98 protein-coding genes, 2 tRNA genes and 1 pseudogene (2 of these 101 cut by a window edge) are annotated in these 115343 nt (G+C 61.3%); 68 read left to right on the top strand and 33 right to left on the bottom strand.

Going from position 1 to position 115343, the window contains the following annotated elements:
• Window positions 1-31 carry the 5' end (the start) of a polyprenyl synthetase family protein gene (locus H3U89_RS02200; protein WP_198178673.1) on the bottom strand. The gene continues 929 nt to the left of window position 1, outside the view, so the window shows 31 of its 960 coding nt (coding positions 1-31); the start codon lies at window positions 29-31; the stop codon falls past the left edge of the window.
• A 229-nt stretch (window positions 32-260) separates the two neighbouring features.
• Here H3U89_RS02200 and H3U89_RS02195 point away from each other — a divergent pair, with 229 nt between their 5' ends.
• On the top strand, window positions 261-1730 hold the full coding sequence (locus H3U89_RS02195; protein ID WP_198178675.1) for a serine/threonine protein phosphatase: 1470 nt from the start codon (window positions 261-263) through the stop codon (window positions 1728-1730).
• A 10-nt stretch (window positions 1731-1740) separates the two neighbouring features.
• Here H3U89_RS02195 and H3U89_RS02190 read toward each other — a convergent pair whose 3' ends face one another.
• A complete protein-coding gene (locus tag H3U89_RS02190; protein ID WP_269748688.1) occupies window positions 1741-2529 on the bottom strand; it encodes an IclR family transcriptional regulator in 789 nt (262 codons plus the stop codon).
• A 151-nt stretch (window positions 2530-2680) separates the two neighbouring features.
• Here H3U89_RS02190 and leuC point away from each other — a divergent pair, with 151 nt between their 5' ends.
• The 10 genes from leuC (at window position 2681) to H3U89_RS02140 (ending at window position 17421) form a co-directional block, all read left to right on the top strand.
• Window positions 2681-4084 (top strand): 3-isopropylmalate dehydratase large subunit, encoded by a 1404-nt coding sequence (gene leuC / locus H3U89_RS02185; RefSeq protein WP_198178677.1) that lies wholly within the window; start codon window positions 2681-2683, stop codon window positions 4082-4084.
• Window positions 4085-4136: 52 nt separating this feature from the next.
• The gene (gene leuD, locus H3U89_RS02180) at window positions 4137-4823 is read left to right on the top strand and encodes a 3-isopropylmalate dehydratase small subunit (RefSeq protein ID WP_198178680.1); all 687 of its coding nucleotides are present in this window, start codon (window positions 4137-4139) and stop codon (window positions 4821-4823) included.
• 114 nt (window positions 4824-4937) lie between these two features.
• Window positions 4938-5897 (top strand): CPBP family intramembrane glutamic endopeptidase, encoded by a 960-nt coding sequence (locus H3U89_RS02175; protein WP_198178682.1) that lies wholly within the window; start codon window positions 4938-4940, stop codon window positions 5895-5897.
• A 167-nt stretch (window positions 5898-6064) separates the two neighbouring features.
• A complete protein-coding gene (locus H3U89_RS02170) occupies window positions 6065-8728 on the top strand; it encodes a CPBP family intramembrane glutamic endopeptidase (RefSeq protein WP_198178684.1) in 2664 nt (887 codons plus the stop codon).
• A 103-nt stretch (window positions 8729-8831) separates the two neighbouring features.
• On the top strand, window positions 8832-9884 hold the full coding sequence (locus tag H3U89_RS02165) for a CPBP family intramembrane glutamic endopeptidase (protein WP_198178686.1): 1053 nt from the start codon (window positions 8832-8834) through the stop codon (window positions 9882-9884).
• A gap of 139 nt (window positions 9885-10023) precedes the next feature.
• A complete protein-coding gene (gene murA, locus H3U89_RS02160; RefSeq protein WP_198178688.1) occupies window positions 10024-11355 on the top strand; it encodes a UDP-N-acetylglucosamine 1-carboxyvinyltransferase in 1332 nt (443 codons plus the stop codon).
• Between the two features lie 14 nt (window positions 11356-11369).
• Window positions 11370-12263 (top strand): lysophospholipid acyltransferase family protein, encoded by an 894-nt coding sequence (locus tag H3U89_RS02155; RefSeq protein WP_198178689.1) that lies wholly within the window; start codon window positions 11370-11372, stop codon window positions 12261-12263.
• A 113-nt stretch (window positions 12264-12376) separates the two neighbouring features.
• Entirely contained in the window at window positions 12377-13378 is a 1002-nt protein-coding gene (locus H3U89_RS02150; RefSeq protein ID WP_198178691.1) for an NAD(P)H-dependent glycerol-3-phosphate dehydrogenase, read from the top strand.
• Window positions 13379-13674: 296 nt separating this feature from the next.
• Window positions 13675-14823: a D-alanine--D-alanine ligase family protein gene (locus H3U89_RS02145; RefSeq protein WP_198178693.1), complete on the top strand. Its 1149-nt coding sequence runs from the start codon at window positions 13675-13677 to the stop codon at window positions 14821-14823.
• A gap of 69 nt (window positions 14824-14892) precedes the next feature.
• Entirely contained in the window at window positions 14893-17421 is a 2529-nt protein-coding gene (locus tag H3U89_RS02140) for a DUF4268 domain-containing protein (protein ID WP_198178695.1), read from the top strand.
• A gap of 26 nt (window positions 17422-17447) precedes the next feature.
• Here H3U89_RS02140 and H3U89_RS02135 read toward each other — a convergent pair whose 3' ends face one another.
• Window positions 17448-18332, bottom strand: coding sequence for a mechanosensitive ion channel family protein (locus tag H3U89_RS02135; RefSeq protein ID WP_232345438.1), 885 nt, complete (start codon window positions 18330-18332; stop codon window positions 17448-17450).
• Entirely contained in the window at window positions 18329-18781 is a 453-nt protein-coding gene (locus tag H3U89_RS02130; protein WP_198178697.1) for a GNAT family N-acetyltransferase, read from the bottom strand. Before H3U89_RS02130 ends, H3U89_RS02135 begins: the two co-directional genes overlap by 4 nt.
• Window positions 18782-18982: 201 nt before the next feature.
• Here H3U89_RS02130 and H3U89_RS02125 point away from each other — a divergent pair, with 201 nt between their 5' ends.
• The gene (locus H3U89_RS02125; RefSeq protein ID WP_198178699.1) at window positions 18983-19654 is read left to right on the top strand and encodes a sugar O-acetyltransferase; all 672 of its coding nucleotides are present in this window, start codon (window positions 18983-18985) and stop codon (window positions 19652-19654) included.
• Here H3U89_RS02125 and H3U89_RS02120 read toward each other — a convergent pair.
• Window positions 19614-20426 carry an ABC transporter ATP-binding protein gene (locus H3U89_RS02120; RefSeq protein ID WP_198178701.1) on the bottom strand — a complete coding sequence of 271 codons (813 nt, stop codon included), beginning with the start codon at window positions 20424-20426 and terminating at the stop codon, window positions 19614-19616. The genes H3U89_RS02125 and H3U89_RS02120 overlap by 41 nt on opposite strands.
• A 389-nt stretch (window positions 20427-20815) precedes the next feature.
• Here H3U89_RS02120 and H3U89_RS02115 point away from each other — a divergent pair, with 389 nt between their 5' ends.
• The 4 genes from H3U89_RS02115 (at window position 20816) to rsmD (ending at window position 25361) form a co-directional block, all read left to right on the top strand.
• Window positions 20816-21844, top strand: coding sequence for a helix-turn-helix transcriptional regulator (locus tag H3U89_RS02115; protein ID WP_198178703.1), 1029 nt, complete (start codon window positions 20816-20818; stop codon window positions 21842-21844).
• Between the two features lie 124 nt (window positions 21845-21968).
• Window positions 21969-22163 (top strand): 50S ribosomal protein L28, encoded by a 195-nt coding sequence (gene rpmB / locus H3U89_RS02110; RefSeq protein WP_029677698.1) that lies wholly within the window; start codon window positions 21969-21971, stop codon window positions 22161-22163.
• A 104-nt stretch (window positions 22164-22267) separates the two neighbouring features.
• Complete coding sequence (locus tag H3U89_RS02105; RefSeq protein ID WP_198178705.1) at window positions 22268-24745, top strand: ATP-dependent DNA helicase RecG; 2478 nt, start codon at window positions 22268-22270, stop codon at window positions 24743-24745.
• A gap of 16 nt (window positions 24746-24761) precedes the next feature.
• Complete coding sequence (gene rsmD / locus H3U89_RS02100; RefSeq protein WP_198176852.1) at window positions 24762-25361, top strand: 16S rRNA (guanine(966)-N(2))-methyltransferase RsmD; 600 nt, start codon at window positions 24762-24764, stop codon at window positions 25359-25361.
• Here rsmD and trmD read toward each other — a convergent pair.
• A complete protein-coding gene (gene trmD, locus H3U89_RS02095; protein ID WP_198178707.1) occupies window positions 25343-26335 on the bottom strand; it encodes a tRNA (guanosine(37)-N1)-methyltransferase TrmD in 993 nt (330 codons plus the stop codon). The genes rsmD and trmD overlap by 19 nt on opposite strands.
• Window positions 26336-26616: 281 nt before the next feature.
• Here trmD and H3U89_RS02090 point away from each other — a divergent pair, with 281 nt between their 5' ends.
• On the top strand, window positions 26617-28020 hold the full coding sequence (locus H3U89_RS02090) for an MFS transporter (protein ID WP_198178708.1): 1404 nt from the start codon (window positions 26617-26619) through the stop codon (window positions 28018-28020).
• 31 nt (window positions 28021-28051) lie between these two features.
• On the opposite strand, the gene H3U89_RS02085 is transcribed toward H3U89_RS02090, so the two are convergent.
• A complete protein-coding gene (locus H3U89_RS02085; protein ID WP_232342880.1) occupies window positions 28052-29068 on the bottom strand; it encodes a YdcF family protein in 1017 nt (338 codons plus the stop codon).
• A gap of 359 nt (window positions 29069-29427) precedes the next feature.
• On the opposite strand from H3U89_RS02085, the gene H3U89_RS02080 reads away from it, so the two are divergent.
• From H3U89_RS02080 to H3U89_RS02070, 3 genes are read left to right on the top strand one after another with little or no spacing between them, the layout of a single operon-like run.
• Window positions 29428-30246, top strand: a complete 819-nt coding sequence (locus H3U89_RS02080; RefSeq protein ID WP_198178711.1) for a (Fe-S)-binding protein — start codon at window positions 29428-29430, stop codon at window positions 30244-30246.
• Window positions 30243-31748 carry a LutB/LldF family L-lactate oxidation iron-sulfur protein gene (locus H3U89_RS02075; protein WP_082069326.1) on the top strand — a complete coding sequence of 502 codons (1506 nt, stop codon included), beginning with the start codon at window positions 30243-30245 and terminating at the stop codon, window positions 31746-31748. The genes H3U89_RS02080 and H3U89_RS02075 overlap by 4 nt, the downstream gene beginning before the upstream one ends.
• A complete protein-coding gene (locus tag H3U89_RS02070) occupies window positions 31745-32449 on the top strand; it encodes a LutC/YkgG family protein (RefSeq protein WP_045935029.1) in 705 nt (234 codons plus the stop codon). The genes H3U89_RS02075 and H3U89_RS02070 overlap by 4 nt, the downstream gene beginning before the upstream one ends.
• Before the next feature lie 105 nt (window positions 32450-32554).
• On the opposite strand, the gene rimM is transcribed toward H3U89_RS02070, so the two are convergent.
• From rimM to ffh, 5 genes are all read right to left on the bottom strand, one after another.
• Window positions 32555-33160 (bottom strand): ribosome maturation factor RimM, encoded by a 606-nt coding sequence (gene rimM, locus H3U89_RS02065; protein ID WP_198178713.1) that lies wholly within the window; start codon window positions 33158-33160, stop codon window positions 32555-32557.
• Window positions 33157-33390, bottom strand: coding sequence for an RNA-binding protein (locus H3U89_RS02060; RefSeq protein WP_015021362.1), 234 nt, complete (start codon window positions 33388-33390; stop codon window positions 33157-33159). The genes rimM and H3U89_RS02060 overlap by 4 nt, the downstream gene beginning before the upstream one ends.
• 35 nt (window positions 33391-33425) lie before the next feature.
• Window positions 33426-33884 carry a 30S ribosomal protein S16 gene (rpsP, locus tag H3U89_RS02055; RefSeq protein WP_029677710.1) on the bottom strand — a complete coding sequence of 153 codons (459 nt, stop codon included), beginning with the start codon at window positions 33882-33884 and terminating at the stop codon, window positions 33426-33428.
• A 171-nt stretch (window positions 33885-34055) separates the two neighbouring features.
• Window positions 34056-35018, bottom strand: a complete 963-nt coding sequence (locus H3U89_RS02050) for an endonuclease/exonuclease/phosphatase family protein (protein ID WP_198178715.1) — start codon at window positions 35016-35018, stop codon at window positions 34056-34058.
• A gap of 29 nt (window positions 35019-35047) precedes the next feature.
• On the bottom strand, window positions 35048-36664 hold the full coding sequence (gene ffh / locus H3U89_RS02045; protein ID WP_198178717.1) for a signal recognition particle protein: 1617 nt from the start codon (window positions 36662-36664) through the stop codon (window positions 35048-35050).
• A 312-nt stretch (window positions 36665-36976) separates the two neighbouring features.
• Here ffh and H3U89_RS02040 point away from each other — a divergent pair, with 312 nt between their 5' ends.
• The 8 genes from H3U89_RS02040 to H3U89_RS02005 all read left to right on the top strand — a co-directional run bounded on the left by H3U89_RS02040 (window position 36977) and on the right by H3U89_RS02005 (window position 45272).
• Window positions 36977-38236 (top strand): ABC transporter substrate-binding protein, encoded by a 1260-nt coding sequence (locus tag H3U89_RS02040; protein ID WP_198176846.1) that lies wholly within the window; start codon window positions 36977-36979, stop codon window positions 38234-38236.
• Window positions 38233-39159, top strand: coding sequence for a carbohydrate ABC transporter permease (locus H3U89_RS02035; protein ID WP_229281630.1), 927 nt, complete (start codon window positions 38233-38235; stop codon window positions 39157-39159). Before H3U89_RS02040 ends, H3U89_RS02035 begins: the two co-directional genes overlap by 4 nt.
• A 1-nt stretch (window position 39160) precedes the next feature.
• The gene (locus H3U89_RS02030) at window positions 39161-40105 is read left to right on the top strand and encodes a carbohydrate ABC transporter permease (protein ID WP_232339242.1); all 945 of its coding nucleotides are present in this window, start codon (window positions 39161-39163) and stop codon (window positions 40103-40105) included.
• Window positions 40106-40124: 19 nt separating this feature from the next.
• Window positions 40125-40580 carry a hypothetical protein gene (locus tag H3U89_RS02025; protein ID WP_045935034.1) on the top strand — a complete coding sequence of 152 codons (456 nt, stop codon included), beginning with the start codon at window positions 40125-40127 and terminating at the stop codon, window positions 40578-40580.
• 288 nt (window positions 40581-40868) lie between these two features.
• Entirely contained in the window at window positions 40869-42179 is a 1311-nt protein-coding gene (locus H3U89_RS02020; RefSeq protein WP_198178719.1) for an ABC transporter substrate-binding protein, read from the top strand.
• 31 nt (window positions 42180-42210) lie between these two features.
• Entirely contained in the window at window positions 42211-43146 is a 936-nt protein-coding gene (locus H3U89_RS02015; RefSeq protein ID WP_024627639.1) for a carbohydrate ABC transporter permease, read from the top strand.
• Between the two features lie 20 nt (window positions 43147-43166).
• Entirely contained in the window at window positions 43167-44048 is an 882-nt protein-coding gene (locus H3U89_RS02010; RefSeq protein WP_154313179.1) for a carbohydrate ABC transporter permease, read from the top strand.
• Between the two features lie 93 nt (window positions 44049-44141).
• Entirely contained in the window at window positions 44142-45272 is a 1131-nt protein-coding gene (locus H3U89_RS02005; protein WP_198178721.1) for a glycoside hydrolase family 172 protein, read from the top strand.
• A gap of 2 nt (window positions 45273-45274) precedes the next feature.
• Here H3U89_RS02005 and H3U89_RS02000 read toward each other — a convergent pair whose 3' ends face one another.
• Both H3U89_RS02000 and cysS read right to left on the bottom strand, forming a co-directional pair.
• Entirely contained in the window at window positions 45275-46285 is a 1011-nt protein-coding gene (locus H3U89_RS02000) for a LacI family DNA-binding transcriptional regulator (protein ID WP_198178723.1), read from the bottom strand.
• 4 nt (window positions 46286-46289) lie between these two features.
• A complete protein-coding gene (cysS, locus tag H3U89_RS01995; RefSeq protein WP_198178725.1) occupies window positions 46290-47867 on the bottom strand; it encodes a cysteine--tRNA ligase in 1578 nt (525 codons plus the stop codon).
• Window positions 47868-47958: 91 nt separating this feature from the next.
• On the opposite strand from cysS, the gene H3U89_RS01990 reads away from it, so the two are divergent.
• Window positions 47959-48684, top strand: coding sequence for a type 1 glutamine amidotransferase (locus H3U89_RS01990; protein WP_198178727.1), 726 nt, complete (start codon window positions 47959-47961; stop codon window positions 48682-48684).
• 2 nt (window positions 48685-48686) lie between these two features.
• On the opposite strand, the gene H3U89_RS01985 is transcribed toward H3U89_RS01990, so the two are convergent.
• From H3U89_RS01985 to coaD, 8 genes are all read right to left on the bottom strand, one after another.
• Window positions 48687-50651: an ABC-F family ATP-binding cassette domain-containing protein gene (locus H3U89_RS01985; protein WP_198178729.1), complete on the bottom strand. Its 1965-nt coding sequence runs from the start codon at window positions 50649-50651 to the stop codon at window positions 48687-48689.
• 43 nt (window positions 50652-50694) lie between these two features.
• Window positions 50695-51249, bottom strand: a complete 555-nt coding sequence (gene ilvN / locus H3U89_RS01980; protein WP_029677724.1) for an acetolactate synthase small subunit — start codon at window positions 51247-51249, stop codon at window positions 50695-50697.
• A gap of 14 nt (window positions 51250-51263) precedes the next feature.
• Window positions 51264-53204, bottom strand: coding sequence for an acetolactate synthase large subunit (locus tag H3U89_RS01975; RefSeq protein WP_198178731.1), 1941 nt, complete (start codon window positions 53202-53204; stop codon window positions 51264-51266).
• 217 nt (window positions 53205-53421) lie between these two features.
• Window positions 53422-54183, bottom strand: a complete 762-nt coding sequence (gene rnc, locus H3U89_RS01970) for a ribonuclease III (protein WP_198179463.1) — start codon at window positions 54181-54183, stop codon at window positions 53422-53424.
• 142 nt (window positions 54184-54325) lie between these two features.
• Window positions 54326-54520 (bottom strand): 50S ribosomal protein L32, encoded by a 195-nt coding sequence (gene rpmF, locus H3U89_RS01965; RefSeq protein WP_015021378.1) that lies wholly within the window; start codon window positions 54518-54520, stop codon window positions 54326-54328.
• A gap of 64 nt (window positions 54521-54584) precedes the next feature.
• Window positions 54585-55205, bottom strand: coding sequence for a YceD family protein (locus H3U89_RS01960; RefSeq protein WP_154313171.1), 621 nt, complete (start codon window positions 55203-55205; stop codon window positions 54585-54587).
• Entirely contained in the window at window positions 55202-55891 is a 690-nt protein-coding gene (locus tag H3U89_RS01955; protein ID WP_154313170.1) for a cell division protein, read from the bottom strand. The genes H3U89_RS01960 and H3U89_RS01955 overlap by 4 nt, the downstream gene beginning before the upstream one ends.
• Entirely contained in the window at window positions 55888-56400 is a 513-nt protein-coding gene (gene coaD / locus H3U89_RS01950) for a pantetheine-phosphate adenylyltransferase (RefSeq protein WP_154313169.1), read from the bottom strand. Before coaD ends, H3U89_RS01955 begins: the two co-directional genes overlap by 4 nt.
• 62 nt (window positions 56401-56462) lie before the next feature.
• On the opposite strand from coaD, the gene H3U89_RS01945 reads away from it, so the two are divergent.
• Complete coding sequence (locus tag H3U89_RS01945) at window positions 56463-56774, top strand: DUF3039 domain-containing protein (RefSeq protein WP_232345433.1); 312 nt, start codon at window positions 56463-56465, stop codon at window positions 56772-56774.
• 25 nt (window positions 56775-56799) lie between these two features.
• On the opposite strand, the gene H3U89_RS01940 is transcribed toward H3U89_RS01945, so the two are convergent.
• Window positions 56800-57819: an aldo/keto reductase gene (locus H3U89_RS01940; protein ID WP_198178733.1), complete on the bottom strand. Its 1020-nt coding sequence runs from the start codon at window positions 57817-57819 to the stop codon at window positions 56800-56802.
• Window positions 57819-59165, bottom strand: a complete 1347-nt coding sequence (locus H3U89_RS01935; protein ID WP_198176835.1) for a nicotinate phosphoribosyltransferase — start codon at window positions 59163-59165, stop codon at window positions 57819-57821. The genes H3U89_RS01940 and H3U89_RS01935 overlap by 1 nt, the downstream gene beginning before the upstream one ends.
• Window positions 59166-59271: 106 nt before the next feature.
• Here H3U89_RS01935 and H3U89_RS01930 point away from each other — a divergent pair, with 106 nt between their 5' ends.
• From H3U89_RS01930 to H3U89_RS01915, 4 genes are all read left to right on the top strand, one after another.
• On the top strand, window positions 59272-59910 hold the full coding sequence (locus H3U89_RS01930) for a Pr6Pr family membrane protein (protein WP_198178735.1): 639 nt from the start codon (window positions 59272-59274) through the stop codon (window positions 59908-59910).
• A gap of 66 nt (window positions 59911-59976) precedes the next feature.
• Window positions 59977-60741: a ribonuclease PH gene (rph, locus tag H3U89_RS01925; protein ID WP_198176833.1), complete on the top strand. Its 765-nt coding sequence runs from the start codon at window positions 59977-59979 to the stop codon at window positions 60739-60741.
• A 35-nt stretch (window positions 60742-60776) separates the two neighbouring features.
• A complete protein-coding gene (gene rdgB / locus H3U89_RS01920; protein WP_198178737.1) occupies window positions 60777-61463 on the top strand; it encodes an RdgB/HAM1 family non-canonical purine NTP pyrophosphatase in 687 nt (228 codons plus the stop codon).
• 173 nt (window positions 61464-61636) lie between these two features.
• Window positions 61637-64597: a hypothetical protein gene (locus H3U89_RS01915; protein WP_198178739.1), complete on the top strand. Its 2961-nt coding sequence runs from the start codon at window positions 61637-61639 to the stop codon at window positions 64595-64597.
• Between the two features lie 28 nt (window positions 64598-64625).
• On the opposite strand, the gene H3U89_RS01910 is transcribed toward H3U89_RS01915, so the two are convergent.
• Window positions 64626-64943: a hypothetical protein gene (locus H3U89_RS01910; protein ID WP_198178741.1), complete on the bottom strand. Its 318-nt coding sequence runs from the start codon at window positions 64941-64943 to the stop codon at window positions 64626-64628.
• A gap of 71 nt (window positions 64944-65014) precedes the next feature.
• Here H3U89_RS01910 and H3U89_RS01905 point away from each other — a divergent pair, with 71 nt between their 5' ends.
• Complete coding sequence (locus H3U89_RS01905; protein WP_332467063.1) at window positions 65015-67882, top strand: hypothetical protein; 2868 nt, start codon at window positions 65015-65017, stop codon at window positions 67880-67882.
• 53 nt (window positions 67883-67935) lie between these two features.
• Here H3U89_RS01905 and H3U89_RS01900 read toward each other — a convergent pair.
• Window positions 67936-68016 (bottom strand) — tRNA-Leu (locus tag H3U89_RS01900).
• A gap of 40 nt (window positions 68017-68056) precedes the next feature.
• Window positions 68057-68129: transfer RNA gene (locus H3U89_RS01895), tRNA-Thr, on the bottom strand.
• 122 nt (window positions 68130-68251) lie between these two features.
• Here H3U89_RS01895 and H3U89_RS01890 point away from each other — a divergent pair.
• From H3U89_RS01890 to H3U89_RS01825, 14 genes are all read left to right on the top strand, one after another.
• Window positions 68252-69376 carry a mannose-1-phosphate guanylyltransferase gene (locus H3U89_RS01890; RefSeq protein WP_198178745.1) on the top strand — a complete coding sequence of 375 codons (1125 nt, stop codon included), beginning with the start codon at window positions 68252-68254 and terminating at the stop codon, window positions 69374-69376.
• Window positions 69377-69505: 129 nt separating this feature from the next.
• On the top strand, window positions 69506-71203 hold the full coding sequence (gene pgi, locus H3U89_RS01885; RefSeq protein ID WP_198178747.1) for a glucose-6-phosphate isomerase: 1698 nt from the start codon (window positions 69506-69508) through the stop codon (window positions 71201-71203).
• 222 nt (window positions 71204-71425) lie between these two features.
• The gene (rplS, locus tag H3U89_RS01880; RefSeq protein WP_024627419.1) at window positions 71426-71797 is read left to right on the top strand and encodes a 50S ribosomal protein L19; all 372 of its coding nucleotides are present in this window, start codon (window positions 71426-71428) and stop codon (window positions 71795-71797) included.
• Between the two features lie 145 nt (window positions 71798-71942).
• Window positions 71943-72707 carry a signal peptidase I gene (lepB, locus tag H3U89_RS01875; protein WP_198178749.1) on the top strand — a complete coding sequence of 255 codons (765 nt, stop codon included), beginning with the start codon at window positions 71943-71945 and terminating at the stop codon, window positions 72705-72707.
• A 7-nt stretch (window positions 72708-72714) separates the two neighbouring features.
• Window positions 72715-73422, top strand: a complete 708-nt coding sequence (locus H3U89_RS01870; RefSeq protein ID WP_045935060.1) for a ribonuclease HII — start codon at window positions 72715-72717, stop codon at window positions 73420-73422.
• A 38-nt stretch (window positions 73423-73460) separates the two neighbouring features.
• Window positions 73461-74582 carry a LacI family DNA-binding transcriptional regulator gene (locus H3U89_RS01865; RefSeq protein WP_045935061.1) on the top strand — a complete coding sequence of 374 codons (1122 nt, stop codon included), beginning with the start codon at window positions 73461-73463 and terminating at the stop codon, window positions 74580-74582.
• Window positions 74583-74684: 102 nt separating this feature from the next.
• Window positions 74685-76298 (top strand): xylulokinase, encoded by a 1614-nt coding sequence (locus H3U89_RS01860; protein ID WP_198178751.1) that lies wholly within the window; start codon window positions 74685-74687, stop codon window positions 76296-76298.
• Window positions 76299-76362: 64 nt separating this feature from the next.
• Window positions 76363-77055, top strand: a complete 693-nt coding sequence (locus H3U89_RS01855) for an L-ribulose-5-phosphate 4-epimerase (protein WP_198178753.1) — start codon at window positions 76363-76365, stop codon at window positions 77053-77055.
• Between the two features lie 31 nt (window positions 77056-77086).
• The gene (gene araA / locus H3U89_RS01850; protein WP_121912563.1) at window positions 77087-78601 is read left to right on the top strand and encodes an L-arabinose isomerase; all 1515 of its coding nucleotides are present in this window, start codon (window positions 77087-77089) and stop codon (window positions 78599-78601) included.
• Window positions 78602-78845: 244 nt separating this feature from the next.
• Window positions 78846-80819 carry an LPXTG cell wall anchor domain-containing protein gene (locus H3U89_RS01845; RefSeq protein ID WP_198178755.1) on the top strand — a complete coding sequence of 658 codons (1974 nt, stop codon included), beginning with the start codon at window positions 78846-78848 and terminating at the stop codon, window positions 80817-80819.
• 193 nt (window positions 80820-81012) lie between these two features.
• The gene (locus H3U89_RS01840) at window positions 81013-81843 is read left to right on the top strand and encodes a hypothetical protein (RefSeq protein WP_198178757.1); all 831 of its coding nucleotides are present in this window, start codon (window positions 81013-81015) and stop codon (window positions 81841-81843) included.
• Between the two features lie 571 nt (window positions 81844-82414).
• Window positions 82415-83503: a class C sortase gene (locus H3U89_RS01835; protein WP_198178759.1), complete on the top strand. Its 1089-nt coding sequence runs from the start codon at window positions 82415-82417 to the stop codon at window positions 83501-83503.
• A 129-nt stretch (window positions 83504-83632) separates the two neighbouring features.
• Window positions 83633-84481: an aldo/keto reductase gene (locus H3U89_RS01830; RefSeq protein ID WP_198178760.1), complete on the top strand. Its 849-nt coding sequence runs from the start codon at window positions 83633-83635 to the stop codon at window positions 84479-84481.
• Window positions 84482-84535: 54 nt separating this feature from the next.
• Complete coding sequence (locus H3U89_RS01825) at window positions 84536-85333, top strand: HNH endonuclease family protein (RefSeq protein WP_232342380.1); 798 nt, start codon at window positions 84536-84538, stop codon at window positions 85331-85333.
• 155 nt (window positions 85334-85488) lie between these two features.
• Here H3U89_RS01825 and H3U89_RS01820 read toward each other — a convergent pair whose 3' ends face one another.
• Entirely contained in the window at window positions 85489-87060 is a 1572-nt protein-coding gene (locus H3U89_RS01820) for an MDR family MFS transporter (RefSeq protein ID WP_198178762.1), read from the bottom strand.
• A 328-nt stretch (window positions 87061-87388) separates the two neighbouring features.
• Here H3U89_RS01820 and H3U89_RS01815 point away from each other — a divergent pair, with 328 nt between their 5' ends.
• The 5 genes from H3U89_RS01815 (at window position 87389) to H3U89_RS01795 (ending at window position 92330) form a co-directional block, all read left to right on the top strand.
• Complete coding sequence (locus H3U89_RS01815) at window positions 87389-88537, top strand: phosphate ABC transporter substrate-binding protein PstS (protein WP_198178764.1); 1149 nt, start codon at window positions 87389-87391, stop codon at window positions 88535-88537.
• Complete coding sequence (gene pstC / locus H3U89_RS01810; RefSeq protein ID WP_198178766.1) at window positions 88534-89487, top strand: phosphate ABC transporter permease subunit PstC; 954 nt, start codon at window positions 88534-88536, stop codon at window positions 89485-89487. The genes H3U89_RS01815 and pstC overlap by 4 nt, the downstream gene beginning before the upstream one ends.
• Window positions 89484-90464, top strand: coding sequence for a phosphate ABC transporter permease PstA (gene pstA / locus H3U89_RS01805; protein WP_198178768.1), 981 nt, complete (start codon window positions 89484-89486; stop codon window positions 90462-90464). Before pstC ends, pstA begins: the two co-directional genes overlap by 4 nt.
• 31 nt (window positions 90465-90495) lie before the next feature.
• Complete coding sequence (gene pstB, locus H3U89_RS01800) at window positions 90496-91275, top strand: phosphate ABC transporter ATP-binding protein PstB (RefSeq protein WP_198178770.1); 780 nt, start codon at window positions 90496-90498, stop codon at window positions 91273-91275.
• 68 nt (window positions 91276-91343) lie between these two features.
• A complete protein-coding gene (locus H3U89_RS01795) occupies window positions 91344-92330 on the top strand; it encodes an AEC family transporter (protein WP_198178771.1) in 987 nt (328 codons plus the stop codon).
• Between the two features lie 4 nt (window positions 92331-92334).
• Here H3U89_RS01795 and H3U89_RS01790 read toward each other — a convergent pair whose 3' ends face one another.
• The gene (locus H3U89_RS01790; protein WP_198178773.1) at window positions 92335-92550 is read right to left on the bottom strand and encodes a hypothetical protein; all 216 of its coding nucleotides are present in this window, start codon (window positions 92548-92550) and stop codon (window positions 92335-92337) included.
• A 206-nt stretch (window positions 92551-92756) separates the two neighbouring features.
• Here H3U89_RS01790 and H3U89_RS01785 point away from each other — a divergent pair, with 206 nt between their 5' ends.
• Entirely contained in the window at window positions 92757-94157 is a 1401-nt protein-coding gene (locus H3U89_RS01785; protein ID WP_198176812.1) for an NCS2 family permease, read from the top strand.
• A 193-nt stretch (window positions 94158-94350) separates the two neighbouring features.
• On the opposite strand, the gene H3U89_RS01780 is transcribed toward H3U89_RS01785, so the two are convergent.
• The 4 genes and pseudogenes from H3U89_RS01780 to trxA all read right to left on the bottom strand — a co-directional run bounded on the left by H3U89_RS01780 (window position 94351) and on the right by trxA (window position 99962).
• Window positions 94351-97590: an RCC1 domain-containing protein gene (locus tag H3U89_RS01780; protein ID WP_332460514.1), complete on the bottom strand. Its 3240-nt coding sequence runs from the start codon at window positions 97588-97590 to the stop codon at window positions 94351-94353.
• Window positions 97591-97659: 69 nt separating this feature from the next.
• Window positions 97660-98052: pseudogene (locus tag H3U89_RS08520) on the bottom strand (InlB B-repeat-containing protein); the annotation flags it as partial.
• A gap of 408 nt (window positions 98053-98460) precedes the next feature.
• On the bottom strand, window positions 98461-99468 hold the full coding sequence (locus H3U89_RS01775) for a G5 domain-containing protein (RefSeq protein ID WP_198176810.1): 1008 nt from the start codon (window positions 99466-99468) through the stop codon (window positions 98461-98463).
• A gap of 149 nt (window positions 99469-99617) precedes the next feature.
• Window positions 99618-99962, bottom strand: a complete 345-nt coding sequence (gene trxA, locus H3U89_RS01770; protein ID WP_045935079.1) for a thioredoxin — start codon at window positions 99960-99962, stop codon at window positions 99618-99620.
• 171 nt (window positions 99963-100133) lie between these two features.
• Here trxA and H3U89_RS01765 point away from each other — a divergent pair, with 171 nt between their 5' ends.
• From H3U89_RS01765 to H3U89_RS01705, 13 genes are all read left to right on the top strand, one after another.
• Window positions 100134-100763, top strand: a complete 630-nt coding sequence (locus tag H3U89_RS01765) for an NUDIX hydrolase family protein (protein WP_024627447.1) — start codon at window positions 100134-100136, stop codon at window positions 100761-100763.
• A gap of 32 nt (window positions 100764-100795) precedes the next feature.
• Window positions 100796-101653: an alpha/beta fold hydrolase gene (locus H3U89_RS01760; protein ID WP_198179471.1), complete on the top strand. Its 858-nt coding sequence runs from the start codon at window positions 100796-100798 to the stop codon at window positions 101651-101653.
• On the top strand, window positions 101650-102687 hold the full coding sequence (nudC, locus tag H3U89_RS01755; protein ID WP_198178777.1) for an NAD(+) diphosphatase: 1038 nt from the start codon (window positions 101650-101652) through the stop codon (window positions 102685-102687). The genes H3U89_RS01760 and nudC overlap by 4 nt, the downstream gene beginning before the upstream one ends.
• Window positions 102688-102774: 87 nt before the next feature.
• Window positions 102775-104373: a L,D-transpeptidase family protein gene (locus H3U89_RS01750; RefSeq protein ID WP_232345432.1), complete on the top strand. Its 1599-nt coding sequence runs from the start codon at window positions 102775-102777 to the stop codon at window positions 104371-104373.
• A 39-nt stretch (window positions 104374-104412) separates the two neighbouring features.
• Window positions 104413-104826 (top strand): glycine cleavage system protein GcvH, encoded by a 414-nt coding sequence (gene gcvH / locus H3U89_RS01745; protein WP_045935082.1) that lies wholly within the window; start codon window positions 104413-104415, stop codon window positions 104824-104826.
• A 10-nt stretch (window positions 104827-104836) separates the two neighbouring features.
• Complete coding sequence (locus H3U89_RS01740; RefSeq protein WP_198178786.1) at window positions 104837-106027, top strand: App1 family protein; 1191 nt, start codon at window positions 104837-104839, stop codon at window positions 106025-106027.
• Between the two features lie 7 nt (window positions 106028-106034).
• Complete coding sequence (locus tag H3U89_RS01735; RefSeq protein ID WP_198178788.1) at window positions 106035-108458, top strand: S9 family peptidase; 2424 nt, start codon at window positions 106035-106037, stop codon at window positions 108456-108458.
• Window positions 108459-108524: 66 nt separating this feature from the next.
• Entirely contained in the window at window positions 108525-109568 is a 1044-nt protein-coding gene (locus H3U89_RS01730) for a 3-isopropylmalate dehydrogenase (protein ID WP_198178790.1), read from the top strand.
• Window positions 109569-109598: 30 nt separating this feature from the next.
• Window positions 109599-110543: a TM2 domain-containing protein gene (locus H3U89_RS01725; protein WP_232345430.1), complete on the top strand. Its 945-nt coding sequence runs from the start codon at window positions 109599-109601 to the stop codon at window positions 110541-110543.
• Window positions 110525-111772, top strand: coding sequence for a lipoate--protein ligase family protein (locus H3U89_RS01720; protein WP_198178792.1), 1248 nt, complete (start codon window positions 110525-110527; stop codon window positions 111770-111772). The genes H3U89_RS01725 and H3U89_RS01720 overlap by 19 nt, the downstream gene beginning before the upstream one ends.
• A 123-nt stretch (window positions 111773-111895) precedes the next feature.
• The gene (locus H3U89_RS01715) at window positions 111896-112615 is read left to right on the top strand and encodes a Crp/Fnr family transcriptional regulator (RefSeq protein ID WP_045935086.1); all 720 of its coding nucleotides are present in this window, start codon (window positions 111896-111898) and stop codon (window positions 112613-112615) included.
• Window positions 112616-112656: 41 nt separating this feature from the next.
• A complete protein-coding gene (locus H3U89_RS01710; RefSeq protein WP_232345428.1) occupies window positions 112657-114942 on the top strand; it encodes a transglycosylase domain-containing protein in 2286 nt (761 codons plus the stop codon).
• A gap of 88 nt (window positions 114943-115030) precedes the next feature.
• On the top strand, window positions 115031-115343 hold the start of the coding sequence (locus H3U89_RS01705) for an NADH:flavin oxidoreductase/NADH oxidase (RefSeq protein WP_198178794.1). 1049 nt of this gene lie beyond the right edge of the window; the window shows 313 of its 1362 coding nt (coding positions 1-313); the start codon lies at window positions 115031-115033; its stop codon lies beyond the right edge, outside the window.

Here is a 115343-nt window from a genome sequence, read left to right as displayed (position 1 = left end):
TGCGCAACAGGAGCTCTTGTCCTTCTGCCATGGAGGTACGCTCCCTCTATCTCGTTAAGAACCGCAACGTATCCAATATACCAAGACCGGGGCCAGCCCTGAAGATTGTCGGCCCGGTCCTGGCTGTCGTCGTAATCACTGTGGTCAAGCTAACATCCAACGTGCCAGCCTGCTGCTGTGACGCCGAGGCCTGAACCCGATTCGTAAGGGGGCTGCATAGATCGGCCTGGGAGCGAAGCCGGGTGAAGTAGGCTAGGTGTATGAGTCAGCATTACCAAGCGGATCAGGTCTCCCCACAAGGCGGCGAGGGAGAGCACGATCGACCGCTGTCCGTTTCGGCCCGGCTGGGGCGACTTCAGTTCCATTACTCGGGCAAGTTCAGACTTCTGCAGCTGGCCGACGTCCAGGAGGGCCCCAAGGTCTCTCCGGACACAATCAGGCTGATAGGCGCGGCTTGCGATGCGGCAAAGCCCGATCTGGTGGTCTTCTCGGGCAACCAGGTGGCCGGTTACGACACGGCATACGAGCACACCTTCCGTAAGAGACGTTGGAGCACCCCTCTGGACGGCATCTATTCGGCTGGTCTGAGCATGGGCGGCGCACTGGGACTTGGGGGAGCCTCTCTGAAACGATCCTCCAAGCCCCGGGAGGATCAAGCAGCCGCGGACCGTCGGGAACCGGACCGCAGGGATGCCGAGCGTGTACGTCAGCAGAACATCAAGCACACCGAGGATCTGGTCCGCAGAACCGTTGGTCTGATCACTGGCCCGTTGGTCGAACGCGGGATTCCCTTCGTCGCCACCTATGGCAACCACGATTTTCAGTGCGGTCTGGATACCGATCAGATGGATGCCATCTATCGGGAGGTGCCTGGCTGTCTGAACCCGGAGGCTACGGTCGCCCATCCTGATCGGGTCCATGCGCTGATCGGGTCGGCCCTGCCCTCCCAGACGGCCTTTGTCTGCGCCCCGGGTACTTTCGCCCTGCCTGTGGCGGATTGCGACGGAAACGGGGTGGTCATGGGACTGGTCCTTCTGGACTCTGGTGACTATGCCCGAGCAGGCGGCTACGGTTCACCTTCGGACCAGGCCCTGGACTTTCTGGCGGCTGCTCCCGACCTTCTGGGCAACCGGTCCATAATCTTCCAGCACATGCCCATCCCCCAGTTCTATGATCTGCTCAAGCCGGTGCCAGCCACCACAGCCTATGCGGTCCAGGGCTATCGAAGCTTCGACTCCCGTTGCTACATCCTGGACGAATCGCGCACCTGCCCGGGCTCATACCTGGGCGAGGGCGTCTCCTGTCCTGACGAAGACAGCGGCGAGTATGATCTGCTGACCCGGAACCGGGGCTACTTCGCCCTCTTCGCAGGGCATGACCATCGCAATGGCTTCGTCGGACGCAGCGGGGATCTGACGTTGGGGGCCACGCCCACGTGCGGATTCGGCTCCTACGGTCCGGTGCCCAGCAAGCGGGCGGCACGGCTCTTCGAGTTCGACATCCGCCATCCGCATCATCCGCGTACCCAGCTCCTGGAGTTCGGGCAATTGGTGGGGCGGCCGGGATCCCATAAGGTCTACACCTTCGCCATGAGCCATGTGCCCACCTCTACCGGGGACGCTGTCAACCTCTTGCGTCGGCCCGGATTTCTGGCGGGCGGCCTGACGGCCCTGGCAGGGCTGATCGCCTCCTGGGGTTCCACCAAGCGGCGATCAGGACCAAGGGGTTAGGAATTCCCGCTCAGGCCCTACGACGGGCGGGAGAAGAGGCTCGTAGCAGGGCTTCGGTCAGGTATTTGCCGGCGGCCATGACCAGGGGGGCGTAGCGCCTTCCCGGCGTGGTGGACATGCGGTTGACCGGTCCGGAGATGGATATGGCGGCCATGACCTGCCCGGATCCGTTGCGGATGGGGGCCGAGATGGAACAGACACCCTCTTCCCGCTCGTTGATGGACTCGGCCCAGCCGCGCTTGCGGACCGTAGCCAGGGTCGCTGCATTGAACTTGGCGTGTCGCAGACCCTGATGGAGGCGCTCAGGTTCCTCCCAGGCCAGCAGAATCTGTGCCGCTGACCCGGCCTCCATGGACAGCAGAGCGCCTACGGGGATGGAGTCACGCAGGCCCGAGGCGCGTTCCACCGCGGCGATGCAGACCCGGACCTCGCCCTGGCGGCGGAAAATCTGGGCCGACTCGCCCGAACGGTTGAGCAGTGTATGCAGGATGGGCCCCGAGGCGGTCAGCAGTCGATCCTCGCCGGCGGCGGCGGCCAGTTCGGCGAAGCGGGAACCCAGGACGAAGCGGCCATGCGCGTCCCGCAGCACGAAGCGGTGGCGCTCCAAGGCGATGGCCAACCGGTGGGCTGTGGGTCGGGCCAACCCGGTGGCGTTGACCAGCTGGCCCAGGGTCATGGGTCCGGTCTCCAGGGTGTCCAGAATTCGCACCGTCTTGTCCAGAACGCCGACGCCCGAATGAATCTCCTCCTGATGCATGTTTGGATCGTTTACGGAGGGATATCTGTCGTCGTCGTTCATAGAAGGTGTGTCCATGGTTGAATTATGCCATCTCAGTATATGAAATGCAAAAGTTCATAACGGTTGGGCAGTTCCATACTCGGTGGTAAGAGGCCGGCGGGGTGCCGATGAGGTTGGCGCCCTGGCCGGTCGTAGGCTTTCAGGAGGCGATATGGGACGCACAATGGCGGAAAAGGTCTGGACCGATCATTTGGTCAGAAAGGGCCAAGGCGGCGAGCCCGATCTGATCTACATCGATCTGCAGCTCATGCACGAGGTGACCAGTCCACAGGCTTTCGAGGGTCTGCGCCTGGCAGGCCGGAAGATTCGTCACGTGGACCAGGTCATCGCCACCGAGGATCACAACACCCCCACCATCGACATCGATCGGCCCATCGCCGACAAGGTTTCGGCCCTGCAGATCTCCACCCTGGAGCGCAACTGCCGTGAGTTCGGCGTCCGTCTGCTTCCATTGGGGAATGCCGACCAGGGCATCGTGCATGCTTTTGCACCCGTCTTGGGGCTGACCCAGCCCGGCATGACCATCGTCTGCGGCGATTCGCATACCTCGACCCACGGGGCCTTCGGGGCCCTGGCTTTCGGCATCGGCACCTCCGAGGTGGAGCATGTCCTGGCCACCCAGACTCTGAGCCTGAAGCCTTTCAAGACCATGGCCATCACCATCCGCGGGCAGCTCAAGCCGGGCGTAGGCGCCAAGGACGTCATCCTGGCTGTCATCGCCAAAATCGGCACGGGCGGCGGCCAAGGGCACGTTCTGGAGTACCGGGGCGAGGCCATTCGGCGGATGTCCATGGACGCACGCATGACCATCTGCAACATGTCCATCGAGGCAGGGGCCAGGGCCGGGATGATTGCGCCGGACGAGACCACCTTCGCCTACCTGGAGGGCCGGCCGCATGCCCCCAAGGGGGCCATGTGGGATCAGGCCCTGGACTACTGGCGGACCCTCCCCACCGATCCGGATGCAGTCTTCGACAAGGAGGTCATCCTGGATGCCGACCAGCTGACCCCCTACGTGACCTGGGGCACCAATCCCGGACAGGGCCTGCCCATAGCTGCTGATGTGCCTGTGCCCGAAAAGATCGCCGATCCGGCCAAGCGCCAGGCAGCCCAGGAGGCCATCGACTATATGGGTCTGAAGCCGGGGATGCCCATCCGCGACATCGCCGTGGACACTGTGTTCATCGGCTCCTGCACCAATGGGCGCATCGAGGATCTGCGCGCGGCAGCGGCCATCATGAAGGGGCATCACAAGGCCAAGAACCTGCATCGCGTCCTGGTGGTTCCGGCTTCTTCGCGCGTTCGCATTCAGGCCGAAAAGGAGGGGCTGGACCGCATCTTCGAGGACTTCGGAGCCGAATGGCGCAACGCCGGCTGCTCCATGTGCCTGGGAATGAACCCCGACCAGCTGGTGCCGGGAGAGCGTTCCATCTCCACATCCAACCGCAACTTCCAGGGTCGTCAGGGCAAGGGCGGCAGGACGCATCTGGCCTCGCCAGAGGTGGCTGCTGCGACGGCCATCAAGGGAACCATCTGCTCCCCTGCCGATCTGTAAGCCCATCAATCATTCGTCATCATCATCGCCATCCAGCAGGCAGGAGGTCATCATGGAGCCACTTTCCGTTGTAACCGGGGTCGGGGTACCCTTGCACCGCTCCAACGTAGACACTGACCAAATCATCCCCGCCGTATTCCTGAAGCGGGTGAAGAAGACAGGCTTCGAGGATGCGCTCTTCTACGCCTGGCGAAGGGATCCGAATTTCGTACTCAACCGGCCCGAATATTCGGGTGCCCGCATCCTGGTGGCCGGACCGGACTTCGGCATCGGCTCCTCGCGCGAGCATGCGGTCTGGGCTCTGCGGGACTATGGCTTCCGCGTGGTCATCGCCCCCCGCTTCGCCGACATCTTCTATGGGAATACCGCCAAGAATGGGGTCCTGGCCGCCATCATGCCCCAGGAATCAGTGGAGTTGCTCTGGAAGATCCTGGAGGAGGACCCCGGCACCGAGATGACCGTGGACCTGGGCGCTCGCACGGTCACCTGCGCGGATGTGACCCTGCCCTTCCAAGTGGACGATTACGTGCGATGGCGGCTCATGAACGGCTACGACGATATTGATCTGACCTTGCAGCATGAGGATGACATTCGTGCCTATGAGCGCATTCGGGCCGAGCGTTTCCCCTTCAAGCCTCGCACCCTGCCGGCCCGGCACATGCCGGAAGAGCCGGTCACTTCAGCCAGGGAGGGTCAAATCGACTGGCCTGGGCCCCTGGCTGACCGCGGCATCATCTGACCGACGGGCCGTGTGCCCTTATATGAAAGTCATTCGCCCCTTCTTCGCCTACCATGGAATGTGACAGTCATTGGTCGACTGTGACCGGTTGGCAAGCAAAGAGGGGCGATTATCATGAGGCACAGCAGCGGCGATGTGCACAACTGGGGCGTTCGACAGGCAGTGAATGCCCTAAGTGCTTTTGCTTTCATCTATGTGGCCATTGAGACATTGGCAGGTCTTTTGGGAGGCAAGGTGGTGCTGCCTGCTCTTTTCCCGCATGCTTCCAAGGAGCAATACAACGGTCCTTTAGGTGACTGGACAGTGGTTATCTCCGTGGTGCTGGCCCTGCTGTTTGCCTTGATCAGTCAATGGCCGGTCATCGTAGGCCATGAACGGCATGGCCAGGACCAGGTGCGTTGGGTCACTGCGCGCCGATTCAGCCTGCTGGCGTTGATCATCGCCCTGGCCTGCTTCTTCCTCAGTCAGCTGGTGGCCGGTGCGGCCAACTCTGGACTGAGCGCCATTCTGTCCGGTACTGGTCTGCATCCGCCGACCGCATCCGACGACGGCGGCATGGAAACGCCGATCATGCTCTTCTATGGCATTCTTCTGGGGCCCTTTGCCGAGGAGCTGGTCTTCCGAGGGGTCATCATGAATGGCTTGCGCCGCTTTGGCCGAGTGTTCGCCATCATTACCTCTTCTCTGCTTTTCGGCTTCATGCATGGTTCCTTGGTCCAGGGTCTGTTCGGTTTCATTTCCGGCCTGGTTCTGGGCTATCTGGCCATGGAGTACGGGTTGGTCTGGTCCCTGTTGGTGCACATGCTCAACAATGCCTTCTCTTCGGGTCTGCTGGCCAAGTACATGCCCCTGGCACCCGAGGTGGTTCGCATCGGCCTGGGTCTGCTGATGATCCTGGTGCTGCTGACCGGAGTCGTCGGACTGCTGTTCAAACTAAGGACTCTCCGTGATTACTGCCGGAGCAATCGCGCTCCCAAGGGGATATACGCTTCCTGGAGGGCGCCTTGGTTCCTGCTCTTCTGCCTGGCATGCCTGCTGATGGCCCTGAGCGAATTCGTGCCGGGGCTGGCCTGAGCAGACGGTCGATGGCGCTGGCCCATTGTCGGGATTCCGTCGAGGGAAGGGCGGGGTCGGGCTAGACTCGGGTATGTAGTGTTGATATGAACATGGGGAAAGGTTCGTGTCGCTGGACGCCCTTGACGGTCGTACGGTAGTGCATGAAGGGGAAGGATCATCGACGGATGAGGGATGATGAGGATCGCGACAGCGGCAGTGAGTCTGCCGATGCCCAAAGCGATCAGGGGCGCTTGAAGGTGTCTCGCTCCTCTATTGCCCTCATGACTGCAAGCCACAGTGCCAGCAAGGACTACGCACGCCACTGGGACTATGAGGAAGGGTCCATCAGCCTGCCACCCTTGAGCCTGCCGGGGGAGGCCGTGGATGATGGCTTGGCCTACCCGGGGCGGATAGCCCATAGGAAGACTGCTCTTCTGGGTGATGACGGAGCTGGTGGCAAAGGGCACAAGGGTGCCATGCCAGTCGGTGAACGACCCTCGGTGCTTCCCGGGTCCTATGATTTTTTGAACTCGGTCACCATGGCCAGTCAACCGGAGGTTCCCACATTTCCCCCGGAAGACCTGCCAGTTGACGGGCAGAGCGGAAAGGATTCCGGGCAAGAGCCATCCCCGCGGCGTGTGGTGGTACGCCGAGAGCCGGAGGCTTCCAAGGCCACCGGGATGGCCACAGAGATTTCGGCACAGCCTGAGAAGCCTGCAGTCAAGGTCGTCTGGTCCTGGACCAAGCCCGAGACGAACAAAGGCCCGGTCTTCTCCTGGAATATGCCCAAGCGTCGTAAGCTGTCCACAAGCACCCGTGCAGGCAAACCTGCAGCTTCCGCACCGTCTGCCAATGCTGTCGACTCCGCTGTCCCGATACCTTCCAAGGTCGAGCAGGAGTCATCAAAAGCTTCCGCTCCCGTTCCTTCCGCAGTCGAAACAGCCGAACCCAAGTCGATGACTACGGCCGGGGCGCCCTCGGCTTCCGGATCTGGGGATCCGATGTCCGCGAAAACGAATCCGGAGGTCTCTGCGCCCGCAGCTTCTGCTGGTGCGCCTGCGACACCCGTGGTATTCGCCGACCGACCGGTCGTTGTCCGTCGTTCGGTTGCGGACTGGGATTCCCTGGTCACTGGTTCCCCGGCTCCAGCGGAGAACGGTGCTGCTGCACGATCCGTGGCCAGCGGAGCCGATCATCAGGGGCGTCGGGTCTGTTCGACTCCACGGGTAGTCGCTCAGCCTGCCGCAGTCGCCGGTGACGGCACCGGTGGTCGGGTCGTTTCGTCAAAGGCTGTCGACGGACAGGGGGCGGCGCGCGCGCAAAGGGATTATGTCGGTCAGCCCGCGCAGATCGGCCAAGGAGGCATTGCCGTTCAGCCTGCCCCCTCTGAATCTTCCGTGTCTGGGAATGCAGCTCCAGGGATGCAGTCGGTCGTTCAGTTTGCGTCTTCGCCGACATCCGTATCCTCTCCAGGTGCTTCGGTGGCTCTCGCCGCCAAGGCTGCCGAGGCTGCTGCAGCTGCTGTGGCTGCCAAGGCCGAGTCCGCCGGAACCGAGGATACCGCGACGGATGCAACCAAGCCGTCTGGCTCTTCGCATGGTCCTCATCTGGGCCTTTCCACCAGAGGTCGTAAAAGGAGTGGGGGAGCACGTCGGTCGTCCAAGCGGCGATCTGCTCGTAACCGCACCCGTCCTTCAGTCGAGTCGGCAGCCCCCAGGGTCGTTTCCAATGTTTCGGCAGAATCCGTCCCGGGAGCAAGCCGACCGGCACCCGTCAGTTCGCAGCCGATTGTCGTTCCAAGTGAACTTGATACTGCCACGCCAGCCGCTGCAGTTGCGGCCCAGCCGCAGGCTCAGGCGGAACCGCAGACGGCCAAGCCCGTTGTCAAAAAGTCCATCGCCTACACGGCCAGTTCGGGGGTTCTCCACGCCGTCAACGGCCAGGCTGCCTTCGCTTTCGTCTACCTGGCCATATCCGTTCTGGTGCTCATGGTCGGTTCGGGGATGATCCTGCCTGTCATCATGGAGCAGGTCAAGGACCCCAGATCCATCGCCTTCCTATCCGATGGGATTACCCTCCTTTCGGTCCTGCTGGCGCTGACTTATGCCTGCATTTCAGAGTGGAGCGTTATTCGAGGTGAGGATCAGCGAGGACAGGACGCCGTTCATTGGCGCACAGACAGAAGAATGACGCTGGCGGCTCTGATGGCCCTTGTAGCGGTGCTCCTGCTCGGCCAGGGGATGGTCCATGAACTGAACAAATTCCTCAACCACTTCTGCCTGCTTCTGCACATCCCCTCCCTGGCCTCGCGCAGCCTGCTGGTCACAGGCGCTTCCTCGCCGATGATGGCCCTGTACGCCCTCCTGGCGGTTCCCCTGGCTGAGGAGCTGGTGTTCCGTGGCATCATCCTCAACGGACTGCGTCGGTTTGGCCGAGTTTTTGCCATCCTGACCGCATCCCTGCTCTGCGCCCTGCTCCAGTGTGATCCGGTCTCTGGGCTTTGGATTTTCCTGCTGGGGCTGGCATTGGGATACTGCTCCCTGGAGTATGGTCTGATCTGGGCCATCGGAGCCCGTGTGGTCGGCGATCTGCTCTTCTCCGGCCTGCCCAACCGCTATCTGATGAACGCTCCGCGAACCGCCCGTCTGTCGGTTTTGGCAGTGGCTCTGGTCTTGGTTCTGGCTGGGTTGCTCATGTTCTTCCTGCACCGCGCCAGCCTCTTGGATTACCGGCGGCGCTATCGAGCGCCTAAGGGAACCTATGTGTCCTGGAGGCAGCCCTGGTTTCTGCTCTATTTGCTGCTCTGCCTGCTGCTGGCAATCTTCAAGTTCGTGCCCGGCCTGCTCTAGAGCATGACGTATGGGTGCCGCCGGTGTTGGCGTAGACTTGGACCAGCTGGAGGTCGGTGCTGAACGGCCAAACCTGCAGAGGATCATGAAAGGGCATGGTGACATGGGGCAGACAGCGACGGAAGCCGATGCGTCAAGGACTGGGCAGACTCAGAAGCCCAGACGAGGCACGGCGGATCGCGCATGGATGAGTGCGGCCAGGGGCATGCTCAACCGCCAGGCCGCCCTGTTGCTGGTCTACCTGCTTATCATCAACAGCGTCGGCCTTCTGTTCGGTGTTCTGGCTCAGATGGAGTGGAATGCCGTGTTCGATCCGGTGCCTGCTCACTCGGGATTTATATATGTGATGAGCCATGCCGACAAGGAGTATGGGGGCATCATCAATCTGATCGCCGCCTGCACAGGCCTCTGCTTCCTGGTTTTCACACGACGCCGGCAGATCTGCGACTCCGGTCCCTCGGGCATTTTCCACACTGATCTGCACCCCATGACCTGGCAGGTTCTGCTGGGATGCTTTGCGCTGACGCTGACCGGGCAGACCCTGGCTGACTGGTATCAGTCGGGCATGGACTGGACTGCGGCGCGGTTGGGAGTGCAGCAGTCCTGGACTACGACCCAGCAGATCCAGCAGGCCTCGGGTACCATTCCCATGTTTATATACGTCAGCCTGCTGGCCCCCGTCATCGAGGAGCTGGTCTTCAGAGGGGCCATCCTGAACGCGTTGAAACCCTATGGGCACGTCTTCGCCATCGTCACCTCCGCCGTTATGTTCGGCTTCTTCCATGGCGACCTTGGCCAGGGGTTCTTTGCTTTCATCATGGGTCTGCTCCTGGGCTATCTGGCCTGCGAATACTCCATCTTCTGGTCCATGGCCCTGCACGTGTTCAACAACCTGGTCGTCAGCGACGGGTTGGAAGTCCTTCTCGGGTTCATGAGCGACAACATGTCCTCCTACATAAACGTGCTCATGATGCTGGCAGGCATGATGGCGGCCGTTCTGGTGCTTTACCTGGGCCGTCATCGGATTGCCGCTTTTCTGCATGAAAACCGCACCTACACGAACGTCTATGGCGCCTGGGCCTGCCCATTCTTCATCATGCTGCTGCTGATCATGGGCTTCACCATGCTGACCCCCTTCGTTTCAACCGGCGCCTGACCAGTATCTGACGGGGTGGACGCGCTATGCCTGAGGCGACAATTCACGGTGTCCCCACACCCCCTGTGGCAGACTTGCAATAAGGGCCGACGATGTGCCAAAGCCCGGCTCTGAGCGGATACGAGAAAGAAGCCGATAAATGCCCAAGGTGAATACACAGGATGATGTGCTGCATGTGGTGGGCGGCAGGCCCCTGCATGGCACCATACAGGTCCGCGGGGCCAAGAACTTCGTCAGCAAGGCCATGGTCGCCGCCCTTTTGGCTCCGGGCGTCTCAGTACTCAAGAATGTGCCCGTAATCCGCGATGTCCAGGTGGTCTCGGACCTGCTGAGGCTTCACGGTGTCAAGGTGGACGTCCGTCCCCAGGAGGGCGTGGTCACCATCGACGCCAGCCATGTGGAGCTGGCCGATGTGGCCGATGTGGACACCCTGTCGGGCTCTTCCCGCATACCCATCCTCTTCTCCGGACCGCTCCTGCACAGGATGGGAGAGGCGTTCATCCCCGTTCTGGGCGGCTGCCGCATCGGCAGCAGGCCCATTGACTTCCATCTGGAGACCCTGCGCAAGCTGGGGGCCAATGTCGACAAGGAGCATGAGGCCGGCATCCATATCACAGCGCCGGACGGCCTGCATGGGGCTAAGATTCACCTGCCCTACCCCTCGGTGGGCGCGACGGAACAGACCCTGTTGGCGGCAGTCCTGGCCGAGGGGCGTACCGAGCTGTCAGGGGCGGCTACCGAACCCGAGATCATGGACTTGGTGGCGGTTCTGCAGAAGATGGGCGCGCAGATTTCCGTGGACGTGGACCGGACAATCCGCATCGAGGGGGTGCCCTCCCTGAAGGGCTTCACCCACACCTCCCTGCCCGACCGGATCGAGGCCGCCTCCTGGGCTTCCGCCGCCCTGGCCACCCATGGCGACATCATGGTCAAGGGCGCCCACCAGCCCGACATGATGACCTACCTGAACGTCTTCCGCAAGATCGGCGGCCAGTTCGATGTGCGCGACGACGGTATCCGCTTCTGGCATCCGGGCGGTGACTTGCGCCCCGTGGCCATCGAGACCGACGTGCACCCCGGGTTCATGACCGACTGGCAGCAGCCCCTGGTGGTCGCTCTGACCCAGGCCAAGGGTCTTTCCATCGTTCACGAGACCGTCTACGAGAATCGCTTCGGCTTCACCGAGCCGCTGATTCAGATGGGTGCCACCATCCAGCTCTACAAGGAGTGCCTGGGGTCCCTGCCTTGCCGCTTCCAACAGCGCAACTTCAACCACTCGGCCGTCATCTTCGGGCCCACCCCGCTGACCGGCCAAGACATCGATGTGCCCGACCTGCGTGGCGGCTTCAGCCACCTGATCGCTGCACTGACAGCCTCCGGCCCCTCCACCGTCCACGGCATCTCCCTGATTGACCGCGGCTACGAGGACTTCCGCGACAAGCTGCTGGCCCTGGACGCGCAAATCGACTGATCCGGCAGACATAGATGGCTTCCAAAGGCAAACCCTCCCCCCGGTCTGCGGTGTCCGCCCTGTCCGACCGGCAGGTGGCCCTGCTGGCCCAACGGCACAAGCTGGTGGATCCGACTCGCTACTATCCTACTGGACACCGCACGCCGGCCCTGGACGAGATAGATGGTCAGCACCCTGTGGGGACCACCCGTCTATTGCGCGGGGTCTCCCAGGTGGTGCGCGATTCATGCCGGGTCTATGCCTGGGGGCTGGAACGAGTGCCGCAGGCCGGGCCCTTTATTACCGCAGCCACCCATGTGACCCAGTTTGACGTTTTCATTCCTATGATGGCCCTCTTCCACCTGGGTCGTCGCCCCCGCTATATGGCCAAGGCCGAGATGGCCCATTGGCCCCTTATCGGCAACTGGTTCCGCATGGTGGGCATGCAGCCGGTCGAGCGCAAGTCCGGTAAGGCCAGGTCGATTGAGGAAGAGTCGATCAGTATCATCACCTCAGGCAGGCCGCTGACCATCTGGCCCGAGGGGACCGTGACCCGTGACCCTCTGAAGTGGCCCATGTCGCTCAAGCCCGGGGTGGGATTCATCGCTTTGGAAGCCTCGCGGCAGCTGGGTCACATGGTTCCTCTGTATCCCAGCATCACCTGGGGGGCGGCTTCGATCAATCACAAGTGGCCCTGGCCTCGCAAGAACGTGGTCATGTGCTATGACCGGTTCCTTGACTATTCCGACCTTCTGGAAGACATGGATCAGTGGGGTGCGGAACCTCCCAAGCAGTCCGTGCACGCCCTCTGTGTCCGCCTGCGCAACCGGATGGAAGAGGTCATGGCTGAGATTCGTGGCGAGGAGCCTCCGGCGGCCGGTTATTTCGATTATGTGACCATGACTCGTAAACCCAGAAGCGAGCAATAGGGCTGGAACCCGCCCCTAATTCCCTATGCCTGGCGGTGGTGTCATAGGATGGTGGGGACAAGAATGAGGCTGCTGGTCGGCGTTCCCGTGCGCACGGCATTATGCAAAGGAGAATGATGACGAAGATCGCGGTATTGGGAGCAGGCGCATGGGGAACCGCTTTTGCCCAGGTACTGGCTGACGCAGGCAACCAGGTGGTCATGTGGGACATCGACCCGAATGTCGTGGATGAAATCAACGGTAAGCATTCGAATGCTCGCCGCCTGCCGACCGTGAAGAGGCTGCCCGACGCTATCATCGCCGAGGGTGACCGGGGCGAGGCCGTCTCGGGGGCAGAAATCGTAGTCGTGGCCATAGCCGCTCAGCACGCCTGTGAGGCCTTGAAGGAATTCAAGGGTCTGCTGGGTCATGACGCCATTGCAGTTTCTCTGATGAAGGGGATTGAACGGGGTACCGACAGGCGGATGGACCAGGTGGTCTGCCAGACGCTGGATTTGGATCGGGCCAGGTTTGCAGCCGTCTCCGGCCCCAATCTGAGCAAGGAGGTGGCCGCCCGCGAGCCTAGCGCCACTGTGGTGGCCAGCGCGGATGCCGATACCGCCATGAGAGTGGCCCGTGCCTGCACGACCGACTATTTCAAGGCTTTCGTCTCGGACGATGTGATCGGCCTGGAAATGTGCGGGTCGCTGAAGAACGTCACTGCACTGGCCGTGGGGATGTCACGGGGGGCTGGGTTCGGGGAGAATACGGCCGCCATGATCCAGGCCAGGGGGCTGGCTGAACTCACCGCCCTGGGGGAGGCTTGCGGTGCCAAGTCCAAGACCTTCGCCGGTCTTGCCGGGGTAGGCGACCTGGTGGCCACCTGTGGGTCGTCCCTAAGCAGGAACTACACTTTTGGCTTTAATCTGGGTCAGGGCAAAAGCATCGAGGAAGCCACTCGCGTCAGCAAGGGTGTCGCCGAGGGTGTACCCACCACCGATGCTGTCGTCGCCCTGGGCAAGCGCTACCAGGTGGCGACCCCGCTGGCTACAGCCATGAGCCATGTGCTGGATCAGGGCCTGAGCTGCCGGGGCATGATCGACGAGCTGTTCGGCGGGCAGATCACCGCAGAGTGAGTCTGGCGGCCATCAGAAACTTCCGAAGGCTATAGGGGTGTGAGAGCTGTGAAGTCGGTGCTAATGATCCTTTGATCGGCGATAGATATTTTTCGAATCAATCGCGCGTCTGACTCATCTGGTTCCTACCTCAGCACCATCATGCCTGTTCGTGCCAAGCTTGTGGATGAGCGACCCCGACCAGGTCCTGCTGCCTGCCAAGGGGATATTCTGCTGTCTTGAATGATGTATCTGCCCGGGCAGGTGCCTGAGCTGAGGTTGGAATTCATGTCCAGGATGAGGAAAGCCGAGGAATGATGGTCAGGAAACGTGTTGTGGTGCTCTATGGCGGTCGTGCCGACGAACATTCCATATCCTGCGTGTCGGCGGCCGGCGTGCTCAATGCCATTGATACTGACCGATACGAGCCCATCCCCATTGGCATCACCAAGGACGGCCGATGGACCATTGGCGGCCAGGATCCCAGGCAGTGGGGTCTGGACGATGCCAGTCTGCCAACCGTGCAGATAACCGAAGGCAGCCGTCCGATCATTCTCGACATGGCCCGTGGCAGGGATGGGTTTCTGATCGGCGACCATGCCGACCTGGTCTCTGAAGCCAAGCCTTCCAAGGCCTTCGATTCCCTGGAGCCCTTGGGACATGTGGATGCGGTTTTCCCGGTGCTCCATGGCCCTTACGGTGAGGACGGCACCCTGCAGGGCCTGCTTGAAATGATGGGCCTGCCCTACGTCGGATGTGGGGTCTTCGCCTCTGCCGCATGCATGGACAAGCACTACACGAAGATCCTATTGAGCCAAGTCGGCATACCTGTGGCTCCGGGCATCACCATTGACTCCCGTGAACAGCGATCCGGAGCAGACCTGTTGGCCGCTGTGCAGAAGGCGGAGTTGCATTACCCGCTCTTCGTCAAGCCCTCCCGTGCGGGATCCAGCTTTGGCGTGGTCAAAGTGGAAGAGCCCGAAGGCGAAGCCCTGGCTGCTGCGGTCGCCGAGGCTGCAAGGCACGACTGGCGGGTCCTGATAGAGGAGGGCATTGAAGGGCGGGAGATTGAGTGCGCCGTGCTCGCCTCAAGCAAGGACAGAAAGCCCCGTACTGCCTGGCCTGGCGAGGTGGTGCTGGACAAGGATGATCAGGACGAGGCCTTCTACGATTTCGACAGCAAATACGTGGACTCCTCCGCCTCCCACGTGGAGGTCCCCGCGAACCTGCCGGAGGAGACTCTTCAGAAGGTTCGCGACCTGGCTGCCAAGGCCTTCAGAACCGTGGACGGTGCCGGTCTGAGCCGTGTCGACTGCTTTGTGACGCCCGAGGGCAGGGTCATCGTCAACGAGATCAACACCATGCCTGGCTTTACGCCTATCTCCATGTATGCCAAGGCCTGGGAAGCCACAGGGATCACCTACACCGATCTGATCACCGATCTGATTGAGGGTGTATCGGCCTGACTGCGGCAGCGAGTGCTTCCTATAATAGAAGCGTCCGCTCTTGTACTCGCTGGTAAGGCAAGGTTCCCTATGGATGCTGGTCCCGTTAAGCTGCTGAGTCTGATTGCCGATAAGGGCAAGCGTTTTATCGTTCCTGTGTATCAGCGCCCTTATTCTTGGGATGAGGAACAATGCGAGCAGCTTTGGGACGATGTGCTTCACATCGGGCATTTACACGAAAGCGCCCATTTCATGGGTTCAGTGGTATGGGTTCAAGAGGGCACCATGGGCGCCGATGGGGTAACACCGGCTCTCATTATCGACGGTCAGCAGAGAATCACGACCGTAAATCTTCTCTTAGCAGCACTTGCTGCCTATGCAGATAGCCACCCAAACCAGGCCGATGAATTGCAGTTTTCACGCAATGAAATCATAGATGAATATCTGATTGATTCCTGTCGAGAAGGCGAAGGGCATTATCGTTTATGCCTCTCGCAGGGTGATCATGACCAATACGAGTCTGTCATTCACCATTTGGAGGATCCTAGGGCCCCGATTACAAGTGAGTCCCATAGAATCATCGATAACTTCCAATGGTTCAGTGGTCAATTGAAGGAGATGAGGGATCCGAACAGCGTGTGGGCTGGGCTCAGGCGCTTGGAGGTAGTGTCGATCTCCTTGACGCAGGGTCAGGATGATCCACAGGCCATCTTTGAGTCCATGAACTCAACCGGTAAGGACCTTTCGACTGCAGATCTGGTTCGTAATTATGTGCTTATGCGGCAGCCGCTGGAGATGCAGGGACAGTTGTATGAAGATCATTGGAGAATAATTGAAATAAAGCTTGGCGTGGATATCTATAATGACGTTTTTGATGATTTTCTTTATGATTGGCTTGCTATCATCAACGCCCCCAGACCAGTGCCTACACGAGACGTATACCGGTTCTTTAAAGACTACGTGACCAACAATGGCTACGATAACCATGGTCAAATAGTCGGGCTTCTTGATCAGATGAGCAAGTTTGCCGGGTATTATTCGCGCATTACTTCGAGCTCGGGGGATGATCCTGAAATAGATCGATTGTTTGATCGCATTCGTGCTCTGAATATGTCTGTCATCAACCCCTTGCTCATGACCCTTTTGGATGATTACCAGGAGGGGGACGACCTCTTCAGTCGGAGTGATTTTGTATCCATGTTGAAGCTGTTGGAGAGTTATCTCTTCCGCCGCATTGCCTGCCAGATGTCCAACAACGGGCTGAACCGGTTCTCGCTTTCGGTCATAGCACGTCTCAGACAGGTAAAGGAAGATGGGTCACCCGGCTATCGGCAGGCTTTTGAGGCAGCCTTGCTGGGCGGGGCTGGAACAAGCCATCGGATGCCTGATGACAATGAATTTCGTCAGACCCTTCTTTCGCGCGACTTCTATCCCTTTTCGCGTTGTAATTACATGTTGACGACACTGGAGAATGCGTACCATCCTAAGAACCCGATTGACTTCTCCTCCAGGAATTACACCATTGAGCATATTCTGCCCCAGAATGCGCTCGCTCATGAGCAGTGGCGGCAAATGTTGGGTGCTGATTGCGAACGGGTTTTTGCGGAGCATGTCAACAAGCTGGGTAATTTAACTCTGACCGCTTATAACTCGGAACTCTCGGATGGGCTGTTTAAGCAGAAGAGGGATCGAATTGTCGGTGGGTATCAGGATGAATACCTGTCTATTTCACGTGAGTTGCGTGGTGCGGAGACATGGAACGCTGAGTCCATCGAGGCCAGGACGTGTCGACTGGCTGACAAGGCTTTGGAAGTCTGGTCTATGCCGAAGATCGATCGTGCGACTATTGACAAGTACAAAGCTGATAAGCAGTCGAAGATTCCGACAAAGACGGTTTCTTTGCACATGTTGGGTGCCAGTGGCCTGCTGAAGCCTGGCGATCGACTGGAGAGTCTTTCCCGCAAGTATGAGGCCAGTGCCCTCATTACTGGAGAGATGATGATTAGGGTCTCGGATGGACGTGAATTTGAGAGTCCCTCGTCAGCGGCTTCACATGTTCTCAAATTGGCTGGGGCGAGCAGCAGCTCAATCAATGGCTGGACGTTTTGGGGACATGGGGGCATCAGCCTTGACGATTTTCGTTCTCGTTACCAGGTTTCGCAAGGTGATATGGAGTCTTTGGACCGCTCGAAGGTGAGGGCCATGTTCTGGGAAGGGTTCGTTGACTTCTGTAAGGCCAGGAATGACTTCATGGCCGCTTTCGGCTCGGCCTTTACCAGAGCGGACCATACGAGGTACCTGCTGAGTTTTGGCTCGCCCGTGTCCGGATGCAATCTGGCAGGCCTCATCGGCATCAGGGACGGGTACGCCACCGTTGAATTCCTCTTTCATGATCCTGCGCAATATGCGGACTTCCTTGAGCAAAAGTCTCAGGTCGAGAGCGACCTGTCGGGCCAGGAGGGTGATTTGGAATGGGATGATAAGGATGCAGACAAGAAGTCACGCCACCTGACTCTGACGAGGCATACTGATTACAAACAAGACCAATGGGATGATATCTATCGTTGGCTGGCTGACGCTTTGCTCAAGATGAAAAGCGTCAGCCAGTACGTCCGCTAGTCATTCAAGACGAAAACCTACAGCAATCAGTTGGCTTGGTCTACGCCTTTCCCCGATGGGAGCTCCGCCTCCTGAACCAGGTAGTCCTGGCCGGCCAGTGCGCGGGTGGCGGCATCCTGCATGTCGGCGGCGATGACGCCCTGCTTGGCGAACATGACCACCTGGCCCTTGATGCCGTAAGGGGTGAAGCCCTGGAACTGGACAATGGGCGGGTTGGATGGCATGGCCATATTCCTGGTCGCCTGGGCCACCACCTGTGCAATGGAATGGGAGGACTTGGCTATTTCGGCATCTCCTCGCAGGGTGAAGGGAACTGTGGTGGCGGCCTCGCCGGCCTCGGTGATCTTCTCAAGCGCCGTGGTGTTGAGGATGGAGTTGGGGATCAGCAGCTGGTTGCCGGTCCTGTCGATGACGATAGTATGGCGCCAGGTCACGTCGCGGACGGTTCCGGTGGTGCCTTGGATGGTGATGATGTCGCCGGGCTGGACCACCTTGCTGACCATGAGTCCGAAGCCGCCGACGATGTTGGCGATTGTATCCTTCAATCCGAAGGAGAGGGCTAGGCCGCTGACGCCTAGGGCGGCGACCACGGTGGATGGGTTGATTCCGAAGACGGGTTGCAGGACTGTGGCAGCGGCGAAGATCCAGATCAGGGCGCGGACGATGTTGACGAAGATGGAGGCGCTGGGCAGGTTGGTCCGTTCCAGGGCACGTCGCATGGCCGCCGCTACGATCTTGGAGATCAATGCAGCACAGACAGCCACGACGATCAGAAGGATGATTTTTCCAAAATTCTGGCGGAACCAGTAGATGACGGCATCGCTGAAGCTGGAGATGGCCTGTTCGGACCTCCCCATGGGATCCTTGTTCGTAGCGATGCTTGTACCGGCAAAATTGACGGTCGGATTCATGAGGCCTGGTCCTTTGGCTCGTTTTGGGTGCCGACTGTCAGGGACTTGTCCATCCACATGTGCGGGCATCCCTCATCCTGGTCGTGAATGCCCATGTCCCTATAGCCTAAAGACTCATAGAAGCCGGCCGCCCGTTTCTGCGCGTGCAGTGTGATTCGGTCCGCCCCGTGGTTCCGAGCGGTTTCCTCCGCCGTGCCTACCAAATCCGCACCCAGGTGCTGACCACGGTAGGGCTTTAGAACAGCCAACCGGCCAAGGGTCCATACTCTGCCCCGGTCGGGAAAGATCCGGCATACCCCGACGGGTTCATCCCCGTCATAGGCCACGATATGGAGACTGGCATCATCCGTTTGGTCAAACTCGTTGTGAAAACCCTGCTCCTCCACGAATACGGCCTTACGGATGGCCTTGGCATCCTCGGGGATGGCTTCACTCACCTCATACCGCATGCTTCCTCCTCGCCACGGTCCTCCGCTGCCTCCAATCTACCAAGCCTGACCCTCGGCGTGAATGGATGTCCGCAATCGGATGGCGAACGGTACGTGCGGCTGTCGGCTGTCTGACCCAGACGATTACATGGATGAGGACTCTGCAAGCAGTGCGAGCTTGCAGCAGTGACACTGAAGTGACGCGGGAACGATGGGATGGCCATGGACGAAGACTCGAAACTGACAGGTGTGGCGGCCGAAGCCGCTAAAGGGAATCGGCGCTCGCAGAGGGAGCGGATGCTTGCTGGCGAGCTCTATGATGCCTCGGATCCTGAATTGAGCCAGCTGCGGGTCAAGGCCCACGAACTTTGCCGTCTTTTCAACGCATCTTCTGAGCAGGAGCGGGACCTGCGCAGCCGGCTTCTGGATGATCTGGTGCCCGAACACGGTCAGGACGTCGACTTTATGGGGCCTATCTACTTCGACTACGGATGTTTCACCAAGCTCGGCTCGCGTATCTTCGCCAATTTCAACTTCACTGTTCTGGATACCTGCCCTGTACTGATCGGCGATGATGTGATGATCGGCCCCAATGTCACCTTGGCCACCCCCCTGCATCCCCTGCGGTGGCAGGAACGGAATCTGAGGCGCCATGAGGATGGCTCCCTCTATGACTACGAGTTGGGTGCTCCGATCACCATAGGATCCAACTGCTGGCTGGCATCAAACGTGACTGTGGCCGGGGGAGTGACCATCGGCGATGGTGCGGTCATCGGGGCAGGATCCGTGGTCACCCATGACATTGCGCCCGGCTCCCTGGCCGTGGGCGTGCCCTGCCGGGAAATCCGGACCATCACCGAGGCTGATCGGATGGAACTGCCAGGGGAGGGCTGAAGGCCTCCTGGTCTGGAACGGCATCCATGCTGGCCAGCTGCTGGGCTATGGTCTGTGGGTCTCCGCCCGGGCAAGCTGCCTGAATGCGCCCATCCTGGAGGAAGATGACCCGGTGGGCCCGGGCGGCTACGTTGGGGTCGTGGGTCACCATGAGGATGGTCTGGCCGCTTCGGACGGCCAGGTCGAAGAGGTCCATGACCTCCCGTGAACTATGGGTATCCAGGGCGCCGGTGGGCTCGTCGGCCATGATGATTTCCGGGCTGGCGGCCAGGGACCTGGCGATGGCCACGCGCTGCTGCTGGCCACCACTCATGTCTGCCGGATAGGTGTTGGCATATCCCTCCAATCCGACGTTGGACAGGGCGGACAGGGCCGCTTGGGCGGAGATTTTCCTGCCGCCGAAGAGGCTGGACAGCATGGTGTTCTGCAGGCAGGTGAAGGCGTTGACCAGGTTGTAGTCCTGGAAGACGAAGCCGATATGGTCGCGCCGGAGTCGGGTCAGCTCCTTCTCTTTCATTCGCGTCAGGTCCTCCCCGGCGATGGCCACCCTGCCCTGCCTGACCCGGAGCAAGCCCGCTGCGCAATAGAGAAGGGTTGATTTGCCGGCGCCTGAAGGACCCATGATGGCCGTCCAGGTCCCCGCCTGACATTCCAGGCTGATCTCGTCCAGCACTCTGGCGCCCTGCTTCTGCCGCCTTCCGTAGTCGTAGGAGATCTTGTCCAGAATGAGTGGGGTCTGCGCGTATGGATCCTTTGCCGCCTGATGCTGCATCCTTGCCTTCCTTTCGGTCGTCGCCTGCCTGGTCTTTACCTCCATGAGACCATGGCAAGAGCTCCTGTCAGGGTGTTTTCAGGGTCGAATCGGGGATGATTCAGGGTGGGGGAGCAGTATCTCCCACCCGAAGGGCATGTATCGTGAACGGATAGAGGGTGTATTTCTTGCCGGAAGGGGGAATCGATGGTGGGCCGTCATCAGGCTGGCTGGGGTGAAGTGGCTAGTTGCTTCCTTGGAATAGCAAGGATGCAACCGTCGGTTGACGGAGAATATCGGTGTCTTTGCCGGGTGCAACCCAAAGCTGGTGGCGGTCGGGGGCCTGCACGTTTCATCATGGTCTCGTTGCTGGTTGAATCGGCATTTTGTCGATCGGGAGAAAGAACGTTATGAGTTTCAGAACCAACGTGCAGTATCTGCGTTCGCAGCGCAACATGACTCAGGAGCAGCTGGCCATGCTGGTGGGGGTGTCCCGTCAGGCGGTGTCCAAGTGGGAGTCGGACAAGGCCTATCCTGAGATGGACAAGCTTCTGGCCATCTGTGACCTCTTCGGCTGCACCCTTGATGACCTGGTCCTGGGTGATGTTCGGCACCCGGGTTCCGGGCAGCGTGCATCCAGGCCGGACCATCAGGAAACCACCCAGGCGACTCCGCCAATCCATGCGACTATGCCGCCTGTCCCGTCTGCTATGGAAGACGTTACCGGCTACGCCTCCTTCAGCAATGTCTACAGTCTTCGGATGGCTTTCGGAATTGCCCTTATCATGCTGGGACTGGCTTTCGGTGGTCTTTTCGCCGGAGTCAGTCAACCGACCGACGCCCAGAATGGTCTGGCCTTTCTTGCTCTGATGATCGGCATCGTCCTGGGCCTGGCCTGTCTCATACCGGCGATTTCCACCAGGAAGGACTTTCGCCGCATGCATCCCTATGTGGCGGATTTCTATACCGATGAGGAGCGCTCGCGAGTTTATCGGCAGACTACCTGGGAGTTGGTCTGCGGTCTGGCTGTCGTGCTCCTGGATGTGGGTATCAACTCTGCCGGATACCTGATCTGGGGCTGGTCCGATCAGGTCAGAGGGTTTGTCTTCTTCCTTCTTCTGGCTCTGGGGGTCTTCCTACTGGTCCACGCTGGAACAAGCCGTAGGATGATGAACCTCCGTGCCTACAACAGGCAGGTTGATTCCGTCGATGACGGTCGCTGGGATACCTATCGTTACGAGCACCGGGTAAGCAATGCCATCAGCGGAACCATCATGGGCCTTTGCACGCTGGTGGCCCTGACCATGCTCTTCTCGGGCAATTACGACAACCTCTTCGGTTGGCGCATCCCATTCTGGGCCATCTGGATCATCGGCGGGGTGTTCTGCGGGGTGCTTCAGTCTCTGATCGGCATCTTCCGCAAGCCTCCTCGTGCCTGAGACTGTTGATTTGCCTTCCCTGGTGGAATGTAGTAGTCTAATAAAGTTGTGTGTTCATCCGTGGCCTTGTGCTGCGGGCCGGAACACCTGGGACGACTTGGAAAACAACGTAAAGGAAGTCATCATGGCAGCTCGTTGCGCGGTGTGCGGCAAGGGCCCGCAGACCGGTTACAGTGTTTCTCATTCGCATATCCGGAACAAGCGCATCTTCCGCCCCAACCTGCAGTCGGTGCACACCACCGTTGATGGCCAGAACGTGCGTCTGCGCGTCTGTGTCAAGTGCCTCAAGGCCGGCAAGGTGCAGCGCGTCGCCGCCTGAGTGCGGTTCGTCGGTCGTATTGGGACCCCCGGGGGCAAAGCTCCGGGGGTTCTTGTCATCCCGGGGGATGATGGTCGGCGCTTGCTTGCGGGAGGTGATCGGGTATGTCGGCAGTGGCTCGAGTTGGTCTGCACAGCACCGTGGCCTCGCTGGTGGCCAATAGGCGTAGGGTGAGCGCTCTCAAGGCTCTGGGTGTGGTTACAGTCGGGGATGCGCTGACCTACTATCCTTTCCGCATCACTGATCCCATGCAGGTCACCACTATTGCTGGCATTCGCCTTGGCCAGCCCTGCGCCTTCGCCGCCCGGGTTGATCAGGTGCGTCTGGTGCCACTGAGCGGGCACAGGGGCTTTCGGCTGGACGTGATGGTGGACGATGCAGCTTTCGTAAGTGGTCGGGGCGGCACTCCGCTAGCGGTCAGGCTGGTCTTCTTCTCTCATAAGAAGCCCTATATGGACTGGATGGTCCGTCGGCTGCAGGTGGGGGCGGATCTGGTCGTGGCCGGTGAGCCCGGTGTCTACATGGACCAGCTCCAGTTCACCCATCCAGAGACCCTGGTTGTGGCCGATGCCGACCAGGGGGTTTCGGCGGGCGCTTCTCGGCCCGATGCTGCCAGCCTTGATGAGGCCCTGGAACGTGTCCGTCGGCCGCGACCGGTCTATCACGCCAGTTCCCGCATCTCCTCGGACCATATTCACGATGTCATTCTGGGTTTTCTGCGTCTGCTGGTGCAGGCCGAAGATGCATCTGACCCCACTCCTGTGGCCGGTGCCGCCGAAGAGGGTCAGCCCAGCGCCGAGGTCCGCATCGATCCAAAAGCGCTGGGCCGGTCCATACCCGATGTGCTGCCCGAGCAGGTCCGTGTCGACCAGGGGCTGATGCATCGTGCCCGTGCCCTGCTGGGTATGCATGCGCCCGACAGTCCTGAGGACTTCGCTGCAGCACGGAAGACCCTGCGTTATGAGGAGGCCTTCGTCTCGCAGACGGCACTTCTGCAGACCCGCCGCCAGACCCAACAGCAGCCCACGTATTCATGCGCGGATTCGGGCGCTGACCGTCCGGAAACCCTGCCTGCCCGTTTCATCGACTCCCTGCCATTCCAGCTGACCGATGGCCAGCGTCAGGTCATCAAGGATATAGGCGTCGACATGGCCCATGATCAGCCCATGCAGCGGCTTCTGCAGGGCGAGGTCGGCTCCGGCAAGACCGTGGTGGCCCTGGCGGCCATGCTCCAGGCGGTCCAGGCTGGCCATCAGGCTGTCTTGGTGGCTCCTACCCAGGTGCTGGCCGAGCAGCACTACGCCTCCATCGGCGCCATGCTCAAGGCCATGGGCACCGATGTGACCGCCACTGCCGTAGCGGGCCGCCATAAGCCTGTGGACAACGTCACCATGATTCGTATGACGGATCAGCTGGTGCTGCCTCTGGTGCTGCTGACCGGAGGCATGAGACTTGCTCAGCGCCGCCCTGCCCTGGCTGTCTCGGCCTCTGGCCGTCCCTGCATTGTCATCGCCACCCATGCGGCCTTCTCCAAGACCTTCCAGGCTCCCAATCTGGCCCTGACGGTCATAGACGAGCAGCATCGTTTCGGAGTCGAGCAGCGCGAGGAGCTGCGTCGCAAATCCGAGCGGGTTCCCCACCTGCTGATCATGACCGCTACGCCCATTCCGCGCACAGCCGCCATGACCTGGTTCGGCGATCTGGATATCTCCACCCTGAACGAGCTGCCCAGCAACCGCAAACCGGTGCGCACCCACGTCATCGCCGAGTCTGACGGAGCGACCATGGGCGCCATGTTTCTCCACCTGCGTCGACGGATCGAGGTTGGGGAGCGGGCCTACGTGATCTGCGCCCGCATCGACGAGGAGGACGACCCCTCGGTTGCCTCTGACCGGCCCGGCCACTCCGGCGGATCCGATTCCCAACCTGAGCTTCTTGCTGAGGAGGACCAAGGTGATGGCCAGCGTCCGCCTCTGCACTCGGTGGTCGAAATGAGCCAGCGCCTGGCCGCCCTGCCGCAGTTCCAGGGCATTGCCATGGCCACGCTGACTGGTCGGGATGACGACGCCACCAAGAATGCCGTCATGGCGGACTTCGCCTCGGGTCGCACCCCCCTGCTGGTTGCAACCACTGTAGTGGAGGTGGGGGTGGATGTGCCCCAAGCCTCCTGCATCGTCATCTTTGATGCCGATCGGTTCGGGCTCTCCCAGCTTCATCAGCTGCGCGGCAGGGTGGGGCGCGGCGGCACGGACTCCTGGGCCTTCCTGATTTCGCGCGCCCCTGCGGATTCCCCGGCTGCAGAACGGCTTGAAGTCATTCGCGACACCACCGATGGGGCCAAAATCGCCGAGGAGGACATTCGCATCAGGGGAGCCGGCGACGTGCTGGGGGATGCCCAGTCCGGTGGCCATTCCTCCCTGAAGCTTCTGCGGGTGGTCACCGATGCGCCCATGATTGCCCGTGCTCGAACCCAGGCGGGACAACTCCTGGAGTCTGACCCCACCCTGGCCGGACAGCCCGAGCTGGCTGGCGCCGTCCTGGACTTCATGAGGGGCAACGAAGGTTTCCTGGTCTCCAGCTGAAAGGACAACAGACCCTATGCACATCATCGCCGGCCGCTTCAAGGGATTCCCCATCCCCGCAGCCCTCAAGGGTACCCGGCCCACCACCGATCGGACCAAGGAGGCCATCTTCTCCCATCTGGAGTCCGAAGGCCTGCTGTCCGGTGCTCGGGTCCTGGATCTGTTCGCCGGCACGGGGGCTTTGGGATTCGAGGCCCTTTCCCGCGGTGCCCAGAGCCTGGTGGCTGTGGAGTCTTCCGGTCGTGTCGCCGGACTGCTGTCACGCTCAGCTGCCGGGCTGCGTCACCATCCGGCCTGGGATTCAGCCATGGATATTCGGGTCAGCAGAAACCGTGCCGAGCGCTTTGTTCGTCCTCTTTCCTCCGGTCATGAGGATGCAGGTCTGTCCGAGGCCTGCTTCGACCTGGTCTTCATGGACCCGCCTTATGACCTGTCGACTGCGGACTGCCAAAGCATCATGACCGGCCTGACCGGTCGAGGAATGGTGGACGATGGAGGCATGATCGTTCTGGAGCGATCGACACGCACCCCGTCGCCCACGGCTCCTGACGGATGGGCTATTGATCAGGCTCGTACCTATGGGGAAACAGCAGTCTACTATCTGACGGCCCGCTGATTATCGCTGCGTTTGAGGGTTGATCGACCAGATGGTTGATCCAGAGGTTTCGGATGGGTTTCCTGCATGTCCCAGCCCAGGTCCTCCAAGAGACGACGGTCTTGCTTATCAAGGGCGGGGCAGTCCAATCGGGCAATCAGATCGGGACGGATTCGACTGGTTCGCCTGATGGCCTCGTCGCGCCGGAAACGGTCCACCTTTCCGTGGTCACCGCTGGTCAGTATCTCGGGCACGGCCATGCCACGCCAGGTGGTGGGACGCGTGTACTGGCGATATTCCAGCAGCGGCTCATCCCCGGTGTAGGACTCCTGCACGATGGATTCAGGATTGCCCATGAAGCCGGGCAGGAGCCGGGTGATGGCCTCCAGCATGACCGAGACGGCCACCTCGCCTCCATTGAGCACGTAGTCGCCGATGGAATACTCTCTGACGTCGACCCCCTGATTCCGGTAGTAGACGGGGATGCGTGCGTCATACCCTTCGTAGCGGCCGCAGCCGAATACCAGCCTCTTCGTCCGTGACAGCTCGGTCGCGTCGGCCTGGGTGAACAGGGGAGCGGATGGGTTGGGGAAGATCAGGACTGGTTTGGCCGCGCCGGCCTCGTGGTTGTCTGCAGATGAATCTGCCTCGGATGCTATGCCGTAGCTTTCGTCGCCGGAACTCTTCCTTGCTTCTTTTCGTTCTTCGGCATCGGCAGTGTTGGCTGTCTGGTCGGTGGTGGGTTGTTGCAGAGCCGATCCGTCTGGAACGTTCAATAAATCGTCCAGGCATCGGCCCCAGACTTCGGGTTTCATCACCATGCCCGCTCCGCCGCCTACCGGAGTGTCATCCACCGAGTGATGCACGTCATGGGTCCAATCGCGCAGATTGTGGGCACGTATGGTCACCAGGCCCTTCTCCTGGGCCTTGCCCAGCAGACTGAGTCCGGTTACGTCAAAATATTCGGGGAAGACGGAAACGATATCGATTTGCATGTGACCAACTCTACCCAAGCCTGTTCGGGTAAGGCGTGTGTCCGGATAGGTACGCCTGAGGGTGTTACACTGGCTTGGTCTTCAAAAGTTTGTGGAGGTGAACCGGATCCCACAGCATGCGGCTGTCAGCCCGGTGTCACCTTGGAAGATGTCATCAACGCAGCCAGAGAGCTATAACCGTTGCGTAAACAGCAATGAGAGCGGCATCGGATGATGCCATGCCGTACGGATCCGTGGAGATGGCTATGTGAACAGTCTGATGCGTGAGGAGCGGACGGTCCATGGTCGACCATGTTGATAAGAAAACAAAACTGCTGATTACCGGCACTGCCGGGCTCGCCTTCTGCGGGGTCCTTTTGGAGACCTCGCTCAACGTCACCTTTCCGGAGATGACCAGGTACTTCAAAACCGGGCTGGGCACTGTCCAATGGCTGACCACCGGCTATCTGCTCGTGGTGGCCTTGACGGTTCTGGCGGCCGCCTGGCTGGAACATTCATTCACTACCCGCGCATTGATTCTGACCAGCGTGGGAATATTCCTGGGCAGCGATCTGATGTGCATTCTCGCCCCATGCTTTCCCGTTCTTATGGCGGGGCGCCTCCTGCAGGGCATCAGCACCGGTATCGCTCTTCCCTTGGTCTTTTCCCTGATTATGAAAAAGGTTCCTCTGCACATCCAGGGCCGCTACGTGGGCAGCGCCGGCATGGCGGTGGCTCTGGCGCCCTCCCTGGGCCCGACCTTCGGCGGAGCCGTTATCCAAGCCTCTTCCTGGCGGGCCATCTTCCTGATCGTGCTGCCCATCGAGCTGGTCTTCGGGCTCATCGCCCTCATCTCGGTTGACAGGGAGAGCGCCCACGTCGGTCCCTTCGCCTGGCTCCAGTTCCTTCTTCTGGGTATTTTCCTGACCGGTCTGACCATGGGTCTGAGCACCTTGGATGTGCATGGTCCTATAACCTGGCTGTCCTTGTTTATCGGGGCCCTGGCCCTTGTTGCAGGGGTCTGGGCTCTTGCCCACCAGAGCACCAGGCTGATCGACATCGCGGTCTTTCGGAACCGTACCTTCACCCTGGCCCTGATCCTTTACTTCCTGGTCCAGTTCGTTCAGATCGGCCTGACATTCATCCTGCCCAACATGGCCCAGTCCGTACTGGGAGAGACCTCCACCGTGGCTGGCCTGCTTCTGTTGCCGGGGAGCCTGCTCTCGGCCCTCTGCCAGCCCATCACAGGAGGCTATTTGGACGGCCATGGCCTGCGGGGACTGCTCGCGGTGGGAAGCACTGCCTTCTTCCTCTCGGCCTTGGGGTTCCTGGTCCTCAGCCGGCACTTGACCGTTCCGCTGATGATTCTTCTCTACGCCTGCTACATGGTCGGTCAGGCTTGCGTCTTCAACAACCTGCTCACGGTCGGACTGCAGCATATCCCAGCCAAACTGGTGCCCGACGGCAACGCGCTCTTCAACACCCTTCAGCAGTATTCAGGTGCCGCCTCGACCGGCGTTCTGGCCGCCATCATCACGGGTATGCCCAAGGCCAGTGGAATTCATGCCGACGCTCAGGCCTTCCAGTTCGGAGCAGTCTGGGCTTTCGTCTTCGTCTTTCTCATCGTCCTGGGCATCCTCCTGGTGACCTGGTTCCTGGAACGCAGCCTGGCCGGTCGGGATGGAGGCGGCGTTCAGGTTGTGTGATGCCTGATTCCTTTTGGAAAGCCGTTTGGTCTTAATTCAGCAATGAGATGCCGGCCCAGACGGCCCAGCCTATTGCAAGGACCAGGTAGGGCCACCAGTGCATGCGGGTGATGGCCACGAACTCCCTGATGAAGGCGGTCGGCCAATAGTAGCCCTTGGTGTGTGAGCCGATTCCGTCGGCATTCAGCCCGACCTTGCTGGCATATTCGCTGGCTCGGAAGACGTGGTAGTCACTGGTGACCAGGGCCACCCGGTAATGCTCTGGCCCGGTGCCCATCTCGTAGCGGTCATCCAGAATCTGCTTGGAATAGCGCAGGTTCTCCAGGGTCGTGGTCGATCTGTCCTCCATGATGATGGCCTCGGCCGGCACCCCACAGGAGTTGCGTAAATACTGAGCCATGGCCCTGGCTTCGCTGATAGCCTCGTCGGGACCCTGACCGCCTGAGACTACAAAGCGCCCGTTTCGTCCCTGTCGTTTCCAGAGGTCCACAGCCTTGTCCAGCCGTCCCCGGAGCAGAGGCGTGGGTTCTTCGCCGCGCAGGCCGGCTCCGTGGATGATGATGTAGTCGTAGCGACGTTTGCGGGGCAGCATCCTGTAGAAGTTGGAATAGAGCAGCAGGGCCAGGAAGGAGAAGAAGAACCAGGTGGCTTCCAGGTCGATCAGCCCGGCCAGCTTCTGCAGCCATGAGGGGGCGCCAAACCCAGCCAGGATGGGCGAAAGAATCATGTAGGCCACCACGGCCAGCGCCAGCAGTCCGGGCAGCAAAGTGGTCAGGGAGACCCCCTCGTGCCGGATGACGATGACCGTATTGGCCAACAGGAAGCAGATCACCAGCAGGGGGGAGAGGATGAGCAGGATGACCAGGGGCAGAATCAGCCAGCGCATCCCGAACTGCAGAAGAAGCGCTCCGCCCAGGGTCAGCAGCAGGAGCAGGAGCCAGATGGCATTGCGGAACTGCCGTGGCTCCTTGTGCAGGTCCCAGAGGAAGAGCAGGCCGAAGATGATGGCGGGTGCATAGAGCAGGAGGAGTTGCAGGTGGTTGGACATGCGCCGATTGCCCCTTTCACGAGAATGGCCGCGTAGGGTCTTACTCCACTGTAGCGAATCGGCCAGTCACCTCCCATCCTTGACATGCCCAGGATTCCCAGACCGCCGTGGTAACATATATGTGGTAAATCTCACACGTTCGGAAGTTGAGTGTGGGCGATTCCCGACGGTGCGAATTCCAGGTCGAGGCCATGATAATGATGGGTCCTTTCAAGGATTGCGCATCGGTGTCCGCATGGACGTGGTCGGTCGCAAGGCAGCGATGCGTTGGAAGGATTAGGGGTTCAAGTGATGTTGGGTTTCTCCGCGATCCGGGGATGGTTCTGACCTGGCGTGCAAGGTTGTAGAGAGGTGCGGTAATGAAAGTAGTGATATTCTCCACCTGTGTGGTGGACCTCATGTTTCCGAACGTGGGGAAGGCCATGGTGGAGGTGCTGGAGCGGTTCGGCTGCGACACCTACCTTCCCAAGCAGCAGATCTGCTGCGCCCAGCCCACCTTCAACAGCGGGTATGTCAAGGAGAGCATGCAGGTCATGCGCAACGAGGTCGATGCCCTGCTGAGCGTGGATGCCGACTACATCGTGGGTCCGGCGGGCTCCTGCGTGAACATGCTCAAGGAGCTGCCCTTCCATCTGAAGAACGACCCGGTCTATGCGGCCAAGGCCCAGACCATGGCTGACAAGACCTATGAGTTCTCGCAGTTCCTCTATAGGGTGCTGGGTGTGCTGGACGCGGGTGCCGAGCTCGATGCCGTGGCCACCTACCACCGCTCCTGCCACATGACCCGGTTGCTGGGGGAGCGGACCAGCCCCTTCGTCCTGCTGGACCATGTCAAGGGACTGACCATGGTCCCCCTGCCCCACATCGAGAACTGCTGCGGGTTCGGCGGCATGTTCTCCATGAAGGAGCCTGAGATCTCCAAGCAGATGGTCGATGAGAAGGTAAACGACGTGCTCAGCACCAAGGCCAGCGTCCTCATCTCCTGCGATCCGGGCTGCCTGATGAACATCGGCGGCCGCTTCAACCGGCGCGGCGAGAAGATCACCATCATGCATCTGGCTGAGGTGCTCAATCACAACGTGGACATGAGCCGCGTCAAGTATGTGGAAGGCCGCTCTGCCGGCGATGGGGCCGTGGGCTCGGTCAGGGTTGCCAAGGAAGAGGGGGCTCTGGTATGAGCAGCATGGTCAATGGCAAGAAGGCCGCGCAATATCTGCGGACCAGCAAGGCTCCCTTCCTGACCAGGGTCAAGGAGTCCGAGCAGGACAAATTCGCCCAGCAGGCGGTGGCCAAGGCCCAGGACGCCCAGTGGGTCAAGCGGGAGGCCGCCCGTCAGGAACTGGGTAACTGGGAACAGTGGCGCGACCTGGGCGAGCAGATTCGCCAGCACGTCATCCGCTACCTGCCTGACTACCTGGAGGAGTTCTCCGACAACGTGGAGAAGCGCGGCGGTCATGTCTTCTTCGCCCAGACCGACGATGAGGCTGCCCAGTACATCAAGCAGATCGCCATCGAAAAGAAGGCCAAGCACGTCGTCAAGAGCAAGTCCATGGTGACCAGTGAGATCAACCTGGACCCCACGCTGATGACTGTGCCCGGCCTGGAGGTGCTGGAGACCGACCTGGCCGAGTTCATCCTGGAGGAGGACGACTGGGACCAGCCCACGCATCTGGTCTTCCCCGCCCTGCACAAGAACCGCGAGCAGGTTCGGCAGGTTTTCGAAAAGAAGCTGGGCTACAAGGGTGACAACGACCCCCAGCACATGGCTCGGTTCTCGCGCAAGGTTCTGCGCAAGCACTTCCTTGAGGCGGACATGGGCATCACCGGCTGCAACTTCGCCGTGGCCGACACGGGCATGATCAACCTGGTGACCAACGAGGGCAACGCCGACCTGGCCATGTGCATCCCCAAGACCCAGGTGGTGGTCATGGGCATGGAGCGTCTGGTGCCGACCATGAAGGAGGCCGAGACCATGGACAACATGCTGGCCCGGTCCGCTGTCGGCCAGAAGCTGACCTCCTACCTGACCTACACCGCGCCACGCACAGACCAGGAGTCGGATGGACCGGACGATGTCTATGTGGTCATTCTGGACAACGGCCGTTCAAACGCGCTGGGAACGGTCTTCGAGCCCATCCTCCAGTGCATCCGCTGCGCCTCCTGCCTGAACGTCTGCCCCATCTACCGGCACATCGGCGGTCACGGCTATGGATCCATCTATCCGGGCCCTGTGGGCTCGGTGCTCTCGCCGGTGTTGGACGGGGGTTACGACGACTTCGGGGACCTGCCCTACGCCTGCAGCCTGTGTGCGGCATGCACGGCCACCTGTCCGGTCAAGATCCCCCTGCATCAGCTCATGATCGAGCACCGGCGGATCATGATGGATGACCAGTCCCAAGCCAATCTGATCGACGACACGGTCATGAGGGTCATGGGTCTGGGAACCGGCCACTCCTCGCTCTTCCGCACTGCCCTGGGTGTGGATCACACCATGCTGACCCCCATATCCAAGAAGCAGCCGGAGACGGCCAAGAACCTCTTCGCCAGTGATCGGCATGTGGAATGGATGCCCTTCGTCTTCGGCGGATGGACCAAGGTACGTGATCTGCCGGATCCGCCCAAGCACGGGGAGAACTTCCGCAGTTGGTTCGCTCATCACAAGAAGGAGCAGCAGGCATGACCGATCGTGAGGTATTCCTGGACTATCTGGCCAAGAAGAGCGGTCGGCCCCGCCACCAGCTCAAGGATCATCCTCTGGTGCCGGTCAACGATTTGCCGGAGACCACCCTGTCGGGTCATACCCAGGACGAGCTGCTGGAGATCGCGCGGAAGAGCAGCGAGGCCGTCCATGTGGACTTCCGTACCTGCACCAAGGCTGGTCTGCCCACCGCCTTGGATGAGTTCATCGACTCGCGCAAGGATGACAGCGACCACGTGATGCTGCCCACCTCCGACCTGTTCGCGGACTTCGGTCTGGAGGAGTGGAGGGACGGCCTGAACCCGCCCGCCACTTTCTGGAAGCCGGGGGCCAGTCGCGAGGAGAACATCAGGACCGCCGACGAGTCCGGAACGGCCATCGCCTTTGCGGACTTCCTGCTGGCCGAGTCCGGCACCATCACCGTGGCTACCACCCCGGGTCAGGGTCGTGCCTTCCACTTCCTGCCGGTGCACTATCTGAGCATCATCCGCAAGTCCAAGATCCTGCCACGAACCCGGCAGGCCATGGACTACTACGACCCGGCTCTGGTCTCAGGCGAGCTCAAGACCTCCAACATCAACTTCATCACCGGCCCCTCCAACACGGGCGACATCGAGATGGTGATCGTGGTGGGCGTGCATGGCCCCCTGGATATGACATATCTTGTGGTCGAAGACATGTAGCTCTATAACATTTCCTGCTTAGGCAGGCGCATTTCCCGTATGTGGGGAGTCAGTGTCCTTTTCGAACCGCTGACTCCCCGCATGCGGTTGTGCTAAAAGATAGGTTCAGTCCAGGCCAGGCAGGAGTCCTCCAGGTGGATCAATGGCCACGTACCCCTTTTCAATATCAACCTGGGGCACCAGGGCTTCGACGAAGGGTATCAGCCCTTCCGCTTCCTCTTCGCCTTCTTCGGCGGCCATGCGAATCTGCAGCTGCTGCTGGGCTACACCGTCCAGTACGTTGCTGACTTGGCCGACTACTCGTCCGGATGGTTCACCCAGAGAGTTGCCCGGGGCCATGCGAACCTCGAGCCCGATCAGATCCTCGGGATACCAGGCGTCCTCCTGTGCCAGCTCCTCGGCTGGATCAGCCTGGACATACAGTTCGATGCCGTTCAGCGCTTCGGATGCGTTCCTGTCTTCCACCCCTTTGAAGAGGACGATCCAACGCTGCTTGAAGCGGCGGGATGAGACCACCCTGAAAACCTGCCCGTCCTTGGTCTGCAACTGGGTGTCGGGGGCGAAGCGCCGCTCGGGCTCATCGGTGTAGGCATACACGTTGACCTCGCCCTTGAGTCCCTGGGCGCGGCCGATACGGCAGACCCTCAGCAACCTTTGCTGCTGAGGGTCCGGACCCTGCGGGTCGTGATTGGTGGACCAGCTGGGGCTCACCGGCGCACGTCCATGATGTCGACGCGCACCTTGTGGTCGGCCAGCGCCTGGATCACGGTGCGGATGGCGTTGGCGGTCCTGCCGCCCCTGCCGATCACGCGGCCGATGTCCTCGGGGTTGACCCGCACCCGCAACAGCTCTCCGCGAGAGTTCTCGTGGGACTTGACCGACACGTCATCGGGAAAGTCCACGATGTTCCTGATCAGGTGCTCAACGGCCTGTGCAAGCATGATAGCCGGTCCTTCCAATTCTTGGTGAATGTGCCTTACTCAGCAGCCTGCTCGGCCTGGGCGGCATCCGCCGACTCATCGGCCTTGGGGGCTTCCTTCTCCGCCTCAGCCTTGGCCTTGGCGTCAGCCTCTGACTTGGCGGCCTTGAGCTTCTGGGCTTCGTTCTGTGCCTGCTCGATGCGGGCCTGGGCGTCGACCTCGGCCTGCGGCACCTTAAGGGTGCCTTCCTTGCCGGGCAGATCCTTGAACTTCTGCCAGTCGCCGGTGATCTTCAGAAGGTTGAAGACAGGGTCGCTGGGCTGAGCGCCCACACCCAGCCAGTACTGGGCGCGCTCGGAGTCGATCTTGATTGAAGAGGGCTGGGTGTTGGGATCGTAGGTGCCGATCTCCTCAATGACCTTGCCATCGCGCTTCTTGCGGGAATCGACCACGACCACGCGGTAGAAGGGGTAGAACTTCTTGCCCATTCTCTTCAGACGAATTCTGGTTGCCAAAACGGCTCTCCTTGGTACTTGGTGTGCCCGGCGGCGTCTCCATGTGGGGCATGGTGGCGCTCCTGGCGTGTTCCTCACGGCCGTCGGAATGAGAGGGCTCCTTCGGACATGAATAACAGCAAAAGTATACCTCTACCGGGGGATATGGCGGGTGGTGAGCCTGTACGGTGTTCAGAGCCGACGAGGCAGAGTCAGCCGGGCCACCAGAGCCCGGTGGTCGCTGCCAGGAATCCGGAGGGCATGCATGGACTGCGGGACCAGGCCACCGTCCGTAAGAATATGGTCGATTTCAATCAACGGGGGCAGCGCGCTTACGGAGGGGAAGGTCGGATGGCTGCCGGCTTTCAGATGCAAAGAAGCGTCACGCAGCCCGGATTTGGCCAGCATGGCCCGGAAGGTCGGATGTTGCAGGGTGGCGTTGCAATCGCCCATGACGATGGTGGGCACGGGCGGATGGGTCAGCCTGGCCAGGGCGGCGATGCCCATGCCCCACTGTCTGGCGCCTCGTTGGGGTGATTTGGGATGGACGCTGGCCACTCGGATCGGTCCAGAGCTGGTCTTGAGCTCGACCAGGGGGACTGCAGCCGCCGGAAGGACCAGGGCCGATGGCGAGGCTTTGACGGGTTGCTTGGCCGAGAAAATAACGTTGTGGCCGCCGTTGTCGTCAGGGCTCGCAACCCCCTGCGTCAGATAGGGCAGGAGCTGATTCAGGCCCGCAGCCTGAAGCGATTCCAGCAGCTTCCCCTTTACCTCCTGCAGGGCCAGCACTTCTACCCCATAGGCGCGCACGCAACGCACGACCTCTTCAGGATCGGCCCGGCCGAAGCGGCAGTTCAGAGTCATGACGCTCAGTCCATGGTCGGATGATGAATGGCTGGCCCGGTCTGCTGGAGGCAGCCGGTAGCGTAGGCGCTGGCAGCTGACCAGAGTGAGTTCTATCAGTGCCAGCAGGCATTGGGGCCAGGCGCGCGCGAAGACCGTCCACAAGAGTATGACTAACAGGGGAGCGGTCAGCAGGTCGATCAGGGCGATCAGCTCCACCAGGGGGCGGTGCCGGTCAGCTCCGGCTGGCAGGAAGCGCAGGGCCATCCACAAGGCGATGAGCCCCAGGAGAATCCAGAGAAGGGTGTTCACGTGCCATTGTCTCCTGCAGGAGTGAGGGGTCAGCGGCCCCCGAAGAGACCGCCCAGTCCGCCGCCGAGGTTGGGGGGCAGGTCCGGCAGGCCCTCGGGCATCTGCGGAGTCTCGGGGCGCTTGGCGAAGGCCGAACCGCCGGAGGATTTGCCCTTGCCGGACAGGCGCTCGCGTAAAGCCTTCTCTTCGGCCTCCCGCTTCATGGGATTGCCTGAACGGGAACCCTTGCGGCCTTTCTTGCCCTTTTTGCCCTTCTTGCCGCCGCCGGCGCCCATGCCGCCCAGGCCTGGGATCGAACGGCTGCCATTGGTCATCCGCTTCATCATCTTGGCCGCTTGCTCGAACCGCTGCAGCAGGCCGTTGACGGCCGAGACCGTGGTGCCGGCGCCATAGGCGATCCGGGCCCGTCGTGAGCCGTCGATGATGCTGGGTTCGCGTCGTTCCTGGGGAGTCATCGACTGGATGATGGCCTGGGTCCGATCCACCTCCTTTTCGTCGAACTGCTCAAGTTCCTTACGGTGCTGGGCCATGCCTGGGATCATGCCCAGGATGCTCTTGAAGGAGCCCAGCTTGCGGACCTGCTGGAGCTGCTCCAAAAAATCGTCCAGGCCGAAGCTGCCCTCGGACATCTTCCCGGCGGCCTTGCGGGCCTCTTCCTCGTCGAACTGGCGTTGGGCCTGCTCGATCAGGGTCAGGATGTCGCCCATGTCCAGAATGCGGGAGGCCATCCGGTCAGGGTGGAAGACCTCGAAGTCCTTGAGGCCCTCGCCGTTGGAGTCGAAGAGGATGGGCTTGCCGGTCACCGAGGCCACCGACAGGGCCGCGCCGCCACGGGCATCGCCGTCCAGTTTGGACAGCACCACGCCGGTGAAGTCCACACCCTGGTCGAAGGCCTTGGCTGTGGCGACCGCGTCCTGGCCGATCATGGCATCGATGACGAAGAGGATCTCGTCGGGGTGAACGGCGTCGCGGATATTGCGGGCCTGCTCCATCAGCTCCTGATCCACACCCAGTCGTCCGGCCGTATCAATGATGACCACGTCGTAGAGTTTGTCCTTGGCCACCCTGATCGAGTCGGCCGCCACCTTGACGGGATCGCCCGTGACCTGTCCGGGGGCCGCCAGCTCGGATCCGCTGGTCTGCACGCCCGGCTCGGGTGCATATACCGGCACTTCGGCGCGCTCGCCGACCACCTGGAGCTGGGTGACCGCGTTGGGCCTCTGCAGGTCGGCCGCCACCAGCAGGGGGGTGTGGCCGGCGTCCTTGAGCCAGTAGCCCAGCTTGCCGGCCAGTGTGGTCTTGCCTGCACCCTGCAGGCCGGCCAGCATGATGACCGTGGGTGGGTTCTTGGCGAAATTGAGCGGTCTATCCACCCCAGCGCCCAGGATGTCGGTCAGTTCGTCATAGACGATGGAGACCACCTGCTGGGCCGGGTTCAGAGCCTTGGAGACCTCCTCGCCCAGGGCGCGTTCCCGGATGCGTCCGGTAAAGGAGCGCACCACGTCCAGGGAGACATCGGCATCCAGGAGGGCGCGGCGAATCTCGCGGATTGTGCCGTCGATGTCGGCCTCGGTCAGCTTCCCCTTGGAGCGCAGATGGGTGAAGGCCTGGGAGAGCCGATCGGTCAAAGATGAAAATGCTGCCATAGTGCCCCAAGTCTACCTGTCAGCCGGGAGATTGGCTGTTGATTCCGTAAGGCCTACCTGGCCGGTTCTGATATGGAACGATGATTTTGTCCGGTAACAAAAGGCGTGTTACCCTAAATTTGCAACGTTGCAAATCAACATGAACTTGTCGGTCCGGCTCGCAGGGTGTCGATGTTCGATGCCCGGGGGCCGACGGGTTTCGAAGAAACGATGCAGGGTTGCCGGCATACGGGTGTGCCGGTCCCATCGAGAGGAGCAAGAGGGATTGTGAGTGTCTTCAAGGGAGAAAGACACGGGGGAGGTGGAACCCACATGCCCCTGTTTGCGCGGCGTTGGCTCAGGCTGTTGCTGAGCCTGGCGGCCATATGTGGCATGGTGGTCTCGACCGCAGGCTGTGGCGGCGGCGATCAATCCGCCAAGGAAATCTACTTCTGGAATGGTTTGACCGGCGATGACGGCCCGGCCATGCAGAAAATCATCAAGGCCTTCAATGCACAGAGCCCCGAGTACAAGGTGGTCTTCCAACCCATGAACGGCGGGGATCTGACCACCAAGATCTACAGCGTCATGCAGACCGGGAAGAACATCCCCGATCTGGTCATCAACGACTCGTTCTCCACTTCGGTACTGCAGAGCCAGGGGCTGCTCAACCCCTCGACGGTGTGGACCAAGTACCACCCGGAGCTCAAGGAATCGAGCTTCCTGCCGCAGGCCTGGCAGAACACCGTGGTCAAGGGCAAGTCCTACGGCATCCCCCTGTACATGTTCCAGATGGCCATCTATTACAACAAGGATCTGATCCACAAGTACGGCCTGGACTATATCCTGGACGACCGGCTGGTCACCACCGATGAGATCGCCTCCATGAAGGGCAAGCTGCCCAAGGACGTCTACGGGCTCTGCCTGGGCAACCTGCCCTGGGCCATGATGTCCCTGCTATACAGCACCGGCACCAACATCGAGGATGGTGTCAAGGACATGACCGGCCCAGGCTGGCGCAAGCCGCTCAAGGCACTGCGCGACCTCAACGACCAGGGCATGCTCTCGCCCATCGACAGCGACGGCGAGCAGGTCTTCGCCTCTGGGCATGCGGTCTTCGGCATGCTGGGCACCTGGGCGCAGGGCAACATGTCCTCCACCCTGGGCAAGGACAAGGTTGGCGAGATCAACACCCTCCAGTACGGCACCGAGCATCCCTCCAACTTCCTGTACCAGCAGAACTGGCTCCAGCTCAAGGACAAGAACCGGCCCGAGGCCAAGGTCAAAGCGGCCGCCGACTTTGTGGACTTCGTCTACAAGCATTGGATGATGTGGTCGGACGTGGGATCCATATCGCCGGCCTACCGTGACCTGAACAACCCGGAATACCAGAAGCTCATCCAGGCCTCCTTCACCAACGACAAGCGTGAGAGGCAGTGGATCAAGACATCCAACTACATCTATGGCGGCTATGCCACAGCCGGATGGGGATCCTTCATGGACATCGTCTATCGGAACATCTCCCTGGAGGAAGGTCTGAAGACGCTTGATCTGATGACCCAGGGCCAGATCCAGATTCAGGAGCAATCATGAGCGCACACGGCACAACCGCAGTCATGGATGGACGGGGCAAGCGTCGTCCGCTGGGACAGAAGTCCTTCTGGCATGCCTTCCCCTACATCGCCCCGCACATGGTGGTCTTCGCCATCTTCGGAGTCATCCCGATCTTCTTCGGCATCTACCTGGCCTTCACCAGGTGGAACCTGGTCGGTTCCCCCACCTGGGTCGGCCTGGACAACTTCAAGCTGATCTTCGACAAGTCCACCTACTTCTACTCCATCTTCTGGAGGGATATGTGGCATACGATCATCTTCGTGCTGATCAGCGTGCCCCTGACCATCATCGTCCCCCTGCTGCTGGCTTGGGCCCTGCAGACCAAGCACCTGAAGGGAGTGGGGCTCTTCCAGGCCATCTTCTACGTGCCTGGGCTGATCTCCGTGGCCGCAGGAGCCCTGGTCTGGCGGCTGGTCTTCAACTCCCAGTTCGGCCTGCTCAACACCACTTTCCGGTGGGACATCAACTGGCTGGGCAAGCAGCCCTGGGCCTGGATCGCCATCTTCGTCCTCAGCCTCTGGGGAGGTATCGGCGGCAACCTGATCATCTACCGGTCGGCCCTGTCCGGGGTAAGCCAGGATCTGTACGAGGCGGCTTCGGTGGACGGCGCCGGACCCATCCGGCAGTTCTTCAGCATCACCCTGCCAGCCATCAAGCTGCCGCTCTTCTATACGACCATCATGACCACGGGCGGTGCCTTCAACGTCTGGGGTCAGCCACAAATGCTGACCGGCGGCGGTCCTGCCTACACTTCGCAGGTGTTGCTGATGGACATCAGGAACCTGGCCTTCCCGCAGGGGCCTTCGGCTGCTGGCATGGCCTCCGCAATGGCCCTGCTGCTGGGGATCATCCTCATGCTGATCTCCCTGGTCCAGATATTCTTCATGAACAAGGAGGACTGACATGAGTTCGGCAACCCTTGATATGCCATCCCTGGGCAAGGGGCTCAAGGCTCCTGGCCCCAGCGCAACGGTTCCCGGCGGGGAGAACGTGCCCGAAAACCACCACAAGGTGCTCAAGCCTTCGCTGGTGGCCATCTATGCGGTGCTGATCGTCCTGGCTGTGGTCTGGATCATTCCTGTGGTCTACACCATCACGACATCGTTCAAGTCACCCCAGGAGTTCCTGAAGAACGCCTACAACTTCCTGCCCGCGCACTGGGTCACCGTCAACTATCTGACCCTGCTGCAGGCCTCGGCCTCCTACCCGGTCTTCAACTGGCTGGGCAACTCGCTGATCATCTCGCTGTCGCACGGCATCCTGGCGGTCTGCGTGGTGGCCCTGGCGGGGTATGGCTACTCCCGCATCAACTTCAAGGGCAGGGACACGCTCTTCTTCGTCCTCCTGCTCATCTCGATGTTCCCGGGCGTGGTCAACATGATTCCCTCCTACCGCATCGTGGCCACCTTCGGCTGGATCAACTCATACTGGTCCTGCATCATCCCCGGCTTGGGGAACGTGGCCAACATCTTCCTGGTGCGCAACTTCATGAAGGGGATCCCCAAGGAGATCGACGAGGCCGCCGAGATTGACGGCGCCGGCGACTTCCGCATCTTCCGCAGCATCATGCTGCCCTCCATCCGCCCAATCCTGATCGTGATCTTCCTGTTCGCCTTCACCGGCGCCTGGAACGACTTCCTCTGGCCCACCCTGGTCTTCAACGACATCAAGAAGACCCCGGTCACGGCCGGCCTGCAGCTGCTGGGCAACCAGATGATGCAGTACAACCAGATGGGCACGCTTTGCGCGGCCACCTGCCTGGCCATCATCCCGACCCTGCTGCTCTTCGTGTTCGCCCAGCGCTACTTCCTGCAGTCGCTGAACATCACCTCGGGTCTCAAGGGCTGAATCAGGAAAGGCGGCAACAATGGCAAAGGAAAACCGTAGGGATCATCTGGCGGGCAAGGACGTAGCGAGCAGAAGGACCGAGAAGATCATCCTCCTGGTGGCGGCAGCCATCAACGTGATCATGGCCTCGGTCACCATGTTCATCTACTCGCCCTGGTTCAAGGACGAGGGCTATGCCATCCTCGGCCGTGCCGGACGTCTGGCCGACGACATGGCCACAGTCAACGGCGCGGCCACAGTGGCCCAGTCCTACGGTTTTCTGCTGCTCATCCTTGGGGCGGTCTCCTTTATTGTGGCTCTGCGGGCCATGCGGCCCTCGACGATCGTTCGGGGGGTGCAGTATTGGATGATCTTCTGCATGGTCTTTTCCTTGGCCACGGCGGATTGGCTATCGCTGATCGCCTACGGCCTGGCCTTTGTCACCTATGTGGCCAGGAACAAGACCATCCGCCGGATCTCGTCGAGTCGAAGGTGACCAGCTCCTGGGGCCTGCGGCGCCCCTGATCGCTGCGCTTTCAACCCCCTCTGCATTGTACGAAGCCATCGGGCAATGCAGAGGGGATTTTGGTTTTTGAAGCAGTCTTCTTCGCGCGCCCTGTTGACATGACCCATGAACGTCTTCTATACTGAGTCGAAACGATTCGACATCTCGGGTGCATCGACGGAGATGGTCAGTGCCCTGCAGTCCGCCCGGAGTCGAAACCTTTCGACAAGTCGAATCGCGGTAACTGGATGCAAGGATGCAAGGAAGTTAGGAGCCATCATGAAGATCAGAAGAGGGATCGGGGCGGCCTTGGCCCTGGCCATGTCGATCCTGCCGCTGGCGGCCTGCGGATCTGGGGGCGATGCCCCCCAGGAAGCCCATCCGTCCAGCATCAAAATCTGGTACTACGAGGAGCCCAGCAGTGGTCAGGCCCGGGGCTGGCTGAAGGCTGCCGATATCTTTACCCGACAGACCGGCATCAAGGTGGATTTCGAGGTCAAGTCTTTCACTCAGATTGCCCAGAATGGCAGCCAGTTCCTCAACTCGGACGACGCCCCGGACGTCATGGAGTCCAATCGCGGCAACGGCTCGGCCGGGGTCCTGTCCACCCTGCAGCTGCTGACCGACCTGAAGCCCTATGTGCAGAAGTACGGCTGGGACAAGAAGGTGCGCGGCCAGGCGGCGGCAGTGGGCAAGTACGACAAGCGCGGCGTCATGGACGGGGATACCTGGTACGGGGTTTCCTCCTATGCGGAGATGCAGCGGGTCTACTACAACAAGGATCTCTTTGACAAGTACAAGATACCCATCCCGCAAACCTTTGACCAATTCGTGGCAGCCCTCAAGGCTTTCAAGAGCCACGGGGTCACGCCCATAGCGGCCGATGCCCAGGAATACGGGGTGCTTTGGCTCTGGTGGCAGCTGGCCATGACCAAGGCCGATGCCAAATTCGTCGACGACTGGCAGCTCTACAAGCATCCGGTCAACTGGCGAAGCAAGCCGCTGACCTTCGCAACCAACACCATCCGTGACTGGATCGACAAGGGATACATCTCCAAGAACGCCACCGGCATGAAGGCCGAGGACACGACCACGGCATTCATCAAGGGGACCTATCCCATCTACCAGACCGGCACCTGGAACCAGACCCGCTTCATGGAACAGGTGAAGAACTTCGACTGGACTGCCTCTATCTTCCCAGGGGCCAAGATGGTCGAGGGCTGCGCGGGCAACCTGTTGGTCATCCCGCAGAAGTCCCGGCGCAAGGATGCCGCGGCCCGCTATATCGACGTGGTCCTGTCCAAGGAGGTCCAGAACTACATCGGCAACAAGGGCGGCGTGCCGGTGGCGGCCGATACGGCAGCCATCACCAACCCCAAGAGCCGTGATCTGGTCAACGAATACACCAAAGCCTCGGACGCCAGCCGGATGAGCTACTATCCCGACTACCCTGCGCCCAACCTGACCGACGCCATGCCGGCCGCCTTCCAAGAGCTGGTCAACGGCACCAAGAGCCCCGACCAGGTTCTGGACACCCTGCATAAGAACTACGACGACGGCGTCGCCCAGCTCGATCTGGATGACGACTGAGCTGCGTCAATCCGCCAAGGAGAGTACAAGCATGTCTGACACACATAGCAGGAAGAAGGCGCAGTCCCGCATCCCGGGCAGTGCGCCCTCGCGGTTCGTTCCTTATCTGATTCCCGGCCTGATAGGCATTGTGGCCATCGTCATCGTGCCCATCTTCTGGAACATCTACCTGAGCTTCACCCGCTGGAGGGGGGTGGGGCCGACCAAATGGGTGGGTCTGCGCAACTGGCGACGGCTCATGGGCGACTCGACCTTCTGGGTCTCCTTCGGGCACACCCTCTGGATCATCGTGGCCATCGTCATCATTCCCACCGTCCTGGGCCTGCTGATTTCCTCGGCCCTGACCGACGTGATCCAGAAGAAGTTCGGCCCCCACACCTCTTCGACCCTGCGGGCACTCTACTACCTGCCCCAGGTTCTGCCTGTGGCCGTGGCCACCATCATCATGGGCTGGATCTTCCGGCCTGAAGACGGAGCGGTCAACGACCTGCTGACCAAGATCGGCCTGGGCGGCCTGGCCCACAACTGGCTGGGTTCGACCACCACGGCCCTGCCCATCCTCATGGTCATCCTGATCTGGATCCAGCTGGGCTACCCCATCGTCATCTTCATGTCCGGACTGCAGCGGGTGGACCCCGAGCTCTACGAGGCGGCCAGTCTGGACGGGGCCAACTGGTGGCAGAAGTTCCGCGTCATCACCCTGCCCTCGATCATTCCCGAGCTGCTGGTGGTCATCCTCACCTCCACCATCGGCGCACTGAAGACCTTCGCCCCGGTCTATCTGCTGACCAAGGGTGGGCCCGGAACATCCACCATGGTTCCCTCCTACTACTCCTACAACCAGTTCTTCCAGGTGCAGCAGGTGGGTTACGGCGCCGCCATCTCGACATCCCTGACCGTGGTCATCGTCATCTTCTCCATCGTCTTCACCATCGTGCAGAAGCGCGTGCAAAAGAGCATCGCCTGAGGAAGGCTAGGAAGCACATCATGAATAATCAAGCCACACTGCAAGCCGACGCCCGGGTGTCCTCCCGGCACGCCCATAGAATCCGCACCTGGGGGAACTGGGTCGGTCTGGTCCTGCTGATCGCAGGAGCCGTAATCATGCTCTTCCCCCTGCTGATCCTGGTCCTGAACGCATTCAAGACCACGGCAGACTACAACGCCACGGGCCCCCTGTCCGTGCCCGCGCACTTCAGCATGGACGGCATCATCTCCTTCTGGAACAAGAGCAATTTCCCGCTCAAGCTGGGCAACTCCCTGCTGATTTCCCTGGTGGTTGCGGTGGTCGGGGTCCTGCTCTCGGTCCTCAACTCCTTCGCCCTGGGCATCGGCAGGGTCAAGGGCAACACGGTCATCCTCCTGTTCATCATGCTGGCCAACATGGTTCCCCAAGAGGCCCTGCTCTACCCGCTCTACGTCATGTTCAAGTGGATGGGCTTCTATAACTCCCAGTGGTCCATCATCATCATCTTCACCATCATCCAGAGCGCCTACGGCACCTACCTGCTCTCCTCGGTCTACGGGACCTTCCCCCAGGCCATCCTGGAGGCGGCCACCGTCGACGGGGCCTCGCGCTGGCAGATTCTGCGCAAGATCGTGCTGCCGGTGTCCTGGTCGACCATCAGCGTCCTCTTCGTCTTCTTCTTCATCTGGACCTGGAACGAGTACATGATTCCCATGGCCTTCCTGATGAGCGAGAAGACGCAGACCATCCCGCTGGCCCTGGCGACCATGCAGGGGCAGCACACCATGGCTGCCACCGACCTGGCCTCCGCCTCCCTGCTCAGCATCATCCCCACCATCATCTTCTTCATCTTCTTCCAGAGGAAGCTCTCGCAGGGGATAGTGGCGGGCGCCGTCAAGTAATCGCCGCTGCACAAGTACACTGAACATGGCCGCCTGCTGCAAGAAGGCAGAGGAGGGGAGCGGGCGGCCCGAATACGAAAGGCAATCACAACCATGGGTATGACCATGCCGAACTTCACCAACGGTCTTGAGGCGCTGACCCGCCCATCCGCAGACCGCACCCGCTGCATCAACGCCGAGAATCCTCGGGGAGGCAAGGGCAGTGCAGCCATGACGGCCAGCAATCTCGGTCCATCCAGAAAGGGGACCCCCTGCCTCAGGAACATTCCTCCCGGGCAGGACATGGTCCTGGCCGACCTGTCCGGCGCGGGCGAGATCCGCCATATCTGGATGACCGTGACCGATGCCACCTCGCCCACCGGACCCAACGTCCTGCGCAATCTGATTCTGGAATGCTATTGGGATGGCGAGCAGACACCCTCCGTCTGCGTGCCTCTGGGCGACTTCTTCTGCTGCGGCCACGCCCAGGCCTGCAGGGTGGAGTCCGTGCCTGTGGCCGTCTACCCGCGCCGGGGTTTCAACTGCTACTGGCCCATGCCCTTCCACGACGGGGCCCGGATCGTCCTGCGCAACCGGCACAACGAACCCATTGAGGCCTTCTTCTACCAGATCGACTACGTGGAGAAGGACGAGCTGCCCGAGGAGGTCATGACCTTCCATGCCCAGTGGCGCCGTCAGCGTGTCACCGAACTGGGTCAGGACTACGTGATCCTGGATGGGGTGCATGGTCGGGGCTCCTACGTGGGCACCTATCTGGCTCTGACCGCTTTGGAGAGCCGCTGGTGGGGCGAGGGCGAGGTCAAGGTCTACCTGGACGGGGACAAGGACTATCCCACCTGGTGCTCCACAGGCAGCGAGGATTACTTCGGCGGTGCCTGGAGCTTTGCCGGGCAGGATCCTGATGGCCGGATGCACGAGGTCACCTACAGCGGGGCCTACATGGGATTTCCCTTCCATTCCCGGCAGTTGGACAACCGCGAATCCCAGTACTGGGATGCTGATACCCCGGTGACCAGGGGGTTCTACCGTTGGCACATCCCCGACCCCATTATTTTCAGCAGCGACATCAAGGTGACCTTGCAACAGATAGGTGTGGACGAACAGGGTTACTTCGAGCGTCAGGACGACCTGGCCAGCGTGGCCTACTGGTACCAGCAGGAGCCCCATCAGCCCTTCCCGCAAAATGTGCTGGAGACAGGGGAGCGGGATCGTCGGCCCCGTTGAGTCTATCGGCTGATGGAGGAGCGGTCGATCAGCCTGGGTCGCTCCAGTTGGACCCGCCCGGCCAGGGAAGCCCCCTCCTCCACAGCCTGGGTCAGCAGATCCGCAGCCTTGGCACACAGTGAACGGGGTGTGAGGGGCATCTCAGAGATGCCTTGAAGCTCAAGAGTAGGGCTCACCTTGCCTGCAGCGCAGGACAGAACGGCCACGTCATCGGGAATGCTCATGCCGTCCGAGCGCATACGGACCACCACAGTGTCCAGCAGGGAGGGGCGGATCTGACCAATCAGGCCATCAATGTGGCCGTGATGGATGACGTCCAGCACCTGCTGGGTGTAGGCCAGATCGCTGCCGGCAGGTCCCGGTTGAAGCTGCAGATCCATGCCCAAGCGACGGGCCCAGGTCTTGAGACTGCGTAGCAGGATAAGGCGGAAGCCGGACCCGCGCCGGTATTCGCCCTCCAGGTCCTCCAGAAAGAGCAGGCGTTTGCGCCCCGCTCGGGCCATGGCTTCCACCGCCATGCGGCCCATCAGATCAAAGTCCAAATCCACACAGGCGCAGGCCGCATGCTGCCGAGGCACTCCCAGGGCCACGCAGGGGTGTCCGTATGAGGCGGCCTGGGCGGCACGGATGTCATCGTCCACCAGATCCATCAGGACCACCCCGTCAGCCAGATTGCTACGGGTGACCCGCCGAATGTCTTCAACACCATTCTCAGCGGTCAGCAGCAGGGAGTCGTAGCCGCGAGCATGCTCGCAGCTGGCCATCTCGATGAAGTAATCCGCGTAGGAGGCCCGGTTCTGTCCGGGGCGCAGGGGGGCGCTCAGGGCGACGATCTGGTTGCGCTTGGCCCGCAGCATCCGGGCGCCGGCATCCGGGGCGTAGTCCAGTTCGTCGGCGGCCTGCATGATCCGCTGGTAGGTTTCCGGAGAGACGGGGCGCTTGCCGGAGAAGGCATAAGATACTGTACTGACCGAGACCCCGGCCCTTCTGGCGACGTCGCGTATGTCGGACATGGGTTCAGCGGCTCAGATCCCAGGTACTGCCAGCGGGTGTGTCCGCAACGGCCACGCCGGCCGCCGTCAGCTGGTCCCGGATGGCATCGGCACGGGCGAAGTCATGATCCTTTCGCGCCTGTTCGCGTTCCTGCAGCTGTTGGCCTACCAAGGCATCCAGGGTGTCCATGGCCCGATCGTCATGGTCGGCTGCCGCCCTGGCCCAGTGGGGGTCGAGTGGATCAAGTCCGAAGACATCCAGCATTGCTCTGACCTGGAGCAGGGCATTGGCCAGCCACTTCCGGTCCGGCGTTTCAGAATCGGCATCCATTGCCGCGTTGGCTTGACGGATCAGCGCATAGAGGGCAGCCAGACCGCCGGAGACGTTGATGTCGTCATTCATGGCCTGCACAAAGTCTTCTGGCAGATCGTCCGCGCCCAGTCCAGCCACTCGGTCACGCTCGGGCTGTGCTCCCAGGATTCGTCCGGCCCGGTCCACGAAGTTGCTGATGCGTTCGTAGGCGCCCTGGGCCTCCTGCAGGGACTGGTCGGACCATTCCAGCATGGATCGGTACTGCACAGAGACCAGGGCGTAGCGCACCACCCAGGCCGGATGCTGCGACAGGACCTGGTCCACGGACAGCCCGTTGCCCAGGGACTTGCTCATCTTCTCGCCCTTCTGGGTCACCCAGGCCGTGTGCATCCAGCGATGGGCGAATCTCCAGCCGGCCGCGTGCGACTGGGCCATCTCGTTCTCGTGGTGGGGGAATCGCAGGTCCAGGCCACCTCCGTGGATGTCGAACTCCGCACCCAGATAGCGGTGGCTCATGGCCGAGCATTCCAGATGCCAGCCCGGCCGACCTGTGCCAAAGGGTGTTTGCCAGCGAGCCGTGGGTGGATCGGTGGGCTTGGGCGCCTTCCAAAGTGCAAAGTCGCGGGGGTCGTGCTTGCCGGGCTCCTCATCGGTGTCGGCAGTCTGCTCATCGGTGTCAATGCTGGGTCCCAGCCGATCGTTGGCGGCGGCTTGTTCGTCGGTCGGTTGTGTGCCGGTCTGCTGGTGGGTCAGGGCACCATACTCAGGCCAGGAGGCCACATCGAAGTAGACGTTGCCTGATGGACGGCCCTGCTCGTCCGGCACCACATAGGCGTGGCCATGGTCGATGATGCGCTGTATGAGGTCGATCATCTCGGGGATGTGTCCGGTGGCCCTGGGTTCGTAAGTGGGTGGCAGAACCCCCATGGTCTCGTAGGCATGGGTGAATTCGCGTTCGTAGATGTAGGCCCGCTCCCACCAGCGCTGGCCGTTGGCCGCCGCCTTGGTCAGGATCTTGTCGTCGATGTCAGTCACGTTCCTGATCAGGGTCACCCGGTATCCCAGCCTGAGTAGCCAGCGCCGGATCACGTCGAAGGCCAGTGTGGTCCTGATATGGCCAATGTGGGGCGAGCTCTGCACCGTGGCCCCGCACACGTAGATGCCAACCTTGCCCGGTTCGATGGGTCGGAAGGGGGTCACCTGGTGATCAGCCGTGTCATACAGACGCAGACCAGCTGCGGCCAGACTGACTGAAGCCTTGGAATCATGCGGTTGCGAACTCGTATCCATATCCTTGAGCCTATCAAGGCTTGCTGACCGTCCAAGAGGAAATGCCGAGCCTGTGGACCCGGCCCGACGGCACATGTGCAAGAATGGAATCATGGCGAAACCTAGGGTGCTGGTGCTCCAGCATGTTGATTGGGAGAAGCCGGGTCGCATTCTCGACAACCTCCAGGAGTGCGGGCTGGACACCGAGATCACCAATATCGTGGACGAGAAGAAGCCCAGGCTGCCGCGCTCGCGTGAGTTGGCGGGACTGGTCATCATGGGCGGGCCCATGTCGGCTGACGATTATGAGCATCACCCCGGACTCAAGGCGGAGACCAAGCTGGCCAAGGCGGCAATGGCTGCCAACAAGCCCATTCTGGGGATTTGCCTGGGTCATCAGATTCTGGCGCGGGCCCTGGGAGGCACCCTGATGCGGGACCAGGAGCCCGAATACGGCATGGGGCCCATCCGCTGGGTGGGGCAGGACGACGACGTGGCCATGTGGAGCAAGAACACGGATGTGCTGCACTGGCATGCCGACCAGGTCACCCTGCCGCCTGGGGCCAAGCTCCTGGCCCGTTCTCAGGCAACCAAGGTTCAGGCTTTTCGGCTCGGGTCAGCTCTAGGCTTGCAATTCCACCTGGAGGTGACGGCGCCCATCTTCGAGGAGTGGATGCAGGTGCCGAGCATGGTCGGCACGATGAAGAAGTCCAAGATCGCTAAAATGCGCGAGGAATTCATCAAGGGGTTGCCGCAGATGCAACCCCTGGCCGACGCAATCTTCTCTGCCTTTGCGGCCCGGTGCTCGACCCAGGCCGCCCAGCTGGCTGCCGCCTGAGGCTACTCCAGCTCCTCCCCGATGGTCAGCCACTCCTCCTCCAGCTGGTCCGACTGCCCGGTCAGATCCTTGAGCTTGCTGTTGAGCTCGTTGAGACCCTGGTAGTCGCCGGGGTCGTGCTCGGCCATCTGTCGTTCAAGATCCTTGCGCTGATCGGCCAGCTTGGCCAGCTTGCGTTCGATGGCAGAGGCCTGCTTGCTCAGATTTCGCCTGGCGACACGTTCGGCCTTGGCCTGATCGGGATTCCCGGTCTCCTTGGCTGATGCCCGGCCCGGTGCATCCGCAGCCTCCCGATCGGCCGAATCGACCATATCCAGGTAGTCCTGGACACCGCCGGGCAGATGGACCACCTTGCCGTCAATCAGCGCGAACTGCTGGTCGGTCACCCGCTCCAGCAGGTAGCGATCGTGGGAGACCACGATCAGGGTGCCCGGCCATGAGTCCAGCATGTCCTCCATGACGGCCAGCATGTCGGTATCCAGGTCGTTGCCAGGCTCGTCCATGACCAGCACGTTGGGCTCGTCCAGCAGGATGAGCAGGAGCTGCATGCGGCGCTTCTGCCCGCCAGACAGGTCGCCGATCCTGGTCATCAACTGGGAGCTTTCAAAGCCCAGGCGCTCCATCAGCTGGCTGGGGGACACCTCCTTGCCCTCCACCAGATAGGTGGGCTTGTAACGGCTGAGGACCTCCTTGATCCGATAGCGATCCAGTTTCTCCAGCTCGTCCAGACGTTGGGTCAGCACCGCAAAGCGGACTGTCTTGCCCACCTTGACGTGTCCTGCTGTGGGAGCCACGCTGCCGTCAATCAGACCCAGCAGAGTGGACTTGCCGGCCCCGTTGGCGCCTACGATGCCAAACCGGTCGCCAGGGCCGATCAGCCAGGTCACATCGTCCAGGACCTTGTGTCCGCTGATGGTCAGGGTGTCGGCCGCTGCAGTGCCCGGACGGTCCTGGTCGTCTTCGCCATCCTTGTCGGGATCTGCGGCCACGGTCACCGAGCCCATCAGAGGGCGCTCGGCATGAGGGGAGGGGACCCGGTCGTTCTTGTTCCCATCGGCATCAGAGTCGGCCTCCGGATAGATCTTGGTCACGTCGACCAGATCCACCACCTGCTTGCCCAGGCGGGAGGTGGCCATCCGCTTGAGCTCCAGGCTGTTGCGCATGGGTGGCACGTCGGCGATCAGTTCCTGCGCGGCCTTGACATGGAACTTCTGCTTGGTCGAGCGGGCCCGGGCGCCCCGGGTCAGCCAAGCCAGTTCCTTGCGGGCCAGGTTGCGGCGCTTGGTCTCGGCCAGATCCGCCTGGCGCTCGCGCTCGACCCGCTGGAGCATGTAGGCGCTGTAGCCGCCCTCGAAGGGGTCGATGGTTCCGTCATGCACCTCCCACATGGAGGTGCAGACCTCGTCCAGGAACCAGCGGTCGTGGGTGACCAGCAGGAGGGCTCCGGAATTCCTGGACCAGCGGTTCTTCAGGTGCTCGGCCAGCCAGTGGATGGTGAGCAGGTCCAGATGATTGGTCGGCTCGTCCAGGGCCAGGATGTCCCAATCCCGGAGCAGCAGCCGGGCCAGGTCCACCCTGCGGCGCTGGCCGCCGGACAGGGTGCCCACCTTGGCCTCCAGCTCCATGCCGCCCAGGAGGGACTCGACGATTTCGCGGGATCTGGGGTCGGCAGCCCACTCGTAGTCCTGTCGGTTCTCCAAGGCCGCCTTGCGGACCGTGTCCTCGTCCTTCAGGGGATCACGCTGGTCCAGCATGCCGAAAGTGAGACCATTGCGCATGGTCACCCGGCCCTGATCGGGTTCCTGGGTGCCTTTCAACAGGTGCAACAGGGTGGACTTGCCGTCGCCGTTCCGGCCCACGATGCCGATCCGGTCACCCTCGAAGATGCCCTGAGTCACATCCGTAAAGATGGTTTTGGTGGCGAATGACAGAGCGACATGTTCCAGACCGAGATCATAGATGGGCATGATTCCCCAATCTACCGCCAGCCTTGGATGGAAGTCCCGGGAATCAGCGATCGGTGATCTGGGAACCCAGTACCTTCTCACTCAGGGCCCGGGGTCCCCGGGTGACGGCTACGGCGCCCGACCGGACCAGCTCGATGATGCCGAAGGGCCGCAGCAGCCGCAGCAGGGCCTCCAGTTTGCCCTCGGCCCCGGTTGCCTCGATGGTCAGGGACTCGGGGTGGACGTCGACCACGCGCACGCGGAAGAGTTTGACGATCTCCAGCACGTCGGAGCGGTTGCGCTCGTTGGCTTTGACCTTGATCATGACCAGCTCGCGTTCCACGGCCTCGTCGCCCTTGAGCTCGACGATCTTGAGCACATGCAGGAGCTTGTTGAGCTGCTTGATGATCTGCTCCAGGGGGACGGCCTCCACGTCTGCAGTGACCGTGATCCGGGAGATGTCGTCCCGCTCAGTGGACGAGACGGACAGGGAGTTGATGTTGAAGGCGCGCCGGGCGAACAGGCCGGCCACCCTGGCCAGGACGCCGGGGCGGTTCTCGACCAGGACGGAAAGGGTGTGCCGTTCGGAACCGGGCTTGGATGCTGGATAATTGGCCATGTGGTGCCCCTTTCCTACTTGTTCATCCGACCGGCAGCGTCGCTGGCCATGGCTGCACGGTCGGCTCCGGTCTGCTCGCGCGGCTCGGGCTGTTCCTGCTCCGGACGGATGCCGGCCAGGGGCTGCACTCCCGGCTTGTAGATGATGGTGTCGTTGGAAGCGCCTGCCGGGACCATGGGCCATACCATGGCATCCTTCCAGACGCGGAAGTCGATCAGGACCGGCCGGTCGGTCACCGCGTTGGCCTTATCGATGGCCTCCAGGGCCTGCTCCTGGGTATAGGCCCGCAGTCCCAGGCAGCCATAGGCCTCGGCCAGCTTGACGAAGTCGGGGATGCCGTTGCCGTCTGTGGGCCTGGCGCCGCCGTCCTCCAGGTTGGTCTGGGAGTAGTGGCTGCCATAGAAGAGGGTCTGCCACTGACGGACCATGCCGTAGACCGAATTGTTGAGTATGGCGATGCGGATGGGCAGTCCCGCCTGCCCGGCCGTGGCCAGCTCCTCGGAGGTCATCTGGAAGGATCCGTCCCCGTCGATTAGCCAGACGGGCCGCGGATCTTCCTCTTCCCTGGTGCCGATTGCCGTGCCGATGGCGGCGGGCAGACCGTAGCCCATGGTTCCCAGCCCGCAGGAGGAGACCCAGGAACGGGTGCGCTCGAAGTCGATGAACTGGCTGGCCCACATCTGGTGCTGACCCACGCCGGATACCCAGATGGTATCCGGATCGGCCTTGTTGCTCAGGGTCTGTACCACCCACTGGGGGGCCAGGATGCCGTCCGGGCTGGGCTCAAAGGTGGTTGGGTAGTCATGCAGCCAGCCGTCGATCAGCCGCCACCAGGGCTTGAGGTCGGGCTTGCCCCAGGTGTGCTGGGCCGCCTTGAGGGCCGGGATCAGATCGTCCAACACCTGTCCCACGTCCCCGACTATGGGTACGTCCGCCTGCCGGTTCTTGCCGATCTCGGCCGGGTCGATGTCGATGTGGATGACCCGGGCCACCGGTGCGAAGTCCTCCAGGCTGCCGGTCACCCTGTCGTCGAAGCGTGTGCCCACGGCCACCAGCAGGTCGGAGTGCTGGATGGCCCCGTTGGCGGCCACCGTGCCGTGCATTCCGGGCATTCCCAGAACTGCTGGATCGGAGTCGGGTACGATGCCCCGCGCAGGCAGGGTGGTGACCATGGGGGCACCTGTGGCTCGCACGAGTTCCTGGACCTGCCGACGCGCGTCGGACCGGACTGCGCCGCCGCCCACATAGAGAACGGGCCTGTGTGACTGGACCAGGAGCCGGGCGGCATCGTCCAGGACGTGCCCGTGGGCCCGCGTCACCGGGTTGTAGCCGGGCAGGATCATCTCCTGGGGCCAGGAGTAAAGCATTTTGCCGTTCTGGGCCGTCTTGCTCAGGTCCACCACCACCGGGCCGGGCCTTCCCGAACGGGCGATGTGGTAGGCCTCGGTCATGACCCGGGGGATGTCCTGGGCCTTGGTCACCAGATAGGAGTGTTTGGCCACCGGGTAGGTGATGCCCACGATGTCGGCCTCCTGGAAGGCGTCGGTGCCGATGGAGTCCACACCCACCTGACCGGTCACCACCACCAGGGGAACCGAGTCCATCATGGCATCGGCTATGGGGGTGACCATGTTGGTGGCCCCGGGGCCGGAGGTCACCAGGCAGACTCCGACCTTGCCCGTGGAGACGGCGTAGCCCTCGGCTGCGTGGCCGGCGGCCTGCTCGTGACGGGTCAGTGTGAAGTTGAAGCGCACCTGCTCGTCGATGGCGTCGTAGGCGGGCAGAATGGCCCCTCCTGGAACGCCGAAGACCTGGGTGACCCCCAGATCCTCCAGGGACCGAATCAGCGCCTGGGCTCCCGTCATGGGCTCGCCTTGGGCGGGGACATCCTTGTCGTCATGGTCCCAGTTCTTGGGTACCGAGCTGAATGCTTGCAGAGGTGTCGGCAGACTCATGTTTCCTCTCGACCTCCAGACTGCGCGCCGACCTGCGGCCGTGCATGTCGAAATACGAACCTGTCGGAGCGTCGGCGGGGTGGGCGGACGAATCCCGATCAGGAGGAGGCACCTGTGCCGTTCGTGACGGCGTGTCTCCGGGTTATGCCCATAGTCTAAACAGGGGTCTGGTCGGGGCGTTGGCGCAGTACCGCATACCGGAATTCCGACAGGAACTTCAGGCTGATTGCTCGGCGCGCAGGGTCGCAAGCAGATCCTGGTCGTCCAGCCGCTTCCACCCCTGGGCGGCAGCAGCCAGCTGGGCCTTCCGCTTGCTGCTGGCCCGGCCCTTGCCGATCACGGTCCCGCCGTCCTCCAGGCGCAGCTCGGCGGTGAAGACCTGGGCGTATTCCGGCCCGGAGACCGCCATGGCGTACCGGGGTTCGCCCAAGCCCAGCTTGTGGGCCTTGACGGTGATCGAGGTCTTCCAATCCAGTGCCGGCCCCTCGGTGGCCACCTCGGCCAGGGTATCGTCAAGAAGGGTATGGACCGTGGTCCTGGCCCCCTCGATGCCGTGCTCCACGAAGACCGACCCGATCAGCGATTCGACGGTGTCACAGAGTATGGAGTCCTTGTCGGCCCCGCCGTTCTCGCTCTCTCCCCGCCCCAGAAGAATATACTTCCCCAGGTGCAGCTTTTGCCGGGCGATGGCCGACAGGGCCTCCTCGGAGACCGCCTTGGCCCGCATCTTGGCCAGCTGGCCCTCGGTCATGTCCGGATGAACCTTGTATAGGGTCTCGGTGGCCACCAGTTCCAGAACCGCATCGCCCAGGAACTCCAGCCTTTCGTTGTTGGGCATGCCCGGGTGCTCATGGGCGAAGGAGCGATGGGTCAGGGCGTGTACCAGCAGCTCCGGGCTGATTCTGCCGCCCAAGGCCTGGAAGAGCTCCTCAGCTGCCTGGTTGCCGGGATCCGCCTGCCCCTGTTCCTCCTGCCGCATATGGTCTTCCTGATCCTTCCTGGAGTGCCCTGTCTGCATGGCCCCCCTCGCTTTCTCGGCCTTGCCGTCCGATGATATGGAAAAACCCCTGCCACCCGTCGATGGCCGGGGTTCTCTCGTTGCGTGTCGAACGCTTATCGGCTCACTTGCTGAACTGCGAACGAATGGCGTCGCGGTAGACGCGCCCACGGTACATGCCGCAGCTGGGGCATGCCATGTGCGGCAGCGCAGGAGCTCCGCAGTTGGGGCAGGTCACCGTAGCGGCGGCCTGGGTCTTCCAGTTGGCGCGCCGCGAATGGGTGTTGGCGCGCGAGGTCTTGTACTTTGGCAGTGCCATATTGTCCTCTGTTTCGATCGAATACTTCGAGCTTAAGCGTAGAGCAGTCTACCGCAACCTCCGGTCATTCGCCAGTTCGGCCGTCGCTGCCGGGGTTCTCCTCCTGCTCCAGACGCTGCTTGAGTCCCTCAAGGGCAGCCCAGCGGTCGTCCATTATCTCGTGGTGGTGATCGGGATGGTCATTCAGGTCCATGCCACACTGGGGGCACAGGCCCCGGCAGTCGGGTCGGCACAGGGGCTGCAGGGGGAGGGCTTCCACAAGTGTGTCGCGCAAGAGGGCCTCCAGATCCATGAAGGCGCCCCCGCTGGCCAGAGGATAGGTCTGGCCGCTGGCCTCCTCCTGTTCGGCCAGGATCTCCTCCTTGCCATGGGTCGGCTCCGGCTCGGGCTCCTTGTAGGGGAAGAAGACCACCGGATCGTCCTGGATACTGGTATCCACAGGCCTGAGGCAGCGGGTGCATTCGGTCTTCAGGGGCACGCTGATGTGGGCCTGCAATAAAAGTCCGTCCACTAGCGAGTCGATGTCGCCCTTCACATGCACGGGTGTTCCTGCCGGGATGCCTACCACCTGGTCGCCAATGCCTTCCGGGGCTGGAAAATCGCGGTCCACCCGGGTGCTCTGCCCTGCCCGCGTCGACACCTGGGCCACTGACACCGCCCAGGGGGAATCCTCCGGTCTGCTCATCCCTGCGTCTCCTTTCCCTGGTCCGAGACTGACGCGTTCATGCTACGCGCTGCCTCCTGCTCACGCTGGTGGAGAACCTCCAGGCCGGCACGCACATCCTGGCTCATCTTGCCCAGCTGGGTGTCAAGCTCGCCCATGACCTGGGCGGCATACCCATCGGCCCCCTGGACCAGACGGTCTGCCTGGGCCTGGGCCGTGTCGATGATGGTCTGGGCCTTCTGTCGGGCTATGGCCACTACATTCTCCTGGCCGGCCAGGAAGCGGGCCTGCTCGCCGGCCTCCTTAACGATGTCTGCAGCCCGGCTCTGGGCGTCGGATACGGTGGCGTTGGCCTGGGTCTGCGCCGTGTTCAGCCGACGCTCCGCCTCCCTCATGAGTGCCGAGGCCCGCTCCAGTTGCACCGGCAGCATTTTCTTGAGTTCGTTGAGGTCGTCGGCCAGCTCGTCTCTGTCCACCTTGACCAGTCCCGGGCTGAAAAGCGGGGCCTTGGCCTCATCCAGCATGGCCTGGATCCGGTCGATGATGTCATAGACGGTGGTGAATTCCGATCGGGGGTTCCCGCTCTCGCTTCGATCCTCCTGCAGGTCGGGCAGGTCCTTCATGTCGACTGCGGGCTTGGGAGCGCTGGCTCTGGTCGAGTCGTCGATAGGCTCGCCATCGTCCCTTTCCTGGGTCTGCTCGTTCATCTTTGACTCTTTTCCGTGTGCGGTGTGTCCCTGTGCAATGTGCCTATCAGCGCGTCCACGACGCTGTCGGGGACCATGCCGGTGATGTCCCCGCCATGTCTGGCCACGTCCTTGACGATGGTGCTGGAGATGTGCTCCCTCACCGGATCGGCTGGCAGGAAGAGCGTCTCCACCCCGGACAGCTTGCGATTGACCAGGGCCATGCCCAGCTCGGCCTCATAGTCCCCGTTCTGCCTCAGTCCCTTGACGATGACCGATGCGCCTACCTTACGGCAGTAGTCGGTGATCAGGCCATCGGTGGAGGCTACGGTGATGTTCGGGTACCCGTCCTCGTCCAGGGCCTGGCGGATCATGGCCACCCGCTCCTGTTCGCTGAACATGGGGGTCTTGGCGGCGTTGACGGCCACAACCACGTGGACCGTCTCGAAGAAGCAGGCGCAACGTTCGATCACATCCATGTGGCCGGAGGTGACCGGATCGTATGAGCCAGGGCATACAGCGATAGTCATGATTCTCAGCGTAGCGCGTCATAGGGAGCGAACGTGTAGCTCACCGCCGTACCATGGATGTCATGACTGCAAGCAAGAGCATTCGCATGGAGGATCCGGAGCGGGAGCAGAACCCCGACCAGGGCACTGGCACGGCCGTGCTGGACCGTCCGGACACCGAGACCGCTGAGAAGACCCGGCTGAACGACCAGGGCGATGCCGACCGGTTCGCCCACTACGTCTCCCGTGAGCGCATCGCCGAGTCCAAGCTGACCGGCCGGCCTGTTGTGGCCCTCTGCGGCAAGGTCTGGGTGCCCAAGCACGACCCCTCCCAATACCCGGTCTGCCCGGACTGCAAGCGCATCTACGAGCAGATGACCGGCGGCGGCCACTGAGCGCCACTGAGTGGTCCAGGCTGCTTCAGGACCGCTTGCCCAAGGCGATACGGTCGATCATCTCCAGCTCTTCCTGGCTGAAATCGGCCGACTGGACGGCCTTGAGATTGTCCAGGATCTGCTCGGGCTTGGAGGCGCCGATGAGCACTGAGGTGACAGCAGGGTCCCTGAGCAGCCATGCCAGGGCCATTTCTGCCAGACTCTGGCCGCGTTGGCGGGCCAGCTCGTTCAGATCCTGAATCTGCTTCAGCCGCTGGGGGGTCAGGGCGGACTCCTTGAGGAAGCGGCCGTCGGCCCGAATCCGGCTGTCCTCGGGAATCCCGTGCAGGTAGCGGTCGGTCAGCAGCCCCTGGGCCAGCGGGCTGAAGGTGATCAGCCCCTTCTTCTCTTTCATCACCGCCTCTTTGAGACCGTTGTCCTCGATGGTTCTGTCGAAGATGGAATAGCGGTTCTGGTTGATGACGAAGGGGACGTGCATCTCGGTCAGGATGGCCGCAGCCCGTGCCATGGTCGGCCCGTCGTAGTTGGACAGTCCCAGGTAGAGGGCCTTGCCACTGGTGACCGCCTGGGCCAGGGCACCCATGGTTTCTTCGAGAGGCGTATCCGGGTCGGGGCGGTGGTGGTAGAAGATGTCCACATAGTCAAGTCCCAGCCGTTTCAGGCTCTGGTCCAGTCCGGACAGCAGATGCTTGCGTGAGCCGAGGTTTCCGTATGGGCCGGGCCACATTTCATAACCGGCCTTGGTGGAGATGACCAGCTCCTGGCGATGGTGGCTGAAGCATCGCCGCAGGATGATCCCCATGTTGCGCTCGGCGGCGCCTGGTTCGGGCCCGTAGTTGTCGGCCAGGTCAAAGTGGGTGATGCCGTGGTCGAAGGCCGTCGTGCACAGCTTCTGCATACGGTCAAGTGGTGTGGTGTCGCCGAAGTTGTGCCAGCAGCCCAAGCAGATGGGCGGCAGTTTCAGGCCGCTGTCGCCGCAGGTCCGGTAGGTTGTGGAATCGTATCGGTTCGGGTCGGGCTGGTAGGTTTCGCCTTGCATATTCATCAGATGCTCCTAACCAGGGTGGGCAGGACCGGCTCACCCTTCATCAGGCTCAGGGCGTTGATGGGCAACTCCTCAAGGGCCTTGGCCCGATGCTCCCGGGCATCCAGGACCGCCTGCCCGCCCTGGAACTCCGGCATGCTCTGGCCATGGTCCACATAGGTGACCAGCAGATCCCGCCAGTCCTGTTCAGGCGTAAAGGCTGCCAGCGCATCCTCAGCACCCGAGATGACGTGCTCGGCGTCGGCCACCCCGTTGTGGTAGGAGCGGTAGGCCAGCTTGCGTCCCGGCACCGAGGCCTTGCCCACCGACTTTTTGGCTACGGCCTGCATGACTCCGGAAGAGTTCTCGCGCTCGGTCAGCTTGTAGACCATGGCGCAGGTGGGGGCTCCCGAACCGGTGACCAACATGGTGCCCACCCCGTAGGAGTCCACCGGAGCGTCCTGCAGGGAGGCGATGGCGTATTCATCCAGATCGTTGGTGACGGTGATGGTGGCCTTGGTGGCTCCCAGGGAGTCCAGCTGGGCGCGGACCTGCTGGGCCAGCGAGCCCAGGTCTCCGGAGTCGATGCGGACCCCGCCCAGCTCAGGTCCGGCCACCTCGACGGCCGTCCTGACGGCCTCCTCGATGGAGTAGGTGTCGGTCAGCAGGGTGGTCCCCTTGCCCAAGGCCTGGATCTGCCCCTGGAAGGCCTCGCGCTCGTTGTCATGCAGGAGGGTGAAGGAGTGGGCTGCGGTTCCGATGGCCTTGAAGCCGTATCGCTTGGCCGCCAGCAGGTTTGAGGTCCCTTGGAATCCGCCGACTATGGCCGCTCTGGCCGCCGCCACGGCCGCGTATTCGTTGGCCCGGCGCGCACCCATGTCCATGCAGGGCCTGCCCTTGGCCGCGGTGACCATACGGGAGGCGGCCGAGGCCACGGCGGAGTCGTAGTTGAGTATGGACAGGATCAGGGTCTCCAGCAGGGTGCACTCGCCGAAGCCGCCTTCGACCTGCAGGATGGGGGAGTCGGGGAAGAATATCTCGCCCTCCCTGTAGCCGCGGATGGTTCCTGTGAAGCGGAAGTGCTCCAGCCAGTCGATGGTGGTCGGGCTGACGATGTGGCGGTCGGACAGGAAGCGAAGTTCATCCTCGCTGGGGTGGAAATCCGCCAGCGCATCCAGAATCCGTCCGGTGCCGGCCACCACTCCGTAGCGGCGCCCCGCCGGCAGGTGTCGGGTGTAGACCTCGAAGACGGATCGTCGCCCGGCCGTACCGTCCTGCAGGGCGGCATCCAGCATGGTGTATTCATACATGTCGGTCATCAGAGCCGTAGAGGTTCCGGTGACCCTACTACTGTTTTCGGCGTTCATATCTTCCCCTTTGTGGGTGGAAAAGCCCTTGGTTGGCCCCCAGTCTAATCCTCTGCCGACCTACTGGCTCGCCCTGTCCTCGCAAGGTCGGGCTAAGCTGGTCCGCATGAGATTCGTCGTGGGCATCTACCGATTGCTGATCGCCTTTTTCTGCCTGGGCGGCACCTTCGAGGCCTGGCTGCTTGGGATCGGCAATAAGTGGGTCTATTTTACTTTCCAGACCAATATCGCCCTGGGTCTGGTCATGCTCTGGGCCGGAGCGGCCACCCTGCTCAAGGGCATCCAGCCCCCCTCCTGGCTCAAGGGCTGCCTGACGCTCTACATCGTCATCACCGGGCTGGTGGCCATCCTGGTCCTGGGGCTGAACAGCACGGACTACAAACTGGTCCTGGGCATCAGGACCACATGGATGATTCACGTCATCAGCCCAATCATGGCAACGGTGGACTTCCTCTTGTTCGACCCTCATCGTCGCTTCCGCTGGCACAATGTGCTGACTTGGCTGATCTATTTCCCCTTCTATGTAGCCTTTGTGCTGATCAGGGCCGCCATCTGGCCTCATTCGGGACCGCAGCCGGACGGCGACCCTTATCCCTATGCCTTCTTGGACCTCGGACATCTGGGCTGGGCCCAGTTGACGGTCAACATGGCTGAGTACCTGGTTGTTTTCTTCGCCCTGTCGCTGGTCATCTTCCTGATTGATCGCATTCTGCCGGCCAAGACACCGCTGACCATTGATCGGTAGACGGTTGACGGAATAATAGGGACCAGACCAGGGGAGCCTGGGCGAAACGGGAAAGGATCATCACTGATGGTTGCTATCAAGGACATGCTCCAGGAGGGTGCCGTGCTGCGGCCTGACGGCAGGGCGGCTGATGAGTTGCGACCGGTCGTCATCACCAGGCATTGGACGGAGGCCCCCGAGGGATCGGTGCTGATCGAGTGCGGCAAGACCCGGGTCATGTGCACGGCCTCCTTCACGCCGACGCTGCCCCGTTGGCGCAAGGACTCCGGCCTGGGCTGGGTCACTGCCGAGTACGCCATGCTTCCCAGGGCCACCAGCGACCGGACTGCGCGAGAATCGGTCCGGGGAAAGGTTGGCGGCCGCACCCAGGAGATCAGCCGGCTGATAGGCCGTTGCTTGCGCGGTGTGGTGGATATGAAGGCTCTGGGCGAGAATCAGATTCAGCTTGACTGCGATGTGCTTCAGGCCGACGGCGGCACCCGTACAGCCTCGGTCACCGGTGCCTATGTGGCCATGGTCGACGCCCTCAGATGGGCCCAGGACCACCACCACATCCGCAGCGCCGACAAGGTGACCAAGGATTGCGTCTCGGCCGTCTCGGTGGGCATCATCGATGGCAAGCCCATGCTCGACCTTCCCTATTTGGAGGACAGCCGGGCCATGACCGATATGAACGTGTCCATGACCGGCTCCGGCGACTTCATAGAGGTACAGGGAACAGCGGAGCATCGCCCGCTCACCCGTCAGGAGCTCGGTCTCCTGCTGGACCTGGCAACCAAGGGGAACAAGGAGCTTCAGGCCGCTCAGCGCAAGGCCCTGGCATCCGACTGACGCCCGGAGCGGGAATTTCAGCGAGGAGGATCGGTATGGGGCAGGCCAGAAAAGTGGTTGTAGCCACGCACAACGAGGGCAAACTCAGTGAGCTTCGTCGCATACTCGACGGTTTCCTGGCCGATGAGGGTCAGAGGATCGAGCTGGTTTCGGCCGGCCAGTTGGGCCTGCCCGATCCGGTAGAGACGGGCACCACTTTTCAGGAGAATGCACTTCTCAAGGCTGGGCAGGCCGCTCGGGCGTCAGGTCTGCCCGCGCTGGCGGACGACTCGGGGCTGGTCGTTGATGTGATGGGTGCCGCCCCGGGAATCCTTTCGGCACGGTGGAGCGGCCGCCACGGTGACGACCAGGCCAACTTGGAGCTCTTGCTGAACCAGCTGAACGACATTCCCGACGATCAGAGGGGAGGGCGGTTTATCTGTGCTGCTGCCCTGGTCGTTCCGGATGTGCCGGGGTATGCCGTCCGGGGGTCTCAGGTGACCAGGGTCGGCGAGATGCCCGGAAGCATCATCCGCCAGGCGCGAGGGGACAATGGGTTCGGCTACGACCCGATCTTCGTGCCCCTTGATCAGCCTCGGCGCGCCAGCGGCCAGCAGCCGCTGACTTCGGCGGAAATGACCGCGGATGAAAAGAACGCCATTTCGCACAGGGGCAAGGCCCTGGAGGCCATCATGCCGATTCTCGTCAACTGGGTGCTGGGCGGCGGCCACCTTAAAGGCTGATAAATCCATATAGATTCCGTACGGTGAACGGTCGCGAAACATCAACGATCCTGTTCTGAGTACCGGTCGCACTTGAGCATGCAAGGAAACGCGAAGGTGCGATTTTTTTATCTCTATGATACAGTCGGCGGTATTGGGGACAACTTAAAAACAGAGCTGATCTGTTCTAGCAGATGATTCCATCGGGATTTGGGGGTTTCGTATTGAAGCGATTGCAAGAACGGAACAATAAGGGATCGCTGCACGTGAACCGTTCGACCATCGCCGTTCTGATAACCCTTCTGGCGACACTGGCCATGGTCGTTCCGCTTGGGCTGAGTGCTCTGTCGGCCAGTCAGGCCAATGCCGTTGATGGACAGGACGAGACGGCGAGCAGGAAGCCTCTGCTCTATAGAATGATGGCCTTCAACGACAGGATCGATACCTATCAGGATGAGCTGCGCATGGACTTCATCCTGCGCGTGAAACACAACGAGTTCAAGCCGGATTGTGTCGACCTTGGTAAGGCAGACACCGGTGGTAAGTCAAATTGCAATTTATCTTTTGTATATCAGTATGTTGGTTCTGATAACCCTGCAGATTATCATCGTGTAAAGTATATAAACACTATAACTCCAGATGATTATCTTGAAAATAACAAAAATGGGTATGCATATGATGGAGCTAAAGCGTGGGCTGATAATCATCTGCAGCGCTTTACTGTTCATAAGATAATCAATTCGGGTTTATACGACTACTTAACCATATCCATCGAAGGCGACATGAACATTGCGGATAAGTCTAAAGATCCCGCAAAGTTCGTGGCTGGTGGTCACCCTGAGCCCTTGAATGTCTTTGCCATCGTTGGTGATCAGAATACCATCCTGTCTTGCGGTAGTTCTTCGTGGGCATGGGGTACCGAAACCTGCTCAACTTTCGATCCAGCCTCCATGAGCAACTTGCAGGATAGATATTCAAATATCACCGCGAGTTTATCGAAGGATAAACAGATGAAAGTGTATATGGGTGACTGCTTGGGTAGCGGAGGAGACGACCTGCAATGCAGCGGCCCATATTCTTGGGTTGGGTGGGACAGCAACCCATATCTCTATCGAAACCATCAGGCTAATTGGGGTATGGTGACCGATTATGGTTTTCCGGCTTATAGCGATGGTACGGTTGGAAATATAAATGCCACAGCCCCGGGCACGGCCCCGGCACGGTCTTTCTTCGTGTATTGGATGAACTTGCGTGGTCCAGGCAACAAAACCAATGGCATATGTTCTGAGACCAGTTCCTATTACTATCAGTGGGTGGCTCTTAAGGACAGCCAGTGGGTGCCTGTTAAGGAACTGACTCCTGAGCCGGTCCTGGTGACAGGCCAGCAGCCGAGTCCCAACACTTTGACTACCACCTACGGACTGCAGGGCATGGTCAATACCAATGGCGCTTATAACGTCAATCCGACCGACCCAAAGTATGCGAATACCACCAACGTGCTTTTTGCGACTGATAAGGATGGCAATCCTATGCCTGCCCAGAAGGCTGATGGCGGGATTGATTTCAAGGAGGCCAAGGAGAAGCAGGATCTTGACGGCTATTTCAAGCTGGTGACCTGGCCTGACACCAGGAATTCTGATGGCACGGAATGTACAGCCGTCAGCCCTGAGGTGTACAGCCCCAAGAGCGCTGGTCTTGTGGGGATTGACGATAACATGTCCGCCGCGCAAAAGGATACGAATCTCTCTGCGGGTTGGACGATTGATACTGCTTTTTATAAGTATAATGTGCCTCGTCCTGATGATCCGACAATCACCAAGATCCAGAATGATGCGGATGCCGGCTTGGATGCTTCTGGGGGCGTGTATACGTCGAAGCTTGACCCGATAATCAGTGGTGAGTGCACGCCTTCCAAGGATGAGAAGCATCCCAATACGGTTGTTCTATATGGAGAGGATCCCACCAATCCGATTGCGGATGGGCAGGGCACAAATGGCGATGACTTGGTGAAAAGCTCGGACACGTGGGGGTTCAGGCTGGGGGAAGCTGTTTGCGAGACCGACACTGGCAGCAAGCAGGGAGGGTCCTGGTGGATACAGGACACCAATAAGCGGTATCCGTCGCCGGACCCCGGCAACAAGTACAACGGCTACAGGCGTTATCACGCCTGGGTGGTTGAGTCCACGTCAGGGTTCGGCTTGACCTCCTACTTCTCGAATGTCGGCACGGCTTATTTCGTCTCGGGAGAAAACGTCCCGGATGCGAGCAAGTTCTCGGTGACAGTGCCCCATACGGTCAACGGGAGCCTGCCGACAGGTTCGGTGGTCACGTTCAAGGGTGAGGTGTCGCCTGTGTATACGGCCTGGTCCTCGGGGAAGTTGGGGATGACTGATTCGAGGATGGTCGTTTCGATGAAGCAGAATGCTGCCTCGGATTGGATGCCCCTGTTGACCACTCCGGCCAACACCTTCCAGAGGGATGCGGCGGTCGGCACTGCTCCTTCCGTCACTGACCCCACATCAGGTCTCACGCTGAACCTGACCAAGACGGCGGCTTCCACCTGGTCCTGGTCGCTGAACATCCCTGCTGACAAGTTCACCGGTTACAACGGTGACGACGAAACGCAGACCTATACTTTCCAGGTTGAGATGATCAACCCGATGAACCTCCGTTCGGGCCCGGCATCCATCGAGCGGAAAATCGACATGACGCCCACCACACTGACCATTGACCGCCATGACGTCTTCCAGGTGGCCGGCAGGGCCTACAAGTATGTGGACGGGGACAGGAAGATTCCTGAGACCAAAGGCACCCTGGTCCATATAACCTGGCCCGGCAAGACCAATAGCAGCACTGATGTCGCAGTGGGGGATCAGGGTTCGTGGCAGGCAACTCCGCCTGAGGGCGTCAATCAGGGGCAGTTCTCTGCTCAGGTGCTTTCGGATGATGCCGAGGGCTCTGACGCGCAGGGCAGGTTCCAGGGCGGGAACCAGTCAGCCTCGGTGTCGCATGAGCTGGACTTCCGGCCTTCGACCTCCTCCTTGCCGCTTACCGGGGGATGGCCGCTTTCCGTGCTCAGGATCCTGCTGCTGATAGCCCTAGGCCTGGTGGGCTTCGTGGCCTGCCTGAGGAACAGGCAGGAAAGCCGGCACTGACCTCGGTCGTATAAGACAGGGCCCGCCCTCATCCTTCCAATTTCATGGAGATGAGCGCGGGCCCTGTTTTTTTAATTCCCGTGTTGCTGCCGTTGCCAAGGCAGTGTTCGCCCCCAATCCAGACCGGTCGGAAGACGACAACATTTTGCCTCTCGCAGCTGTGTACTGGCCCTGCCGTGGTCAAGAACTTGAACGGACGCAAAACACCCCACCTGAATCCCAGATTATGCCCTTGATTTCTGTAGCCTTGGAAAGGCAAAGAAAATTTATATGCATTGTTGTGCTCTATGTGCAGTTGCCTTAATTGGGGGTAGGTCAAAAGCAGACTTGATTTGTTCTGGAGCATGATTTCATTGTGGTTTGGGGGGTATTGTATTGAAGCGTTTGCAAGAACGGGGCGCTAAGGGTTCACAAGGTGTGAACCGTCCGATAATTGCCGTTCTGGTAACCCTTCTGGCGACGCTGGCCATGGTTGTTCCGCTGGGGCTGAGCGCGCTTTCGGCCGGTCAGGCCAATGCCATCGATGGGCAGGACGAGACGGCCAGCAGGAAGCCGCTGCTCTATAGGATGTTGGGCTACAACAACAAGATTGATTCCTATCAGGATGAGCTGCGCATGGACTTCATCCTGCGGGTAAAACACAACGAGTTTGACCCTTCTTGCGCCGACGCCACTTCTGGTGCCGATACCAAGGGCAATTGCAATCTGGCCTTTGTCTATCAGTACAAGGGGTCAGATGACACTTCCTTTTATCGCAGAATAAAGTATCTGAACACCATAGCCTCAGCATCATCCTCGGATCAGCCCTGGTCCGGAGCCTACAAGTGGGCGCAAAATCAAGATGAGTATTTCACCGTGCACACCATAATAAACTCCGGTTTATATGACTATCTGACCATTTCCATTGAGGGTGATCTGGCGCTGAAGAATTCTGCTGATGCGTCATATTACCAACCTGGTGGTGCCAACGAGCCGGTGAATATCTACGCAGTCGTTGGTAAACAGGACGATGCACTGTCCTGCCTGCGCCCTAGCAACTCGTGGAGTTGGTCTAGCGGAATCGATAATTGTCGCAATTTTGACCCTGACACCATGATCAATGCGCCGGACAGGGTATCCAACATTACTTCAACTTTAGCGGCGAACGACAAGAACTTCACCCTATATATGCAAGAATGCCTTGGCACGGGTGCTGATCTTCAGTGCAGCGGCCCGTATTCTTGGGTTGGTTGGAACAGCAACCCAAATCTCTACGGAGGCAATCAGGCTAACTGGGGCATGGTAACCGATTACGGTTTTCCTGACTACAAGAGCAATGCTACTGGGCCAATCGCCGGCACTGATCCGGGCACAGCTCCGGCACGGTCGTTCTTCGTGTACTGGCTCAATGTGCGCGGCAGTACCAAAGCTAACCCTGATGGCATATGTTCTGAGACCAATTCCTACTATTACCAGTGGGTGGCTCTGAAGGATAGCGAGTGGGTGCCAGTTGATGAGCTGACCCCTGAGCCGGTCCTGGTGACAGGCCAGCAGCCGTCCCCCAATACGGCGACTACCACGACCAGCAAGGCGGCCCAAGTCAGTAAGTATTCGGCTTTCAACTTGCCCAAACAGCCGGATAATCCCAATGAGATGTTTGCCACTGACAAGAACGGCCAGCCCATGCCTGCCCAGAAGGCTGATGGCGGGATTGATTTCAAGGAGGCCAAGGAGAAGCAGGATCTTGACGGCTATTTCAAGATGGTCACCTGGCCTGTCACCACGAATCGGGATGGCAGCGCTTGTACCGTCAGCCCTGAAGTGTACAACCCCAAGAGCGCTGGTCTTGTAGGGATAAACGATGGTATGTCCACCGTGGAGAAGGATACGAATATCTCTGCGGGGTGGACTATCAATAGCGCGTTCTATAAGTATGACGTGCCTCGTCCTGATGATCCTACGATCACCAAGATCGAAAACGATGCTGATGCCGGTTTGGATGCTTCTGGAAGCGTGTATACGACCAAGCTTGATCCGGTAATCAGTGGTGAGTGCATGCCCTCCAAGGATGCCGCGCGTCCCAACAAGGTCGTTCTCTACGGCGAGGATCCCAGCAATCCCATTGTGGAGGGGCAGGGCACGAATGGCGATGACCTGGTGAAAGGGACGGACACGTGGGGGTTCAGGCTTGGCGAGGCTGAGTGCCAGGTCGACACCAGCAGTAAGCAGGGGGGTTCCTGGCGGATACAGGACACGAACAAGCTGTATCCGTCGCCGGATCCTGGCAACAAGTACAGCGGCTACAGGCGTTATCATGCCTGGGTGACTGAGTCTGTCTCCGGGTTCGGCCTGACCTCGTTCTTCTCGAATATTGGAACTGCCTATTTCGTTTCGGGAGAAAACGTCCCGGATGCCAGCAAGTTCTCGGTCACTGTGCCCCATACGGTCAACGGGAGCCTGCCGGCGGATTCGGTCGTTGTGTTCAAGGGTGAGGTGTCTCCTATATATACAGCCTGGTCTTCGGGGGATCTAGGGATGGCTGATTCGAGGATGGTCGTTTCGATAAAGCAGAAGACCGCGTCGGATTGGACGCCTTTGCTGACCACTCCGGCCAACACCTTCCAGAGGGACGCGGCTGCCGGCACTGTTTCTTCCGCCGAAGATTCCGCGACAGGTCTCACGCTGGGCTTGACCAAGACGACGTCTTCCACCTGGTCCTGGTTGCTGAATATCCCAGCTGATAAGTTCACAGGCTACACAGGTGGTGACGAGACGCAGACGTACGCCTTCCAGGTTGAGATGATCAACCCGATGAACATCCGCTCGGGCCCGGCCTCCCTTGAGCGGAAGGTTGACATGACACCGACCACTTTGGCCTTGGAGCGGTATGACGTCTTCCAGGTGGCGGGCAAGGCATATAAGTATGTGGACGGGGATACGAAGGTTCCCGAGACCAAGGGGACCGTGGTCCACATAACCTGGCCCGGCAATGGCAATAACAGCACCGATGTCGTTGTTGGGGACCAGGGTTCATGGCAGGCGACTCCGCCCGAGGGTGTCAACCAGGGTGAGTTTACTGCTCAGGTGCTTTCCGACGATGCCGAGGGCCCTGATGCCCAAGGCAGGTTCCAGGGCGGAAACCAGTCGGCCCCGGTGTCGCATGAGCTGGAGTTCCGTCCTTCCAACTCGGCTTTGCCTCTGACCGGTGGATGGCCGCTTTCGGTGCTCAAAATCCTGTCGCTTATGGCGTTGGGCCTGGTCGGCTTCGTGGCCTGCCTGAGGAACAGGCAGGAAAGCCGCCACTGAGCCGGGAAGCATCAGACAGGGCCTGTTCTTGCGGGCCCTGTTCTTAATACCTGTGCGCGAGATGGGACTCGAACCCACACGTCCGAAGACACAGGAACCTAAATCCTGCGCGGCTACCATTACGCCACTCGCGCGTAAGACATGCCCTGCCGTTGAAAGGGCAGTTGGTGGAAGAGCCACTTGACAGAATCGAACTGTCGACCTTCTCATTACGAGTGAGACGCTCTGCCAACTGAGCTAAAGTGGCCTTCGCCTCCCGTCCGGACCTGCCGGAAGAAGACAACATGCTACATCATACTGGATGCGCGCGATAAAAACGCCTTGCACTTCGGGCCAAGGGTGTACAAGCTTCTTGACACAATAGAGGGCATGGATCTCGATGATTTCTATGCCGTCATTCCGGCCGGGGGCGTGGGCACCCGGCTCTGGCCATTGAGCCGCCAGGACCGGCCCAAGTTCCTCTATGATCTCTTGGGGTCGGGCAGAACAATGATCCAGGGCACCTTTGACCGTCTGGCCGGCATCTGCGGGGCCGACCATGTGGTCGTCTCCACTGGTCAGCGGCATGTGGACCAGGTGCGTCAGCAGCTTCCGGATCTGGCTGAGGACGCGCTCTTCGCCGAGCCGGTTCCTCGCGATTCCACGGCGGCTATAGCCCTGGCGACTGCTGTGCTGGCCCGGCGGCACGGCGGGGAAATCATCGTGGGCTCCTTTGCCGCCGACCACGTCATCCGAGACGACAAAGCATTCGCGGCCTCAGTGGAGCAGGCGGTGGCAGCGGCCCGGGCCGGTTATGTGACCACCATCGGCATCGCCGCCTCTCGTCCCTCCACCGCTTTCGGCTACATCCATCAAGGCCCCTCCCTGGCCGATCGCATTCCCGGGGCCCCTGATGCCCGCCTGGTCAGCGAATTCGTCGAGAAGCCGGATGCCTCTACGGCCCAGGCCTACCTGTCGACAGGGGAGTACCGGTGGAACGCCGGCATGTTCGTCATGCAAGCGCAGGTGCTCCTGGACTGCCTTCGTCGTTACAAGCCGGAGCTCCACGCCGCGGTGATGGCCATCGCCCAGGTCTGGGACCAGGGCGGGCAGGCCCGCAGCCAGGCCATGGAGGAGCACTGGCCGGGCATTGAGAAGATCGCCTTTGACTATGCCGTGGCCGAGCCCCTGTCGGCGGCCGGAGGTGTTGCGGTTGTTCCAGGGGGCTTCGATTGGGATGACATCGGTGACTTCAATTCAGTGGCCGGCCTGCTGCCCTCCTCCAACAGGCGCAACATCAAGATTCTTGGGGATGCCGACCGGGTCATGTATCTGGATTCAGCCGGAGATATGGTCGTTCCCGGCTCCGAACGCACGGTCGCCCTCTTGGGTGTGGATGACATGATCGTCGTCGACACTCCCGACGCGCTCCTGGTGGCCCCCCGGGCCCGCAGTCAGGAAGTCAAGGACATGGTGGCCAAGTTGGCCCAGTACGGCTGTGACGACATACTCTGAGAGCAATCCAGCTTGGTTAAGAAAATTGACTGATTTTGTTGTCTTCTGTCTGCTTTTGTGAGTAGTTTGGGTTACAGAACCGGGTGCTCGGTAGACCGGGCATCACCTCATGAAAGGACCCGAACAACCATGGCCATCAATCCTCCAGTGGACGCTACCAGCACCAAGGCCTGGGCGGCCTTGCACCAGCACTTCGACGACATGCAGCGCCAGGGGATCGATCTGCGCGCATGGTTCGCCAAGGATCCGCAGCGCACCGAAAAGCTCAGCTTCGAGCTGGGTGATCTCTATATCGACCTGTCCAAGAACCTGATTCAGCCCGAGACTCTGTCACTGCTGGCGCAACTGGGCCGTGAGGTCGGCCTTGAGGAGCGGATCGAGGCCATGTTCAATGGCGAGCACATCAACAACACCGAGGACAGGGCCGTCCTGCACACAGCCCTGCGCCGTCCCGAGGAGGATCGCGGCCGACTGATTGTGGACGGTCAGGATGTGGTGGGTGACGTCCGCGACACCCTCAAGCGCATCTATGCCTTTGCCGACCAGGTCCGTTCGGGCAGCTGGACCGGTCTGACCGGCAAGCGGATCACCACTGTGGTCAACATCGGCATCGGCGGCTCCGACCTTGGCCCGGTCATGGCCTATGAGGCCCTGAAGCCTTATGCGGATGCCGGCATCAGCGCCCGCTACATCTCCAACATCGACCCCAACGACCTGGCCGAGAAGACTCGCGATCTGGATCCGGAGACCACACTCTTCATCATCGTCTCCAAGACCTTCACCACCCTGGAGACCCTGACCAACGCCCGCCAGGCCCGCGCCTGGCTCCTGAAGAGCCTGGGCGAGCGTGGCCTGCTGTCCAAGGACGGCGAGGACCTTTCGGCCGAGGCTATCCGCCGGCATTTCATCGCCGTCTCGACCGCCCTGGACAAGGTGCGCGACTTCGGCATCGATCCGGACAACGTCTTCGGCTTCTGGAACTGGGTCGGTGGCCGGTACTCGGTGGATTCCGCCGTGGGCACCTCCCTGGCCATCACCATCGGCCCGGACCGCTTCGAGGAGTTCCTCAAGGGCTTCAACACTGTAGACCGCTACTTCCGCGCCACCCCTCTGGATCGGAACGTGGTGGCCCTGATGGGTCTGCTCAACGTCTGGTATGTCAACTTCTTCGGCGCCCACTCGCACGCCGTGCTGCCCTATGACCAGTATCTGCACCGCTTCCCGGCCTACCTGCAGCAGCTGACCATGGAGTCCAACGGCAAGTCCGTGCGCTGGGACGGCACCCCGGTGACCAGCCTGACCGGCGAAATCTTCTGGGGGGAGCCCGGCACCAACGGACAGCACGCCTTCTACCAGCTGATCCACCAGGGCACCCGCCTGATCCCCGCCGACTTCATCGCCTTCGCCAACACCCCCAATCCGGCCAAGGACGGCGACCAGGACGTGCATGAGCTCTTCCTGGCCAACTTCCTGGCCCAGACCAAGGCATTGGCCTTCGGCAAGACCGCCGACGAGGTCCGCGCCGAGGGCACCCCGGAGGCGATCGTCCCGGCCCGTGTCTTCACCGGCAACCGGCCCACCACCTCTATCTTCGGTGATGCGCTGACCCCGGCCGCCCTGGGCGAGCTGATCGCCCTCTACGAACACATCACCCTGACCGAGGGCACTGTCTGGGGCATTGATTCCTTCGACCAGTGGGGCGTTGAGCTGGGCAAGAAGCTGGCCCGCGAGATTACGCCGGCCATCTCCCGGGACGACCAGGCGTTGGCTGAGCAGGATCAGTCCACAAAGTCCCTGATCGCCTTCTACAGGGCCCACCGCCGCTGATGTCCGGCCGGGCCCATGCAGGTCCGGCTCGTGGTATATTATTGGACAGTTGTTTGCCGGAAGGGTAGCTGCCGCATGGGCTCCCTTCCTTTCAGGTCCAGCCGGATGCCCCGGCGGATCGGCACCCCCGACGGCAGACCGTCGGGTTCCGTCCAGGATCGCCTCCTTTGGTGGTTGCGGTCCATGTCATGGGTCGATGTGCGGCGGCCATGGAGGAACAGCATGAACGCGATTCAGGAATTCGACGCCAGCCACATGAAGCCTGCGGAGCAGATCCCCGACTTCCGCCCCGGCGATACCGTCGAGGTCAACGTCAACATCACTGAGGGCAACAACTCCCGTATCCAGGCTTTCACGGGCGTGGTGATCGCCCGTCAGGGCTCCGGCGTGCGCGAGACCATCCTGGTGCGCAAGGTCAGCTTCGGCGTGGGCGTCGAGCGTCGCTTCCCTCTGCACTCCCCGCAGATCGACTCCATCAAGGTGCTGCGCCACGGCCGTGTCCGCCGAGCCAAGCTCTACTACCTGCGTGGTCTGCATGGCAAGGCCGCCCGCATTGTCGAGCGTCGCGACAACAAGGCCGAGTCCAACAAGTAGGTTTCGACCAGGGCGACCCAGCCCAAGGCTGGCCGCTAACACCCGGGATGCAATTCTCCCGGGTTTTTCCATGCTTGGGTGTGTACGCTATGAGGCATGCGGAACCTGTTCGTGTGTGGGTTCCGGCGGATGACAAGGAGTGGATATGGCCTTTCGGGATGAGGCAGCGACCTCGTCGGGACTCTGGTACCCGGACGGCAGACAGGCCACCTCAGCCCCGGTGCCGCCCCGTCATGCCTTGGACCGCCCCGGTGGACGCGGTTCCACCAGGGGAAGCCACCCGCGGCTGGGTGAACGCGGTTTCCTGCCCGAATTTCTGTTCGAGCTGGTTGCCCTCTTGGCCGTCGTCGCCGTCCTGCGCATATTTTTGTTCAGCATCTACGTCATCCCCTCCGGCTCCATGGAGAACACCCTTGGCGTCGGGGACAGAATCCTGACCACTCATCGGCTGACCAGATCCATGCTGGCCCCCCGCCGAGGGGATGTGGTGGTCTTCACTGACCCTGCCAATTGGCTGGGTGAAGAGTCCACACCCAGCTTCCGTGGCAGTCACCTGGTCAAGCGTCTGATCGGCATGCCCGGCGACACCGTGGCCTGCAAGGGTCATGGCGCCCCGGTCACCGTCAACGGCGTTGCCCTGGACGAGAGCTCCTACCTGCGCCCAGGAGTGGAGCCCAGCTCCTTTGCCTTCAATGTCAAGGTGGACCCTGGTTACGTCTTCGTCATGGGCGACAACCGTTCCAATTCCGCCGATTCCCGTCTGCACAAGGACGACGGCCACAATGGCCTGGTCCCCATGGACAACATCAAAGGCACCGCGCTGCTTACCTATTACCCGGTGGGCAGCTGGAAGCTGCTCAACAACCAGCACAAGGTCTTCGACGCCGTGCCCGAGCCGACGCAGGATTGAACCGGCTGTGAGGCGGATCCTGCCGACCCTGGCCACCGAGGCTGCCTTGGCCGGCCAGGGAGCCGAGTATGTGCTTGGTCTGGATGAGGTCGGCCGCGGAGCCCTGGCGGGTCCGGCCATGGTCGGCGTGGTGGCTGTCCGGTCCGCTGACCTGCCCAATTTGAAGGTCCCTGACGGGGTGGCTGATTCCAAGATGCTGACTCCTGCGCGCCGGCTGGCCATGTACCGTGACCTGGAGGACTGGGCTGCCGGCTGGGCGGTGGGGGCCTGCTCCAACCATGAGATCGATCAGTGGGGCATCGTCCATGCCCTGGGCATCGCCGCCCTGCGTGCGCTGGCTGAATTGGAGCAGGGGATGGACCTGGGGCCTGGCCGCCGTCTGGCCGCCATCCTTGACGGCCCCAATGACTACATCACCCCGGCCGCCGACAGTTTTGACGCCCCCGACCTTCCTGTTCTGCCCAAGGTCTCCACCCAGGTCAAGGGCGACGCCCACTGTGCCAGTGTGGCCTGCGCAGCGGTCATCGCCAAGGTCACCCGTGACCGGCTTATGGTCCGTCTGGCCGCCTCCGACCCCGCCCTGGCCCCATACCAGTGGGAGCACAACAAGGGCTATGGTTCGCCTGCACACCTGGAGGCCATTCGCCGTCTGGGGCCCAGCCGTCTGCATCGGGTCAGCTGGCATTTGCCCTCGTCCGGTCCCGGCAGGGGCTAATATCGGAACGGTCGACACGGCTATCGGAAGAAGGTCACATGCCCGCAGGCAACGGGGGCAGGTCACGGTCCAAGCGCCCCTCCATGTTCGAGGTTGCCCGGCTGGCCGGGGTCTCCCACCAGACCGTTTCCAGGGTCATCAACAATTCCAAGGACGTTTCTCCGGCGACGCGGATCAAGGTCCAGCAGGCCATCAGGAAGTTGGGCTACCGACCCAGCAACTCTGCGCGGGCCCTGGCATCCAGCCGCAGCCGGACCATCGGACTGGTGGCTGGCGGCGTCAGTCTCTTCGGGCCTGTCTCATCGATCACGGCCATCGAGACCGTGGCCCGTTCCCATGGTCTGTTCATGTCGGTCATGATGGTGGACGAGTCAGCTTGTACGCTTGCCGGATTCCAGGAGCTCTGCGGCACCTTCCTGGAGCAGAATGTGGATGCCTTCATCTTTCTGACCCCCACCGACACCATGTTCCAGGCCGCCTGCCAGGTGGAGGTGAGCCAGCCCCGGGTCATCGTCACCTCCACGCATGGCATCACCAGCGTCGAAGAGGCCCTGAGCCGCCGGCGGGGTGAAGGCCGGATAGCCATGACCGGAATCGACCAGTGGGGCGCCGTGCAGCGGCTGGCCCGGCTGCTGGTCTCCCGGGGCCATAGGCGGGTGCTCTATATGGCCGGTCCCTCTCAGTGGCGGGATGCCTCCACCCGACTGGCCTCCTGGAAGGTGGCCTGCGCCCGTTGCCGCATACGCACGGCCGTGGTCCACGCCCGCAGCTGGGAGGCGGGGGAGTCCTACACGCTGATGAACCACCTGATCGATCAGCGGGGCATGAGTGGCACCTCCCTGCCTTCAGCCGTGGTCACCGCCAACGACAACCAGGCCGTGGGCGTGGCGCGGTCCTTGCAGGAGCACGGCATCCGCATTCCCAGTGACATCAGCTTGGTGGGCTTCGACGACGTACCCACGGTTGACAACATGTTTCCGCCGCTGGCCACGGTCCGTCCCCGCTTTGAGGATCTGGGGGTGGCCACCATGCGGCAGGTCCTGGCCCTGCTTCACCAGGGGCAGCCGGTGGACTTCCCGGTCACCCACCACGGTGTGGGGCTGATCCAGGCGGATGTGATCCAGCGTCGGTCCCTGGGCTACGCAGTCGAGCGCATCTGACCACTGTTGGCTCGCATTGAGCGGGCTTGCCTGATGACCTGGTCTCAGTTACAATCGTAAGCAGACTATGTGAGCGTTAACATATCAGGCAAAGGAGCGGACATGGCTGTTGGCGAACAAGGCGTCATCGTAAGCGAACTACAGGAGGGCGCGACCAGTCTGGGCATCGAATTCGGCTCCACCCGCATCAAGGCTGTGCTGATCGACCACGACTACCGGACGCTGGCCACCGGGGACGTCGAGTGGGAGAACCGGCTGGAGGACGGCCTGTGGACATACTCCATGGACCAGATTCACCAGGGTCTGCAGGCGGCATATAAGGCCATGGCCGAGGATGTCCGTCGCCAGTACGGGGTGACGCTGACCAAGATCGGCGCCATGGGGATCTCGGCGATGATGCACGGCTACCTGGCCTTCGACAAGGATGGCCAGCTGCTGGTGCCCTTCCGCACCTGGCGCAACACCAACACCCGCCAGGCCCATGAGGAGCTGTCGCAGGCCTTCAAAATCAATATTCCCGAGCGCTGGTCCATCGCCCACCTCTACCAGGCCATCCTGAACGGCGAAGAGCATGTGCCCAGGGTGGCCTACATCACCACCCTGGCAGGCTACATGCACTGGAGGCTCTCCGGCCGCAAGGTCATCGGCATCGGCGACGCCTCGGGCATGTTCCCCATTGACTCCTCACGCAAGGAGTTCGACAAGGGCCTGCTGGACATCTTCTCCCGACTGCCCCAGGTTCAGGACCAGCCCTGGGACATCCACGACCTGCTGCCTGAGCCGTTGACCGCCGGCAGCGATGCGGGGGCACTGACCGCAGAAGGCGCCGCCCTGCTCGATCCCAGTGGTCAGCTGCAGCCCGGCGTGCCCATGGCCCCGCCCGAGGGCGATGCGGGGACCGGCATGGTGGCGACCAACGCGGTTCGTCCCCGCACCGGCAACGTGTCTGCAGGCACATCCATCTTCGCCATGGTGGTCCTGGAACATCCCCTGCGTGACTTCCACCCCGAGGTGGATCCGGTCACCACACCGGCTGGGGATCCGGCCGGCATGAGCCATGCCAACAATTTCACCTCGGACCTGAACGCCTGGGTTGGACTGTTCGGGGACTTCGCCAAGGCCGCCGGTCTGGACCTCAAGGGAGATGCGCTCTACGCCACCCTGTTCAACCAGGCCCTTCTTGCAGACAAGGACGCCGGCGGACTGATCAACTACTGCTTCTATTCCGGGGAGTTCTTGGCTGGCCTGGAGGAGGGCCGGCCGGTCTTTGCCCGCGGCCCCGAGGGACGGATGACCCTGGCCAACTTCATGCGCGCCCAGCTCTTCTCGGCCTTCTCGCCGGTCACCATCGGCATGGATGTGATGACCCGGCAGGAGCATGTCCAGGTGGACACGATGGTCGGTCACGGCGGCATCTTCGCCACCCCCAAGGTGGCCCAGCGAATCCTGGCCGCCGCCTTCAATGCCCCCATCAAGGTCATGTCCACCGCTGTGGAGGGGGGCGCCTGGGGCATGGCCGTCCTGGCCGACTATCTGGGCCATGCCGACCAGACCCTGGCCGACTACCTGGATGCCAATGTCTTTGCGGGCGTCCAGTCCACAACCGAGCAGCCGGACCCGGCTGATGTGAAGGGCTTCAGAACCTTCTTCGACCGCTTCACCAAGGGCCTGCCCATCGAGCAGGCGGCCGTGAAGACCATTCCCCTGCAGGGATGAGGCCGGGAGCTGAAAACGTCAAGCGGCCGGATCAGCGGGATCGGGCCGGGAAAAGGAGTTGCTGATGGTGTCCTTGGCTGATTATTCGCCCGAGGTGCGCGACGAGGTGAAACTGGTGCGCGAGCAGGTGGCCACCCTGCATGCGCAGCTGACCAGGTGGAATCTGGTGGTCTGGACGGCGGGCAACGTCTCGCAGCGCCTGCGCTCCGCCGATCTGATGGTTATCAAGCCCTCGGGGGTGCGCTATGAGCACCTGACCCCGGGATCCATGGTGGTCACCGATCTGGATGGCAATGTGGTCGACGGAGCCGAGGCTCCCTCTTCGGACACGCTGTCCCACGCCTATATCTACCGGCACATGCCCGAGGTCTACGGCGTGGTCCACACCCATTCCACCTATGCCACCGCCTGGGCGGCCACCGGCAGGGACATTCCCTGCGTGCTGACCATGATGGGCGACGAGTTCGGCGGCCCCGTGCCGGTGGGTCCCTTCGAGCTGATCGGCTCCGAGGCCATCGGCAAGGGCGTGGTCGACACCCTCAAGGATCACCCGGGCTGCCCGGCCGTGCTCATGCGCAACCATGGGCCCTTCACCGTGGGAGCCGATGCCGAGGCAGCGGTCAAGGCGGCTGCCATGACCGAGGAGGTGGCCCACACGGTCTGGGCAGCTGAGCAGATCGGCACGCCCAAGCCCATCGATCCGGCCGACATAGCCAAGCTCAACGACCGGTACCAGCACGTCTACGGCCAGCGCTGAGCTGGAAAACAAAAGCAAAGGAGCAAGAAGTATGAGCATGAAAAATCCCTTCGAGGGCAAGGAACTCTGGTTCGCCGTTGGTTCGCAGGACCTCTACGGCGAGGAGACCCTGCGCCAGGTGGGCGTCCAGGCTGCGGACATCGCCAAGTCCCTCAACGACTCGGGTCGGATCCCAGTCAAGCTGGTCTTGAAGCCCACGCTGAAGGATTCGGACTCCATCCTGAATTTCATGGTCGATGCCTCGTCGAACCCGGCCTGCATCGGCGTGGTGGCCTGGATGCACACCTTCAGCCCGGCCAAGATGTGGATCAGGGGTCTGGAGAAGCTGCGCAAGCCGCTCCTGCAGCTGAACACGCAGCATCATGTGGAGATTCCCTGGGACACCATCGACATGGACTTCATGAACCTGAACCAGTCGGCCCATGGCGACCGTGAGTTCGGCTACATCCTGACCAGGCTGGGAATCCCGCGCAAGATCGTGGTCGGCCATTACACCGACCCCGAGGTTGCCGACAAGATCGGCGTCTGGGCGCGTGCATGCGCAGGCTGGGATGCCGCCAACAACATGAAGGTCTGCCGCTGGGGTGACAACATGCGCGATGTCGCCGTCACCGAGGGCGACAAGACCGAGGCTGAGAGGGTCTTCGGCGTCTCCGTCAACACCTGGCCGGTCAACGAGCTGGTGGACCATGTGAACGCCGTCACCGACGACCAGGTCAAGGATCTGATCGAGGACTACAAGCGCAGCTATGAGGTGGCTCCCGAACTTCTGGACTCCCGGTACGACTCCCTGGTGGTGGCCGCACGCGAAGAGCTCGGCATGCGGGCCATGATGGAAGAGGTGGGCGCCACCGCCGCCGTGGACAACTTCCAGGATCTGGGAGGCCTGCGTCAGCTGCCCGGCGTGGGGGCCCAGCGGCTGATGGCTGACGGGTACGGATTCTCGGCAGAGGGCGACTGGAAGACCTCGGTTCTGATCCGGATCGGCAACGTCATGGGCTACGGTCTCAAGGGCGGCTGCTCGCTCATGGAGGACTACTCCTACAACTTCGTGCCCGGCCACGAGGAGATCATGGGCGCCCACATGCTGGAGGTCTCGCCCACGCTGCTGACTGAGGGACGGCCCCGCCTGGAAATCCACCCCCTGTCCATCGGCGACAGGGAGGACCCGGTGCGTCTGGTCTTCACGGCCACCCCCTGCACTGATGCTGTGGTCGTCTCCCTGGCGGATGTACGCGAACGCTTCCGCCTGGTCATGAACGTGGTGGATGTGGTCGAGCCCGGCGGTTCCCTGGCCAAGCTGCCTGTGGCACGTGCCCTCTGGAAGCCCCGGCCCTCGCTCAAGGTCTCGGCTGAGTGCTGGCTGCGCGCCGGCGCAGCCCACCATACCTGCATGACCACCACCGTTGGTCGCGAGGCCTGGGAGGACTTCGCCCGGATGGCCGGCGTGGAGCTCGCCGTCATCGACGAGAACACCGAACCGCGCCGTTTTGAGGCCGATCTGCGTGCAGCCGAGCTCTACCACCGGCTGGACAACCGGCACTGATCACCTGTTCCAGGAAAGATAACAAGGCCCTGCCGCTGTATAAGTGGCGGGGCCTTTACATGTTCGGCTTGTCGGTTTGCGTTGTCCCTCCTTTGTCGGTACAGTGATGATTAGGCAATGGGAACAGTGGCATGTCCCAAAGTTGACATATTGCCCACCCCCCTGAGTCGGGGAAGTGATCGGTTGGGGAGGCGAAGATGTGCCTGGCCATCCTGTGCCTATTAACAAAGAAGGGAATGCGTGCATGCACATGCAACGAGATAATGAAGGGATAAGGCTCCCTAAGCTTTTAGGCTTGGCGGTTGCCGGAGCGACGCTCCTGGCGGGCATGGTCGTTTTGCCAGCCACCCAGGCTTCGGCCGCTGACGCCTATGGATTTGCCGCTGAAGATGACTTCGTAGCAGGCGATTTGGACACTGCCAAGGTGCCTCAGTTAACTGTCACCAAGTATCTGTCACTGAATGACGGCTATGCGCCTACTGGCTCAGCCAATGATGCTGTTCATCTGAACTCAAATCACGATCTGGCTCCTGCCAAAGACATTCTGTTTAACGTGAGGGAAGTACAGCCGGCAGACGGCAAGAGTCTGGCTGATATCAATGCTAATGACCCAACTTCGTATACACCTAAGAATACTACAGTATATGCAGGTGTGACGGACGGTCAAGGTGTCATCAGCGATTGGTACCAAGGTGACGCAAGTGGAAAGCCAACTAGCACAAGGCTGACTTTCCCCACAGGTCCCAATCATTACTATGTTATGAATGAGAATACAGGTGGTTCTCCTGCTTTCGATCCCTCGAATCCACACGGAATTGATATGTCCAAGTATAAGACTGCCGTCAACTCATTCTTTGGTCTGCCTTATGCAACTAATGGAACGGATGCAAACCAGACTCGCGGTTTCATCTATCACCTGCACCTGTATCCAAAGAACGTCAACGCTCAATCTTTCGCCAAGACTGTTCAAGGTGTGAAGGATGCCGACGGGAATGCCAAGGATCAAACCACTGCGACCGCTGGTGATACAGTCACCTATAAGCTGTCTCAGAAGATTTACAATGAAGGTAATGGTTCTGCTAGCAACGACGGAAAGCTCGATGTCAAGGAATTGAAGGGTGAAAAGGCCGATGTAAGGCTTGCTGATCGTATGTCTAGTTCGTTGAAGGGCAATCCAGCCACCGTCAAGGCAGACATTCGGGATAGCGATGGTAATGTGACAGCCCTGCAAAGTACAGACTTCTCTTCGGATCTAAGTACTAATGCAAATCCCGCTCGGCTGAACGATCCAACTCAGAAGATGTTTGCCGATGCGCCTTCGGATGATGTGACTTACTGGGTATTCAACTTCTTCACCACCAGTGGTGTTGAACAAGTGAAGAGTGTCAAAACCTCTGTGATGGAACTTGAGGTCACCTATGATGCTTTGGTCACCGGCAATGGTGATTCTACAGGTACCGGTGGTGTAGTTAACGATGCGGCATCTGACTTTATCGATAACAAGGATTCTGACGGCAATAACCTGGATCCTGTGCCCTCTCATACAAACGTTACCAATGCAGCATTAGCTTTTGGTTCTGTGGGGAGCAAGAAGCTGGGTTACCCTGCGTTGCCTGAGACGGAATATCGTTTGGTTAAGGACGCTGATTCCACGGACAAGTACCTGGCTTCAGATGGTAAGTTCTACGGCTCGAAGGATACCGTTCCTGACAATGTTCAGGTTTACAAGGCAACGGCCAACAAGAAAGGTCTGGTCGTCTTTGCCGCCCTGCCTATCTTCGGAACAGGAGAAGGCAAGGCAGCTGACAAGACTGTCCAAGAAACAAGCTGGATGTTGGTTGAGACTAAGACCCCACAGGGCTGGCGTAACCCCGGCATCCCCTTCGAAAAAGTAACTTTTGGGGATGTAGGTATGACCGAGGAAGGCATCGTACAGAAGTACGGTCGTAACGCTACTTTGCAACCGAACTACGATGCTCTGAACTTTGGCAACTTCAACGCCCCAGTAGGTGAGATTGGTGCCGACACGAAGATGATGTTCAACAATGTGGCAGTCTCCAAGTATCTGGCCCACTATAAGACCACTGATGGTGATTCCCCATTGGCCCTGCCTCTGACTGGTGGTCGTGGCATCCTGCTGCTGCTGGTTGTCGGTGCCCTGATCATGGGTGGTGCCCTGTACGCCCGCAACCGGCGCAATAATGCCGCCCGGGCCTGATGATCACGGTCACATCAAGAATCATGTGAGGTGACCCGATGGCGGACGGTTCCTCCGTGAATCGTCCGCCATTTTCATACGGACAGTTGAACTTCTACGGTCCGCACATGTCGGGACGCTGATCTGGGTTTTACTCAGCCAGCGGATCTGACGCAACCACGTCGTCGAAAGGCGGCCTTGGAAGGGAAGGTTTATGAAGGGAATTGCCTTGCCGAAATGCCTCGCCCACCGGGTCCTGCCCTGTCTGATTGCAGCCTTGGCCTGTTTAGGTCTGACTGCCTTCGATATGACGCCGGCGGCAGAGGCGGCGACGGTCAACCCGACCCTGACGGTGCAACTCAAGAGAGGGCATTCAGGTCAAGGAGGTCAGAATGACATCCTGCCGAGTGCCCCTGTATCGGCAGGAGCAGGATATGTCTTTCGTGCCCTGAGGCTGGATGCCGGTACTCTGAAGAGCCGGGTGGAGGCACTAGACCATAATCCTGGCGCTGATAAGGCACAAGGGGCCATCAGTAACGAGGTGGCAGCCAACCCAGATGCTTTCAAGGACAAGACGCAACCCGCTGAATACTATGGTGTCTCTGATCAAAATGGCACTATAACCAACGCATCAGAAGCCAAATCACAAGGTGTCTGGCTTACAGGAGCCAATCTTGATTTAGACGCACCCAGCCTGACCGGAGGCAGTCCCGCAGTTTTTGATGGCGACTACTTCCATGCTTCATACTGGTTGGTCACCCTGGTAGCCACACCTAAGAATGCAAAGGTAAAAACCGATCCTGTGGTCGTACAGTTGCCGCTCTACCGCGAGCAGGGTGAAGTCCATCCGCTTTATGATGTGACTATAAGCCCCAAGCTTGTTGACATACCTCAGGTCGTCCCAGTTGTGCGATCTGGAGCCCATGGCAAGCTGGCAGCTACCGGCGTCTCCATGGTAGCCCCTGGTATTCTGCTTATGATCCTGGCTATGATGGGCCTCTACTTGGCGGTAGTCGCACGATCCTGGAACAGGGATGAGCGCTAGGTATTCTCATGGCAATGTCGGTGTGATGCCATCAAACGGCATCGTAGGCATCTGTGAGGATGTGTAAAGACCGGCGGTATCATACAGGTGCCGCCGGTCTTTGTATGTCAAGAACTAACAATCGGACTATTTGAAGCGGGCACGAGAAAGGCTATAGATGGACCAGCACACTGACTCGGCTACTATGAGCCCATCCCAGACGACCGGAAACGGTGAAGTTTCCTATGCGTCCATGCCGGCTGAGTCAGCATCGTCAGACATGCCTGTTGAGCAAGGGGACATGCCACCTGCATATGCTCCTAGTTCCGAGGTGCCGCCCTCCTATCCGCCTTCGGCAACACCTAAGGATCGCGGAGCTTCAGAGTCAGATGATTCAGATGCAATAGCAGCTCCAGTGACAGTTCCAGGCCACGCTACAACGTCTGCTCCGATAATTGTCGTTTCAGGAAATCATTCCCAGGACACAGATCAACAAGGTAAAGCAGATCAGGAAGCTGCGACTGCATCCAAACAGGCCAAGAACGGTGGCAGGGCTGGCAAGCCAGGGCGGGGGTTCGGCCTCCTGGAAACCTTGGCCTTTCTGATTGGTCTGGCAATCTTCCTCTATCCGCTGCTGGCAGCCTATGTGAACTATTCCAAGGACTCTTCCGCAGTAGACAACTACGATCAGATCGTGGATGCACTCTCGCCCGCACAACGCAGGGCGATGTGGCGTGATGCCAAGAAGTATGACGAGGAATTGGGCAAGCCTACGCTGAGGGACCCTTTCAAGTACAAGGAAGTCAAGGAACCACTGGGCCGCTACTACAAAATCCTCAATGTAGACGGCAAAGGCATGATGGCCTATGTGGAGATCCCCAAGATCAATGTCAAGCTGCCCGTGCGGCACGGTACCAGCGATGAGGTGCTCAAGGACGGCACCGGGCACATCGCCACAACTCACGTCCCTACAGACAACCGAACTATCCACTCCGTTATCACTGGACACACCGGCGAAGTCGGCTACATGCTTTTCGACAACCTGACGCAGTTGCGCAAGGGGGACGTCTTCCAGATACGAGTACTCAAACGGCATATGAGCTACAAGGTGGATCAGATTAAGATCATCCTGCCTACTGATGTGAGCGCACTGCAGCCAGTCCAGAATTCCAACTATGTGACCCTACTGACCTGCTATCCCTATGGCGTCAATTCCCACCGATTGATCGTGCGTGGGCACTATATCGGCGACGACGTACCTCCCACCCAACCTGAAGGGGCGCCCATTTACATGGTCTGGGTGCTTCTGGCCCTGTTCCTGGCCTGCCTGGTTGGCTGGTACCTGCTCTCACGTCGCCGGCGCAACTGCCGCCACGAACTGGAGCAGATGGAACATCTGGAATCTCGAGCGACCGGACCGGGGACCATGGGGGAGCCGCTGGCCACGATCATGGTCAGCCATGAGCAGGAGACCCGTTCAGAAGCCACCCGTCGTCGCCGGCTGATCAAAACCCGGCGAATCTGCAGCGCCTTCATGTGGCTGTTGGCTGTGCTCGGCCTCTTCTTCGCCTGGGGTACGGTCGGCATGATGATGAAGATCAGCCTGTTGCCCGTATTCGACCTTGGCTACCACTGGTTCGATACCCACGTGCTGTACTTCTTCAGCATCAGCAAAATCTAAGCCGGTGCATGAGCGGGCAGGTTTGACCACATAGGACTGTTCTGTTGCAGCCAGACTTTTGCCTGGCTCTAGAATGGAGCGAGCATGGCCCGGCAGACTGCTGGGCGGCATCCTGGGAAGGTGTGGACCATGACAGCAGTTCCTGACATTCCATTGTCTGACGGCAATCGCATTCCGCAGGTGGGCCTGGGCGTGCTCAGGATCGACGATGCTCAAACCGCTGGAGTCGTGCAATCTGCCCTGGAACTGGGTTATCGCCACATCGATACGGCAGCTGGCTACCGCAATGAAGGAGGCGTGGGCCGTGGCCTCAAGGCATTCGGTTGCCAGAGCGGTCCTGAACGGACCAAGCTGTGGCTGACCACCAAGCTGCGCGACTCCGAGCAGGGGTATGACAGCGCTCTGCAGGCCTTCGACCGCCAGCTGGCCCTGCTGGGCACCGACTATGTCGACATGTATATGATTCACTGGCCGACACCGTTCGATTGGCGGGCTGACCAGGTTTGGCGAGCTTTCCATCGGCTGCGCGATGAGGGGCGGGTGCGGACCCTGGGGGTCTGCAACTTCCTGCCAGAACACCTGGAACGGCTGCACCGGGAGACGGGGGAGTACCCTGCCGTGGATCAGATTGAATTGCACCCCAGCTGGCAGCAGCGCGCGGTGACCGCCTTCTGCAAGGAGCATGGCATAGCCGTCCAGGCATACTCGCCATTGGCGCGAGGCGCAGACCTGAGAGCCGTTGGCGGCAGGCTGGAGAAAATCGCCCAGGCCCACGGGGTCACGCCGGCCCAGGTGGTGCTGCGTTGGCACATCGAAAACGGGACCATCATCATCCCCAAGTCTGTCCACCGGGAAAGGCAGGCGGAGAACCTGGACCTCTTCGGCTTCTGCCTGACCCCTGAGGAGCATGCCGCCATCGATGCCATGGACTCCCCGGTGCGCGCAGGACACGACCCGATGACCTACGCCTACGCCTGACCGCTATGATGGATGATTCATGCAAGCAGTCGACATAGGAGGTATCGGCGGTAGATGACCGGTCCGAGACGCAGAAGATATCGGTATCGAGGCCGCAGTCGGTACGGTTCGGTTTGGAGGAATCCTGCCCCGGCCCGCTTCCGTCGCGAATCACTCACGGAACGGGTGCTGATTCTTCTGGTAGTGGCTGTGGTTCTGGGCATTACTATCGGTCTGATACTGCCAAGGGTCAATGGTGGAGTCGGACGGCTGACCGGCCGATATACGGCAACCGGCGACGCGGCTCAGACCCTGCAGAGTCTGACAGTGGATGATCATGCACGCCCTGGCCGTCAGTATCGGCGTGAGGCCTTCGGCTTCAAGGAGACCGATGAGGACGGCAACGGCTGCAATGTGCGCGAGGATGTGCTGACCCGCGATCTGACTGATCTGCGTACCACTACTCCCGGCGGATGCAAGGTGGCCAGTGGTCGTCTGCAGGACCCTTATACCGGGCGGACCATCGAATTCGTCAGAGGGCCGAAGACCAGCTCGGCTGTGCAGATTGACCATGTGGTCGCCCTGGAGAATGCCTGGCGGTCAGGAGCCAGTAAGTGGGACACGGCCCGCCGCTACCGTTTTGGCAACGACCCCTATAATCTTCTTGCTGTTGACGGCCCCGCCAACCAGGCCAAGGGGAGTGCCTCGGCCGACTACTGGCTGCCCGAGAACAAGGACTATCAGTGCTCCTATGTGGCCCGTCAGATAGCGGTCAAGGACAAGTACTCCCTGAGTGTCACCAGTTCGGAAAAGCAGGCCATGCTGGCTGTTCTGCATACCTGCCCGGGCCAGCCTCTTCCGCAGGATCGCTGATCGCTGGCCTACAGGAGACCGATACTTCCGCCGAAAGAACAAGCTGACAACTGACATCTTTCAGTTGACGTCTTGTGTTTACCAGTCTGTCGATCCTGCACCTTGCGATGAATCTGGTCAGATCTAGCGGGTACCGGAGAAAGACACCCCGGGGATCAGTCCTGGGTTTTGGTGTCGGCGGTGGAGGCTGTGACGGCAGGGGCTTCGGTGTGGATGATGTGCATGTGGCGCAGGAGCATGCGGGTCATCTGACGGCCGGAGCCGGCGCCGTTTCCACGGACGCCGAAGTAGACCAGCAGAACCATGCCCAGGCAGATCAGTGCCGAGATGCGCAGGGCCCACTGCACGCCGAAGATGTTGGCTGCGATCTGGGTGGAGTGACCGCCGCCCATGGCGTTGTGGCGCAGGGTGGTGATGGTCTCCATGAGGATGACCAGGATGGGTGCGCCGACGGCGCCGGCGATCTGCCGGGCCGTGTTGGTGACGGCCGAACCGGCTGAAACGTCCTTGGGAGCCAGGTTGTTCAGGGACCAGGTGGTCAAGGGCATCAGGGTGAAGCCCATACCGATCTGGCGGATGAACTGGCAGATGGAGACCAAACCGATCCAGGTATTGGCGCCGATCAGGCTCATGGCGATGGTGCCCAGCAGCAGGACCGAGCAGCCCGTCATGGCCACGGGCCGTGCTCCCCAGCGGTCCAGCAGGCGGCCGCCGAAGAACTGGGCTATGGCGGTGCCGATGGCTCCGGGCAGCATAACCAGACCGCTCATGGTGGCAGAGAAGCCGCGATCAGTCTGGATGTACATGGGCAGGATGACGGTGACCGAGCTGAAGGCGAAGAAGGACATGGATGCGATGATGGTGCCTACGGTGAAGTTCTTGATCCGCAGCACATGCAGGTCCAGCAGGGGCTTGTCGTGGTGGAGCTGGCGAAGAACGAACCAGATGATCCCGATCAGGCCGACCAGCATGAAGGGCCAGGTCATGAAGGAGGTGATGGGGAAGTTCTCGATGTTGGTGAAGCCGAACATGAGGCCACCGAATCCGAAGATGGAAAGGGCCACCGAGAAGAAGTCCGCCTTGACGCTGGTGTCGCGCTGGCCGAAGTTGCGCAGGCCGAAGATGGACAGGAGCAGCGCCACGGCCCCGCAGATGCTCAGCGTCAGGAAGATGGAACGCCAGCCGTTGGCATCTGTCTGCCATCCGCCCAGGGTGGGGCCGATGGCCGGAGCCACGCTCATGGCCAGGCCCACGGTACCCATGGCCATGCCGCGCTTGGCCAGAGGGTAGATGGAGAAGACGGTGATCTGCAGGACGGGCCACATGGTTCCCGTGCCGATGGCCTCAAGGATGCGGCCCAGCAGGACCAGGGCGAAGGTCTGCGACTGCCAGCTCAACAGAGACCCCAGGGTGAAGACGGCCATGGAGGTGATGACGATCTGTCTGGTGGAGAAGCGCTTGGTCAGAAAGCCGGTCAGCGGCACCATGACGCCCATGACCAGCTGGAATACCGAGGTCAGCCACTGGCCGGTGGTCAGGGTGATGTGGAACTCGTCCACAATGGTGGGCAGGGCCGAAGCCAGCTGCAGCTGGGTGAAGTTGCCCAGGAAGGTGATGACGGTCAGGATGGCCAGCGAAAGGAAGGCCTCATGGGTGAGCTTTCCGTTGACGAAGGCTCCATCCTTGCTGAGGGTCCGCCCTTGCTTGGCGAGCTCCTGCTTCCTCATGCACCACCACTTCCTTCGGGTTAGTCCTCACTGCGCATACCACTCCCTGCGGTGCCGTCCTAGAAAGCAAATCAGGGCATACCGATACCGGTGACACTAAGAAAAGAACAAGAGAGCTAAGCGTCTGACAATGACCTTATAATATACCCGTCTGTGGATTGTGATTGAGTTTTTCCACATGGCTGACGCGGATGTGGCGACCTTGTCCGGCGGTCAGCGTTTCCAGTATGCTGTGTTAGGCGAGCTTCGGTAATGTGAATACGGGAGGATCCGACACGGGCTGATGAGGACGGACGTTTGAAATGCAACGGCGGTCAAGGTAGGTAGCATGCACGCACATGGTCATGGTCGTGGTAGATTCCCGGCCCTCCTCATGTCCTTGGCAATGATGATTTCCCTGGCGGCCTGCGGCGACAACGTCCCCGTCGATGGAGGCGGTACGGGCGATGGGGCAGATCAAGCCCTCTTCCAGGGCGAGTTCGCCGGATCTGGCGCATCCTCCCAGCAGAGCGCCGACGAGGCTTGGATAGCCGGCTTCCGCAAGCAGCATCCAGGGGCGCGCATCTCCTATGACCCGGCAGGTTCCGGTGCTGGAGTCAATGCCTTTCTGTCTGGTTCGACCATTTGGGCCGGCACCGATGCGCCGCTGACAACAGAGCAGCTTGAGCACTCGCGTAAGGTCTGTGGTTCCGGTACGGCCATTGACCTGCCCGTTTACGCCACCCCAATCGCCGTGGCCTACAATCTTCCGGATCTGTGGCCGAAGGGCTCAGGCGGCCATCTGCGGATGGACCCGGCTCTGATCGCCATGATTTTCTCGGGAAAGGTCACCAACTGGCGGGATTCGCGCATCGCAGCCCTCAACCCGGGGGCCAATCTGCCCGACCTGGACATCACGGTGATTCATCGTTCGGACAAGTCGGGCACCACGAAAAGCTTCCTCTCTTATCTGCACGACACCGCCGGGTCCGCTTGGCCTTATCCAGCGGGTGAGAATTGGCCGAACGACCTGGGGCAGGGCGCCAAGGGCACTGCAGGAGTGGTCATGACCATGAACCAGGCACAGGGCACCTTTGGCTATGCGGACGCGGCCCAGACCACCGGGTTGGGCACTGTGGCCGTGCAGGTGGGGAAGACCTGGCAGCCGCCTACAGCCAAGACCGTGGCCAACCTGCTGGATGCGGCCCAACGGGATCCTCAGGCCAGCCAGCCTGGCCGGGTGGTCCTGACCGTGGACCACCGGACCACCCGGGAGCACACCTATCCCATCGTCCTGGTCTCCTACGATGTGGCCTGCACCGTCTATCGGGACGATCAGGACGGATCCAAGGCCCGGTTCGCCAAGGCCTGGCTGACCTATCTGTTGAGCGAACAGGGTCAGCGCATGGCTGCGGCCAATGCGGGCAGCGCCGAGCTGGGGCAGGGGCTGCGCAGCCAGGCCATGGCCTCGGTGGAGACCATTGGGGGGAAGTCATGAGCGAGAAACCGGACGAGACCGCAACCCTGCACAAGGCCAAGCGGGTGGACCGAATCTTCAAGGCCTGCGCCACCGGGGCGGGCATCCTGATCCTGCTGGCCCTGGCTGCGGTCACCCTCTTTCTGATCCTGCGGGCCTTTCCGGCTTTCACCGGAGACCCGGATTCCCGAACCCAGGCCATCCTCTCCCTGAGCGGTGGACGGGCCAGCAGCTTCCTGGGTTATGTGGGCCCGTTGGTTTTCGGCACCATTCTGATTGCCGGCCTGGCCCTGCTCTTGGCCTTCCCTGTCTCCCTGGGCATCGCACTCTTCATCGGCTACTACGCCCCCGCCCGTCTGTCCACGCTGCTCAGCACGGTGATCGACCTGCTGGCCGCCGTGCCATCGGTGATCTACGGGCTCTGGGGGGCTCTGATCCTGGTTCCCAATATCACCGGCTTCTGGCGTTGGCTGTCTGTCCATTTGGGATGGATCCCGCTCTTTTCCGGACCCGTTGCAGCCCCGGCCCGTTCCGTGGCCACGGTGGCCCTGGTGCTGGCGGTCATGATTCTGCCCATCATCACCTCGGTCACCCGAGACATCCTGATCCAGGCCCCTCGACTTCAGCAGGAGGCCGCCTTGGCCCTGGGCGCCACCAAGTGGGAGATGATCCGGCTTGCTGTCCTGCCTTTCGGTCGCTCGGGCATCATTTCCGCTTCCATGCTGGGGTTGGGGCGCGCCCTGGGCGAGACCATGGCGGTGCTGATGATTCTCTCGCCAGGCTTCGGCTACTCCCTGCGTCTGCTGCAGGCTTCGACCAGCCAGACCATCGCCGCCAATATCGCCGCCCAGTTCCCTGAGGCGGACTCCCAGGGTGTGGCCCTCCTGGTGGCCACCGGCCTGGTCCTCTTCATCATCACCTTCATCGTCAACTATCTGGCGCGCAGGATTACAGCAAAGGCGGGTGCATGATGGCAAGCCGAACTGATCGAGGACCGGTCATCGACTTTGACCGCTTCAGGCCAACCAGGTCCTCCATCCGGGCACGCAAGCGCAAGGACCGGCTGATGACCGTTCTGATCGGACTCTCCTTCCTGGTTGCCCTGATTCCGCTGGTTTCGGTGCTCTGGGTCAGCCTGTCCAAGGGGGTGCGACGGCTGACGCCGGACTTCCTCACTCATAACATGAGCGGTGTGGTAGGGGGCAACCCCACGCCGACCGGAGGCTATGGCGGCATCCTGCATGCGGTAATCGGCACCCTGGAGATCACCTTCGGCTCCATGGTCATCTCCATTCCGGTGGGTGTCATGTGCGCGGTCTACCTGGTCGAGTACGCCCATGGAGGCCACCTGGCCAAGGCCATCAGTCTCATGGTGGACGTGATGAGCGGGATTCCCTCCATCGTGGCCGGCCTCTTCGCCTTCTCCATGTTCGCCCTGGTGGTCGGACCGGGCACCGTCAACGGCCTGGCCGGTTCGGTGGCCCTCTCCCTGCTCATGCTGCCCACGGTGGTCAAGACCTCCGAGGATATGCTGGCCGTGGTGCCCAACGACCTGCGCGAGGCGGCCTATGCCTTAGGAGTGACCAAGCAGCGGACCATCACCAGCATTGTTCTGCGCACGGCCCTGCCCGGCATTGTCTCGGGCACCATTCTGGCTGTGGCGCGGGTCATCGGGGAGACAGCACCACTGCTGATCGCCTCGGGCTTCATCGCCACCACCAACCCCAATCTCTTCTCCGGAAGGATGACCACCCTGCCGGTATTCGTCTACAACGAGTATTCCCAGGGGCTGGCCGTCTGCGGACCGGGCGCTGACCCGGGATGCCTGACCGACATCCACATGCAGCGGGCCTGGGCTGCGGCCCTGGTGCTGATCCTTATCGTCCTGCTGCTTAACCTGCTGGGGCGGCTGGTCTCGCGCATCTTTGCCGTTGGGCGGACGCGTTGAGCGCCGCCATGAGAGAAACGGAGGCCGGAACATGGGCCAACGCATAGACATCAACCACCTCAACGTCTACTACGGCGATTTCCTGGCCGTCCAGGACGTGAACATGCGAATCCAGGCCAACAAGGTCACCGCCTTCATCGGCCCCTCCGGCTGCGGCAAGTCCACGGTCCTGCGCACCCTGGACCGCATGCACGAAATCACCCCCGGGGCGCATGTGAGTGGCCAGGTGTTGCTGGAGGGGCGTGACCTCTACGGGCCAGACGTGGACCCGGTCGAGGTTCGGCGGGATGTGGGCATGGTCTTCCAGAGGGCCAACCCCTTCCCGACCATGTCCATCCGGGATAACGTCCTGGCCGGCATACGGCTGAACAAGAAGCACATCGCCAAGTCCGACGCCGACGATCTGGTGGAGTGGGCCCTGCGCGGAGCCAACCTTTGGAATGAGGTCAAGGACCGTCTGGACAAGCCGGGCATCGGGCTATCAGGCGGTCAGCAGCAGCGGCTCTGCATCGCCCGTGCCGTGGCCGTGCACCCCCAGGTCCTGCTCATGGACGAACCCTGCTCGGCCCTGGACCCCATCTCCACCCTGGCTGTGGAGGATCTGATCAACGAGCTCAAGCGGGACTACACCATCGTCATCGTCACCCATAACATGCAGCAGGCCGCCAGGGTCTCGGACTACACGGCCTTCTTCAACCTCAAGGCCGTGGGTCAGCCCGGCCATCTGGTGGAGATGGACGACACCACCACCATCTTCTCCAACCCGCACGAGCCGGATACCGAGCGTTACATCTCCGGTCGCTTCGGCTGAGACGGAACTGGTCCGCGCACCAGCCCGTCAGGTATCATGGTTCCGGCATCCACGGAAGGAGCGAGGGCATGGGAGTATTGCTGGAACCGGCCACCCTCTTGGGCATTATCCTGGTGGGCTACCTGTTCAAGCGCTTTGGGCTCTTTCGTCCCTTGGACTACCGGGTGTTGCAGACCGTAGTGTTCGACTTGGTCCTGCCGGGGGCCATCATCTACTCCTTCGCCACCAACCCCCACGATCCCAGCCTTCTTTTGGTCTCGGCCTTCGCTTTCGTGGCCTCGCTGATTCCGCCCCTGGCCATCTTCCTGACCAGCAGGCATCGGCCCACGGCTCAGCGGGCTTTTCTTATGCTCAACGGATCGGGTTTCAACATCGGATGCTTCTGCTTCCCCATGCTCCAGTCGTTGCTGGGCACGGCGGCCCTGGTGCCCGCCGCCATGTTCGACATCGGCAACTCGGTCATGGTCTCTGCCGGGACCAACGTCATGACCCAGGGGCTTCTGCATATTCGACCGGGCCAATCCCTGGATCCCGATGCGGGGGAGCCGGTCAAGCTGGATGACCCGGATGCCCGCAAACTCCATCGCAAGGCCGCAGCCATCTCCATAGCCAAGGGCTTCCTGAGCTCCCCCTCCTTCGACACCTACATGGTCATGGTGTGCTTTACCTTGGCCGGAATCTCATTGCCGGACTGGTCGGCCCAGGTCACCCGTCCACTCTCTGCAGCCAACGCCTTCTGCTCCATGCTTATGGTGGGCATGCTCATGGACCTGCCCGGCGGAAGGGATGATGTCAAGTCAGTATTGCAGATCCTGGCCTGGCGACTGCCCTTCGGCATCCTGTTCGCGACGGCCGCATGGTATCTGCTGCCCTTCGAACCCCTGATCCGTCAGGCGGTGGCCCTGTGTTGCCTGGCTCCGACGGCGGTTTTCGCCACCATGTTCACCGACAAGGTTCTTGGCAACGCCCGTCTGGCCGGATTCACCCTGGCCCTGACTGCGGTGATCGGTGCGGTGCTCATGGTTGTGGCGCATCTGCTGATGGGCGCCCTCTGAGGATTCAGTCCTTCTTCTCGTCCTTTTTGACGTCTGTGCCCTGGCCGCGGCGCTCCTGCTCCTGACGCAGGGTGCGGCCCTCGCGGGTGCGCTGCTTGTTGACCGTGGCGGCTGCAATCCGCTCGGCGGCGCGTTCATCCTGTCCGCGATCAACCTCGCTGTCATGCACGTGCTGATACTGCTTCTGATCGTCTGGATCCCAATGATTGTTCCTGGCCATATGCCCCTCCTCGGAAGCGCCGTGCCCCTCAACTCATCCCCATGCGGGACGGCTTCAGGGCAGTGCCGGTATGCCGATTATAGGTGAGCGGAAGGTTCTGCAGCGGTATTGGAGCTCAATGGAGCGGGACCTGTAACAGAAAAAGCCGAGTGCTCGTGATATTCTTTCCTTGTCTCATCGCCAAATAAGACAATAAGGAATCGAATATGCATAAGCTATTTCGGCTTTCGGATAATAATACCACAGTCTCTACGGAAGTGGTAGCAGGCATCACCACCTTCTTCGCCATGGCCTACATCATCGTGGTGAATCCCTCGGTGCTCTCCACGGCAGGCATGCCCTGGGGTGCCGTCTTTCTCGCCACCCTGATCGCTGCCATCATCGGCACCCTGATCATGGGTCTGGTGGCCAATGTGCCCTACGGCGTGGCGCCAGGAGTCGGGCTGGACGCCTTCTTCACCTTCACCGTGGTCAAGGGGCTGGGCTTCACCTGGCAACAGACCATGTGCATGGTCTTCCTGTGCGGCCTGATCAACATCCTGGTAACGGCCACCAAGCTGCGCAAGATGATCATCCAGGCCATTCCGCCCCTGCTCCAGCACGCCATCGGCGGTGGCATCGGCGTCTTCATCGCCTATGTGGGTCTGCTCAATGTGGGCATCATCAAGTTCACCCCTGACAAGACCTCAGCGGCCGGCGCCAACCCAGGGCTGACCACCTTCAACACCCCCGGTGTCATCCTCTTCGTCATCGGCTTGTTGCTGACCGTCTTCCTTCTGATCTTCAAGTTCAAGGGCCACCTGGCCTTCATCAACAAGGGCGCCTTCGTCATCGCCATCATCGCGGTCACGCTCCTGGGCATTCCCATGGGGGTCACCAGCATGGCCAAGTCGGTCGATCTGGGACAGGCCTGGTCACAGCTGCCGCAGACTTTCCTGGCCATTTTCAGTCCGGAGGGCTTCCCTGCCCTCTTCTCCGACCCGGCCAAGCTGCCAGTGGTTCTGGTGACCATCTTCGCCTTCTCCCTGTCGGACACCTTCGACACCATCGGCACCTTTGTGGGCACCGGTCGGCGCTCAGGCATCTTCTCAGCCGAGGATGAGCAGGCTCTGGAAACCGGTCGAGGCTTCAGCTCCAAGATGGATAGGGCCCTGTTCGCCGATGCTACGGCCACCTCCATCGGCGCCCTCTTCGGCACCTCCAACACCACCACCTATGTGGAGTCCGCTGCGGGCATCGCAGCCGGTGGCCGGACCGGACTGACCTCGGTGGTTATCGCCGCCTGCTTCGCGCTCAGCGCCATCTTCGCTCCGCTGATTTCGGCTGTGCCTTCGGCGGCCACTGCGCCCGTCCTGGTCATTGTGGGCTGCATGATGATGAGCTCCTTCGCAGAGATTGAGTGGGGCGAGCTGTCTGAGGCCATTCCGGCCTTCTTCACGGCCATCTTCATGGGCTTTGCCTACTCCATCTCCTACGGTGTGGCCGCAGGTTTCATCACCTACTGCCTGACCATGGTCTGCAAGCGCAAGGGCAAGGAGGTCCACCCCATCATCTGGGCGGTCTCGGCCCTCTTCATCCTGGACTTCGTGCTCCAGGCCGTGCTCTGAGCACGGTTTCGCAAACACAAGGCATCCACAAGCAGCCATTCGTCAGAACCATTGCTCAGCAATGCAGGTAGTCGTCATGCTGTTGTCGGGTTGATCTGACTGTTTGAGGGTGTTAATAGAGCAAATCAGGCACAGAGACCGCAGCAGGGCCCCGCCACTAGATAGGTGGCGGGGCCCTGCTCGTTCGTGCCCGTCAGTGCTTGTGCCGAGCGGCAGCCTTTCCATCTTGTCCGCTTTGCGTTTCAAGGCGCTGCCGTTTGGCAGCCAGGCCACTGACTGCAGCCAGCGAGCCGACCATGATGATGACGAGGATGCCTGCCTCTCCGGTCAAGGGGAGGATGCCATAGTGGACGAAACGGAAGGCATTGGTCTCATCGTTGGGCTGTGGAGCCCCATTGAGCGTCCAAGCGATGCTGACAGTCGTGTCGCCGGCCTGATGGTTCGGTGTCAGCACGGTCCAGGTGCCGTCTTGCTGTTCCGTGGAGCTTAGGCTGGTTCCACTGACGCCTCCGAATTGGACTGTGGACGGGGTTCCGAGCCTGAAGGGGAAGAGCGCTTTGACAGGGGAGTAGACCGTTTGGGTCGAGTTATTCCCCAGCCTTCCTTGGCCGTTGTCTCCCCATCCCATGGTGCTGCCGGTGGAAGCTATGGCCAGGGTGTGTCCTGTGCCGGCGCTGACCTTGACGAAGTGATCGATGCCTGATGGATTGCCCATTCTGGTTGGCTTGTTCAGGCTGCCTGTGCCCCCGGTCCCCAACATGCCTGATGAGTTTTGGCCCCAGCCCCAGATGTTTCCGTTCTGGTCCAGCGCCAGTGAATTGCCGCTAGCCCTGCTGCCTGTCAACTGTGTGAAGGTGCTGACGTTTGCAGGCATGGCTACCAGGGACGGAGCAGTCCTCGTGGTGGTGTCGCCCAGGCCGAGCTCTCCATTGCTGTTCCCGCCCCAGGACCATAGGCGTCCCAGATCATCGAGGGCGGAGGAGTGGCCGCTGCCTGCGATAATTTGAACCGGCTTGAATCCACCTGTCGGGTTGATGCCCGGTTTGGCCTGGACGGGTGTAAAGGTGTAGCCGTTGAGTGCTACATCGCTCGTGTTACCCAGGTCGCCGTTCTGGTTCGATCCCCAGCCCCAGGTACGACCCTGGGTGTCAGTCGCCAGGGAATGTGAGCCGCCCGCGCTGACCTGTGCATAGCGGAATCCAGTCGTCTCGCCTTGCGGGGTTGCTACCTGGACGGGTCTGGTGGTGATCCCTGTCGTCGCTACAGTGTTTGAAGGAACGCCCAGTTTGCCGAACTCATTGGACCCCCAGCCCCAGGCTCTGCCTTGCCTGTCTACGGCCAGGACATGAGTGATGCCTGCGCTGATACCAGTGAGAGTGAAGTTAGTTGCGGTCATACCGCTAGGGGCCTGCACGCGAATCGGGTTGGAGCTGTATGCGGCTGAACCATTGGTGACAACGGCATTGCTACCCAACTGTCCAGAGCTGTTAAGCCCCCATGCCCAGACATGGCCCTGGCCATCCAAGGCCAATGAGAAGGCCTTTCCTGCACTGACCTGTGTGAATCGCTTCACGCCTGTGGGTTTGGGAATCTGCACCGGGGTCAAGCGGTCCGTTGTGGTCCCATCGCCAAGCTGTCCGTATTTATTGGCACCCCAGGAATAGACGTTTCCATCCGATCCGAGAGCCAATGAATGATCATCGCCGGCGCTGACCTGACTGAACCTAATGCCTCGCGCTGTAGGCGGAACCAGGGTCACCTTGGTCTGGCCACTGTCGGGACCCTGCTTGGGAGAGGTGGTCCATTGCCCGCTGCCTGCCGTCCAGTGGGCCGTCAGTTTCAGGGAACCCTTGACGGGGGAAGCAAAGTCATAGGCCGCATCGCCGCCGAACCAGCCGTCGAAGAGGAAACCAGGACGGGTCGGGTCCTGTTCCGGTCTGGAAGCTGTCTGGTCTTCGACGACCGACTGACTGGTGGGCTGGCTGCCGTCGGCCTTGTCGAAAGTGACGACATAGGTGGGCGGGTCATAGGTGTAATCCAGGATGTCATCGGGTTGCGGACCATAGAGATTCCAGGTGATGGTCGCATCCACTCGGCCCTTCCTATGGGCTGGCGTCACCACCTGCCAGTTCGTACCTGCTTTTTTCAGATTGCTGCCCAGTGTTTGGTCGAATTTGACCGCAGTAAGATCCGGTGTAAGCGGGAATGCCGCCAGGCCCGGAGTCAGCCTCATTGCTTTGCTGTTGTCGTAACCGGTGGGGATGGTCGGGTCACCCAGTTGGCCCCCGCTGTTCCAACCCCAGGTATATAGGTTCCCATCTGACCCCAAGGCTAAGGATTGCTCCCAGCCAGCATAGAGCCGAACCCAGCTGGTTTCTTGTCCAGCCACGGATGGTTTAGGCTTTTGCACAGGCCGGGGTCTGGTGATGTAGCTGGTCTGGCCGGTAGGGACGTCTGGCAAGCCCAGATCGCCGTACCAGTTGACGCCCCAGGTATAAAGATTGCCATCTGAACCGATGCCCATGCCGTGGTAGTCCCTGCCCATGACCTGTTTCCAGGTGAATCCTGCAGGTGTCCCATTCGGACGAGGTATGAGAGTCGGCACATGCCTGTCTGTTGTGGTGCCGTCTCCCAGACGCCCGCTGTCGTTCCACCCCCAGCCGTAAAGATCCCCGTTCGTAGTGATGGCGAAACTGTAGTCGGCTCCTACATTGAATTGCGAGAAGGTGACCCCATTGGGCTGAAGGACTTGGGTGGGTGTCAAACGATCTGTTGTGGTACCGTCTCCTAGGCGACCATAACTGTTCCATCCCCAGGCATAGAGTTTTCCGTCGGATCCCATGGCCATGGAACTGTACCGTCCCGTGGCCGGCTGGGTAAAGGTGATTCCCGCCGGCTTGCTTACGGGGACGGGTTTAGTGCTATATGCAGCTGGATTGTTGGGACCTCTGGGAACGCTGGTATTGCCGAGTTGCCCATATGCGTTGAGTCCCCATGCGTAGAGATTGCCGTCTGATCCCAAGGCCACAGTGTGGTCCCACCTGGTGTTTGCCTGCTTCCAGGTAAATCCAGGCGCGGCCCCATCCGGCTTTTTCACCGGAGCAGGTCTGCTGCGGTTTTCGGTGGTCCCATCGCCCAGCTGTCCAGAAGCATTGAATCCCCAAGTGTAAAGGTTGCCATCCGAACCCATGGCCAGGGCTGAATGATCACCAGCGTCTACTTTCGTGAAAATGAATCCTTTTGGTGCATTGGCTGGCTTAGATACTTTTATTGGGGCTTGGCGATCGATGTTTGTGCCGTCGCCTTGCTGACCGTAAGCGTTTTTGCCCCAGGAATAGATGTTGCCGTCCGAGCCCAGGGCCAGTGACTGGGTGGATCCTGACGTAATCTGTGAGAATTTGATGCCCCGGGTCGCTGGGGGAGCCACCGTCACAGTGGTGCCCCCCGATATGGCTCCATGTGCAGGTGCCAGGGACCAATGGCCATCACCGGCTGTCCATTTTGCAGTCAGCTTTAGGCTGCTGGTGACGGGCTGGTTGAAGTCGTAGGCTACCTGGCCGATAAACCAGCCGTCGAAGAGGTATCCCTTCCTGGTGGGATCGGTCGGTCGTTTCGCCAGACCTCCCGAAAGGACAGTCTGAGAGTCAGGGGTTGCTGTGTCGGCTTGGGTGGTGTCAAAGGTGACCGAACATTGATTATTTGGGCAGGAGCTTGTCGATCGGGTGGAAGGGGCAGGGCTTGCTGAGCCTTGTGAAGTGGGGGATGGAAAGGCTGGAGAGGGTGTTGTTTGGATAGGGGAATCCAGCTTCTGAGTTTCTGTTGGCGAGGGGGCAATAGAAGGAGTTTGGGTTGAGCTGGGTATACCAGGGGTCACCCCTTCGCCTTGATTTTCCATGCTTTGCGATGCTGTCGGGGATGCGGTGGCATCCGCCTGTGCCAGGTCAATTCCCGAGAGATTTCCTAATATGAGCCCTGAGGCGATAATGGCTGCAAGAGAAGCTATACAGCATGCACGACTTCTGGATGACGATTGCATACGGTCCCCTTTGAAAGCAACGGCGCATGCAACGTGGCACCTGCATTCCCAGCTCAATCCCCATGACCGACGTGCATGACGTTCAATCAAAATCAGTTTATATCATGTGGTTCTGGAATACCAAGTTCTCATTGAGGCCTGTCTTTTGCCTTGGTGGTCGGATTCGCGGCAGGAAATTGGGATTGGTTGTTTCGTGGATATAAAAAGAACTTCCGGCAAGCCGAACCAGCCTGCCGGAAGTTCCTGATTGAGTTGTATGAAAAGGGATCAGTACCAGTTGGTCGCCTGGGATTGAGCCCATGCGCCGCAGGGGTTTCCGTAGCGGCCTTGGATGTAGCCCAGTCCCCAAACAATCTGGGTGTGGGCATCGGTCTGCCAGTTGGGACCGGCCGAGGCCATCTTGCTACCCGGCAATGCCTGAGGAATGCCGTAGGCGCCAGATGGGTTGGAGGCATTGGTCCGCCAGCCGGACTCCTTGTTCCACAGCTGCACCAGGCAGGTGAACTGGTCCTCGCCCCAGCCTCGGGAGGTGACCAGACCGTGGGCGATGCTTTGGGCCGTACCCACGGGGACCGTGGTGGTGGTCGAACCTGACTTTGCGGGAGTACCGCCGCCGGTGCCCACCAGAACCACCTTGTCGACGGGGACCGTCTTGACGAAGGAGGCGAAAATGTTGCTGGTCAGGTGCTTGTTGCCGGCTGCCGTGACCAGGCTGGTGGTCTCCATGACGCCGTTCTGTCCCTCCGTCTTGACCTTGGTGGTGCCTGCCGGGAGGGAGTTGGTCTTCTCTTCGATGGTGTTGAAGGGAATGGGCGACTCTTCCGTCTTGACCTGGGCATCGGCCCGGTCGATGCGGATGACGGTCTTCTCAGTGACGCGAGTGGTCAGGGACGGGGTGATCTGGTCCCCAGGCTGGAGGGTGATGTCCCCGGCCTCCAGCACGGATTTGACATCGGTGAAGCCTGTACCCAGGACCACCTTGTTCTTCCCGTTGATCTGTACATTTACATAGGATGTGTTCGCGTTGGCGCCGCCCGCACCATTGCGGATGGCCTGCCTGGTGCTGCCGCGGGACACCGTGTCCACATCCTGGGTGGCAGAATAGGATGTTACGCCTGACTTGGCCGAGCTCTCAGTGGATGTGTAGAAGTCGCGCGAGACGAAGCCCGCGCCAACGACCATGCCGAGAACAGTGACACCGGCAGCCAACCGCAGCCACTGACGCCTGGTCAGAGCCTTGACCGCACTCATCCGTCCTCTACGGTGGTTCGCCATTACTCTCCTCTGTTGGACCGACAGATCCTCAGTGATCAGTCGACGTAATGCTTCCTATCGACCGCATGCTTCCGGTAGCGCCGAAAGGGTCACTGGACAAACACATCACTACTTTAGTGCAAATCGGTCTTGGAACCAACTCGACTGACTCAGGCCTGTGCCGGGGTTGACAAATCGGCCTTGCGTGCCTGGTCGATCAGGTCGTTCAGATCCGAAGACCTGAGTGCGCCGGCCTGCTTGAAGATGATCTGCCCCTGCTTGGTGATCATCAGCGTGGGCACCGCCTGGATGTCGGCGGCCGCGGCCAGATCCTGGTTCTGATCGATGTCCACCTTGCCGAAGACGATGTCGGTGTTGGCCTGCGAAGCCTTCTCGAAGATGGGGCCAAAGGCCTTGCAGGGTCCGCACCAGGTGGCCCAGAAGTCAATCAACACCAGGTCGTTGTCCTTGATGGTTTGCTCGAAGTTTTCCGAGGTAATAGTCGTGGTGGCCATAATAACGCTCCTTGAAGTCGTTTGACTGTCGCGCGGGAAGCTCCCGTGCTTAGCAACCGCTTTCAATCATCAGCATTCCATCAAGGCTGGAGAAAGCGCCCGAATATGCTCTGGGTGGAGATGTCCGCCGGGGTCCCGTGGCCGGTCAAGCCTGGTACGGATAATGGAGACATGCCAGTGCTGAACGACGAGATTCCCGATGATGACGACTTCGATGCCGATCGCGACCGTGGCGCCTTCTCACACATCACCCCAGAGGACTTCAACCGGGGTTTTTCAGGCTCGAATCCCCCCGGATGGCTGGACCGTGACGCCATCGACCGTGCGCGGCGATGCCTGCCCATGCCCTATGTGGAGGTGGTTCCGGTTCGCGTGGATGAAATGAGCGCTGTCACCCAGGTGGGCACCCTTCTACGCGTGGATGATCAGGGCAACATCGAGCGCACGCTGATCACCGGACGGATCCTCTACCACGAGACCATCAGGGAGGCGCTGGCCAGAAACATCGCCAAGGATCTGGGCCAGCTGGCCCTGCCCATGCTGCCTGCCAGCCCCCAGCCTTTCACCGTGGCTGAGTTCTTCCCCACGCCGGGGGTCTCGGAGTACTACGATCCGCGTCAGCATGCCATCGCTCTGTGCTACCTGGTGCCGGTGGCCGGGGACTGCAAGCCCCAGGACGAGACCCTGGATGTGGAGTGGATCGATCCCAAGGGGGATATGCTGGAGTCCTTTATCAGCCAGATGCCCGGAGGACACGGCAAGGTGCTGATGAGCGCCCTGACCTGGGCCGGTGCGTTATGAGCACTATGAGCCGTGAATCCTTGGAGGCGGGCATGAACATTGCCAATACCGTATATCGGCAAGGGGAGGGGCTGCCCTTGGTGCTGGTCCATGCCTTCCCTGTGGACCACCGCATGTGGGATCGGTGCGCGGCCTCGCTGATGGCCCAGGCGGATCGTGCAGGTATGACTCCCTTCCCGGTCTATGCCCCTGATATGCCTGGAGCAGGTGATTGCCCCCTGCCTGGGCCGGCTTCCTGTGGTCCGGCGGACTCTGATGGTGCCCTGCCCGGTGCCTTGGATGCCATGGCCCGAGCCTTTGCGGACATGGTCGCCGCCACGGGTGCGCAGAAGGCCATCTGGGTCGGACTTTCCATGGGCGGCTACCTGGTCGAGGCGGTAGCCAGGCTTTACCCGCAGATGGTGGCCGGTCTGGCCCTGTGCGACACCACCATGATGGCTGACCGTCCGGCATCCCGGGCCAACCGGCTGCGGATCGCCCGAACCTGTGAGGTGGGGGGGACCCTTGAACCGGTCATGCACTTCGCCCGGCCCCAGGAGGGTGATTCCACGTTCAAGCGTTCGCCCGCCTTCGTGCAGACCATGACCGAATGGATACAGTCCCAGGATCCCCGGGGCATCGCCTGGCGGGAGCGGATGGCTGCGGGCCGCCCGGATCAGAGCGATCTGGTCGGCCGCATCAGGGTGCCCGTGGCCCTGGTCAGCGGCCGTTGCGACCCCTCCAGCCCTCCACGTGCCATGGAACCTCTGGCCCAGGCCATGCGTCAGGCCGGAACGGAAGTTACTTTCACCGCCATCGACGACTGCGGCCACTTCAGTGCCGTCGAGCATCCGGATCGGGTGGCTGCTGCCCTGCTGGACCTGGTTCGTCGCGTAGGGAGGCTCTCATGAGCGATTGCGAAACGGTCTTCTCCCCGCTGGCCCTTACCGAGCCCCTGCACTTCCTGCCTCTGGCTCAGGGGGATGTGGACTACGACACGGTAGCACGGCCGCAGCCCGGTCTGCTTGACCATCTGCTGGAGCGGGACAACACGGGGGTCATCCTGGTGCGGGGCGAGAAGGTGGCCGTGCCCAAGGGCAAAGGGGCGCTGGCTGGTCGCACTGGAGCCGGCATCCGTCTGGCTACCCTGCCTGCTGCATACTTGCGGGATCCTCTGACAGGCTCGGCAGACCAGTTCGAGCCGCCCTGCTACTACCTTGGGAAGGCCGACCGGCAGGCCTGGCTGGCCCTGGATCTGGATCTTGCCTGCGCCGGTCGGGCCGTCCAGGACCCTCTTCGTGATTTGGCTCAGGCTGCCGATCGGCGCTTCGACTGGCTTGGCCTGCGTGAGTATGCCCCTCATGGGCGTCCGCGTCAGGTGGGCCTGGCAACCTGTGCGGTCGCCCTGTCCGTATGGCATGGACGCCAGGCCTTCTGCCCCCACTGCGGCGCACCGGTCCATCCCTGCCAAGCCGGATGGGCTCAGATCTGCCAGGGGGATGCATCAGGGGACCAACACACGCTCTTTCCCCGCATCGAACCCGCAGTGATCATGGCCGTGGTAGATGGCCGCGACCGGCTTCTGCTCCAGCACAATCGGAAGTGGGCTCCCGGCTTTTGCTCGGTCACTGCCGGATTCGTCGAGGCTGGCGAGAATCTGGAGCATGCAGTCCGGCGGGAGACCCTGGAAGAGGTGGGCCTGAACCTGGGGGAGATGCGGTATCTGGGCTCCCAGCCCTGGCCCTTCCCGGCCTCCCTGATGGTGGCCTTCAGAGCCAGATCCCTGAATACGGACATCCGGGTGGACGGTCAGGAAACCGATGAGGCCAACTGGTTCACACGGGAGGAATTCAGCGCTGCTCTGTCCTCGGGTCGGTTGCGCATACCTCAGACGGCCAGTGTGGCCAGACATATGATTGAGCAGTGGTACGGCAGCGAGCTCTGATTCATCCGAGTGGTGTTGCGCCCTCGGACCTGGTCTCGTCGTAAGATATTTCGAAGAACTGTCAGCAGCGAAAGGTGTGTTATGGCCATGGAGGGGCAAGAAGAGCCTCGTATCTCTGATGTCGACCAGGCCGAAACCGTGACTATGCCGCCGACGACCGGGGAGGGGCCCGACCCTGTGGACCTGTTCGCCGATGAAGAAGCAGAGCGGGCTTTCGGCGCAGGTGCCGCCCACAAGGCTCCTTCGAGCGGTCACCGCGGACGCACCATCCTGGCCCTGCTGCTTCTGGCTGTACTGATCCTGGTGGGTTGCTGGTTCGGCGTCCGTGCCTTCTTCCGCGATCGGGTGGCCCCCGGCGTCACCCTGGGCGGGCAGGTCATGATGGGTCGGACCAAGGACCAGGTCAGGCAGATCGTCGATCGGCAGGTTCGGGACTCCCAGGTGGAGCTCAAGGGTGAAGGCACCTCTGCCCGGGCAGGGCTGAAGGACCTGGGCGTAAGCGTGGATTCGGATGCCACGGTCACCAAGATCATGAACGCCAAGGGGTCTGCGGGCCTCTCCCGGCTGAACCCCTTCCATGGCGAGGCGGTGCCGCTGGTTGCCGAGCGGGATCAGCTGGCCATGGACAGGTATCTGACTGAACGTTTCATCCCCCGTCAGGACCGCTCCGTTCCCTCCACTATCGTTTTTGATCAAGGCGCACACGCCTTCCGGCCACAAGAGGGTCGCGGAGGCAAGGCGCCTGAGCTGGGCCGCGTGCAGGATGCCGTCTCATCCTTGATAGACAAGCCCGGCAGGCGTCTGGCCGTGGGGGTGGTCTATAAGGAAGTGTCCATGCCCATCAGCCTGGACACCGCCAATCAGGTGGCCTCCCAGGCCAACCAACGACTGGCCAAGGACCTGGTCATCAAGGGTGCCGATGATGACCTCATGACCGTCCCGGCCGCCACTGTGGCCACCTGGGTCAAGCCGGTCACCGATCTGGACAAGGGGACCATGGAGCTGGGCTTCGATCGGCAGGCCATCAAGCAGTATCTGGACCAGGAGCTGGCCCGGCAGCTGGACCGGGATATGGTCACCGCCGTCAACGTCAAGAACACCAAGGGCGATGTGGTGGCCGAGACCACCAAGGGAGTGGACGGTGTCCGGGTAACGGATGTGTCCGCCACGGCGGACCTGGTCGTCAAGGCCCTGGAAGAGGGCGACACGAATCCCGTCCAGGCGAGCGCCGAGATCACACCCCACAAGGAGCAGACCCGGGTGGCCCGATACGACGTGCCAGACGGCGACATCTGGATCCAGGTCAACCTCAGCGACCAGACCGCCACCGCCTACCACGGCACCACCCAGGTCAAGACCTTCCCCATATGCTCAGGCAAGCCCGATAACGGGAAATGGTCCGACACCGGCACCTTCTTCATCAATGTGCGCTACGCCGTCCAGACCATGCGTGGGCAGGGCTACGTCACGCCCAATGTCAAATGGGTCTCCTACTACAACGGCAGCGAGGGCTTCCACACGGCCAGCTGGAACTCTGCCGGCATTGCCAAGGGCGACCCTGCCCAATACGGATCCCACGGCTGCATCAATATGTATGAGCAGGACGCCAAGTGGATCTTTGACAACGCCCCAATCGGGACCATGGTCAAGGTGGAGGGGCAGGTTCCGTCGGGTCCGGCCCGCTAGGAGCGCCTGCCGCGGCAGACGGTCGAGTAGGCTGGAACCATGAGCGATGAACACAGTGATGGAACTTCCCGCCTGGATGTGCCCGAACACCTGCGGTATTCCCAGGATCATGTCTGGATCGACCCCAGTCAATCCCCGGCGCCCATGGGCGTGACCGAGTATGCGGCGGACCAGCTGGGAGACCTGGTTTTTCTGGACCTGCCCGAGACCGGCACCCACGTCGATGCCGGCGATGAGGTCATTGAGCTGGAGTCCTCCAAGGCTGTTGAGCCGGTGGTCTGCCCGGTGGCAGGCACCATCGCCTACGTCAACAGGGCAGCCTCGGACGATCCGGAGGTCATCAACTCCGACCCCTATGGGGAAGGCTGGATAGCCAAGATCGACCTGGAGGACGATGAGCCTGATCTGATGAGCGCCGAGGAGTACGGCCAGTTGCTGAAGAGCCTGAACTGACGGTCGGGTTATGACCAGGCGATCCGGCCGTAATGAAGGGCCCCTGCGGGTCCGGTCGGTCAGTACCACCTTCGATTCAGCCGCGCCCGGTGAAGGCATCGAGAGCAGACCGGCCCCGGTGCGCCTGCTGCGGCGACTGATTACCGGCGCCTTCGACCTCTGGGTTGGGCTGTCCATCAACATGACCGGCCGCCTGGGCTGGTCGGCCGACGTCCAGCCATATGTGGGTTACGGTACCGAGTCATACTCCCGGCTGATATGCCGTACCATTCTGACTGACGGCCGCAGACGTGAGGATCCGGCCATGCGGGGCATCCGCGGTCTGCTGACCGTACCCGCACCCAGGACCAGGGTCAGGCTGGCCATTGACAGCACGGCCATCGGGAGGGTTCAGGTGGGTGACTCCTCGGTCTACGATGCCCTCGATTCCAGCCGCAGCCTGAGTGCGGATGCGGTCTTCTCCGACCGATCGGGCTACCTGGATCTGGTGGCCGAGCATCGGCTGACCCCAGGCGTGCACCGGGTCTCCTACCAGGTGCGGGGCCGTCGGCCCGTCGACGCACCTTTATACATCGTGCCCGGTCAGGCTCCTGTCGGCCTCATATCCGATGTGGACGACACCATCATGATCAGCCAGGTGCCCAATCATTGGAAGGCTGCCTGGAACCTGCTCCTGTCGAATCCGCACCGCCGGTCCTCGGTGCCGGGCATGGCCGTGCTCTACAACCGCATCCGCGACCTGGACCCCCGGATGCCTTTCTTCTATCTGTCGGCCTCGCCCTGGAATGTGGAGGGATCCATACGCGGCTTCATCCGCGACCACGGCTTTCCGGCCGGCCCCCTGCTGCTGCGGGATCTGGACCCCAGACCCAAGACCTTCGTGCCCTCAATCGTGCAGCACAAGATGGAGTTCATCCGTCAGCTCATGGCCGACTTTCCCAAGATGCGCTTCGTGCTCATGGGCGACGACGGGCAGAGCGACCCCTCCACCTTCGCCCAGGTGGTACGGCAGTATCCGGGCCGGGTTCTGGCCATCGGCATCCGTCAGCTGAGTCCCCAGGAGACCGGGCTGGGAGCCTTGGTCAAACGCACTGCCACACAGCCGGTGCCGGTGACGGAGGTGCCGGTCTTCTACGGGACCACGGGTGCCAATCTGATGCGAACCCTGCTGCCCTATCTGCGTCGTCGCGCCCGAATATAATCGCCCCATGAGTTTTTCGGCCGTCAATTCCACGCCTCCTCGTGCACAGCGCCGTCCCACCGATCGTTGCTACCATGGGGATCACTTCCAGGATCCCTACGAGTGGATGCGTGACCGGGAGGATCCCGCCACCAAGGCCTACGTGCGTGACCAGAACCGTTACTGCCGGGAACGGCTTGCCGGTCAGGAGGGTTTGCGGACCACCCTGCTCAAGGAGTTCACCGACCGGGTACAGCAGACCGACATGTCGGTGCCCACCCGGATGCATGGCTACTGGTACTTCTCCCGGACGCTCAAGGGCCAGGAGTATGGGGTGCAGTGCCGCCTGCCGGTGCGCGACCAGAACGACTGGGACCCTCCTGCCGTCCAGTCCGATGCAGCGCCTGGATCCATGCCGGGCGAGGAGGTCATCTTCGACGCCAACGCCGAGGCCAAGGGGCATGACTTCTTCTCCTTGGGCTGCCTGGACCTGAGCGCCGACGGCCGGTGGATGCTCTATGGACTGGACACCAGGGGCAAGGAGCGCTACGACCTGCGTATCCGCGATCTGACAGACGGCCGGGACCTGTCTGATCGTATCGACCAGGTCTCCTCCGGGGCGGTGCTGACCCCCGACGGCCGCTGGGTCTTCTATACCGGCCTGGACAAGGCCTGGCGTCCGGACACGGTCTGGCGGCATAAGGTCGGTACTTCGGCCGACCAGGATGTCATGGTATACAAGGAGGACGATGAGCGTTTCTGGGTGGGGTTGGGCCTCAGCTACGACGAATCAGCCATGCTCGTAGCCACCGGGTCCAAGACCACCAGCGAGGTTCTCATGCTGGATCTGAAGGATCCGCAGGGCGAGTTTGTGCCCTTGATCCCCCGCAAGGAGGGGATCGAGTACGACATCAGCCTGGCCAGGTTCGAAAATGCCGGTCCGGCGGGACAGGACCTGCCGGTGGCCGTGGTCTACCACAATGTGAACAACCCCAATTTCGAGGTGGATCTGATTGATCTGCGCAGTCACCGTCCGCCCTTCCGTTTGGGGGAAGGGGTGCGGCTGGCCCAAGGCAGCCCCTATGGCTGCGAGCGCTCCGGAGACCTGGCCTCCCTGCCGCCCGAAAAGCCTTACCATGACCCGGGCAATCCCGCCATTCTTCAAGGCGCTCGCGGACTGGGAATCGAGGGGCTGGGCATCCACCGCAGCTTTGTGGTTCTGACCTACCGGGCCGACAGCCTGCCTCATATGGCTGTCATCGCCAAGGATCAGGCACTTGAAGATCTGCGGGCGGGCCGGCCCTGGCGCTTCCATGAGGTCCTGCCCGACCAAGGAGGGGACGGCATCGACCGTCTCTATAGCATCGGCCCCACGGACAACCCCTCCTACCAGGCCCCCGGGCTGCGCTACATCCGGGGCAGCTATGGGACCCCGGCCGAGTTGCGGGAGCTGGATCCGGTCCGGGGTGTGGATCGGCTGCTCAAGCGGGCCCGGGTGCTGGGTGACTTCCGGCCCGAGCACTACGCCGAGCGTCGGGTTCTGGTCCGCGTCAGGGATGGAGCCCTGGTGCCGGTTTCCCTGGTCTGGCGGCGGGGCATGCATCCGGCGCTGGATGCCGGCGGGCGGACCGGGTCCGATGACACGGTCATCCAGGCCCCCGACCATCCCGAGCGCCGTCCTTGGCCGGACCAGGATCCGGACAGGTCTGCACCCATGTTCATCACCGGGTATGGGGCCTACGAGATCAGCCAGGATCCGGGGTTTTCCACCGGCCGGCTCAGCCTGCTGGACCGAGGCGTGCTCTACGCCGTCCCCCATGTGCGCGGCGGCGGGGAGATGGGCCGCGCCTGGTACGAGCAGGGCCGCCGGCTGCACAAGGTCAACACCTTCCTGGACTTCATTGATGTGACCGCCGCACTGCAGGCCCAGGGCTGGGCGGATCCACGTCATACCGTGGCCAATGGCGGGTCGGCCGGCGGGCTGTTGATGGGGGCCGTGGCCAATATGGCTCCCCAGCTCTATGCCGGCATCGAGGCGGATGTGCCCTTCGTGGACGCGCTGACCAGCATCCTGGACCCGGATCTGCCGCTGACCGTGACCGAATGGGACGAGTGGGGAGACCCCCTGCATGATCAGCAGGTCTACCGGTACATGCGTTCCTACTCGCCCTACGAGAACGTTCCTGACGCTGATAGCAGGCGCCGGCTCTTCGGTAGCGACCACTTTCCCGCCATCCTGGTGACCACATCCATGAACGATACCCGCGTGCTCTACGTGGAGCCCCTCAAGTGGGTGGCCAGGCTGCAGGAGCCGCAGGTGGGGGCCGATGCGCTGATCAGGATCGAGGTCCAGGCAGGCCACGGTGGCATCAGCGGACGCTACCGGCAATGGGAGGAGCTGGCCTTCGAGAACGCCTGGTGCCTGTCCATCATGGTCCCTGAAAGCCGCTGATCCTGGTCTGTCCGGGATTCGGTCGGGGTCAGGAAAGGGCCCTGGCAGTCTCGTTATGCTCGGGGTATGACAAATAGCAAGCAGAAAACATATCACATTGCGGTCATTGCCGGTGACGGCATCGGCAAGGAGATTGTTCCCCAGGCTCAGGCCGTTCTGGAGAAGGTCACCCGGGGCAAGGCCGACATTCGTTACGAGGACTTTGACCTGGGCGCGGAGCGCTACCTGCGTGATGGAGCCGTTCTGCCAGACGAGGACCTGGACCGGCTCAAGCAGCAGGACGCCATCCTCCTGGGGGCCATCGGCGACCCCCGCATCAAGGCCGGCATCCTGGAGCGTGGACTGCTGCTCAAAATGCGTTTCGAGCTGGACCAGTACGTCAATCTGCGGCCTTCCAAGCTCTACAAGGGGGTGGTGTCGCCCCTGGCCGACCCGGGCGACATCGATTTCGTGGTCGTGCGGGAGGGTACCGAGGGGCTCTACGCCGGGGCCGGCGGCTCCATTCGCCGGGGCACTCCCCAGGAGGTGGCTACCGAGGTCTCCATCAACACTGCTTACGGGGCGGAACGGGTCATCCGCTACGCCTTCCAGCTGGCCATGAAGCGTCGCCGCCGCCTGACGCTGGTCCATAAGAAGAACGTGCTGACCAATGCGGGAGACATGTGGCAGCGACTGGTCGACCATGTGGGCCAGGAGTATCCCGATGTGGAGCGCGAGTATCTGCACATCGACGCCTCCACCATATTCATGGTGACCGAGCCCAGTCGCTTCGACGTGATCGTGACCGACAACCTCTTCGGCGACATCCTCACGGACGAGGCAGGAGCTGTGGTGGGAGGCGTGGGTTACTCGGCCTCCGGCTGCATCAACGCCTCGGGCACCTACCCATCCATGTTCGAGCCCATCCACGGGTCCGCTCCCGACATCGCCGGCAAGGGGATCGCCAACCCCACGGCGGCCATCCTCTCGGCGGGTATGCTCCTGGACCATCTGGGCTTCGAGGACGAGGCGGCCAGCATTGAGCGGGCCGTGGAGGATGACATCGAGCGCTCCGGCTCCACCCAGAGGAGCACCGAGCAGATCGGCAGGGATATTCTTGCCCGTCTGTGATCGGGCCGGTTGGCGGTTAGACTGGAAGACATGACTATGGATGATGCCCCCCAGCCGGACGACCGGCAGCCCAGCGATACGCCGACAGGAAATTCTGGCTTCGGCTCCTCCCCCTCCCCGCAGAAACCGCCCGAGCAGCAGGAGCCCGCCGGTGGGGATGCTCCTGCCGGGGCGGCTGACGGTCAGCGGCAGGCTCAGGGTTATCCTGCTGGTCATGATGCTGGCGTCGGGAATCAGAGCCCCTATCAGGCCGGTCAGTATTCCTCCGGTCAGAACCCTTATGGTGGGTATCCGACAGGCCAGACGGCCAATGCCGGATACCCGTTCGACCCTCAGAATGGCGGCCAATATCCAGGGGCCTATCAGGCAGGGCCCTACCGGCCCAATCAGTATCCGACCGCCGGTTATCCAACCGGTCAGCAATATCCAACCGGTCAGCAATTTCCTGCTGGACAGTATTCCGGTGGCCGGTATCCTGGCGGTCAGTATCCTCAAAGGCCATATCAGCCGGGACCGGGCTATCCCGGCCAGTATCCGTCCGGCCAATACCCGCCGAGTGGGTACCCGGGAAATCAATACCCGGCAGGCCCGTATCCCGGCAATCAGTATCCTGGCGGGCCGTATCCGCCGCAGACCTCCATGCCCTGGCCCTACCCGGGCATGCCCCAGGGCGGTTACCCCGGGGCTGTCCCCAACGGCAGTGGCCCCTATCCCATATCGCCTACCCCGCACAGCAAGCTTGCAGCCGGTCTGCTCAGCATCTTTCTGGGCTGCTTCGGCGTGGGCAACTTCTACCTGGGCAGGACCGGGCGGGGCGTGGCCCAGCTCATGCTCACACTGATCGGCTTCCTCTTCTTCTTCATCGGGCCGACCATCGCCATAATCTGGGGGCTTATCGAAGGCATCCTGATTCTGACATCCTCGACCGGCTCCTTCTGGCATCGTGACGCACGCGGATGGGAGCTGACGGATTGAATCCGGCCCGTCTGCGCGGCGTCGGCAAGCAGATGGGCGGCAAACTGGCGGCCGTAACCCTGACCCTGGGCCGGGGATCCGACTCCCGCCCGTTCATCGCCTCATGCAGGATTGACGGCGATTTCTTCACGGAGCCAGCCCCGGCAGCCTCTCAGGAATCCGCGGGGGATCATGGGCCTGTATTCCGGCTGGAATCCGCAATCTGCGACCTCCCGTTGCCCTTGGACCCTGGTCTGGCTCTGGAAAGGCTGGACAGGGTCATGGCAGAAGGGGACGGTCAACGGGTGGTCGGTGTGTCCCCATGGACCCTGGTGACCGCGCTGGAGCGTGCCCTGCCGGATGGGCTGGTCATTCGCAGACAAGGCGATCCAGACCAACTCTCGTCAGCGCCGGGCCAGCCCTCTTCCAGGCAGTCCCAACCGGATGAGGCCGAATGCCGCCGCCGTTGGTCCGGCCTGGAGTTGGACCTGATCAGGGACCGTCCACGTCAGCCGGTCATGCAGATGGCCATGGACCAGGCTCTCAATGACGCCGTGGCCCAGGGCCGGCTGCCGCCCACCCTGCGCATCTGGAACTGGGCGGCGCCGGCGGTGATCCTGGGGCGTTTCCAGTCCCTGAGCCGGGAGGTCCACGTCGAGCGGGCACGCAGTCTGGGCTTTACCCTGGTTCGCCGCTGCACGGGCGGTGGCACCATGGTCATTCAGCCCGACCGGGCCATCACCTATTCCCTCTATCTGCCCTTGGACTTCGTCAAAGGGGCCGACCTGATCGACTCCTACCGTATCTGCGACTATTGGCTGGTTCGTGGTCTGCGCATGCTGGGGATCCAGGCGGGCTGGCAGGGCATGAATGACATCGCCTCCCCGCGGGGCAAGATGGGTGGCGCCGCCCAGCGCAGGCTGCCGGCAGGCTCCCGCGGACCGGGCGGGCTGCTCCACCACACCACGCTTTCCTATTCGGTGGATGCCGATCTGATGGCCCAGGTGCTCAACGTGGACCCGGAGAAGTTCCGTGACAAGGCCGTGACCTCGGTCAGAAGTCGAGTGGACCCCATCGACAGGCAGACCATTCTGTCCCGTCAATCCCTGATCGATGCCCTTCTGGATACCCTGCCCTCCCTGGTGGCGGATCTGCACATATCCAGTCCAGCGCCCGAGGTCGAGCAGCGGGCCCGCACTCTGGCCCGGCAACGCTACGGCCGTGAGGAGTGGACCGCCCAGATCGCCTGACCCGGCAAGGGGTTGATATGTGTGGGTATAATCGTGCTCAGTCGCGTCGAACCCGGCGTGAGGTCATCAACCATGCGTGAGTCGGTGCAGACCCGCCAGACATGGCGAAAAGGAGTGCGGAGTATGGCGGTTCACAAGCCCAACGAGATTCCCGATGACGGGAACGCCCTCAGGCAGACCGCCCTATTCAAACAGGTGCCCAGACAGGACGCCGACCAGCTTTTGGACAGCATGCACGAGTCCACCTACGCCAAGGGGTCCACGGTCTTTCGACAGGGGGACACCGACCACCGCATGTATCTGCTGGAGGAGGGCCGGGTCAAGCTGGTCCGCCAGTCACCCGACCGTCGCATCCAGCTGCTCAGCATCCACGGGCGCGGGGAGATCCTGGGCGAGATTCCCGTCTTTGACCCCTCCGGCGGGCCGCGTACCGCCTCGGCCGTTGTCATGGTCAACAAGACCAAGGTGGCTGCCCTGGACCACGATGCCCTCTTCGACTGGCTCAACCAGCATCCCAAGGTGGCTGTGGACATGCTTCAGGTGCTGGCCCACCGCCTGCGGACCGACAACGAGCGCATCTCCGACCTGGTCTTCCTGGACGTGCCGGCCCGCCTGGCCAAGACCCTGCTGGATCTGGCCACACGCTTCGGCGAACCCTTCGAGCAGGGGCTGATGGTTCCTTACGACCTGACTCAGGAGGAGCTGGCCCAGCTGGTCGGTGCCTCACGAGAGACCGTCAACAAGGCTCTGATGGACTTCTCCAACCGGGGATGGATATCTCGCAAGGGCCGCACCATCATCATTTTCCAGCCCGGACCGCTGATTCGACGCTCGCGCATGTGAACGCCACTGTTCGGTAGAGCCGACGGCCTAGGATGGAGACCATGCCCGAACAAAAGAAATCCATGTCGGTCAGGCGCTTCTTCACGCTGCTGCTGGCTTACCTCATCTTCTGCGTCGCAGGTGGCGTGGTCGTCTCTGGTTTCCTGTTCCCCGCTGTCTTCGGCATCAACGCCGCCTCCAGGAATCTGATGCCTGCCCTGAAGACGGACAACATCGACTTCAACGTCAACGATCTGCCCCAGCAGTCCCGCCTCTACGCCTCCGACGGGCATACGGTCATCGCCACCTTCTATGCGCAGAACAGGATCGTGGTGCCCATCAAGGACGTCTCCGACTACATGCAGAAGGCCGTGGTGGCCCGCGAGGACCGTCGTTTCTTCGAGCATGCCGGCGTGGACACCCAGGGCGTGCTCAGGGCCTTCATCCAGACCTACATCAAACAGGGCGACACCCAGGGTGGCTCCTCCCTGACGCAGCAGTATGTCAAGAATGTGCTCATGAGCCAGGCTGAGGAGAACAACGACCCCATCGCCGAGTACCACGCCCAGGAGGAGACCATAGCCCGCAAGATGCGGGAGATGCTGATTGCGGTGCAGATGGAGAAGAAGTACTCCAAGGCCGAGATTCTTCAAGGGTATTTGAACATAGCCCAGTTCGGCACCAACGTTTACGGGGTTGAGTCGGCGGCCAGGCGCTACTTCAGCAAGTCGGCCAAGGACCTGGATCCGGGCGAGGCCGCCACCATCGCCGCCGTGACCAAGAATCCCGCCCGCTTCGATCCAACCGTCAATATCAAGGCCTCCCAGGAGCAACGGGACATCGTCCTGGATCTGATGCGTCAGGAGAACTACATCACCCAGCGCCAGTATGACGAGAACAAGGCCAAGCCTCTGGACCAGATGCTGCACGTGCAGTCGGTCGATGCCGGATGCCAGGCGGCTGGGGACGCAGCCTTCTTCTGCGATTACGTGACCAAGCAGATCCTCAACTCCAAGGAGTTCGGCAAGAGCCAGGAGGAGCGCAACAAGCTCCTCAAGGAGGGCGGCCTGGATATTTACACCACCATGGACGTCAACGCCAACGCTGCAGCCATGAAGGCGGCCCGGGACACCATCCCCGTCGATGATCGAAGCGGCTTCGAGGTCACGATAGCCTCCATCCGCCCGGGCACAGGCGAGGTCCTGGGCTTCGGCATCAACCGCATCTACGATGCCACCCAGGACTCGGGCGGCGGCACACGCACGGCCATCAACTACGCTGTGGATCAGGTCGACGGCGGTGGCTGGGGTTTCCCTGTGGGATCGACCTGGAAGCCCATCAACCTGGTGTCCTGGATGAAGGCCGGCAAATCCATCAACCAGCCCCTGCGCACCTCCACCAGCTACCCTCAGACCTCCTTCGCCTGCAAGATGGCGGACGGCACCCCCTACGGGTTCGGCACCGGCAGTTGGCATGTGGAGAACTCCGGCGGCGGCACCACATCTCCGGAGACCCCCCTGCAGGGTCTGGTGCGTTCGCACAACACCACCCAGGCCTCCATGGCCCAGCAGATCGGTCTGTGCACCATAGCCGACACGGCCAAGGAGATGGGCTACCACAATTCGCCCAAGGATCAGATGGACATCCACTCGGTCAACACCTTCCAGCCGCCTATGGTCATTGGTGCGGTCCAGGCCTCCCCGCTGACCATGGCCAACGTCTACGCCACCATCGCCGCCAAGGGGGTGGCCTGCAGCCCCATAGCCATGACCAAGGTGATCGACAAGAACGGCAAGTCCGTCAAGGTGCCCAAGGCCAACTGCCATCAGGCCATCGATCCGGGCATCGCCGAGACCGCCGCCTATGCACTCAACCAGGGCGTTGTCCAGCCAGGAGGCGAGGCATCCACGACCCAGCTGGACGGGGGACGCAAGACCTTCGCCAAGACCGGCACCCATGAGGACAAGTACATGCTGACCGGCGGATTCGTGCCCCAGGTGGCCGCCTTCGTCACCGTGGGCAATGCGGAGGGTCAGGTCTCCTTCACCAACAGGACCATCAACGGAAGGTCCATGCACACCTGGTACGGCATGTATATCGCCACACCGGCCTGGAAGGACTTCATGAACACCTACCTGGCCGCAGCCAATATCCAGCCGGACAACTCCTACGGCAATCCCGACCCCCGGTTCACCGGCGGGGTCCAGCAGCCTCAGCCATCCCAGCAGTCGCAGCAACGGTCCTCGGGAAGACAGCGGCAGAGCTACCGTCACAGCCAGGGGGGACAGCAGGGCAACCAGGGGACCGGTCAGGACCAGTCCCAGACGGTGGATTCGCCAGAGGACTAGGGCCTGTGCCTACAATGGAGACCATGAGGGATTCGTCAACGGGCGGACCACGAGGGGTGCGGCCGCCCGCCGGGAGAGGCAGGAACTGATGGTCCAGGAATATTCAGAGCTGGATGACAAGGCCCCTCAGGCCGACGGCCGGGTCAAGGAGGATCAGGCGATGCCGGGGCCGGTGAGCGGCTCTGGCAGGCTGGATGTGTCCAAACCGATCTGGCCCTTTGAGCCGGGTGCCGCTGACGGAAAGAAAAAGGCCGGCAAGGCTGCCAAAGGGGTCAAATCGGCCAAGAAGTGCAAGAAAGACAAGAGGGTCAAAAAGGCTGGGAAATCAAAATCAGGCAGAAGGCATGAGATGGCCCTGCCTGCGCTCTTCCAGCCCATGGAACTGCGCGACCAGCATATCC

This window comes from Bifidobacterium sp. W8104, from assembly GCF_016100735.1.
GTDB lineage: Bacteria > Actinomycetota > Actinomycetes > Actinomycetales > Bifidobacteriaceae > Bombiscardovia > Bombiscardovia choladohabitans.
Note: the sequence above shows the minus strand (reverse complement) of the source record. Positions and strands in the feature narration are given on the sequence as shown.

Excerpts from the sequence above, each read along its gene's own strand:
- H3U89_RS01975 (WP_198178731.1), bottom strand. The coding sequence starts at position 53,204 with ATGAGTCTGCCGACACCTCTGCAAGCATTCAGCTCGGTACCCAAGAAC.
- H3U89_RS01725 (WP_232345430.1), top strand. The coding sequence starts at position 109,599 with ATGACTATGGATGATGCCCCCCAGCCGGACGACCGGCAGCCCAGCGAT.
- rpmF (WP_015021378.1), bottom strand. The coding sequence starts at position 54,520 with ATGGCACTGCCAAAGTACAAGACCTCGCGCGCCAACACCCATTCGCGG.
- H3U89_RS01790 (WP_198178773.1), bottom strand. The coding sequence starts at position 92,550 with ATGGCCAGGAACAATCATTGGGATCCAGACGATCAGAAGCAGTATCAG.
- H3U89_RS01890 (WP_198178745.1), top strand. The coding sequence starts at position 68,252 with ATGGATCTCGATGATTTCTATGCCGTCATTCCGGCCGGGGGCGTGGGC.
- H3U89_RS02040 (WP_198176846.1), top strand. The coding sequence starts at position 36,977 with ATGCCCCTGTTTGCGCGGCGTTGGCTCAGGCTGTTGCTGAGCCTGGCG.
- H3U89_RS02015 (WP_024627639.1), top strand. The coding sequence starts at position 42,211 with ATGTCTGACACACATAGCAGGAAGAAGGCGCAGTCCCGCATCCCGGGC.
- pstC (WP_198178766.1), top strand. The coding sequence starts at position 88,534 with ATGAGCGAGAAACCGGACGAGACCGCAACCCTGCACAAGGCCAAGCGG.
- H3U89_RS01910 (WP_198178741.1), bottom strand. The coding sequence starts at position 64,943 with ATGCTCCAGAACAAATCAAGTCTGCTTTTGACCTACCCCCAATTAAGG.
- H3U89_RS01940 (WP_198178733.1), bottom strand. The coding sequence starts at position 57,819 with ATGAATATGCAAGGCGAAACCTACCAGCCCGACCCGAACCGATACGAT.
- rph (WP_198176833.1), top strand. The coding sequence starts at position 59,977 with ATGGTTGCTATCAAGGACATGCTCCAGGAGGGTGCCGTGCTGCGGCCT.
- H3U89_RS01860 (WP_198178751.1), top strand. The coding sequence starts at position 74,685 with ATGGCTGTTGGCGAACAAGGCGTCATCGTAAGCGAACTACAGGAGGGC.
- H3U89_RS02030 (WP_232339242.1), top strand. The coding sequence starts at position 39,161 with ATGAGTTCGGCAACCCTTGATATGCCATCCCTGGGCAAGGGGCTCAAG.
- H3U89_RS02120 (WP_198178701.1), bottom strand. The coding sequence starts at position 20,426 with ATGCAGCATCAGGCGGCAAAGGATCCATACGCGCAGACCCCACTCATT.
- H3U89_RS01865 (WP_045935061.1), top strand. The coding sequence starts at position 73,461 with ATGCCCGCAGGCAACGGGGGCAGGTCACGGTCCAAGCGCCCCTCCATG.
- rsmD (WP_198176852.1), top strand. The coding sequence starts at position 24,762 with ATGCACATCATCGCCGGCCGCTTCAAGGGATTCCCCATCCCCGCAGCC.
- H3U89_RS01785 (WP_198176812.1), top strand. The coding sequence starts at position 92,757 with ATGCATAAGCTATTTCGGCTTTCGGATAATAATACCACAGTCTCTACG.
- H3U89_RS02170 (WP_198178684.1), top strand. The coding sequence starts at position 6,065 with ATGAGGGATGATGAGGATCGCGACAGCGGCAGTGAGTCTGCCGATGCC.
- H3U89_RS02010 (WP_154313179.1), top strand. The coding sequence starts at position 43,167 with ATGAATAATCAAGCCACACTGCAAGCCGACGCCCGGGTGTCCTCCCGG.
- H3U89_RS02080 (WP_198178711.1), top strand. The coding sequence starts at position 29,428 with ATGAAAGTAGTGATATTCTCCACCTGTGTGGTGGACCTCATGTTTCCG.
- H3U89_RS02195 (WP_198178675.1), top strand. The coding sequence starts at position 261 with ATGAGTCAGCATTACCAAGCGGATCAGGTCTCCCCACAAGGCGGCGAG.
- coaD (WP_154313169.1), bottom strand. The coding sequence starts at position 56,400 with ATGACTATCGCTGTATGCCCTGGCTCATACGATCCGGTCACCTCCGGC.
- cysS (WP_198178725.1), bottom strand. The coding sequence starts at position 47,867 with ATGGATACGAGTTCGCAACCGCATGATTCCAAGGCTTCAGTCAGTCTG.
- H3U89_RS01960 (WP_154313171.1), bottom strand. The coding sequence starts at position 55,205 with ATGAGCAGACCGGAGGATTCCCCCTGGGCGGTGTCAGTGGCCCAGGTG.
- H3U89_RS02060 (WP_015021362.1), bottom strand. The coding sequence starts at position 33,390 with ATGCTTGCACAGGCCGTTGAGCACCTGATCAGGAACATCGTGGACTTT.
- H3U89_RS01795 (WP_198178771.1), top strand. The coding sequence starts at position 91,344 with ATGGGAGTATTGCTGGAACCGGCCACCCTCTTGGGCATTATCCTGGTG.
- pstA (WP_198178768.1), top strand. The coding sequence starts at position 89,484 with ATGATGGCAAGCCGAACTGATCGAGGACCGGTCATCGACTTTGACCGC.
- H3U89_RS02115 (WP_198178703.1), top strand. The coding sequence starts at position 20,816 with ATGAGTTTCAGAACCAACGTGCAGTATCTGCGTTCGCAGCGCAACATG.
- H3U89_RS02035 (WP_229281630.1), top strand. The coding sequence starts at position 38,233 with ATGAGCGCACACGGCACAACCGCAGTCATGGATGGACGGGGCAAGCGT.
- trxA (WP_045935079.1), bottom strand. The coding sequence starts at position 99,962 with ATGGCCACCACGACTATTACCTCGGAAAACTTCGAGCAAACCATCAAG.
- H3U89_RS01710 (WP_232345428.1), top strand. The coding sequence starts at position 112,657 with ATGCCCGAACAAAAGAAATCCATGTCGGTCAGGCGCTTCTTCACGCTG.
- H3U89_RS02000 (WP_198178723.1), bottom strand. The coding sequence starts at position 46,285 with ATGTCCGACATACGCGACGTCGCCAGAAGGGCCGGGGTCTCGGTCAGT.
- H3U89_RS02125 (WP_198178699.1), top strand. The coding sequence starts at position 18,983 with ATGGACGAAGACTCGAAACTGACAGGTGTGGCGGCCGAAGCCGCTAAA.
- H3U89_RS01740 (WP_198178786.1), top strand. The coding sequence starts at position 104,837 with ATGACCAGGCGATCCGGCCGTAATGAAGGGCCCCTGCGGGTCCGGTCG.
- H3U89_RS02155 (WP_198178689.1), top strand. The coding sequence starts at position 11,370 with ATGGCTTCCAAAGGCAAACCCTCCCCCCGGTCTGCGGTGTCCGCCCTG.
- H3U89_RS01945 (WP_232345433.1), top strand. The coding sequence starts at position 56,463 with ATGACTGCAAGCAAGAGCATTCGCATGGAGGATCCGGAGCGGGAGCAG.
- rplS (WP_024627419.1), top strand. The coding sequence starts at position 71,426 with ATGAACGCGATTCAGGAATTCGACGCCAGCCACATGAAGCCTGCGGAG.
- H3U89_RS02140 (WP_198178695.1), top strand. The coding sequence starts at position 14,893 with ATGGATGCTGGTCCCGTTAAGCTGCTGAGTCTGATTGCCGATAAGGGC.
- H3U89_RS01720 (WP_198178792.1), top strand. The coding sequence starts at position 110,525 with ATGGGAGCTGACGGATTGAATCCGGCCCGTCTGCGCGGCGTCGGCAAG.
- leuC (WP_198178677.1), top strand. The coding sequence starts at position 2,681 with ATGGGACGCACAATGGCGGAAAAGGTCTGGACCGATCATTTGGTCAGA.
- H3U89_RS02090 (WP_198178708.1), top strand. The coding sequence starts at position 26,617 with ATGGTCGACCATGTTGATAAGAAAACAAAACTGCTGATTACCGGCACT.
- H3U89_RS01750 (WP_232345432.1), top strand. The coding sequence starts at position 102,775 with ATGGAGGGGCAAGAAGAGCCTCGTATCTCTGATGTCGACCAGGCCGAA.
- H3U89_RS01830 (WP_198178760.1), top strand. The coding sequence starts at position 83,633 with ATGACAGCAGTTCCTGACATTCCATTGTCTGACGGCAATCGCATTCCG.
- H3U89_RS02150 (WP_198178691.1), top strand. The coding sequence starts at position 12,377 with ATGATGACGAAGATCGCGGTATTGGGAGCAGGCGCATGGGGAACCGCT.
- pstB (WP_198178770.1), top strand. The coding sequence starts at position 90,496 with ATGGGCCAACGCATAGACATCAACCACCTCAACGTCTACTACGGCGAT.
- H3U89_RS01840 (WP_198178757.1), top strand. The coding sequence starts at position 81,013 with ATGAAGGGAATTGCCTTGCCGAAATGCCTCGCCCACCGGGTCCTGCCC.
- H3U89_RS01915 (WP_198178739.1), top strand. The coding sequence starts at position 61,637 with ATGATTCCATCGGGATTTGGGGGTTTCGTATTGAAGCGATTGCAAGAA.
- nudC (WP_198178777.1), top strand. The coding sequence starts at position 101,650 with ATGAGCGATTGCGAAACGGTCTTCTCCCCGCTGGCCCTTACCGAGCCC.
- H3U89_RS02145 (WP_198178693.1), top strand. The coding sequence starts at position 13,675 with ATGGTCAGGAAACGTGTTGTGGTGCTCTATGGCGGTCGTGCCGACGAA.
- H3U89_RS02025 (WP_045935034.1), top strand. The coding sequence starts at position 40,125 with ATGGCAAAGGAAAACCGTAGGGATCATCTGGCGGGCAAGGACGTAGCG.
- H3U89_RS01765 (WP_024627447.1), top strand. The coding sequence starts at position 100,134 with ATGCCAGTGCTGAACGACGAGATTCCCGATGATGACGACTTCGATGCC.
- H3U89_RS01735 (WP_198178788.1), top strand. The coding sequence starts at position 106,035 with ATGAGTTTTTCGGCCGTCAATTCCACGCCTCCTCGTGCACAGCGCCGT.
- H3U89_RS01955 (WP_154313170.1), bottom strand. The coding sequence starts at position 55,891 with ATGAACGAGCAGACCCAGGAAAGGGACGATGGCGAGCCTATCGACGAC.
- rdgB (WP_198178737.1), top strand. The coding sequence starts at position 60,777 with ATGGGGCAGGCCAGAAAAGTGGTTGTAGCCACGCACAACGAGGGCAAA.
- lepB (WP_198178749.1), top strand. The coding sequence starts at position 71,943 with ATGGCCTTTCGGGATGAGGCAGCGACCTCGTCGGGACTCTGGTACCCG.
- H3U89_RS01985 (WP_198178729.1), bottom strand. The coding sequence starts at position 50,651 with ATGCCCATCTATGATCTCGGTCTGGAACATGTCGCTCTGTCATTCGCC.
- H3U89_RS01730 (WP_198178790.1), top strand. The coding sequence starts at position 108,525 with ATGACAAATAGCAAGCAGAAAACATATCACATTGCGGTCATTGCCGGT.
- H3U89_RS01760 (WP_198179471.1), top strand. The coding sequence starts at position 100,796 with ATGAACATTGCCAATACCGTATATCGGCAAGGGGAGGGGCTGCCCTTG.
- trmD (WP_198178707.1), bottom strand. The coding sequence starts at position 26,335 with ATGCAAATCGATATCGTTTCCGTCTTCCCCGAATATTTTGACGTAACC.
- gcvH (WP_045935082.1), top strand. The coding sequence starts at position 104,413 with ATGAGCGATGAACACAGTGATGGAACTTCCCGCCTGGATGTGCCCGAA.
- rnc (WP_198179463.1), bottom strand. The coding sequence starts at position 54,183 with ATGCGGCAGGAGGAACAGGGGCAGGCGGATCCCGGCAACCAGGCAGCT.
- H3U89_RS01775 (WP_198176810.1), bottom strand. The coding sequence starts at position 99,468 with ATGGCGAACCACCGTAGAGGACGGATGAGTGCGGTCAAGGCTCTGACC.
- H3U89_RS01820 (WP_198178762.1), bottom strand. The coding sequence starts at position 87,060 with ATGAGGAAGCAGGAGCTCGCCAAGCAAGGGCGGACCCTCAGCAAGGAT.
- H3U89_RS01715 (WP_045935086.1), top strand. The coding sequence starts at position 111,896 with ATGGCGGTTCACAAGCCCAACGAGATTCCCGATGACGGGAACGCCCTC.
- H3U89_RS02175 (WP_198178682.1), top strand. The coding sequence starts at position 4,938 with ATGAGGCACAGCAGCGGCGATGTGCACAACTGGGGCGTTCGACAGGCA.
- H3U89_RS02135 (WP_232345438.1), bottom strand. The coding sequence starts at position 18,332 with ATGAATCCGACCGTCAATTTTGCCGGTACAAGCATCGCTACGAACAAG.
- murA (WP_198178688.1), top strand. The coding sequence starts at position 10,024 with ATGCCCAAGGTGAATACACAGGATGATGTGCTGCATGTGGTGGGCGGC.
- H3U89_RS02190 (WP_269748688.1), bottom strand. The coding sequence starts at position 2,529 with ATGAACGACGACGACAGATATCCCTCCGTAAACGATCCAAACATGCAT.
- H3U89_RS01935 (WP_198176835.1), bottom strand. The coding sequence starts at position 59,165 with ATGAACGCCGAAAACAGTAGTAGGGTCACCGGAACCTCTACGGCTCTG.
- H3U89_RS01845 (WP_198178755.1), top strand. The coding sequence starts at position 78,846 with ATGCACATGCAACGAGATAATGAAGGGATAAGGCTCCCTAAGCTTTTA.
- H3U89_RS01825 (WP_232342380.1), top strand. The coding sequence starts at position 84,536 with ATGACCGGTCCGAGACGCAGAAGATATCGGTATCGAGGCCGCAGTCGG.
- H3U89_RS01930 (WP_198178735.1), top strand. The coding sequence starts at position 59,272 with ATGAGATTCGTCGTGGGCATCTACCGATTGCTGATCGCCTTTTTCTGC.
- H3U89_RS01990 (WP_198178727.1), top strand. The coding sequence starts at position 47,959 with ATGGCGAAACCTAGGGTGCTGGTGCTCCAGCATGTTGATTGGGAGAAG.
- H3U89_RS01815 (WP_198178764.1), top strand. The coding sequence starts at position 87,389 with ATGCACGCACATGGTCATGGTCGTGGTAGATTCCCGGCCCTCCTCATG.
- H3U89_RS02070 (WP_045935029.1), top strand. The coding sequence starts at position 31,745 with ATGACCGATCGTGAGGTATTCCTGGACTATCTGGCCAAGAAGAGCGGT.
- H3U89_RS02105 (WP_198178705.1), top strand. The coding sequence starts at position 22,268 with ATGTCGGCAGTGGCTCGAGTTGGTCTGCACAGCACCGTGGCCTCGCTG.
- pgi (WP_198178747.1), top strand. The coding sequence starts at position 69,506 with ATGGCCATCAATCCTCCAGTGGACGCTACCAGCACCAAGGCCTGGGCG.
- H3U89_RS01855 (WP_198178753.1), top strand. The coding sequence starts at position 76,363 with ATGGTGTCCTTGGCTGATTATTCGCCCGAGGTGCGCGACGAGGTGAAA.
- H3U89_RS02130 (WP_198178697.1), bottom strand. The coding sequence starts at position 18,781 with ATGCGGTATGAGGTGAGTGAAGCCATCCCCGAGGATGCCAAGGCCATC.
- ilvN (WP_029677724.1), bottom strand. The coding sequence starts at position 51,249 with ATGGCCAATTATCCAGCATCCAAGCCCGGTTCCGAACGGCACACCCTT.
- araA (WP_121912563.1), top strand. The coding sequence starts at position 77,087 with ATGAGCATGAAAAATCCCTTCGAGGGCAAGGAACTCTGGTTCGCCGTT.
- leuD (WP_198178680.1), top strand. The coding sequence starts at position 4,137 with ATGGAGCCACTTTCCGTTGTAACCGGGGTCGGGGTACCCTTGCACCGC.
- rpmB (WP_029677698.1), top strand. The coding sequence starts at position 21,969 with ATGGCAGCTCGTTGCGCGGTGTGCGGCAAGGGCCCGCAGACCGGTTAC.
- H3U89_RS02165 (WP_198178686.1), top strand. The coding sequence starts at position 8,832 with ATGGGGCAGACAGCGACGGAAGCCGATGCGTCAAGGACTGGGCAGACT.
- ffh (WP_198178717.1), bottom strand. The coding sequence starts at position 36,664 with ATGGCAGCATTTTCATCTTTGACCGATCGGCTCTCCCAGGCCTTCACC.
- H3U89_RS02085 (WP_232342880.1), bottom strand. The coding sequence starts at position 29,068 with ATGTCCAACCACCTGCAACTCCTCCTGCTCTATGCACCCGCCATCATC.
- H3U89_RS02020 (WP_198178719.1), top strand. The coding sequence starts at position 40,869 with ATGAAGATCAGAAGAGGGATCGGGGCGGCCTTGGCCCTGGCCATGTCG.
- H3U89_RS02075 (WP_082069326.1), top strand. The coding sequence starts at position 30,243 with ATGAGCAGCATGGTCAATGGCAAGAAGGCCGCGCAATATCTGCGGACC.
- H3U89_RS02005 (WP_198178721.1), top strand. The coding sequence starts at position 44,142 with ATGGGTATGACCATGCCGAACTTCACCAACGGTCTTGAGGCGCTGACC.